The organism is Corynebacterium sp. NPDC104732, from assembly GCF_055583565.1.
Genome location: NZ_JBVJNS010000006.1, coordinates 1 through 115,099, shown reverse-complemented (window position 1 = coordinate 115,099; position 115,099 = coordinate 1). Strand labels below are relative to the sequence as shown.

At 58.9% G+C, this 115,099-nt stretch carries 101 protein-coding genes, 2 tRNA genes and 1 riboswitch (1 of these 104 cut by a window edge); of the genes, 48 read left to right on the top strand and 55 right to left on the bottom strand.

The genetic code is table 11. The features are described 5' to 3' along the window. Window positions 1-1,350, top strand: partial view of a pyruvate dehydrogenase (acetyl-transferring), homodimeric type gene (aceE, locus tag ACZ6ZO_RS06285; protein ID WP_208767790.1) — the 3' portion only. The gene continues 1,398 nt to the left of window position 1, outside the view; only the last 1,350 of its 2,748 coding nucleotides appear in the window; its start codon lies beyond the left edge, outside the window; the stop codon is at window positions 1,348-1,350. Between the two features lie 35 nt (window positions 1,351-1,385). Here the strand turns inward: aceE and ACZ6ZO_RS06280 are convergent, their stop codons facing one another. Beyond that, window positions 1,386-2,351 (bottom strand): alpha/beta fold hydrolase, encoded by a 966-nt coding sequence (locus ACZ6ZO_RS06280; protein ID WP_465291356.1) that lies wholly within the window; start codon window positions 2,349-2,351, stop codon window positions 1,386-1,388. A gap of 61 nt (window positions 2,352-2,412) precedes the next feature. Here ACZ6ZO_RS06280 and ACZ6ZO_RS06275 point away from each other — a divergent pair, with 61 nt between their 5' ends. Further along, window positions 2,413-2,661, top strand: a complete 249-nt coding sequence (locus ACZ6ZO_RS06275) for an acyl carrier protein (protein WP_182385744.1) — start codon at window positions 2,413-2,415, stop codon at window positions 2,659-2,661. On the opposite strand, the gene ACZ6ZO_RS06270 is transcribed toward ACZ6ZO_RS06275, so the two are convergent. From ACZ6ZO_RS06270 to ACZ6ZO_RS06255, 4 genes are all read right to left on the bottom strand, one after another. Beyond that, window positions 2,658-2,975, bottom strand: a complete 318-nt coding sequence (locus tag ACZ6ZO_RS06270) for a hypothetical protein (RefSeq protein ID WP_465291354.1) — start codon at window positions 2,973-2,975, stop codon at window positions 2,658-2,660. The two genes, ACZ6ZO_RS06275 and ACZ6ZO_RS06270, sit on opposite strands and share 4 nt — an antisense overlap. Before the next feature lie 160 nt (window positions 2,976-3,135). Beyond that, window positions 3,136-3,933 carry a serine hydrolase domain-containing protein gene (locus ACZ6ZO_RS06265; protein WP_465291352.1) on the bottom strand — a complete coding sequence of 266 codons (798 nt, stop codon included), beginning with the start codon at window positions 3,931-3,933 and terminating at the stop codon, window positions 3,136-3,138. Between the two features lie 17 nt (window positions 3,934-3,950). After that, entirely contained in the window at window positions 3,951-5,228 is a 1,278-nt protein-coding gene (locus ACZ6ZO_RS06260) for a dicarboxylate/amino acid:cation symporter (protein ID WP_182385741.1), read from the bottom strand. A 153-nt stretch (window positions 5,229-5,381) separates the two neighbouring features. Continuing rightward, window positions 5,382-5,455 (bottom strand) — tRNA-Ile (locus tag ACZ6ZO_RS06255). 148 nt (window positions 5,456-5,603) lie between these two features. On the opposite strand from ACZ6ZO_RS06255, the gene ACZ6ZO_RS06250 reads away from it, so the two are divergent. Beyond that, window positions 5,604-5,676 (top strand) — tRNA-Asn (locus ACZ6ZO_RS06250). 197 nt (window positions 5,677-5,873) lie between these two features. Here ACZ6ZO_RS06250 and ACZ6ZO_RS06245 read toward each other — a convergent pair. Beyond that, window positions 5,874-6,677 (bottom strand): cytochrome c biogenesis CcdA family protein, encoded by an 804-nt coding sequence (locus ACZ6ZO_RS06245; protein ID WP_182385740.1) that lies wholly within the window; start codon window positions 6,675-6,677, stop codon window positions 5,874-5,876. Between the two features lie 64 nt (window positions 6,678-6,741). Between ACZ6ZO_RS06245 and ACZ6ZO_RS06240 the strand changes: the two genes are divergently transcribed. Then, entirely contained in the window at window positions 6,742-6,984 is a 243-nt protein-coding gene (locus ACZ6ZO_RS06240) for a hypothetical protein (RefSeq protein WP_465291349.1), read from the top strand. Window positions 6,985-7,057: 73 nt separating this feature from the next. Here ACZ6ZO_RS06240 and dnaG read toward each other — a convergent pair whose 3' ends face one another. Then, entirely contained in the window at window positions 7,058-8,911 is a 1,854-nt protein-coding gene (dnaG, locus tag ACZ6ZO_RS06235) for a DNA primase (RefSeq protein ID WP_465291347.1), read from the bottom strand. A 37-nt stretch (window positions 8,912-8,948) separates the two neighbouring features. On the opposite strand from dnaG, the gene ACZ6ZO_RS06230 reads away from it, so the two are divergent. Then, window positions 8,949-9,380 (top strand): guanyl-specific ribonuclease, encoded by a 432-nt coding sequence (locus ACZ6ZO_RS06230; protein WP_465291345.1) that lies wholly within the window; start codon window positions 8,949-8,951, stop codon window positions 9,378-9,380. Next, window positions 9,370-9,606 carry a hypothetical protein gene (locus ACZ6ZO_RS06225; protein WP_182385737.1) on the top strand — a complete coding sequence of 79 codons (237 nt, stop codon included), beginning with the start codon at window positions 9,370-9,372 and terminating at the stop codon, window positions 9,604-9,606. Before ACZ6ZO_RS06230 ends, ACZ6ZO_RS06225 begins: the two co-directional genes overlap by 11 nt. Here ACZ6ZO_RS06225 and ACZ6ZO_RS06220 read toward each other — a convergent pair. Beyond that, entirely contained in the window at window positions 9,603-10,865 is a 1,263-nt protein-coding gene (locus ACZ6ZO_RS06220; protein WP_465291342.1) for a deoxyguanosinetriphosphate triphosphohydrolase, read from the bottom strand. The genes ACZ6ZO_RS06225 and ACZ6ZO_RS06220 overlap by 4 nt on opposite strands. A gap of 83 nt (window positions 10,866-10,948) precedes the next feature. Here ACZ6ZO_RS06220 and ACZ6ZO_RS06215 point away from each other — a divergent pair, with 83 nt between their 5' ends. Further along, complete coding sequence (locus tag ACZ6ZO_RS06215) at window positions 10,949-12,937, top strand: TPM domain-containing protein (RefSeq protein WP_465291340.1); 1,989 nt, start codon at window positions 10,949-10,951, stop codon at window positions 12,935-12,937. Here the strand turns inward: ACZ6ZO_RS06215 and ACZ6ZO_RS06210 are convergent, their stop codons facing one another. From ACZ6ZO_RS06210 to ACZ6ZO_RS06200, 3 genes are read right to left on the bottom strand one after another with little or no spacing between them, the layout of a single operon-like run. Next, window positions 12,938-13,387, bottom strand: coding sequence for a hypothetical protein (locus tag ACZ6ZO_RS06210; RefSeq protein WP_417925366.1), 450 nt, complete (start codon window positions 13,385-13,387; stop codon window positions 12,938-12,940). It abuts the gene before it with no gap. 10 nt (window positions 13,388-13,397) lie between these two features. Then, on the bottom strand, window positions 13,398-13,910 hold the full coding sequence (locus ACZ6ZO_RS06205) for a hypothetical protein (protein ID WP_343160214.1): 513 nt from the start codon (window positions 13,908-13,910) through the stop codon (window positions 13,398-13,400). 4 nt (window positions 13,911-13,914) lie between these two features. After that, window positions 13,915-15,294, bottom strand: a complete 1,380-nt coding sequence (locus tag ACZ6ZO_RS06200) for a glycine--tRNA ligase (protein ID WP_465291337.1) — start codon at window positions 15,292-15,294, stop codon at window positions 13,915-13,917. 278 nt (window positions 15,295-15,572) lie between these two features. On the opposite strand from ACZ6ZO_RS06200, the gene ACZ6ZO_RS06195 reads away from it, so the two are divergent. Continuing rightward, window positions 15,573-15,872 carry an ArsR/SmtB family transcription factor gene (locus ACZ6ZO_RS06195; RefSeq protein WP_232843260.1) on the top strand — a complete coding sequence of 100 codons (300 nt, stop codon included), beginning with the start codon at window positions 15,573-15,575 and terminating at the stop codon, window positions 15,870-15,872. A gap of 77 nt (window positions 15,873-15,949) precedes the next feature. Continuing rightward, entirely contained in the window at window positions 15,950-16,369 is a 420-nt protein-coding gene (locus ACZ6ZO_RS06190) for a Fur family transcriptional regulator (protein ID WP_182385731.1), read from the top strand. 5 nt (window positions 16,370-16,374) lie between these two features. Here the strand turns inward: ACZ6ZO_RS06190 and ACZ6ZO_RS06185 are convergent, their stop codons facing one another. Genes ACZ6ZO_RS06185 through ACZ6ZO_RS06125 form a run of 13 tightly spaced genes read right to left on the bottom strand, consistent with a single transcriptional unit; the run spans window position 16,375 to window position 29,322 of the window. Further along, window positions 16,375-17,436, bottom strand: coding sequence for a VIT1/CCC1 transporter family protein (locus ACZ6ZO_RS06185; protein ID WP_232843259.1), 1,062 nt, complete (start codon window positions 17,434-17,436; stop codon window positions 16,375-16,377). Window position 17,437: 1 nt separating this feature from the next. Continuing rightward, window positions 17,438-18,172, bottom strand: coding sequence for an isoprenyl transferase (locus ACZ6ZO_RS06180; protein ID WP_407926309.1), 735 nt, complete (start codon window positions 18,170-18,172; stop codon window positions 17,438-17,440). A 1-nt stretch (window position 18,173) separates the two neighbouring features. Continuing rightward, window positions 18,174-18,911, bottom strand: coding sequence for a DNA repair protein RecO (recO, locus tag ACZ6ZO_RS06175; RefSeq protein WP_182385730.1), 738 nt, complete (start codon window positions 18,909-18,911; stop codon window positions 18,174-18,176). Next, a complete protein-coding gene (gene era / locus ACZ6ZO_RS06170; protein ID WP_182385729.1) occupies window positions 18,911-19,831 on the bottom strand; it encodes a GTPase Era in 921 nt (306 codons plus the stop codon). The genes recO and era overlap by 1 nt, the downstream gene beginning before the upstream one ends. Next, window positions 19,828-21,123, bottom strand: a complete 1,296-nt coding sequence (locus ACZ6ZO_RS06165) for a hemolysin family protein (RefSeq protein WP_182385728.1) — start codon at window positions 21,121-21,123, stop codon at window positions 19,828-19,830. Before ACZ6ZO_RS06165 ends, era begins: the two co-directional genes overlap by 4 nt. Beyond that, window positions 21,123-21,668: an rRNA maturation RNase YbeY gene (gene ybeY, locus ACZ6ZO_RS06160; protein ID WP_182385727.1), complete on the bottom strand. Its 546-nt coding sequence runs from the start codon at window positions 21,666-21,668 to the stop codon at window positions 21,123-21,125. The genes ACZ6ZO_RS06165 and ybeY overlap by 1 nt, the downstream gene beginning before the upstream one ends. Window position 21,669: 1 nt before the next feature. Further along, window positions 21,670-22,656 carry a PhoH family protein gene (locus tag ACZ6ZO_RS06155; RefSeq protein ID WP_182385726.1) on the bottom strand — a complete coding sequence of 329 codons (987 nt, stop codon included), beginning with the start codon at window positions 22,654-22,656 and terminating at the stop codon, window positions 21,670-21,672. 57 nt (window positions 22,657-22,713) lie between these two features. Further along, window positions 22,714-23,472 carry a 16S rRNA (uracil(1498)-N(3))-methyltransferase gene (locus ACZ6ZO_RS06150; RefSeq protein ID WP_465291332.1) on the bottom strand — a complete coding sequence of 253 codons (759 nt, stop codon included), beginning with the start codon at window positions 23,470-23,472 and terminating at the stop codon, window positions 22,714-22,716. Continuing rightward, complete coding sequence (dnaJ, locus tag ACZ6ZO_RS06145; RefSeq protein WP_182385724.1) at window positions 23,469-24,590, bottom strand: molecular chaperone DnaJ; 1,122 nt, start codon at window positions 24,588-24,590, stop codon at window positions 23,469-23,471. Before dnaJ ends, ACZ6ZO_RS06150 begins: the two co-directional genes overlap by 4 nt. Window positions 24,591-24,606: 16 nt before the next feature. Then, complete coding sequence (gene hrcA, locus ACZ6ZO_RS06140; RefSeq protein WP_182385723.1) at window positions 24,607-25,611, bottom strand: heat-inducible transcriptional repressor HrcA; 1,005 nt, start codon at window positions 25,609-25,611, stop codon at window positions 24,607-24,609. Window positions 25,612-25,625: 14 nt separating this feature from the next. Next, window positions 25,626-26,732, bottom strand: coding sequence for a radical SAM family heme chaperone HemW (hemW, locus tag ACZ6ZO_RS06135; protein WP_465291330.1), 1,107 nt, complete (start codon window positions 26,730-26,732; stop codon window positions 25,626-25,628). Then, window positions 26,729-27,439 (bottom strand): hypothetical protein, encoded by a 711-nt coding sequence (locus ACZ6ZO_RS06130; protein ID WP_465291328.1) that lies wholly within the window; start codon window positions 27,437-27,439, stop codon window positions 26,729-26,731. Before ACZ6ZO_RS06130 ends, hemW begins: the two co-directional genes overlap by 4 nt. A 56-nt stretch (window positions 27,440-27,495) precedes the next feature. After that, on the bottom strand, window positions 27,496-29,322 hold the full coding sequence (locus ACZ6ZO_RS06125) for an AMP-dependent synthetase/ligase (RefSeq protein ID WP_182385721.1): 1,827 nt from the start codon (window positions 29,320-29,322) through the stop codon (window positions 27,496-27,498). A gap of 96 nt (window positions 29,323-29,418) precedes the next feature. On the opposite strand from ACZ6ZO_RS06125, the gene malQ reads away from it, so the two are divergent. Then, window positions 29,419-31,494, top strand: a complete 2,076-nt coding sequence (malQ, locus tag ACZ6ZO_RS06120) for a 4-alpha-glucanotransferase (RefSeq protein WP_465291325.1) — start codon at window positions 29,419-29,421, stop codon at window positions 31,492-31,494. Between the two features lie 266 nt (window positions 31,495-31,760). Here the strand turns inward: malQ and ACZ6ZO_RS06115 are convergent, their stop codons facing one another. Genes ACZ6ZO_RS06115 through ACZ6ZO_RS06105 form a run of 3 tightly spaced genes read right to left on the bottom strand, consistent with a single transcriptional unit; the run spans window position 31,761 to window position 35,477 of the window. Continuing rightward, the gene (locus tag ACZ6ZO_RS06115) at window positions 31,761-31,928 is read right to left on the bottom strand and encodes a hypothetical protein (protein ID WP_182385719.1); all 168 of its coding nucleotides are present in this window, start codon (window positions 31,926-31,928) and stop codon (window positions 31,761-31,763) included. A gap of 12 nt (window positions 31,929-31,940) precedes the next feature. Continuing rightward, window positions 31,941-33,917: a M3 family metallopeptidase gene (locus ACZ6ZO_RS06110; protein ID WP_465291323.1), complete on the bottom strand. Its 1,977-nt coding sequence runs from the start codon at window positions 33,915-33,917 to the stop codon at window positions 31,941-31,943. Further along, complete coding sequence (locus ACZ6ZO_RS06105; protein WP_182385717.1) at window positions 33,918-35,477, bottom strand: FMN-binding glutamate synthase family protein; 1,560 nt, start codon at window positions 35,475-35,477, stop codon at window positions 33,918-33,920. Window positions 35,478-35,564: 87 nt separating this feature from the next. Here ACZ6ZO_RS06105 and treS point away from each other — a divergent pair, with 87 nt between their 5' ends. Both treS and ACZ6ZO_RS06095 read left to right on the top strand, forming a co-directional pair. Continuing rightward, complete coding sequence (gene treS / locus ACZ6ZO_RS06100; protein WP_182385716.1) at window positions 35,565-37,316, top strand: maltose alpha-D-glucosyltransferase; 1,752 nt, start codon at window positions 35,565-35,567, stop codon at window positions 37,314-37,316. A 14-nt stretch (window positions 37,317-37,330) separates the two neighbouring features. Then, window positions 37,331-38,476, top strand: a complete 1,146-nt coding sequence (locus ACZ6ZO_RS06095; RefSeq protein ID WP_465291320.1) for a phosphotransferase — start codon at window positions 37,331-37,333, stop codon at window positions 38,474-38,476. 2 nt (window positions 38,477-38,478) lie between these two features. Here ACZ6ZO_RS06095 and idi read toward each other — a convergent pair whose 3' ends face one another. Beyond that, window positions 38,479-39,033 carry an isopentenyl-diphosphate Delta-isomerase gene (idi, locus tag ACZ6ZO_RS06090; protein WP_465291318.1) on the bottom strand — a complete coding sequence of 185 codons (555 nt, stop codon included), beginning with the start codon at window positions 39,031-39,033 and terminating at the stop codon, window positions 38,479-38,481. A gap of 92 nt (window positions 39,034-39,125) precedes the next feature. Between idi and ACZ6ZO_RS06085 the strand changes: the two genes are divergently transcribed. Next, entirely contained in the window at window positions 39,126-39,980 is an 855-nt protein-coding gene (locus tag ACZ6ZO_RS06085) for a phytoene/squalene synthase family protein (protein ID WP_232843257.1), read from the top strand. Then, window positions 39,980-41,452, top strand: coding sequence for a phytoene desaturase family protein (gene crtI / locus ACZ6ZO_RS06080; RefSeq protein ID WP_465291316.1), 1,473 nt, complete (start codon window positions 39,980-39,982; stop codon window positions 41,450-41,452). The genes ACZ6ZO_RS06085 and crtI overlap by 1 nt, the downstream gene beginning before the upstream one ends. Here crtI and ACZ6ZO_RS06075 read toward each other — a convergent pair. Next, entirely contained in the window at window positions 41,449-41,970 is a 522-nt protein-coding gene (locus ACZ6ZO_RS06075) for a hypothetical protein (RefSeq protein WP_182385712.1), read from the bottom strand. The two genes, crtI and ACZ6ZO_RS06075, sit on opposite strands and share 4 nt — an antisense overlap. A 90-nt stretch (window positions 41,971-42,060) precedes the next feature. Between ACZ6ZO_RS06075 and ACZ6ZO_RS06070 the strand changes: the two genes are divergently transcribed. Both ACZ6ZO_RS06070 and brnQ read left to right on the top strand, forming a co-directional pair. After that, window positions 42,061-43,905 carry an ABC transporter ATP-binding protein gene (locus ACZ6ZO_RS06070; RefSeq protein WP_182385711.1) on the top strand — a complete coding sequence of 615 codons (1,845 nt, stop codon included), beginning with the start codon at window positions 42,061-42,063 and terminating at the stop codon, window positions 43,903-43,905. A gap of 139 nt (window positions 43,906-44,044) precedes the next feature. Beyond that, the gene (gene brnQ, locus ACZ6ZO_RS06065; RefSeq protein ID WP_465291313.1) at window positions 44,045-45,430 is read left to right on the top strand and encodes a branched-chain amino acid transport system II carrier protein; all 1,386 of its coding nucleotides are present in this window, start codon (window positions 44,045-44,047) and stop codon (window positions 45,428-45,430) included. Between the two features lie 212 nt (window positions 45,431-45,642). On the opposite strand, the gene ACZ6ZO_RS06060 is transcribed toward brnQ, so the two are convergent. Both ACZ6ZO_RS06060 and ACZ6ZO_RS06055 read right to left on the bottom strand, forming a co-directional pair. Continuing rightward, window positions 45,643-47,499 (bottom strand): BCCT family transporter, encoded by a 1,857-nt coding sequence (locus tag ACZ6ZO_RS06060; protein ID WP_465291311.1) that lies wholly within the window; start codon window positions 47,497-47,499, stop codon window positions 45,643-45,645. 87 nt (window positions 47,500-47,586) lie between these two features. Then, a complete protein-coding gene (locus ACZ6ZO_RS06055) occupies window positions 47,587-48,117 on the bottom strand; it encodes a hypothetical protein (RefSeq protein ID WP_465291309.1) in 531 nt (176 codons plus the stop codon). Window positions 48,118-48,208: 91 nt separating this feature from the next. Here ACZ6ZO_RS06055 and ACZ6ZO_RS06050 point away from each other — a divergent pair, with 91 nt between their 5' ends. The 5 genes from ACZ6ZO_RS06050 (at window position 48,209) to ACZ6ZO_RS06030 (ending at window position 53,339) form a co-directional block, all read left to right on the top strand. Further along, entirely contained in the window at window positions 48,209-49,729 is a 1,521-nt protein-coding gene (locus ACZ6ZO_RS06050) for an ABC transporter substrate-binding protein (RefSeq protein ID WP_465291307.1), read from the top strand. Further along, window positions 49,726-50,658: an ABC transporter permease gene (locus ACZ6ZO_RS06045; protein ID WP_465291305.1), complete on the top strand. Its 933-nt coding sequence runs from the start codon at window positions 49,726-49,728 to the stop codon at window positions 50,656-50,658. Before ACZ6ZO_RS06050 ends, ACZ6ZO_RS06045 begins: the two co-directional genes overlap by 4 nt. Then, window positions 50,655-51,485 (top strand): ABC transporter permease, encoded by an 831-nt coding sequence (locus tag ACZ6ZO_RS06040; RefSeq protein ID WP_465291303.1) that lies wholly within the window; start codon window positions 50,655-50,657, stop codon window positions 51,483-51,485. The genes ACZ6ZO_RS06045 and ACZ6ZO_RS06040 overlap by 4 nt, the downstream gene beginning before the upstream one ends. Continuing rightward, complete coding sequence (locus ACZ6ZO_RS06035; RefSeq protein ID WP_465291301.1) at window positions 51,482-53,056, top strand: dipeptide ABC transporter ATP-binding protein; 1,575 nt, start codon at window positions 51,482-51,484, stop codon at window positions 53,054-53,056. Before ACZ6ZO_RS06040 ends, ACZ6ZO_RS06035 begins: the two co-directional genes overlap by 4 nt. A 103-nt stretch (window positions 53,057-53,159) precedes the next feature. Further along, window positions 53,160-53,339, top strand: coding sequence for a hypothetical protein (locus tag ACZ6ZO_RS06030; RefSeq protein ID WP_465291299.1), 180 nt, complete (start codon window positions 53,160-53,162; stop codon window positions 53,337-53,339). 75 nt (window positions 53,340-53,414) lie between these two features. Here ACZ6ZO_RS06030 and ACZ6ZO_RS06025 read toward each other — a convergent pair whose 3' ends face one another. Further along, a complete protein-coding gene (locus ACZ6ZO_RS06025) occupies window positions 53,415-54,668 on the bottom strand; it encodes an alpha/beta fold hydrolase (RefSeq protein WP_465291414.1) in 1,254 nt (417 codons plus the stop codon). Window positions 54,669-54,725: 57 nt separating this feature from the next. On the opposite strand from ACZ6ZO_RS06025, the gene ACZ6ZO_RS06020 reads away from it, so the two are divergent. From ACZ6ZO_RS06020 to ACZ6ZO_RS06010, 3 genes are read left to right on the top strand one after another with little or no spacing between them, the layout of a single operon-like run. Beyond that, complete coding sequence (locus tag ACZ6ZO_RS06020; protein ID WP_465291297.1) at window positions 54,726-55,697, top strand: YeiH family protein; 972 nt, start codon at window positions 54,726-54,728, stop codon at window positions 55,695-55,697. A 20-nt stretch (window positions 55,698-55,717) separates the two neighbouring features. Next, window positions 55,718-56,410 (top strand): 6-carboxyhexanoate--CoA ligase, encoded by a 693-nt coding sequence (locus ACZ6ZO_RS06015; RefSeq protein WP_208767828.1) that lies wholly within the window; start codon window positions 55,718-55,720, stop codon window positions 56,408-56,410. Then, on the top strand, window positions 56,401-57,537 hold the full coding sequence (locus ACZ6ZO_RS06010; RefSeq protein ID WP_465291295.1) for an aminotransferase class I/II-fold pyridoxal phosphate-dependent enzyme: 1,137 nt from the start codon (window positions 56,401-56,403) through the stop codon (window positions 57,535-57,537). Before ACZ6ZO_RS06015 ends, ACZ6ZO_RS06010 begins: the two co-directional genes overlap by 10 nt. Here ACZ6ZO_RS06010 and ACZ6ZO_RS06005 read toward each other — a convergent pair. Further along, window positions 57,521-58,852 carry a YeeE/YedE thiosulfate transporter family protein gene (locus ACZ6ZO_RS06005; RefSeq protein WP_465291293.1) on the bottom strand — a complete coding sequence of 444 codons (1,332 nt, stop codon included), beginning with the start codon at window positions 58,850-58,852 and terminating at the stop codon, window positions 57,521-57,523. The genes ACZ6ZO_RS06010 and ACZ6ZO_RS06005 overlap by 17 nt on opposite strands. A 180-nt stretch (window positions 58,853-59,032) precedes the next feature. Here ACZ6ZO_RS06005 and ACZ6ZO_RS06000 point away from each other — a divergent pair, with 180 nt between their 5' ends. Further along, entirely contained in the window at window positions 59,033-60,736 is a 1,704-nt protein-coding gene (locus tag ACZ6ZO_RS06000; protein ID WP_465291291.1) for an FUSC family protein, read from the top strand. Here ACZ6ZO_RS06000 and ACZ6ZO_RS05995 read toward each other — a convergent pair. The 4 genes from ACZ6ZO_RS05995 to ACZ6ZO_RS05980 form a co-directional block, all read right to left on the bottom strand. Then, entirely contained in the window at window positions 60,728-61,510 is a 783-nt protein-coding gene (locus ACZ6ZO_RS05995; protein ID WP_465291289.1) for an alpha/beta fold hydrolase, read from the bottom strand. The genes ACZ6ZO_RS06000 and ACZ6ZO_RS05995 overlap by 9 nt on opposite strands. Before the next feature lie 12 nt (window positions 61,511-61,522). Beyond that, a complete protein-coding gene (locus ACZ6ZO_RS05990; protein WP_465291287.1) occupies window positions 61,523-62,869 on the bottom strand; it encodes a M20 family metallopeptidase in 1,347 nt (448 codons plus the stop codon). Window positions 62,870-62,890: 21 nt separating this feature from the next. Continuing rightward, the gene (locus ACZ6ZO_RS05985) at window positions 62,891-64,504 is read right to left on the bottom strand and encodes an AbgT family transporter (RefSeq protein ID WP_465291285.1); all 1,614 of its coding nucleotides are present in this window, start codon (window positions 64,502-64,504) and stop codon (window positions 62,891-62,893) included. A 105-nt stretch (window positions 64,505-64,609) separates the two neighbouring features. Continuing rightward, window positions 64,610-64,972 carry a hypothetical protein gene (locus ACZ6ZO_RS05980; RefSeq protein ID WP_182385695.1) on the bottom strand — a complete coding sequence of 121 codons (363 nt, stop codon included), beginning with the start codon at window positions 64,970-64,972 and terminating at the stop codon, window positions 64,610-64,612. A 19-nt stretch (window positions 64,973-64,991) separates the two neighbouring features. Then, window positions 64,992-65,112, bottom strand: a riboswitch (SAM riboswitch). A gap of 90 nt (window positions 65,113-65,202) precedes the next feature. On the opposite strand from ACZ6ZO_RS05980, the gene ACZ6ZO_RS05975 reads away from it, so the two are divergent. The 3 genes from ACZ6ZO_RS05975 to ACZ6ZO_RS05965 all read left to right on the top strand — a co-directional run bounded on the left by ACZ6ZO_RS05975 (window position 65,203) and on the right by ACZ6ZO_RS05965 (window position 68,575). Further along, window positions 65,203-66,438, top strand: coding sequence for an Nramp family divalent metal transporter (locus tag ACZ6ZO_RS05975; protein ID WP_465291283.1), 1,236 nt, complete (start codon window positions 65,203-65,205; stop codon window positions 66,436-66,438). A gap of 127 nt (window positions 66,439-66,565) precedes the next feature. Continuing rightward, window positions 66,566-67,789, top strand: a complete 1,224-nt coding sequence (locus ACZ6ZO_RS05970) for an MFS transporter (protein WP_465291281.1) — start codon at window positions 66,566-66,568, stop codon at window positions 67,787-67,789. A gap of 36 nt (window positions 67,790-67,825) precedes the next feature. After that, window positions 67,826-68,575: an SDR family oxidoreductase gene (locus ACZ6ZO_RS05965; RefSeq protein WP_465291279.1), complete on the top strand. Its 750-nt coding sequence runs from the start codon at window positions 67,826-67,828 to the stop codon at window positions 68,573-68,575. On the opposite strand, the gene ACZ6ZO_RS05960 is transcribed toward ACZ6ZO_RS05965, so the two are convergent. Further along, on the bottom strand, window positions 68,526-69,572 hold the full coding sequence (locus tag ACZ6ZO_RS05960; protein WP_465291277.1) for a bile acid:sodium symporter family protein: 1,047 nt from the start codon (window positions 69,570-69,572) through the stop codon (window positions 68,526-68,528). The two genes, ACZ6ZO_RS05965 and ACZ6ZO_RS05960, sit on opposite strands and share 50 nt — an antisense overlap. A gap of 197 nt (window positions 69,573-69,769) precedes the next feature. Here ACZ6ZO_RS05960 and ACZ6ZO_RS05955 point away from each other — a divergent pair, with 197 nt between their 5' ends. The 3 genes from ACZ6ZO_RS05955 to ACZ6ZO_RS05945 are packed head-to-tail and all read left to right on the top strand — an operon-like array spanning window position 69,770 to window position 73,447. Continuing rightward, window positions 69,770-70,288, top strand: a complete 519-nt coding sequence (locus ACZ6ZO_RS05955) for a PadR family transcriptional regulator (protein ID WP_182385690.1) — start codon at window positions 69,770-69,772, stop codon at window positions 70,286-70,288. A 4-nt stretch (window positions 70,289-70,292) separates the two neighbouring features. Next, window positions 70,293-70,976 (top strand): ABC transporter ATP-binding protein, encoded by a 684-nt coding sequence (locus tag ACZ6ZO_RS05950; protein WP_465291275.1) that lies wholly within the window; start codon window positions 70,293-70,295, stop codon window positions 70,974-70,976. After that, window positions 70,973-73,447 carry an ABC transporter permease gene (locus ACZ6ZO_RS05945; protein ID WP_465291273.1) on the top strand — a complete coding sequence of 825 codons (2,475 nt, stop codon included), beginning with the start codon at window positions 70,973-70,975 and terminating at the stop codon, window positions 73,445-73,447. Before ACZ6ZO_RS05950 ends, ACZ6ZO_RS05945 begins: the two co-directional genes overlap by 4 nt. Before the next feature lie 290 nt (window positions 73,448-73,737). On the opposite strand, the gene ACZ6ZO_RS05940 is transcribed toward ACZ6ZO_RS05945, so the two are convergent. From ACZ6ZO_RS05940 to ACZ6ZO_RS05930, 3 genes are all read right to left on the bottom strand, one after another. Next, complete coding sequence (locus ACZ6ZO_RS05940; protein ID WP_465291271.1) at window positions 73,738-74,196, bottom strand: hypothetical protein; 459 nt, start codon at window positions 74,194-74,196, stop codon at window positions 73,738-73,740. Continuing rightward, a complete protein-coding gene (locus ACZ6ZO_RS05935) occupies window positions 74,193-75,743 on the bottom strand; it encodes a sodium/proline symporter (protein ID WP_465291269.1) in 1,551 nt (516 codons plus the stop codon). Before ACZ6ZO_RS05935 ends, ACZ6ZO_RS05940 begins: the two co-directional genes overlap by 4 nt. Window positions 75,744-75,984: 241 nt before the next feature. After that, entirely contained in the window at window positions 75,985-77,592 is a 1,608-nt protein-coding gene (locus ACZ6ZO_RS05930; protein WP_465291267.1) for a PucR family transcriptional regulator, read from the bottom strand. 137 nt (window positions 77,593-77,729) lie between these two features. On the opposite strand from ACZ6ZO_RS05930, the gene ACZ6ZO_RS05925 reads away from it, so the two are divergent. Further along, window positions 77,730-79,214 (top strand): CoA-acylating methylmalonate-semialdehyde dehydrogenase, encoded by a 1,485-nt coding sequence (locus ACZ6ZO_RS05925; protein ID WP_465291265.1) that lies wholly within the window; start codon window positions 77,730-77,732, stop codon window positions 79,212-79,214. Between the two features lie 9 nt (window positions 79,215-79,223). Beyond that, on the top strand, window positions 79,224-80,561 hold the full coding sequence (locus ACZ6ZO_RS05920) for an aminotransferase class III-fold pyridoxal phosphate-dependent enzyme (protein WP_465291263.1): 1,338 nt from the start codon (window positions 79,224-79,226) through the stop codon (window positions 80,559-80,561). On the opposite strand, the gene hutG is transcribed toward ACZ6ZO_RS05920, so the two are convergent. Then, on the bottom strand, window positions 80,558-81,472 hold the full coding sequence (gene hutG / locus ACZ6ZO_RS05915; RefSeq protein WP_465291261.1) for a formimidoylglutamase: 915 nt from the start codon (window positions 81,470-81,472) through the stop codon (window positions 80,558-80,560). The two genes, ACZ6ZO_RS05920 and hutG, sit on opposite strands and share 4 nt — an antisense overlap. A gap of 34 nt (window positions 81,473-81,506) precedes the next feature. Between hutG and ACZ6ZO_RS05910 the strand changes: the two genes are divergently transcribed. From ACZ6ZO_RS05910 to hutI, 4 genes are all read left to right on the top strand, one after another. Next, on the top strand, window positions 81,507-82,256 hold the full coding sequence (locus ACZ6ZO_RS05910) for an IclR family transcriptional regulator (protein ID WP_465291259.1): 750 nt from the start codon (window positions 81,507-81,509) through the stop codon (window positions 82,254-82,256). A gap of 168 nt (window positions 82,257-82,424) precedes the next feature. Continuing rightward, entirely contained in the window at window positions 82,425-83,807 is a 1,383-nt protein-coding gene (locus ACZ6ZO_RS05905; RefSeq protein ID WP_465291257.1) for a YjiH family protein, read from the top strand. A gap of 177 nt (window positions 83,808-83,984) precedes the next feature. Continuing rightward, on the top strand, window positions 83,985-85,664 hold the full coding sequence (hutU, locus tag ACZ6ZO_RS05900) for a urocanate hydratase (RefSeq protein ID WP_465291255.1): 1,680 nt from the start codon (window positions 83,985-83,987) through the stop codon (window positions 85,662-85,664). 2 nt (window positions 85,665-85,666) lie between these two features. Continuing rightward, complete coding sequence (gene hutI / locus ACZ6ZO_RS05895; RefSeq protein ID WP_465291253.1) at window positions 85,667-86,842, top strand: imidazolonepropionase; 1,176 nt, start codon at window positions 85,667-85,669, stop codon at window positions 86,840-86,842. Between the two features lie 75 nt (window positions 86,843-86,917). Here the strand turns inward: hutI and ACZ6ZO_RS05890 are convergent, their stop codons facing one another. Next, window positions 86,918-88,264: an amino acid permease gene (locus ACZ6ZO_RS05890; RefSeq protein WP_465291251.1), complete on the bottom strand. Its 1,347-nt coding sequence runs from the start codon at window positions 88,262-88,264 to the stop codon at window positions 86,918-86,920. Window positions 88,265-88,439: 175 nt separating this feature from the next. Between ACZ6ZO_RS05890 and hutH the strand changes: the two genes are divergently transcribed. The 5 genes from hutH to ACZ6ZO_RS05865 all read left to right on the top strand — a co-directional run bounded on the left by hutH (window position 88,440) and on the right by ACZ6ZO_RS05865 (window position 92,800). Then, window positions 88,440-89,975, top strand: coding sequence for a histidine ammonia-lyase (hutH, locus tag ACZ6ZO_RS05885; protein WP_465291249.1), 1,536 nt, complete (start codon window positions 88,440-88,442; stop codon window positions 89,973-89,975). Window positions 89,976-90,031: 56 nt separating this feature from the next. Continuing rightward, window positions 90,032-90,766, top strand: coding sequence for a sulfite exporter TauE/SafE family protein (locus tag ACZ6ZO_RS05880; RefSeq protein WP_343160271.1), 735 nt, complete (start codon window positions 90,032-90,034; stop codon window positions 90,764-90,766). 4 nt (window positions 90,767-90,770) lie between these two features. After that, complete coding sequence (locus tag ACZ6ZO_RS05875; protein WP_465291247.1) at window positions 90,771-91,160, top strand: hypothetical protein; 390 nt, start codon at window positions 90,771-90,773, stop codon at window positions 91,158-91,160. A gap of 4 nt (window positions 91,161-91,164) precedes the next feature. Next, window positions 91,165-91,833, top strand: coding sequence for a hypothetical protein (locus ACZ6ZO_RS05870; protein WP_465291245.1), 669 nt, complete (start codon window positions 91,165-91,167; stop codon window positions 91,831-91,833). A gap of 127 nt (window positions 91,834-91,960) precedes the next feature. Next, window positions 91,961-92,800 carry a hypothetical protein gene (locus ACZ6ZO_RS05865; RefSeq protein WP_465291243.1) on the top strand — a complete coding sequence of 280 codons (840 nt, stop codon included), beginning with the start codon at window positions 91,961-91,963 and terminating at the stop codon, window positions 92,798-92,800. 6 nt (window positions 92,801-92,806) lie between these two features. Here ACZ6ZO_RS05865 and ACZ6ZO_RS05860 read toward each other — a convergent pair whose 3' ends face one another. The 6 genes from ACZ6ZO_RS05860 to ACZ6ZO_RS05835 form a co-directional block, all read right to left on the bottom strand. Next, on the bottom strand, window positions 92,807-94,387 hold the full coding sequence (locus ACZ6ZO_RS05860) for a cation:proton antiporter domain-containing protein (RefSeq protein WP_182385676.1): 1,581 nt from the start codon (window positions 94,385-94,387) through the stop codon (window positions 92,807-92,809). Between the two features lie 166 nt (window positions 94,388-94,553). After that, entirely contained in the window at window positions 94,554-95,381 is an 828-nt protein-coding gene (locus tag ACZ6ZO_RS05855) for a hypothetical protein (protein WP_465291241.1), read from the bottom strand. Between the two features lie 464 nt (window positions 95,382-95,845). Beyond that, on the bottom strand, window positions 95,846-96,751 hold the full coding sequence (gene pflA, locus ACZ6ZO_RS05850; protein ID WP_465291239.1) for a pyruvate formate-lyase-activating protein: 906 nt from the start codon (window positions 96,749-96,751) through the stop codon (window positions 95,846-95,848). 77 nt (window positions 96,752-96,828) lie between these two features. Further along, window positions 96,829-97,077: an autonomous glycyl radical cofactor GrcA2 gene (gene grcA2 / locus ACZ6ZO_RS05845; protein ID WP_182385673.1), complete on the bottom strand. Its 249-nt coding sequence runs from the start codon at window positions 97,075-97,077 to the stop codon at window positions 96,829-96,831. A gap of 20 nt (window positions 97,078-97,097) precedes the next feature. Beyond that, on the bottom strand, window positions 97,098-99,188 hold the full coding sequence (locus ACZ6ZO_RS05840; RefSeq protein ID WP_182385672.1) for a pyruvate formate lyase family protein: 2,091 nt from the start codon (window positions 99,186-99,188) through the stop codon (window positions 97,098-97,100). Window positions 99,189-99,459: 271 nt separating this feature from the next. Continuing rightward, the gene (locus ACZ6ZO_RS05835) at window positions 99,460-100,689 is read right to left on the bottom strand and encodes an NAD(P)/FAD-dependent oxidoreductase (RefSeq protein ID WP_465291236.1); all 1,230 of its coding nucleotides are present in this window, start codon (window positions 100,687-100,689) and stop codon (window positions 99,460-99,462) included. A gap of 146 nt (window positions 100,690-100,835) precedes the next feature. Here ACZ6ZO_RS05835 and ACZ6ZO_RS05830 point away from each other — a divergent pair, with 146 nt between their 5' ends. After that, the gene (locus tag ACZ6ZO_RS05830) at window positions 100,836-101,279 is read left to right on the top strand and encodes an Lrp/AsnC family transcriptional regulator (protein ID WP_465291234.1); all 444 of its coding nucleotides are present in this window, start codon (window positions 100,836-100,838) and stop codon (window positions 101,277-101,279) included. Window positions 101,280-101,379: 100 nt separating this feature from the next. Beyond that, window positions 101,380-102,675: a hypothetical protein gene (locus ACZ6ZO_RS05825; RefSeq protein ID WP_465291232.1), complete on the top strand. Its 1,296-nt coding sequence runs from the start codon at window positions 101,380-101,382 to the stop codon at window positions 102,673-102,675. A gap of 10 nt (window positions 102,676-102,685) precedes the next feature. Here ACZ6ZO_RS05825 and ACZ6ZO_RS05820 read toward each other — a convergent pair whose 3' ends face one another. Further along, complete coding sequence (locus ACZ6ZO_RS05820; RefSeq protein ID WP_465291230.1) at window positions 102,686-104,134, bottom strand: helix-turn-helix domain-containing protein; 1,449 nt, start codon at window positions 104,132-104,134, stop codon at window positions 102,686-102,688. Window positions 104,135-104,248: 114 nt separating this feature from the next. Between ACZ6ZO_RS05820 and gabT the strand changes: the two genes are divergently transcribed. Genes gabT through ACZ6ZO_RS05805 form a run of 3 tightly spaced genes read left to right on the top strand, consistent with a single transcriptional unit; the run spans window position 104,249 to window position 108,250 of the window. Beyond that, on the top strand, window positions 104,249-105,562 hold the full coding sequence (gene gabT, locus ACZ6ZO_RS05815) for a 4-aminobutyrate--2-oxoglutarate transaminase (protein ID WP_182385667.1): 1,314 nt from the start codon (window positions 104,249-104,251) through the stop codon (window positions 105,560-105,562). Next, window positions 105,563-106,996, top strand: a complete 1,434-nt coding sequence (locus ACZ6ZO_RS05810) for an NAD-dependent succinate-semialdehyde dehydrogenase (RefSeq protein WP_182385666.1) — start codon at window positions 105,563-105,565, stop codon at window positions 106,994-106,996. It abuts the gene before it with no gap. Between the two features lie 33 nt (window positions 106,997-107,029). After that, the gene (locus tag ACZ6ZO_RS05805) at window positions 107,030-108,250 is read left to right on the top strand and encodes an aromatic amino acid transport family protein (RefSeq protein WP_182385665.1); all 1,221 of its coding nucleotides are present in this window, start codon (window positions 107,030-107,032) and stop codon (window positions 108,248-108,250) included. Window positions 108,251-108,394: 144 nt separating this feature from the next. On the opposite strand, the gene ACZ6ZO_RS05800 is transcribed toward ACZ6ZO_RS05805, so the two are convergent. The 4 genes from ACZ6ZO_RS05800 to ACZ6ZO_RS05785 are packed head-to-tail and all read right to left on the bottom strand — an operon-like array spanning window position 108,395 to window position 113,747. Next, window positions 108,395-109,768, bottom strand: coding sequence for an NAD-dependent succinate-semialdehyde dehydrogenase (locus ACZ6ZO_RS05800; protein ID WP_182385664.1), 1,374 nt, complete (start codon window positions 109,766-109,768; stop codon window positions 108,395-108,397). 7 nt (window positions 109,769-109,775) lie between these two features. Next, window positions 109,776-111,374, bottom strand: a complete 1,599-nt coding sequence (locus ACZ6ZO_RS05795; protein ID WP_465291226.1) for an APC family permease — start codon at window positions 111,372-111,374, stop codon at window positions 109,776-109,778. 31 nt (window positions 111,375-111,405) lie between these two features. Further along, window positions 111,406-112,257 (bottom strand): universal stress protein, encoded by an 852-nt coding sequence (locus ACZ6ZO_RS05790; RefSeq protein ID WP_465291224.1) that lies wholly within the window; start codon window positions 112,255-112,257, stop codon window positions 111,406-111,408. A 23-nt stretch (window positions 112,258-112,280) separates the two neighbouring features. After that, window positions 112,281-113,747 carry a flavin monoamine oxidase family protein gene (locus tag ACZ6ZO_RS05785; RefSeq protein WP_182385661.1) on the bottom strand — a complete coding sequence of 489 codons (1,467 nt, stop codon included), beginning with the start codon at window positions 113,745-113,747 and terminating at the stop codon, window positions 112,281-112,283. A gap of 106 nt (window positions 113,748-113,853) precedes the next feature. Between ACZ6ZO_RS05785 and ACZ6ZO_RS05780 the strand changes: the two genes are divergently transcribed. Next, window positions 113,854-114,519 (top strand): TetR/AcrR family transcriptional regulator, encoded by a 666-nt coding sequence (locus ACZ6ZO_RS05780; RefSeq protein ID WP_465291222.1) that lies wholly within the window; start codon window positions 113,854-113,856, stop codon window positions 114,517-114,519. Window positions 114,520-114,931: 412 nt separating this feature from the next. On the opposite strand, the gene ACZ6ZO_RS05775 is transcribed toward ACZ6ZO_RS05780, so the two are convergent. Next, window positions 114,932-115,099: transposase (locus ACZ6ZO_RS05775; RefSeq protein ID WP_465290431.1), on the bottom strand; the 168-nt coding region annotated here is incomplete at its 5' end.

Sequence of the window (115,099 nt, the reverse complement as noted above, 5' to 3'; positions counted from 1 at the left end):
CCATACTTCCACCCAGGTAAGGATGCTCCTGAGATTAAGTACATGCTGGAACGTCGTAAAGAGCTCGGCGGCTTCCTTCCAGAGCGTCGCGACAAGTACGAGCCGATTGCTGTCCCTGACATCGATGCGTTGAAGTCCATGCGTAAGGGCTCCGGCAAGCAGCAGGTAGCCACCACCATGGCGGTGGTACGTACCTTCAAGGAACTCATGCGTGACAAGAGCCTCGCCGAGCGCCTGGTGCCGATCATCCCAGATGAGGCACGTACCTTCGGTATGGACTCCTGGTTCCCAACCTTGAAGATCTACAACCCGCACGGCCAGAACTACACCCCGGTGGACCACGACCTGATGCTGTCCTACCGCGAGGCCACCGACGGCCACATCCTGCACGAGGGCATCAACGAGGCTGGTTCCACGGCGTCCTTCATCGCGGCAGGTACCTCCTACGCAACGCACGGTCACGCCATGATCCCGCTCTACATCTTCTACTCGATGTTCGGTTTCCAGCGCACCGGCGACTCCATCTGGGCTGCTGCTGATCAAATGGCCCGCGGCTTCCTGCTCGGCGCCACTGCTGGTCGCACCACCCTGACCGGTGAAGGCCTGCAGCACATGGACGGTCACTCCCCTGTGCTCGCTTCCACCAACCCCGCGGTGGTCAGCTACGACCCTGCCTTCGCATACGAAATTGCGCACATCGTGCGTGAAGGCATTGACCGCATGTACGGCCCAGGCCGCGGTGAGAACGTCATCTACTACCTGACGATCTACAACGAGCCTGTGTCTCAGCCGGCGGAGCCAGAGAACCTGGATGTGGAGGGTCTGCACAAGGGTATCTACCAGTACGCCGTGGGCGAAGGCACCGGCCATGAGGCCAACATCCTTGCGTCCGGTATCGGCATGCAGCAAGCTCTCCGCGCCGCTGAAATGCTGCGCGAGAGCTACGGTGTCCGGGCCAATATCTTCTCTGTCACTTCCTGGAACGAGCTGGCACGTGAGGGCGCGGCACGCGACCTGGAGCAGCTGCGCAACCCGGCAGCTGAGCTGGAGGAGCCGTTCGTCACCAAGCAGCTGTCGAAGGTGTCCGGCCCATTTGTCGCGGTCTCTGACTTTGCGACGGCCGTCCCAGAGCAGATCCGCAAGTGGGTTCCGGGCGACTACACCGTCCTCGGCGCCGATGGGTTCGGTTTCTCCGACACCCGCGCTGCGGCCCGCCGCTTCTTCAACATCGACGCGGAATCCATCGTCGTTGCGGTTCTGGCTGGCCTGGCCCGCGAGGGGAAGATCGATATGTCCGTGGCAGCGCAGGCTGCGGAGAAGTTCCAACTGACCGACCCAACAGCCGTCTAGGAGCTTGACGAGCTAGCCCCTGGGAGAATCCTCTCCTAGGGGTTTTCTTGTTGGCTGAGCAGGTCGTCCAATGCTTCGTTGACCATGGTGGGTGCTTCGAGGATCATCATGTGGCCGCAGCGGTCGCATTTCCGCAGCGTTGCTGAGGGCCACAGCTCCATGATGCGGTTGCTTTGAGATAGTGGCGTGACGTGGTCGTCATTGCCCACCAGCACGAAACCGGGCAGGGATGACAGTCGCTCGGCGGCCGCTACTTCAGAGTGATGTTCTAGGTCGTCGAAGAATCCGATGAAGGTGGCTAGCGGGGTTCGGTGAATCATTTCTGCGTGGAATTTCACCAGGTTGTATGGGGTGGAGATGCGTTTGAAGACGGTGGCTGCCAGGGCCGGTGCTAGCAGCTTTCCCATTTCGTCGCGGAATTGGTTCACCATTTCTGGTGCATTTTGCATCGCTTCCAATGCAGTGTCCCCAAGTTGCGTGGTCAGCAGCTGCGGGGTGCCTTGGGCTGACAGTGAGTCGATGGAGGTGGCGATCAGCATGACGCCCTTGATTCGACTGTAGATTTCGGGCGAGCACCTGCGGATGGCGTTGAGGACGACGTGCCCTCCGAGCGAATGGCCGACCAGATACAGCGGGTCTTCCGGCGCTAATGACTCAATGACCGCGAGGACGTCATCGGCGGTGGCGTCGATAGTGCACTCCTCTGGTGGGACTTCCCCGGTTTCTCCGTGCCCGCGTAGGTCCATGAGGAGGCTGCGCACTGTGGGGTGGTGAGCGATGAGGTGCTGTACTTGGAGGAAGTACGATTCTGCAGCGAGAGTGAACCCATGAATAAAGACGACAGTGGCGGATGGGTCGTCGGGCCCTGCGACGTAGGCTGCCACATTTAAGTCCCCGGAAGCGACGTTATGGCGTTCACTGATGTCGCTCAGCCGTGGCACGTCGGAATGCCCGGGGAGGATGCCGCGGACGAATCGAGCCAAGAACTGGGGCACTGCCATGGTGAGCTACTTTCTCAGGGTATTCTTGAGGAACCAACTAGTCGCCGGATGAGGGGTTTTCATGTCTGACTCTCAGAGTACGTTCACTACGCTTCGCAACATCATCGTTGAAAGCACTGGATATGACCCTGACGATGTCTCCCTCGAGTCCAACATCGTCTCCGACCTCGCGGTGGATTCCCTCTCCATTGTAGAGATCGCGGTCCGCGCCGAGGACGCCTTCGGAGTCTACATCGGCGATAAGGACGCAGCAGGCTTTACGACGGTCGGGGACTTCGTCACTTTTATCGACGAACATCGCGAAAGTTAGTCCACTAACCGCATTGAGACGTCGAACTCGTAGCGCTGGCGCAACTGCGTCAGCTCGCGCATAAACAGCTCTAGTTCTTCAGTGGTCCCAGTGATAACCTGGCGCGTTCCGATGGTTCCAGGCAGGATGGAACGCTCCCAGCGGGTGCACCATGTGGCCTCGAGTGGGTCGATCCCGGGGATTTCTAATTCGGGCGCGCTGGGAATGCAACGCACCATGAGTTCTTCGACGTCGGGCCGCAGTTTGCGGGGCATGGCGTCGATAAGCAGCACCGCGGTGCAGGCAACGGGTGCGTGGGTGACAAATGTGGTCAAAGCGAGTCCTTTTGTAGAGATACAGATTAAGACGAGAACGTCTTCCCCAACGGACTCGGCGCATCGCTCAAAAAACTCTAGATGACACCCGCATTTTTACGCACCAGAAATCACGCCAGCAACCCTCAAGTAGTGCTTGAATCCCCCATTTATTCAAGCTTTAGTTCAGGGTTAGCCACAGCTGTTCATTGAAATCAGACCATAGCGGTTTAGCCCAATCACCGAACACACGGTTCGTGAGCACCACGCAGCCGTGCCCCGATTCGGGATGCACCCACAAAAACGTGCCGGCCTGCCCGAAGTGCCCCACCACTTCCGCAGGCATCGAAGGCCCCGTCCAGTGAGGCGATTTCTCTCCCTTGATTTCAAAGCCCAAGCCCCACGGGCAGGGCACCTGACGCCCATAGCCTGGCACGATGCCGGCCAGCGTCGGGAAGTGTGGGGTGAACGCGTCATGGAGGGTGGTGGCGTCGATAAGCTGCGGCGACAGCAGCTCGGTGGCGAACCGCTGCAGGTCCCGCACCGTCGACTTTGCGCCGTGCCCCGCCCACGCGTGAAACTGCGTGGCTGTCATGCCCAGCGGTTCAAAGACGGCCTCGCGCAGGTAGTCGGGAAAGGCGATGCCAGCTAGCTTTTCGACGCCGTCAGCCAGAATCTCAAAGCCCGCAGAAGAGTAGATGCGCCGATCCTCCGGGGCCCGCTCGCTCTCACGGGTGGCAAAGCCAACGCCGGAGGCATGGGCGAGCAGGTGCTCGACTGTCGCAGGCCCCATCGGGGTATCTAGTTCAAACACCCCCTCTTCCAGCGCGACCAGGAAACCGTAGGCACTCAGGAGCTTTGTGACGCTGGCCAACTCATACACTCGGTCAATATCACCAAAGGTTTCATCATGAACACCAACAAGGCCGGCAGACACATTGTCTACCGGCCAGTTTTCCAGGCCAGCAAAGAAACTCATGGCCTTAAGTGTAGTAGCTAGCTCGCAACAGCCTTGGGGTCATCAAAAACGTTCTTCTCCCAAATTCCCTCACGCTTCGATACCACCAACGGAACCAGCGCCTGACCAGTCACATTCACCGCAGTGCGCCCCATGTCCACGATCGGATCAACAGCAAGCAGCAGACCAACACCCTCCAGAGGCAGACCCAAAGTAGACAGAGTAAGGGTGAGCATCACCGTCGCACCCGTGGTACCAGCGGTGGCAGCCGAACCAATGACGGACACGAACGCGATGAGCAAGTAATCCGTAGCACTCAGCGGAATGCCGTAGAACTGGGAGACGAAGATCGCGGCAATCGCCGGGTAGATCGAGGCGCAGCCGTCCATCTTGGTGGTGGCACCCAGGGGCACCGCGAAGGATGCATAGGAGCGTGGCACACCGAGGGCCTGCTCAGTGGCTCGTTCCGTCACAGGCATAACACCCATGGATGAACGCGTGACGAAGCCAAGAGAGGTCACAGGCCATACCTTGCGGAAGAACTGCATCACCCGAATGCCGTGCATCTTCAACACTGCGGGGTAAATAACCGCGATCACGATGGCAAGGCCTAGGTAAATAGCCAGCACGAACTTGCCGAGCGAGCCCAATGCTTCCCACCCATACACGGCAACGGCTTTACCGATCAGCGCCGCGGTACCGATCGGCGCCAGGCGGATGATCCACCACAGCACCTTTTGGATGATCTCCAGCAGGCTGGAAGTAAATTCCAGCACCGGTTCAGCCTTCTGCCCCACCTTGATCGCCGCGATGCCAAACACGATGGAGATCAGCAGCAACTGCAGCACATTGAAGTTCACCGCTGCCGCATCCTGCTTTAGGGTCACCCCAAGACCCATAATATTGCTCGGCACCAGGCCCTGGACAAACGCCCACCATGAGCCAACAGAGCTCGGGGCCTTGGCGTTCGCCACATCGACACTGGTGTTCTGCCCTGGGTTAATCAGCAGCCCCACCCCAATGCCGGCAACAACCGAAGCGAAAGCGGTAATGGCGAACCACAGGATGGTCTGCCATGCCAACCGGGCCGCATTGGTGACCTGGCGCAGATTTGCGATCGACGTGACCACCGCGGTGACGATCAGAGGTGGAATGAGCACCTTCAGCAAACTGACGTAGGCGCTGCCTATTTCTGTAAGCCCCTTGGTGAGCCAGTTTCCCTCCCCAAGCTGCCGTGCGATGAAGCCGAGAATGAGGCCGGCGATGAGACCGTAAATGATTTGAGCACCGAAGCTCGTGAACCTACTCTTCTGCATTTTTAGACCATTCTGTCTACTTATTTCCGTTTTAGTAAAATGGAGAGTACGCCTGTTATGCAGCAATTGCAATTCATATACTAGACCTATTGGTCTACATTGGTCGGCACAGAAAAAGGGCTAGGCCTTCTGACCTAACCCTTTTTAACCTTGTGGGGCCAGCGGGGCTCGAACCCGCGACCAATGGATTATGAGTCCACGGCTCTAACCGACTGAGCTATAGCCCCAACGCACATGAGTATATCCAGTGAAGATAGCCAAAATAAAAACCACCCCCCTATTGTCATAAAACCGGCAACTACCTGGCGATTTGATTTAAAACGACGCCAGCCTATATAGTTACTACTCGTTGCAAGGGAGACCTTGAAAACACCTTCCTCCATAGCTCAGTTGGCAGAGCATGCGACTGTTAATCGCAGGGTCACTGGTTCGAGCCCAGTTGGAGGAGCAAGTTGAAACCGCCTCTGTTTAGAGGCGGTTTTTTTAATTCTCTGAGCACCAGCGCTCTCCTGGCCTAAAACCAGTTAACCCCGACATTACTCCCCCGAGGTTGCTCCAAAAACGCTTCAACGAGCCCGAACTTCGGGAGGGTAATGTCGGGGCCAAGAGCCAAACAAAGGTTCAGCAACACACTCCCACTTCAAATCACTTCTCAGATTTCACAAAAGCCACTACTGCCCCAATCAGGCATAGCATTAGCACCCCGAGCACCATGATCAGCTGATTCTGCAGCACCCAGGTCTGCGCTGCGTGCTGCGCCTCAACACTTAAGAAACTGGGCAGTCCGGTGGTTCCGTTCGTGCGGATAAAGAGTACCCCGATAGCAATAAACAACAGCCCGGAAGCCATCGAAATACTGTTTAGCCGAAGCGATCCAACGGAGAATTCGTGGCCTCGGAGCCAGCGGGCGTCGTTAAGCTTGCGTGCGTCCCACGCCCACGCCAGCAGAAACAGGGGCACTACCATGCCCAGCGCATACATCGCCATGATGAGGGCACCATAAAGCGCGCTGGTGGAGACAAGGGCAGTGGTGAGCACCGCGCCGAGCAGCGGGCCCGCACAAAAGCCCGCGAAGCCGTACACCGCACCTAGCGCACATACCGCCAGCCAGCTTGTGCCACGCACTCGGCTGTTGAGGCGGGACAGGCCTGGAATGTTGAAGCCTTTGCCGAAGAAAGAGATGATGCCGAAGAGGATCATCATGAGGCCACCGATCAAGATCAGCGTCGAACGGTGCACCAACAGCGCCTGCCCGAACCACCCCACACCTGCACCGAGCGGGACAAGCACCGCCGCAAGCCCCAGGAAAAATACGGCGGTACGGGCCACAAGCTGACGCTTCGAGCTGAACGCGTACGCGAAAAACGCCGGTAGCAGCAACGCCGAACACGGGCTAAGCAGCGAAAACACCCCCGCTACCAACGCCCCAACGATACCTATTTCAATCATGACACTCACCATAGAGCACCCACCCAGGTGCCGACGCGTTGCGTCGTGAGGTACGCTGGCTGGCATGATTCAGTTTGTTGTTGGTGCCGCCGCCGGCTACGTCTTAGGCACAAAAGCAGGACGACGCCGATTCGAACAAATCAAAAAAGGCTACGAAATCGCCGTCAATTCCCCCGCCTCCAAGGCTGCGGTACGCGCCACCCGCCGCGCCATCGCCAACAAACTTGACCCAGAACCGCGCATGAAGGAAGTCAAGAACCTGCGCCGGGACGACGGCTCCCAGATCCTCGAGCCCGACCACGATTAACCGCTGGCGAATTTGTGGCTTCAATTGACCAAAAACCACCCCCGCTGTGGCCAAATAGAACCACAAATTCGACCTACCTAAAAGCTCGCGCCAACAGCTCTCGTCGGGCCTGCTCCAGTGCTAATAAGTCCGCGAAGAGGGAGTTGTAGGCTTCCTCGTCGTCGGAGGGGCGCATGCGCTGCAATTGCCCTTTGAGCTGCGCAATTTGGTTCCCGACGCGGACTTCCTGCAAGCGTGAGAGCACGCTGTCGGTGTATTTTTCTAGCTCTTCTTCGGAGCAGTTGATCTGTTCGACGGCAAGCTCAGACAGTAGTGATCGGCCGAGCAGGTCTAGCTGTTCTGCGATGGTTGGCAACCACTCCATGCCTTGCGCTGCTCCCGCGACAACTCCGCCACCAGCCATGATCGCGGCACGGAGTGCGGAATATTGGGGCTGCGTAAAACACTCTGCTGCTAGTCCGTCGAAGTATTCTCCGGCTAGCAGCGGGTACTGCAGGGCGATTTTTAAGGATTCTCGTTCGGGCCACAGCGCGGGATCACGGGGATCTGGCAGGCCTGTGGGGGCTGCGGGGGCAGAAACCACGGCGGCGCCCGGTCGGCGCGCTTCCTTTTCTACCTGGCGCACGATATCAGTGGGGTCTGCCCAGCCCACCCAGCCGGCGAGCTGTCGGGCATATTCTTTGCGCAAGGTGGTGTCGCGGATCCCGGCGACGACGGGGACGGCGCGGCGGATCGCTTGCAGTCGTCCTTCCGCTGAGTCGAGTGAAAATTCGGAAATGGTGGCCCGCAGTACGAATTCGAACATCGGGATGCGGGAGGCGATGAGGTCACGGACGGCGCCGTCGCCACGCGCGAGGCGCAGATCGCACGGGTCCATCCCTTCAGGGGCCACAGCCACGAACGATTGGCCGGTAAATTTCTGGTCGCCCTCGAAGGCGCGCATCGCGGCTTTTTGGCCGGCTTCGTCGCCGTCGAAGGTGTAGATCAGCTCGCCACGGAAGTAGTTGTCATCGAGCATGATGCGACGCAGCATTTGCAGGTGTTCGTCGCCGAACGCGGTACCGCAGGAGGCGACGGCGGTGGTCACGCCGGCGGCATGCATGGCCATGACGTCGGTGTACCCCTCCACCACTACAGCTTGGTGGCCAGCCGCGATGGACTTTTTGGCCATGTCGAGTCCGAAGAGGACGCGTGACTTGTTGTAAAGCAGGGTGTCACGCGTGTTCATGTATTTGCCGAGCTTATCGTCGTCGAAAAGCTTACGCGCACCAAAGCCGATGACGTCACCAGCCGTGTTTCTAATTGGCCACAGCAGGCGGCGGTGGAACTGGTCGATGGGACCGCGTTTGCCCATTTTGGACAGGCCCGCCGCCTCAAGTTCTTCGAAGGTGAAGCCCTTGCGCAGCATGTATTTGGTCATGGTGTCCCAGCCGGCGGGCGCGTAGCCGCAGCCGAATTGGTGGGCGTGGTCCGCGGAGAACCCGCGCTGGGTGAGGAAGTCGCGGGCAGGAGCGGCCTCCGGGGTTTCCAGCTGGGCGACGTAGTATTCGTGGGCGTAGCGGTTAGCCAAGATAAGGCGCTGCCGAGTGCCGGGCTCTTCACGACGCCCCGGTCCCCCACCCTCATAGTTAATGTGATACCCGATTTTGTCCGCACAAATTTCCACCGCTTCCGGGAAGGAAATATGTTCCATCTTCATCAGGAACGCAAAGACATCGCCGCCTTCCCCGGAGGAAAAACAGTGGAAGTAGCCACGGTTGGGGCGAACGTGGAAAGACGGGGTCTTTTCGTCCTTGAACGGAGACAACCCCTTCATGGAGTCTGCGCCGGCAGGCTTCAACTGCACATATTCGCCGACGATCTCTTCGATGGGAGTTCGTTCACGGATCGCTTCGATGTCGCTTTGTGGGATCCTGCCTTTGGCCATGGCTTCTACCATAGTTGGTTGTGTCAAAATGGGAGTCATGGCATCAACCTCTAAAGCATTAGCTGGGCTCGGCGGCGCGGCCGTTGTGCTGGCTGCCGCGTTTTTCGGCCTTGATCTGGGAGAGAACGCACCAGACCAGGAGCCGAAGCAGACATCGGTGGTGCGCAGTGACAACGAATGCCCCGTCGCCACGCTTCCTGCCGAGGTCAACCCCGTGATCGACGGCATCCTGGGCGGTAAAAAGCCGAAGTACCCGGAAAACGATGGGGTTCGCTTCGGCAACTACGAAGGGCACCTGCCCAAAAAAGACAAGAACTACTACCGCGAATACACCGTGGACACCCCGGGCCTGAATCACCGGGGCGAGCGCCGCATCATCACCGGGGGCGGTACCAAGGCCGACCCTGAGGTGTGGTACTACACCGATGACCATTACGAGAGTTTCTGTGAGATCCCCGATGCCGAATAAAACGCTGCTTATCGACGCCCGCCGCGCCACCACTCTCCCCCAGCTTTTTGCCCTGGTGGCCGGCGCGCACCAGCCCACCCCGCGAAACCTCGACGGCTTCGCTGACTTCGTGCGCGACGCCCACCTAGCCGCACTCGTATTAAAAGGCTGCCGCCTGCAGATCGCCGACTACACGGCCCTGGCTAATGTGTGCCGCGACCTGGGGGTACGGGTAGAAACCCGCTAGACAAAGAACCCGGAGACCTCCGCCGAGTTGCGGGCGATTCGCTCCAAGCGGGTTTCCGTCATGGAGGCGATCTGGTCAATGACCACCCGCTGCCGCGCCGCATCGGAATCAGCGAGCGCGAACCAGGACTGGAACATCGGGTCCAGGGTTCCTGGGGCGCCAAGCATGAGGTAGTCGTACACCCGACAGATGCGTTCGCGCTGCCGATCTTGGCGTGCCAAGTGCCCCGGATCATCCATCACGTACAGCACCGCGATCGTTTTGAGCAGTTTCACTTCATTGCTCGCAGCCTCCGGAACGATCAAGTCCCCATGTTGGCGCCCAATGTGGTCGTTTCCCGCCAACGTCGAGGCGATGGTGATCCCCACGTAGCGTCCCACGAGTTCCGAGGTCATCGCCTTAAGCGCCACCAGTGAACTCAGCGACGCGTCGTACTCTGAAGCAGCGCGCACCACGGCGAGCTGGCGGAGGCGGTCGGCGGCGTCGACGAGTGCCTCCGGCTCTCCCCCGAAAGCTCGCGCGCCTTTTTCCGCCAGTGCTGCTAGCTCCACCAAATCCCACAGCACCGCCAGGTCGATGCGCCCGGACACGATGCCGTCCTCCACGTCATGCACCGAATAGGCGATGTCATCCGACCAGTCCATCACCTGTGCTTCCATAGGTTTGCGGTGATCCTCGTGCCCGGCGCGCAGCCAAGCCAGCAGGTCAGCGTCATCATCATAGGCCCCGTATTTGCGGGGATTGTGCTCGCGGGTCCACGGGTATTTACAGGCGGCGTCGAGGGAGGCACGGGTGAGGTTGAGGCCGAGGCTTTCGGGGCCACGCATAACTTTGGGCTCCAGTCGGCTCAAGATGCGCAGCGTTTGAGCGTTGCCTTCAAAACCGCCGCACAGGTCCGCGAGTTCGTTCAGTGCCACTTCCCCGTTGTGCCCATAGGGCGGATGGCCGATGTCATGGGAAAGCGCTGCGAGTTCGCACAGATCCTGATCCAGCCCCAGTCCGCCACCGATACCGCGGGAGATTTGGGCAACTTCCAGGGAGTGCGTCAGCCTGGTTCGCGGGGTGTCGCCGTCGCGCGGGCCGACGACCTGGGTTTTGTCTGCTAGGCGTCGCAGTGCGGCGGAGTGCAGCACCCTGGCTCTGTCGCGGGAAAAAGCGCCACGGTGTTCTTCGTCGCCCCCGGCCATGGCGCTGCCCTTGGTGGGTTCAACGAAGCGTCGCTCGGTGTCGACCTCGGAGTACTGGTACTGCGTATTCACACCCAAGATTGTGCCCCTTTTCCTGGGAAATCGGGGCGCACCTCGCCGTCGTAAGGCGAAATGCTGCAGTATCCTTAACCAGTATGAGAAGCCTTCGTACTTTCAGCGCTCTTTCCTTGTGCACGATCAGCCTTGGGCTGGGGTGTGCGTGGCCTGCCGTCGCGGCAGAGTATCAAGTGGTGGCGCAGGCCCCTACTACCTACTCCTCTACCGTCACTGATAACGCGGATGTGTTGTCCCCAGCGCAAAAACAGGAGCTGGAAACAAGGATTAAACAGGTGCAAAAGGACACCCAGAAGAAGATTTACGTGGTGTATGCCACGGATTTCGCTGGGTTAGAAGGCACGACGTGGGCGAAGCAGGCACAGCGTGCGAATGCGGGAACCAATGTGCTGATCGTGGGCATTTCCCCGCAAACGCGTGACTATGGCATTGCGGCGGGCAAGGATTTTAGTGATTCCGACCTTAAACGCATCGATAAGGCTGTGTACAGCAAGCTGGTAGACGAGGATTACTTCGGTGCCGGTATGACCGCCGCGGATGAGGTCGCGGGTAACTCCAGCTCCGGCCTGGACGGGGAATCGCTTGGATGGTTGGGTGGCGGCGCCGCTGCCGTGGGCGCTCTCGGTATCGGTGCTTACGCGATGCGCCGGCGCTCTAAAACCAAAGCGAACGTGGCGATGGTTTCGGACGCCCGGAAGATCGATCCGAAGGATACTCGGGCTATTGGCCAGCTGCCGATCGAGGTGTTGGAGGAGCGCGCCCGGGAGGAGCTCGTGTCTACCGATGAGTCGATCCGCCGTGGCCGCGAAGAGCTGGACCTTGCGATTGCTGAATTCGGGGCGGAGCGCGCCCGGCCGTTCACCAAGGCGATGAACCACTCCACGACCACGCTGCAGCGCGCCTTTGGGCTGAAGCAGCGGCTTGACGACGCCATTCCCGAATCCGAAGCGGAGCGTCGCGCCATACTGGTAGATATTATTTCCAGCTGTGGCCAGGCGGACGACGCGTTGGACCGGGAAGCCGCCGAGTTCACGGAAATGCGCAACCTGCTGATTCACGCCGATACCAGGGTGGAAGAGCTCACCCGAACCACGATTGAACTTAGGACACGGATCCCGCAGGCTGAGGCGACGCTCACTGAGCTGCAAGGCCGCTACGAGTCCACGGTCATCGCGGGTATTTCCGACAATGCTGAACTGGCCGCCGCGGCGCTCGACGAGGCGGAAAAATCCCTCGAGTCCGCTCGAGCCGTGGTTCATCTGCCGGCCGGCGAGCAGGGCCGACTGATTGAGGATATCCGCCGGACAGAAACCGCCGTCCAGAAAGCCGACAAGCTGCTGGCTGGTGTCGAGCACGCGGAGGAAAACATCGCGCTCGCCCGCGATAAGTACCACAGCCTGGTCGCTGAAATCACCGCGGAGATCACCGAAGCCGGCCAGTTGGAGCAGCAAGGCAAGCAACAGGGAACGCAAGCCGATTGGGAGGCGCTGCGCAAGGCCGTCGCCGCTGCGCAGTCCGCGTTGTCCAGCGCCGAAGCCCAATTCAGCACCGACCCGCTCAGCGCCTATGACGACCTGATCACCGCCGACACGCACTTGGACGAACACCTCGACGCAGTCCGTGCATCCGCCACGGACCAAGCCCGCACTTTGCAGGTCTTCGACAACACCATGCGGTCCGCCAACAGCGCCATCCAGGCCGCGGAGGATCTGATTTCCACCCGTGGCCGAGTGGTGCGCTCTCAGGCACGCACACAGCTTGCCGACGCCAAGAGCCTGTTCGCCCAAGCCTTGAATATTCGGACGAGTAATACGCGCCAAGGCATTGACTTCGCCCGCCAGTCGCTGACCGCTGCGCAACGTGCTGCCCGATCAGCACAAAACGACATTGATGATTACCGTCGCCAGCAGTCTTCGGGTGGCTCTAACATGGGCGGCATCATCACCGGCATGCTGATTAACGAAATGCTCAGCGGCGGCAACCGTGGCGGCTTCGGAGGAGGCTTTGGCGGCGGATTTGGTGGCGGTAGCTTCGGTGGCGGCGGTGGCGTCACCGGTGGGAAGTTCTAACTACACCCGGGGTCTGCGAACCGGGGAATCCACAAGGACGCAGGCCCAGCTCAGGAACACCGCATGAACTGTCGGTAAGATGTCAGCCAGCTCGGTGCCGATCAGCTCGACCTTGCCACTAATCATGGGACGCACATGCGCCAGCACGCCCCGAGCGCCCCGAATCACCCGCTCTTTACGCCACACCGAAGTCCGCTCCAAGGCGTAGGAAGTGTCGCCGCAATTGGCCACCAGCGTGCTCACGGTGAAACCACGCTGGTAGACGGTGTACACGTCCCCGTTCGTGGAGGTCGCCCGGGCCCGAAAGCGCAGCGGGCCCGGCGACGACTCAATGAGCAGCCTGTCCCCCTCAATATCAATGACATCGGAACGAACCGTCGCCAGGAGCCGACCGGTCGAATCATGCAATTCATTACCGGTCCACGTCCAGCGCGGATACTGTTCCGACATGTAGCCGTCCTTAGAGGAAGAAGTACAACAGGATGAGGGGACTCAGGATCAGCAGGATTACCGTGAGGATCCAGCTGGAACCCACCAAACGCTGTTCCAGCGCGATGCGTGACAGCCACGCCAGGAACACCCGTTGCTCTTCATCTAACTTCGCGTCCGGCTCAAAATCCACCGCTACGTGGCGCACACCGTGGTTGGCACCGGTAAACTGGCCCAGCTTCACATCGTTTTCATCGATGATCCAATCGGACTTTTGTTCATTGATGAAGTCGATGGAACGCTCGCCCATGCGCGCCACGAAACGCTTCGACCGCTTGAAGCCCTTTTCTGCTTCGGCAACCCATTCCACGTCGCCACAGGTTGCGCGGGCAGTGGCGTCGTGAAGCTCGAAGCTCCACGTGCGCCCCGCGACCTCGGCGGTGGCGGTGGTGTCATTTTCCAGCTGGAACGTCGTGACCTCGCGCCCGTCCTCGGACAGGGTGATCGCGTGGTCCTGACGCTTGCCCCATTGCATTGCTGTCATGCGCTTAGCAACCAACCAGGCGCTGCGCGAGGTAGCCCTGCAACTCAGCGAGCGGGACACGCTCCTGGCTCATGGTGTCACGCTCACGCACCGTCACAGCCTGGTCCTCCAGGGTGTCGAAGTCAACGGTGACACAGAACGGCGTACCAATCTCATCCTGACGACGGTACCGGCGACCGATCGCACCGGAGGTGTCGTACTCGATGTTCCACAGGCCACGCAGCTGGTTCGCGATCTCCGTTGCAGGACCCGCCAGCTCTTCCTTCTTCGACAGTGGCAGCACCGCCACCTTCACAGGAGCCAGACGGCGGTCCAGCTTCAGTACCACGCGCTTATCCACACCGCCCTTGGCATTTGGTGCCTCGTCTTCGGTGTAGGCGTCGATGAGGAAAGCCATCATCGAACGGGTCAAACCGAAGGACGGCTCAATCACGTATGGGTGGTACTTCTCGCCAGAAACCTGGTCAAAGTACTTCATGTCATCGGTAGAGTGCTCCGTGTGCTGGGAGAGGTCGTAATCGGTACGGTTCGCCACACCCATCAGCTCGCCCCACTCATTGCCGCCAAAGCCGAAGCGGTACTCGAAGTCAATCGTGCGATCCGAGTAGTGCGCGCGCTCGTCAGCAGGAACGTCGAACTGACGCAGGTTCTCTGGGTTAATCCCCAGGTCAATGAACCAGTTCCAGCACGCCTCAACCCACTCATCGAACTTTGCGTCCACCTCAGATGGGTGAACGAAGTACTCGATCTCCATCTGCTCAAATTCGCGGGTACGGAAGATGAAGTTACCCGGGGTGATCTCATTGCGGAATGCCTTACCCATCTGGCCAATGCCAAACGGTGGCTTCATACGCGCAGTGGTAGCAACGTTCTTGAAGTTGATGAAGATACCCTGGGCGGTCTCTGGACGCAGGTAGGCCAAACCTTCCTTGTCATCTACCGCACCCAGGTAGGTCTTCATCAGACCGGAGAACAGCTTCGGCTCGGTCCAGTTACCAGGCTGCCCCGTCTCAGGGTCATTGATGTCGGCCAATCCGTTTGCCGGTGGGTGGCCGTGCTTCGCCTCGTAGGCCTCGATCAGGTGATCCGCGCGGTACCTCTTATGGGTGTGAAGTGACTCCACCAAAGGATCGGTGAACGTCTCCACGTGGCCGGACGCTTCCCACACCTGGCGTGGCAAAATGATGGAAGAATCCAAGCCCACAACGTCCTCACGGGCCTGCACAAACGTCCGCCACCATTGGCGCTTGATGTTTTCCTTGAGTTCAACGCCCAGCGGGCCGTAGTCCCACGCCGAACGAGTACCACCGTAAATCTCACCACATGGGTAGACCAATCCACGGCGTTTCGCCAGGTTAACTACGGAATCGATTACTGAAGCCACGACACTCCTTGAGGGGTTGTCCCACCGCTTTCACACACCGAGGTAACCATGTTCGCCCAATTCCGGAGTGAACCGGCGACGCATGCTTCCACGGCGGCTGCGATGAAGTTAAGGTTTGACTCGACTGGCTGCCGAGCTTGACTTGTGTTCTCAAGTGTAACCAAGTGTGCTCAAAGTCCCTCAACTAGCCCTTGACCTGCTATTCCAAGGTGGGATTAACTGGACATATAAGGCAATTCTTGCCTGTTCACTTCAGTTACGGTCAGGAGTGAGTGACAGTGAGCGACACTGTAAACCTTGCTACAGATTTTTCCGGCGCCCAACAGATCATTCGTGCGCTGGATTCAGAGCTACGTATGAAGATTGTGTACCTGCTCAATGAATCCCCCAAGTGCGTCCACGAGCTAGTTGAAACACTCGGATCAAGCCAACCTCTTATCAGCCAGCACCTCAAAGTACTGCGCACGGCTGGGTTGGTCGACAACGTCCGCCACGGCCGGGAGATGTATTATTCCCTGACCAATATCGACGCAATGTCCATTCTGGATGCAGCCCTGAAAATATCTGCACCATCGTGATGATACAAAGGTTGTAGACGTGGTAACTTAATTTTTCAACGACTGTTTAACCATAATGGAAAGGCATGACGTCGGCCATGACCCCTCGCAGCGAGTCTCCAATTCCTAAGTTAGGCCAGCGCAGCACCCGCCAGCGCGCCGCGGTGATTGAAGTGCTCCGCGACACTGACACCTTCTCTTCCGCGAAGCAGATCCACCATGAGCTCACCGCGCGTGACCTCAAGGTAGGGCTCACCACGGTGTACCGTACGCTGCAATCGCTCTCTGAGATCAACGCGGTGGATGTCCTCCACATGTCTACCGGGGAAACCCTCTACCGCCACTGTGAATCCGAGCACCATCACCACCACCTGGTGTGCACCAAGTGTGGTGCCACCGTGGAAATCGAAGGCAGCGAAGTTGAGCAGTGGGCCAATCGAGTGGCCAAGGAAAACGGCTACACCCTCGAAGGGCACACCGCGGAAATCTTCGGGCTGTGCCCGAAATGCGCAGCATAACCTGCCTACGCTACTGACACCCCAAAGATCCATCCCAGCCCGTAGGTGATCGCGGCTGCCCCCAGCCCGATCGCCACCTGGCGCAATGCCCGCGCCAGCGGTGGCGCGCCCGAGAGCACACCGACCACACCGCCGGTGAGCATCAACGCAATCGCCACCAGCACGCAGGCAATAATCGCCGCCAACGATGTGGAAAGCCCGAAGAAAAACGGGACAATGGGGATCAGAGCTCCCGAAGCGAAGAACAAAAACGACGCGACCGCAGCGGCCAAACCACTACCGACCACTTCGCCCTTATTCTGGTCGGTGTCCAACGCCTGTGAGGCCGACGGGTGATGGATCGACTGAATCACCAGCGAAGCCCGTTGCATCGCTTCTTCCGGATTCATCCCCCGGGCGCGATACACTAGCGCGAGTTCATTCGCGTTCACATCCAGCGCCGGGATCGCGTCAGCAGCCTGTGGATTCGGCTTTGAGGCGTCGAGAAGCTCGCGTGCCGACGACACCGAGATGTACTCGCCCGCCCCCATTGACAGCGCGCCGGCCAGCAACCCCGAAATGCCCGTTAGCAGCACAAAGTGGTTGGACACCCCGGACCCCACAATGCCCAAAACCAGCGCGAGGTTTGATACCAAACCGTCGTTCATGCCGAACACGGCTGCGCGGAAATTGCCGGACATCTGTTCCCGTCCCCGCTCCGCCAAACCACGCACCACCTCAGCGTGAATGCGTTCATCAGCAGACATTTGTTCCGTCGCATCGGCGTCATGTGAATAAGGGCTGCGGGTCTCCGCGGCCTGCATGAGCGCCAGCGCGAACACGGAACCAAAATGACCAGCCAAAAACCCTTTAATTCGGGTGGAAAGATCCGGGCGGATGTCGCGGGCTTCATCCCCGAGTAGGCGTCGCCAGTGAGCTTCGTGGCGGGATTCGGCGTCGGCAAGCGCGAGCAAAATGTTGCGTTCCTCGCCCTCCTTGCGCTCCGCCAGCTTCCGGTACACCGCAGCTTCGGCGCGCTCATTAGCCAAGTGGCGTTGCCAGCGCTTGAGTTGTGCCTTGTCCGGCACCTTACTTCACCCCTCCGAAACGGCGATCCCGCTGCGCATATTCCAACACCGCGGCATACAAGTCCTCCGGAGTGAAATCCGGGAACAACTTGTCTTGGTACACCATTTCCGCATATGCCGACTGCCATAACAGGAAATTAGAGGTGCGCTTCTCCCCCGAAGGGCGCAAGAACAGGTCCACGTCCGGCATGTCAGGTTCGTCGAGGAACTGGCCGAAGTTCTTCTCATGGATGTCATCCGGGCGCAGCTCGCCAGCAGCAGCGCGACGCGCAATCTCACGAGCCGCATCGACGATCTCGGCCCGACCGCCATAGTTGACGCACATCGCCAGGGTCATGCGGGTGTTGTCCTTGGTCAGCTCCTCAGCAGCCTCCAATTCCCTGATCACCGAGCGCCAGAGCCGTGGACGGCGACCTGCCCACCGAACACGAACCCCCTTCTCATTGAGCACATCACGCTGGCGACGCAACACGTCTCGGTTAAATCCCATCAAGAATCGCACTTCATCCGCTGAACGACGCCAATTCTCCGTAGAAAATGCATAGGCGGACAGGTACGGAACCTCCAGCTCCAGGCAGGCATCGATGACGTCCATGAGCACGGCCTCGCCACGCTTGTGCCCCTCTGTACGCTTCATGCCCCGTTCTTGGGCCCATCTCCCGTTGCCGTCCATCACGAGCGCGATGTGGCGGGGACGAAACTCGGCGGGAATATTTGGTGCAGTCACCCGACCTATCTTAGTTGCTCCACCCAGAGTCCACGAAGTTGAGGGATGTCACGGACCGCTCCAGGTGCCACTGCAAATGTGCCCTGGTCAGCTGGTGCGCCGTGGACAACAAATCGCTGAACCCAGGGTGCTGCGCTGCAGCTTCCACTGCATCCCACGCCTCGTGCGCCAGCCACCACATCAGCCGCAAGGCTTCCGTCGGTGGCGTCGCGCAGTCCGCTAGATGGCAGTTTTCACACAGCGCGCCCCCTGCCCCTGGATGAAACGCATGGTGTGGACCAGGGGCGCCACAATGAGCGCAGTCAAACAGACTCGGGGCCCACCCCGCGATCTCCATTGCCTGCAACAAAAAGGCATCCAGAACGGCCGTGGGCAACTCCGAATCCCGCATCCGACGCAGCGCCGCCACGGTGAGGTCAAACAACTCCCCCTCGTGGAAACTGAGCTGTTCGGCGGCCTCTAGCACAGCGCTCGCAGCGGTATATGAGTCATAGTCTTCGATGATGCCGGAACCGAAGTACTCGACGGTGTCTGCCGCCGTCAACGTGTCAAGGTTCCGGCCGGGATATAACTGCACGTCAAGCAGCACAAAAGGCTGCACCCGCGAACCAAACCGGGACTTCGCCCGACGCACGCCCTTGGCCACACTCCGCACCAGGCCTCGTGGAGTCAGCAACACCACGATGCGGTCAGCCTCCCCAAAATCATAGGTGCGCACCACCAAGGCGCGTTCGCGGTAAGAGTGCATTAGAAGCCGAGGCGCCCCAGTGCCTTCGGGTCAGATTGCCAGTCCTTGAGCACCTTGATGCGCAGGTCAAGGTAGATGTTCTGGCCCAGCAGGTTCATGATCTCCTGCCGGGAGTTATGAATAATCCGCCCCATGCGTCGGTTGTCTTTGCCCATCAAAATGGTCTTCTGTCCTGGGCGTTCCACGTAGATCACCGCGTGAACATCCAGCACGCCCTCACGGTCCTCGTTCGGGAGAACCTCGTCAATCTCCACGGCCACTGAGTGTGGCAGTTCGTGCTTCAAACCCGATAGTGCCGCCTCCCGGATCAGCTCGGACATGCGCTTTTCTGTATCGTCGTCCGTGACGTGATCGTCCGGGTAGAACTTCGGTCCTTCGGGCAGCTGAGAGGTGATCACATCGACCAGCACGTCCAGCTGCTCGGCCTTCTTCGCCGATACCGGTACCACTTCGCACTCGCCGCCCAGCAGTTCGTGCAGTGCCATGAGCTGCGCGCCGACCTCATCGCGGCTTACCTTGTCGATCTTGGTCACCACACCCATGAGCCGGGTCTTGGGCGCGGACTGACGCACAGCGTCCAGGATCCAGCGGTCCCCCGGCCCGATCTTCTCATCGGCGGGAATCACCAGGCAGATCAAGTCCACGTCCGAGTAGGTTTCTTTCACCATCTCGTTCAGCCGCTCGCCAAGTAGAGTGCGTGGGCGGTGCAGCCCCGGAGTATCCACCACCACGATTTGGGCGTCCGGCCGGTGAACCAAACCACGAATCGGGTGGCGCGTAGTTTCAGGCTGGTTGGCAGTGATGGCGATTTTCTCGCCCACCAGGGCGTTGGTCAGCGTCGATTTACCGGTATTGGGCCGGCCTACGAAACTGACGAAGCCGGAACGAAAGCCATCTTCGGTAAATCCAAGTTCTGTCATGGTTCGAGTGTATCAACCACTTCAACAACCGCTGAGGTCACGCGCATACGTCCGCGCCGATCTCTGCTGCCCTCCGTGGTCAGTTTCAGACCACACACCTCAACCTGCGCGCCTGGCAGCGGAACACGACCAAGCTCATAGGCGATGAGGCCACCGACGGTATCCACTTGTTCAGCGTATTCCGCAAAGTCGATGTCCAGGTCCAGTTCCTCATCCATCAACTGCGCGAGGTCATCCAGGGATAGGCGCGAGACCACCCGGAACTGCTGATCTCCCAGGCGCTCCACCGGTGCGACCTCGGTGTGGTCATACTCGTCAGCGATTTCGCCGACGATCTCCTCCAGGATGTCCTCGATGGAGACAAGCCCGGCAATACCGCCGTATTCGTCTACCAACATGGCAATGTGGTTGCGGTGCAGCTGCATTTCGTGCAGCAAGCTGTCCAGCGGTTTGGAGTCTGGCACAAAGGTAGCTGGCCGCATCACTTCGTCTACCCGCACGGATTTCCCGCCGTCGGTGGCGTGGTAGGTCTTTTGCACCAGGTCTTTCAGGTACACCACGCCCACGATGTCATCGACGGTCTCCCCGATCACCGGGATGCGGGAATGGCCACTTCGCACGCACAGTGCGGTCGCTTGACCTGCGTGTTTATCTCTCTCGATCCAGATCATTTCCGGGCGGGGCACCATCACCGAGCGAGCTGTGGTGGAGGCGAGGTCGAACACGTTTTGGATCATGCGGCGCTCTTCCAGCTCCACCACGCCGTGCTCCTGCGCAATATCCACCATTTCGCGCAGTTCGATTTCGGTGGAGTACGGGCCATCGCGGAAGCCAGTGCCGGGCGCGAGTAGGTTGCCCAACCAGATCAACACCTTCGGAATGGGCCCCAGAATGTAGGACATGGTGTTCAGGATCAACGCGGAGTTGAGCGACACCGTGTAGGGGTTTTGTCTGCCGGCGGTGCGGGCGAACACGCCAATCACGGCGAAGGTCACCAGCGTCAGTGCCACGACCGCCACCGTGATGGCCAGCGGCCGGGATTCGATCAGTTCGATGCACAGGGAGACCGTGAAGACGGCGGCAATGGCGTCAAGAAGCGTGCGGAGCAGCACCAGCAGGTTGATGTGCTCGGCGCGCTTCGTGACCACCTTGAGCAGCGCGTCTGCGCCGGGTCGTTCCTCCTTGAGGAGTTCCTCCACGCGGGCGCGAGAGATGGACGAGACGGCGGATTCGACGGTGGTGAGGGCACCTGAGATGACGAGGGCGAGCAGCAGTCCGAGGGCAGTGAGCATTAGCCCAACTGCTCGCGATCTGCCGCGCTAGGGAAGGCACCGGGTCCGGTCGGCTTCGGCTGGTACGTCACGCCGCGCTTATCGACGTCCTCATACCAGTCCGCCAGAAGTTCGTTTTGGAGCGCGAACATTTCTTGCTCCTCAGCTGGGGTGATGTGATCGTATCCCAGCAGGTGCAGGCACCCGTGGACGGTCAGCAGGCACAGCTCATGGCCGAGGTCGTGCCCCGCTTTGGCGGCTTGTTTTTCAGCGAACTCTGGGCACAGCACGATATCGCCGAGCATGGCGGGTCCCATCGGAGCGGCATCGGGGCGGCCGGAACCCGGGGTGAGCTCGTCCATGGGGAAGCTCATGACGTCGGTGGGACCCTCGAGGTCCAACCAGCGTACGTGCAGGTCAGCGATGGTGTCTAGGTCGACAATGTGGAGGCTCATCTCGGCTGCGGAGTGAATGTCCATGCGGGTGAGGGCGTAGGAGGCGACGTCGATGAGCATCTCCTCATTGACCCCCGGGTAACCGGATTCGTTGAAAACCTCGATGCTCAATTTAATAGTCCTCTCGCGCGAGCGCTTCGTACTCTTCGTATGCATCCACAATACGGCCCACGAGGTCGTGGCGGACAACGTCTTCGCTACCCATTTCCATGAAGAATACGTCGTTCACGCCCCGCAGGATGTCCCGCACCACGCGCAGACCAGACTTTTGGCCACCGGGCAGGTCCACCTGGGTGATGTCGCCGGTGACCACCATCTTGGAGCCAAAGCCAAGTCGGGTGAGGAACATTTTCATCTGGGCTGGTGTGGTGTTTTGTGCTTCGTCGAGGATGACGAAGGAATCGCTGAGCGTGCGACCGCGCATGTAGGCCAGGGGTGCTACCTCGATGATGCCCGATTCGATCAGCTTTGGGATCATCTCTGGGTCAATCATGTCTCGGAGCGCGTCGTACAGCGGGCGCAGGTACGGGTCGATCTTCTCATCCAGCGTGCCCGGCAGGAAGCCGAGCTTCTCCCCCGCTTCCACGGCAGGGCGAGTCAGAATGATGCGGCTGACCTGACGGGCGTGGAGCGCTTGCACGGCTTTCGCCATCGCCAGGTACGTTTTACCGGAACCGGCTGGCCCGAGACCGAACACGATTGTGTTCTCATCGATCGCGTCGACGTATTCTTTCTGTCCGAGGGTCTTCGGGCGCACCACCTTCCCTTTGCGGGAAATGATGTCCGAGGCCAAAACCTCCCGAACGGACTGCGGTGCTTCCTGGGTAACGATCTTCACCGCATTCTTTACCGATACCGGGCTGATCACGTGGCCGCGACGGGCGATCGCTTGCAGCTCATCCAGCACCTTGGTCACCCGGGCCACCTCATGTGCCGGTCCGGTGAGAGTCGCCTCCGTGCCACGGACGAAAATATCGACGGGGATCAGGTTTTCCAGTACCCGCAAATTGTCGTCGGAGATTCCGAGGACGGTCTGCGCGTACGTTTCATCAAGGACATAATTTTGGGTGATGATGTCCTTGCGCTGGTAAATGGCCAAGTGAACCTTTTCCTTGTGCTTCTTCGATCGATTGTTCTTTAAACATACCGTAAGCAGCTACCGCCACCGGGCGAGCGCTCCATGAGCAGCGAGTGCCACGAGTCCGGCGCTCGCAGTGCGCAGCACCTCCGGGCCGAGCAGCGCGGTCACGGCACCGGCCTCCTGTAGCTGGGCGAGCTCCGCCGGGGACAGCCCTCCCTCGGGCCCCACCACAAACATCACCTCGCGGTCACCGAACTCCAGGGAGGTAACCGGCACTGCCGCGGCTTCATGCAACAGCACGGCGAGACCACCACGGCTGGTAAGTTCTGCGACCAGGTCAGTTACGCCACGGGTATCGGCCAGAGCTGCGATCTGTGGAATGACCATGCGTCGCGATTGTTTCGCCGCAGACACCGCCATGGAACGCCACTTCGTAGCAGCTTTTTCAGCCTTAGCACCCCACTTCGCAATCGTGCGCTCGGACTGCCACGGGACAATCACATCCACGCCACCCTGCGTCATGAGGTCGACGGCAAGTTCCGAACGCTCCGATTTCGGTAGCGCCTGCACGATCGTCACGGGGGCGCGCTGCGGAAACTCCACTCGCCGGTCAACGGTGAACCGGAGCGATCCTTTGGCCACGTCAGTGACAGTGCACTCGATTCCGGAGCCGTGGCCGTCGATAAGCAACAGCTGCTCCCCCACGGCCAGACGCTTGACGGTGGCTGCGTGCTTACCTTCCGCACCGTCCAGCACGCCGGAGTTTTCCGGCAAAACCGGACGACCCCCGGCAAGGACCGTGTCCAGGTCGTAGACGAATGCGGGCAGACTCATCGGCGGAAGCGGTTCTTAAAGCGGTCAAACATGGACTCAGACTCGCCCTCGCTGTGGATCGCGGCGGTGTCATTACGGTGATCGCGAAGCTTCTCCAGCACCTCGCGCGTGTGGCTATCCAGGTGGGTGGGGATCTGAACGTCCACGTGTGCGATGAGATCGCCGTAGCTTTCTTCCGCACGTAGCACGGGCATGCCTGCACCAGCCATGTGCACCTGCTGCCCCGGTTGCGCACCGGCGGGAACAGTGATGGTGGTCGGATTTCCGTCCAGCCCTTCCAGTTCCACGTCGCAGCCCAGCGCTGCGTCAAGCATCGGAACCTTAGCCGTGACGTGCAGGTTGTTGCCCTCACGCACGAACACTGGGTGCGGTGCCACGTTGATCTCCACATATAGGTCACCCGCTGGACCGCCACCCGGGCCAACCTCACCGCGACCGGCCATGCGGATGCGCATGCCGTCGGCAATGCCGGCGGGGATATTGACGGTCAGATCCTTGCGTGCCTTGATACGCCCATCACCTGCGCATTTTTCGCACGGGTCAGGGATGATCTCGCCCGTGCCGTTACAAACGTGGCAGGGGCGGGTGGTCATGACGTTGCCAAGGAAGGAACGCTGCACTTCCTGGACGGATCCCATTCCGCCACAATGGCTACAGGTGATCGGCTTGGCCTTGGATTTGCTGCCGGTGCCCTCGCACACATCGCACAGGATGGCGGTGTCCACGGTGATGTCTTTCTTGGCGCCGGCGAAGGCTTCTTCCAGGGTGATGCGGGTGCGCAGGAGTGCGTCGGCACCGGGTTGAACGCGCGAGCGTGGGCCGCGCTGCCCACCGCCACCAAAGAACGCTTCGAAGATGTCACCGAATCCACCACCGGGCGCGCCACCGAATCCCTGCGGCTGCTCTAGCGGATCTCCGCCCATATCGACGATGCGACGCTTGTCTGGATCAGTCAGGACCTCATTGGCCAGGGAGATTTCGCGGAATTTTTCCGCGGCTTCTTCAGTGTCGTTGACGTCCGGGTGGTACTTCCGGGCGAGTCGACGGTAAGCCTTCTTGATTTCCGAGTCGGAAGCCCCCTTGTCGACTCCAAGAATGCCGTAATAGTCGCGCGCCATTCACTCAAACCTTTCGTTAATTCTTCAACACTTCGCTGACATATTGTGCAACAGCGGACACCTTCGAAATAGTTCCGGTGTAGTCCATGTACGTCGGCCCCACCACACCCAGAGCACCAAAGGTGGCGTCCTCGTCACCATATCCAGTAGAGACGATGGACGCTGATTGGAGTCCTTGCTCTTGGTGTTCCGCACCAATGCTGACGTTCACTTGGCCCTCTTGCACATGTGATAGCAGCTTTAAAACTACTACCTGCTCCTCCAACGCTTCCAATACGGATGCACTTAAGGGCGAAATTCGAGACAAATTCGAGGTGCCCGCCAAAATCAGCCGATCCGAGGGCGCCTCTACCAGCGTCTCAATGAGGACGGTAGCGCACCGCAACATTTCATCCCGCAACTCGCTCGGGGTGTGCTCCACCAAATCAGCCAACGCCAGCGATGCATCGGCCATAGTTTTTTCCGCTAGCGCGTTGTTGAGCAGCGACCGCAACGTACTCACGTCCTCGATGGGTCGCATGAGCTCCACGTTGCGTTGTTCCACACGCCCCAAGTCCGTGATCATCACCAACAGCAGGCGCGTCGGGGTGAGCGCCACCACCTCGCAGTGTTTGACGCGAGAAGTCCGCAGCGATGGCAGCTGAATCACCGCCGCTTGCCTAGTGAGCTGCGCAAGCAGCTGAACGGAGCGACGCAGCACGTCTTCCAGATCCACGCCACCTTCCAAAAACCCCAGGATTGCCTTACGCTCAGCGGGCGACATGGGCTTGACTTCGTGGATCGAATCCACGAACATCCGATACCCCTTCTCCGTAGGGATACGTCCTGAGCTGGCGTGTTCCTGGGCGATGAGCCCTTCCGCTTCCAGCACAGCCATGTCATTGCGGATCGTGGCAGAAGACACCTGCAGCTTGTGCCGTTCCACCAGAGCCTTCGATCCGACAGGTTCTTGCAATGCGATGTAGTCAGCAACGATGGCGTTGAGCACCTGTTGCCGGCGTGCTTTGGTTGAGGAAGCCATGTGCCTTAGTCTAGCTAGACTCCCACCAGGAGATCCGCAATGATGCCGTCGGCAAGCAAGCGCCCACGGTCGGTGACGGCAAGGCGTTCGCCGGCGGTCAGCAGGCCAGCACGCACATGCTTATCGACGGCCAGCGGCGCGTCTACCCACTGCGCGGGGATTCCCTCTTTGAGGCGCAGGCCCAGCATGACTCGTTCAGTGCGGATGTCTTCCTCGGTCAACACCTCGCATTCTTTGATCGGAAGCTCAGCGCGACTGAGGGTGTCGTTGTAGCGACGCGGGTGCTTGACGTTGTAGAACCGGGTACCGTCGATATGCGAGTGCGCGCCGGGCCCGGCGCCCCACCAGTCCCCGTTCCGCCAATACCCCAGGTTGTGCTGGCACTCACCACCAGGCTTCGCCCAGTTGGACACCTCGTACCAGTCGTAGCCATCCAGCATGTTATCGATAATTTCGTACCGGTCTGCCAGTACGTCCTCGTCCGGAGCTGGTAGCTCGCCCTTGCGCACTTTCCGCGCCATGGCGGTGCCGTCCTCGACGATGAGGGAGTAGGCCGAGACGTGATCCACGTCGGCTGACAAGATCGCTTCGACGGTTCTTCTGACGTCATCGTCGGTTTCCCCCGGGGTGCCGTAGATCATGTCCAGGTTCACGTGCTCGAACCCCGCGGCGCGTGCTTCCTTCGCAGCTGCAACGGCGCGTCCCGGGGTGTGTTTCCGCTCCAGGACGCGCAGCACGTGGGGCGCAGCGCTCTGCATCCCTAGGGAAATCCGGGTGAACCCCGCTTCCTTGAGGGCTACGAAAAATTCTGGGCTGGTGCTCTCCGGGTTGGATTCCGTGGTGATTTCGGCGCCGGTTTTTAGCCGGAAGTTCGCTGTGACCGCATCCAATACCCTGGTCAGCCCTGCTGCGCCGAGCATAGAAGGGGTACCGCCACCAACAAATACAGTGTCTACCAGTCGGTCCCCAGTGCGTTCGGCCGCCAGTTCCAGCTCGATGGCCAGGGCTTCGAGGTACGGCTCCGGCCCCATGCCCAGTTCGCCGGGGGTGTACGTGTTGAAATCACAGTAGCCACAGCGGGAAGCACAAAACGGGACGTGAAGGTAAATCCCGAAGGTCACGAAGCCCTGCCCTTTGCGCGCTTGGCAGCAACCTTGGCGACGATGGCGTCGATACGCGCCCGCTCCGCCAGGAATTTTGGCGGGTTGCTCCCCCGCATGTTGCGGGCATACTCCGGGTGCTGCTTGGCTACGGCGTTGAACCAGCACTCAATGGTGGTGTCCACGATGCGCTGGGTCCTGCTGAACACTACGGGCAGGCTGAGCGCGTCGAGGTCGTCGGCAACCACTGCGGTCTGGTCCAAAATCCAGTCATTGACCTCGCGCAAGCGGTCCAAAATGGCCTGGGAACGACCGTTCATTGCGGCCGTCATCTCCCTGATGGGGGCCGGGGCCCCCAGTGGAAATGCGTCGGCAAGATCGGCCATGGCGAGGGAATCTGGCGTAGCCACGCCTTTCTCCCGCTTCGCCCGCACGCTCACCGTACCGGACCGCAGCCCAGAGGTGAGGGCCTGTCGCAGCCCAGCTAGCTCAGCCACGACGCGTCGCGAATCATTGCGGGCTTCCTCAACGATCTCCGTGAACTCTGCGTGGCAATCCTCGACGAGTTCCGAATCCCAATCCGCGATGGCTTCCATGAGGTGTTCGATGTATTCGACAACCTCATCTCCGATGTCGTACACCTCTTGGGTGAGCTCGCGATGGCGTAACTTAGCGTCGAACAGCTGCACGTCGTCAAGCTCCTTTTCTTCCATCGCGGTGGGGTGCATTGCCCACCATATACAGAAGACGGGGCAAAAACTGTGTGCCCCGCCGGAGTTTTACCCTAACGCGTATAAATGTGTGCGATTTCCTTGGCAAAACGCCGAGTAACCACGTTGCGCTTGACCTTCATCGTCGGGGTCAGCTCGTCGGCTTCTTCGGTCAGGTCGCGGTCGAGAATGTAGAACTTCTTGATTGCCTCGGTGTGGGACACGGAAGCATTCGCTGAGTTCACGGCGTCCTGAATGTCTGCCCGCAGCTGTGGGTTCATCGCCAGATCGTTGACCGTCGCCTTTTCGGGGAGGTTATGGATCAGCTTCCAGCGTCGGAACGCGTCCTCGTCCAGGGTGATCAGCGCACCGATGAACGGCTTGCCGTCGCCCACCACCAACGCCTGACTGATCAGCGGGTGGGAACGCAGCAGATCCTCCAGTGGCCCCGGGGACACATTCTTGCCACCGGCAGTCACGATCAGATCCTTCTTGCGTCCGGAGATGATGAGGTAGCCATCCTCGGTGATTTCGCCAAGGTCACCGGTATTGAACCAGCCATCCTGGATCGCTTCCGCGGTGGCCTCCGGGTTGTTCCAGTACCCCTGGAACAACATGTTGCCCTTCAGTAGGATCTCGCCATCTTCGTTGATGCGTGCAGCCATGCCTCCCACCGGGCGCCCTACCGTGCCGATGCGCTGTGGTTTGAAGTCCACGGCAGCTGCAGCGGTGGTTTCGGTGAGGCCGTAGCCCTCGTAGATCGGCACCCCGAGACCGCGGTAGAAGTGCAGCAGATCATGGCTGATCGCCGAGCCACCGGAGATGCAGTACTTCACCTCATCGCCCATTGCGGAACGGATCTTGCTGTACACCAGCTTGTCAAACATCTTGTGCTTGAGTTTCAGCGCGCGGGACGGCCCGGTGGCGTCCAGGGATTTGGAGTATTCGATGGCCACCTTCTCCGCTTCCAGGAACATCTGGCCAGCGATAGGCGACTTGTCCGCGGCCTTGGCGGCAGCCGCATTACGAACTTTCTCAAACACGCGTGGCACACCCAGGATCATATTTGGGCGGGAGCGCTGGAACTCGACGTTCAAAGAACTAAAGTCCGACCAGTGGTTTTGGGTCGCACCGGACACGGCAATGGCCAGCGATACCGCGCGGGCCAGCACGTGCGCCATCGGCAGGAACGTCAGGACTCGGGTGCCAGGGGTGGCGATGCCACCAATCGGGTTGCTGAGCAGGCCACGGACTTCCGCGACCCAGTTGCTGTGCGTCAGGTGGCAGCCCTTGGGACGGCCGGTGGTTCCGGAAGTGTAGACCAGGGATGCCAGGTCAGCGCCCTGCGCGGCAGTCGCGCGGCCCATCACTTCGTCATCGCTCACGGAGCGTCCCTCGAACTTTAAGGTGTCAATAGCAGAGGCGTTGATCTCTAGGATGCGACGCAGCTGGGTGGGCGAGCCCTGCAACTGCGCAGTACCATCCTCAAGAAGGACGAGGTGCTGCATCAGCTCGGTGTGCTCGCGACTTTCGGTCACCGCGAAGACAGCACCGGAATCCTCAATGATCCACTGGATCTGCGACTGGGACGAGGAACCGTAGATCGGTACCGAGGCGGCGCCAGCAGCCCAAATAGCGAAGTCCAGCAGGGACCACTCGTAGCGGGTTTCCGAAAGCAGCACCACCCTATCCCCCGCCTGCACCCCGTTGGCGATGAGTCCTTTTGCGACTTCCAACACTTCATCAACGAACTCTTTCGCCGTGACATTCACCCACTCATAGTTCTGTGGGCGGGTGAACATCACTCCGTGTGGACGGGCCTTGGCCTGCGCAAACAGCAGTTTGAGTACTGTGTCATCCGGTTCGACAACATAAGGGGCCGGGGTTTCGTATTCCTGCATCCTAGGTCCTTTTCATGAGGTTTCTTTCATGTTCACGGTACACTTTTCACCCCGGCAACGGGCATTAGGCGCAGTGAGGTGGCAATATTAATCCTTGTGAGCTACTTCGAATCTTTAAAGGAACTAGCGGACCTACACGGTGTCGCTACCAACTACTGGTCTTCAAACGGTGAATTCATTGAAGTCTCGGAAGATACACTGCTCAAGACGCTCCACGCCTTAGACGTAGCTGTGGAGCCAAACCAGGAAAGCATCGGGGAGGCCATCATGGCGTTCCACGACGCCGCAGCGACCCAGATGCTGCCACCAACCGTGGTGATGACGGCGGGCACCGACTATGTGGTCAACGTGCATGTCCACGACGGCGCTCCAGCAGAGGTCACTGTTCACCTGGAGGACGGCAGCTCCTTCGCTGCCGAACAGCGAGAGAACTGGACCCCTCCGCGTGAGGTGGCCGGCGTGATGTGGGGGGAGGCATCATTCGCCATCCCGGGTGACACCCCACTCGGCTGGCATGAGATCACCCTGGTGTCCGGGGACACGACCGCTACCGCCACGCTGGTTGTCACGCCAGAACGCTTATCGACGAACACCGGAAAAGTTACCGGTGTTATGAGCCAGATCTACTCTGTGCGCAGCTCAAAGTCTTGGGGCATGGGTGACTTCAATGATCTGGGAGCGACGGCTGAGGTCGTCGCAAAGCATGCTCATGCAGATTTCATCCTGATCAACCCCCTGCATGCTGCCGAGCCGTTCCCACCTACGGAGGACTCCCCTTACCTGCCCACCACCCGTCGCTTCATCAACCCGATCTATATCCGGGTGGAGGACATTCCAGAAACCGCGGGGCTGGATGCGGATCTGCAGGAGGACATCAAGCAGATGGCCGCGGAGTTCCAGGCACTGAACACCTCGGACTCCATGATCGAGCGCAACCCGATCTTCCAGGCGAAACTGCAGGTCCTGCACGAGATCTACCACGTCGTCCGCACCCCGGAGCGTCAGAAAGCATTCGAGGACTACTGCAATCTCGAAGGCAAGGGCCTGGATGACTTTGCCCGCTGGTGCGCCGCCCGCGAGCAGCAGGAGAAGCCGGAGGACAACAGTCACGGCATCACCCCTTCCCTCGAAGAGACCGCGAATTTCTACCGCTGGATGCAGTGGATCTGCGACCAGCAGCTGGAAAACGCGCAAGCCCGCGCCAAAGCAGCCGGAATGAGCATCGGCATCATGGCTGACCTCGCCGTTGGTGTTCACCCTGGTGGCGCCGACGCGGAAAACCTTGCCTCCGTCCTTGCTCCAGCAGCCTCCGTCGGCGCCCCGGCAGACGGATACAACCAGCAAGGCCAGGACTGGTCCCAGCCACCATGGCACCCACGTAAACTTGCCGAAGCCGGCTACAAGCCATGGCGCGACATGCTCCGCACCGTGCTCCGCCACTCCGGCGGTATCCGCATCGACCATGTCCTCGGACTCTTCCGCCTCTGGTGGATCCCACGCATGCAATCACCGCTCACCGGAACCTACGTGTACTACGACCACAACGCGCTCGTCGGCATCCTCGCGCTGGAAGCTGAGCGCGCAGGCGCAGTCGTGATCGGTGAAGACCTCGGTACCTTCGAACCGTGGGTCCAGGAAGTGCTGGCCAGCCGTGGCATCATGGGCACCTCCATCCTGTGGTTCGAAAACAACGGCAGCACCCCGAAGCCAGCCAATGAGTACCGTGAGCTGGCCCTTTCCTCCGTTACCACCCACGATCTGCCACCAACGATGGGATACATCCAGGGCTCCCACATCACGCTCCGAGAGAACCTCGGCGTCCTCACCCGCCCGGCGGAGCTCGAGGAAGCTGAGGACGTGGCCTGGCAGAACCAAGTTTTTGCCATGGTGCGTGGCGAGGACTTCCGCGACAAGCGCTTCGGCGGTGACATGGAAGGGCTGCTGGTGGACCTGCACCGTTTCATCGCCTCCACCCCATCACTGCTGACCTGTGTCTGCCTCGTGGACATGGTGGGCGATATCCGCGCCCAAAACCAACCAGGCACCACCCGCGACATGTACCCGAACTGGTGCGTCCCGCTGTGTGACTCCACCGGCAAGCCAGTCCTGATTGAGGACCTGGCCCAGCATCCGCTGTTTAAGAAGGTTGCGGAGGCCTCAGCTCGGGTGTAGGGAGGTTGGATAGGGATTTGTACCTGGCGACAAGTCCCTATCACTAGCCCGCAACAGACCCCCAAATCCGAAAACCCGGGAAGTGTTTCCCGAGTCTCGGCGCCTTTCAAGGCTGCACACCTGCTATTTGGCTGGTTTTCTCCCGAAATCCGGGTTGCACTTCCCGGGTTTCTCAAGAAACTCACTAGAGGTAGCTAACCGCCCAGGCGATGATGACCAGTGCGAGCAGTGCGTACAGTGCCAGTTGGACCCGGGAACGTGGGTATTTATTTTTCATTTTTTCCTTCGAACCATCGCAGTGTTTTCGCCCCGACGATATCAATGAGTCGGAGGAAGCAGAAGGCCAGGACGGCGCACAGCACCACTGATACCGTCACCACGATGGGTGCTTGCAGCCACAGTGGCGCTGAGCTGAGCCAATCGAGAACCTGCATAGGTTACAGATCCTACACCTTTGTTCCCCCGAGCCCACGTCGGCGCAGCAGTGGGGCGATGTCGCGTTCGCGACCGCGCAGTTCTGTGAAGGCTGCGGTGTAGTCGCGGGACGCACCCCGGGACAAGACCAGGTCGCGGAACCGCTGCCCTGCAGCCCGCAGATCAGACTGTTCACTGAACCAGTCAAAACCATCTGCATCGAGGACTTCCGCCCACAGGTAAGAGTAGTAGCCGGCGGAGTAGCCACCGCCGAAGATGTGGTTGAAGTAGCGGGTCTGGTAGCGGGCTTTGATGTGGTCAACGTTCAGGCCGTAATCCTCCAAAGCCTGCTTCTCAAACGCATCGATGTCGTCGATCTTGGCCAGTTCCGCGGCGGAGAGACTGTGCCACGCGTAGTCGATGATCGAAGCGGCGAGGTATTCGGCGGTGCCGAATCCTTGGCCGAACTGCTTAGCGGCTTCGATGGCGTCGACGAGGCGCTGTGGCAGATCCGGCGCGTAGTTGGCCAGCACCGCGGGGTGGAATGCCCAGTTTTCGTTGATCTGGGAGGGGAATTCAACGTAGTCGCGGGGCACGCTCGTGCCGGAGAAGCTGGGGTAACGGACGTCGGAAAGCAGGCCGTGCAGGGCGTGGCCGAACTCGTGGAAGACGGTGGTGAGCTCGTCGAGGGTGAGGTAGGCTTCGCCGTCGACGGGGCGGGTGATGCCCATGACGTTGACGATCACCGGCTTGGTGCCCATGAGGTGACTTTGGTCGACGAAGGAGCTCATCCAGGCACCGCCTCTTTTCGACGGCCGTCCAAAATAATCTGTGAGCAGCAGGCCGATCCCGGTGCCGCCCTCCTCCTTGACCTCCCACACGTCCACGCCTTCGGCGTAGCCCTGGAGATCAGGACGCGGCGTCACAGTGATGCCGTAGAGCAGGTTCGCTGCGTAGAACACGCCGTCTTTAAGTACCCGGTTAAGCGGGAAGTACTGGCGCAGTTCGTCCTCGTCGAGCGCGAAATCACGCGCGCGTACTTTGGACTCCCAGTAGGGCCAGTCAGCGCCGGTGATCTCGGTGCCGGCGGCGTCGGCAAGGAGCTTGTACTCCCCTGCTGCGTTGGCGGAGGCGGCTGGGGCGAGGTCGCGTAGCAGGTTGCGCACTGCCTCCGCACTATCGGCGGTTTCTTCCTCCACCACGAACTCCGCATGGTTGGCGTATCCCAAGAGCTCCGCGCGTTCGGCGCGCAGGCGAGCCATTTCCAGGGCCACGTCGCCGTTCTTTCGGCCACGCTGCTGGGACTGTTCGTAGAGGCGGGCACGGGAATCAGGTCGGGTCAGCACCGCCTGTTCGGACTGCACGGTAGGCAGCTCCAGCGGAATCACGTATCCCTCGCGTCCGATCTCCTTGGCGTAGGCCGCGGCAGAGTCGATGCGGGACTGCGAGAAGCCGTCGAGTTCTTCGCGGGTGAAGGATACCGCCAGTTCTTTGGTGTCCTCCAGCAGGTTGTTACGGAATTCCTCGCCGAGGGTGGACAGGCGCTGGTCGATCTCCGTCAGTCGGGTTTTTCCTTCGGCAGAAAGATCAGCACCACGGCGTCGGAAAGCGCGCAGCGTGTGCTCATGCAGGCGCTGGCTCTCCTCGTCTTCCGGCGCAGTGACCGATTGGAGCCGCTGGTAGAGCGCTTCATTTTGGTAGATCGCGGAGCTGTGCGCGGACAGCTTCGGCAGGATCTCGGCGGAAATCTCGTTGAACTCGTCGGAAGCGTCGGTGCCGGAAAGGTTGAAAAAGACGTTAGACACCCGGGTCAGCGCAGTTCCAGAAGCCTCGAAAGCTTCCATCGTGTTTTCCCAGGTCGGAGGCTCCGGATTGGACACGATGGCGGAAATCTCCGCGTTGTGGTCATCGAGAGCGGCGAGAAAAGCCGGCAGATAATGCTCGTTTTTAATCTCCGCGAACGGCGGAAGTTGGTAGTCGAGCTGGGATGGTTCTACAAGTGGGTTCACTTAAGGCTCCTGTCGGGTACGCACCAAGCCAGCGCGGGTTGGTGGCACGGTGTAGGTGTCAGCGGAGGCGCGATCAAAGTCGCGCTGCCAGTCGTACGGGGCTTCGTTGTTCAGCAAAGATCCGGGTGCCAGCCAGTCAAAAATATCCTCGTAGGGGCGGGCCTGGGTCGGGTCGATGCGTCGCACGATGTGGGCGGGGCCCAGGTCGCGGAAGTCGGTCAGTCCCATGGCAGACAAAATACGCATCGCGGACTTGAGGGTGTTGGCCTGGTAGTTCTTCACACGCTCAGCCTTATTGTCCACGTCAAGGCCACGGTAGAAGCGCGGGTTCTGGGTCGCGACGCCTGCGGGGCATTCGTTGGAGTGGCATTCCTTGGCCTGAATGCAGCCGACCGCCATCATCATGCCGCGGGCAGAGTTGGTGAAGTCAGCGCCGATCGCCAAACGGCGGATAATGTCCGCACCGCCGACAATCTTGCCGGCAGCGCCGATTGCGATATTCTCACGCAAATTGCATCCCACCAGCGCATTGTGCACCACGATGAGCCCTTCGGACAGTGGCGTACCCACGCGATCTAGGAACTCCAGCGGCGCGGCACCCGTGCCGCCTTCCGCCCCATCAACGGTGATGAAGTCCGGGGTAATCCCGGTAGCCACCATCGCCTTGACCATACAAAGCACCTCATGGCGGGTGCCGACGCACAGTTTGAAGCCCACTGGTTTACCGCCAGAGAGATCGCGGAGCTTCTTTACAAAGTGCATAAGCTCGGTGGGCGTCGTGAAGGCGCTGTGGCTCGCTGGGGACAGGCAGTCCTCCCCCTCCGGGATGCCGCGGATTTCCGCCAACTCAGCGGTGACCTTCTCGCCCGGCAGCATACCGCCCATGCCTGGCTTCGCGCCCTGGCTGAGCTTGATCAGGATGGCCTTCACATTCGGGATCTTGGCTTTTTCCGCGAACTTCTCCGGGCTGAAAGTTCCGTCAGCATTGCGACAGCCGAAGTAGCCGGAGCCGATCTCCCACACCAGGTCAGCGCCGTATTTCAGGTGGTACTGGGTAAGGCCACCTTCACCGGTTTCGTGGACAAAGCCACCCATCGCGGCGCCCTTGTTCATGGCCAGCACGGCGTTCTTGGATAGCGAGCCGTAGGACATGGAGGAGATGTTGAACAGCGGAATGTCGAAGGGTTGGGTGCAATCCGGCCCGCCGAGACGCACCTTCGGAGCCTCGGTCATCATCGGCGCTGGATGTGCGGAGTGCATGATGTGATCACGACCAGGCTTAAGCAGGTCACGCTCAGTTCCGAATGCTTCCTCAGCGCCAAGGTTCTTTGCTTGCTGGTACACCATGGTGCGGGTCTCGCGGTCAAATGGTGCGCCGTCCGTGTCAGATTCCACGAAGTACTGCTGGACTGGAGCGCGGAGGGATTCCGCGATCCAGCGAGCTCGGCCGACAACGGGAAAATTCCGCCTGATGGAGTGCTTGGGTTGCACGAAATCATAGACGGCAAGTGCAGAGGTTCCCGCTGCTAGTGCGATAGCACCGAGCTTGAGGTTTCTCATAGAGGTCTCCTTTGGTGTTAGCTATGTCACTAACCATAACAGTGACGGGCACGACATGACAGCAGCACTTTGCCTACGCTGGTGGGTATGACTGAACCAATCTCCACTACCCCACTAGTTGACGATCAAGGATTCGTCGTCGAGCCATCCTCCGATTCTTTCCGTACGCCCGCCCCGGCGCCCGGCGAAGAACCCTGGGAGCGCTCACAACCCGAGTGGTACAAGGAAGCAGTCTTTTACGAAGTCCTCGTCCGCGCCTTCGCAGACGACAACAATGACGGCATCGGCGACCTCGCAGGCCTCACCAGCAAGTTGGACTACCTGCAATGGCTCGGGGTGGATTGCATCTGGATCCCACCGTTCTACGATTCCCCTCTGAAAGACGGCGGCTACGACATCCGTAACTTCCGCGAAATTCTCCCTGAGTTCGGCACCGTGGATGACTTCGTTGAGTTGGTAGACAAAGCCCACCAGCGGGGCATCCGCGTGATTACCGATCTGGTCATGAACCACACCTCGGACCAACACCCATGGTTCGTGGAGTCCCGACGTGACCCGGAAGGCCCCTACGGCGACTTCTACGTGTGGAGCGACACCGACGAGCTCTACCAAGATGCCCGAATTATTTTCATCGACACCGAGGAGTCCAACTGGACCTTTGACCCGGTGCGTGGCCAGTACTACTGGCACCGGTTCTTCAGCCACCAACCGGACCTCAACTACGACAACCCCGCTGTTCAGGACGCAATGCTGGATGCGATGCGCTTCTGGCTCGACCTCGGCCTGGACGGTTTCCGACTCGACGCCGTGCCGTACCTCTACGAACGCCCTGGAACCAACGGCGAAAATCTCCCAGAAACCCACGGCTTTTTGAAGCTGTGCCGACAGGTCATCGAGCAAGAATACCCAGGTCGGGTGCTCCTCGCGGAAGCGAATCAGTGGCCCCAAGACGTGGTGGAATACTTCGGAGAGCCCGTGGTGGGCGACGAGTGCCACATGGCATTCCACTTCCCACTGATGCCACGCCTGTTCATGGCAGTTCGCAAAGAATCCCGCACCCCGATTTCCAACATCATCCGGGACACCCCGGCTATCCCAAGTTCCGCACAATGGGGCATCTTCCTGCGTAATCACGACGAGCTGACCCTGGAGATGGTCACCGATGAAGAACGTGCCTTCATGTATTCGCAGTACGCGAAGGAACCTCGGATGCGCGCGAATGTGGGAATTAGGCGTCGTCTAGCGCCGCTTCTCGACGGCGACCGCAACCAGCTCGAGCTCTTTCACGCCATGCTCCTATCCCTGCCTGGCTCGCCGGTGCTGTACTACGGCGACGAGATCGGCATGGGCGACAACATCTGGTTGCACGACCGCGACGGCGTGCGCACCCCGATGCAGTGGAATGCGGACCGCAACGGCGGTTTTTCCAAAGCCGACCCAGAGCGCCTGTTCCTTCCTGCAATCCAAAATGCGCAGTACGGCTACGGCGCGGTCAATGTGGAAACCCAGATGAACCAGGAAAATTCCCTGCTCAAGTGGACTCGTTCCCTGATTCACGTCCGCAAGCAGTACAAGGCCTTTGGCCTGGGGTCATTCCGCGAGATCGAATCGACCAACAACGCGGTATTCGCCTACTTGCGGGAATATGGGCAGCAAACCATTTTGTGTGTGAACAACTTGTCCAAACGGCCACAGGCAGTGTCGTTGGACCTGTCTGAGTTCGTTCGAGTGGTGCCCCGTGAGCTCACCGGTGGCGCTGACTTCCCGAAAATCGACGATCGCGACTGGACAGTGACACTAGCTCCCCATGGGTTCTTCTGGTTCGATCTGACCCGGTAAAGGGGGCATACGACGTGTACGAAAACCTTGCCGCACAACGCTTTTTCCGGTCCAAACAAGCCGGAATCACCTCACTGACCCAGCTGCAATCCACCCCAGTGGGCGACGCTCGCTGGGTGCTGGCCGACATCGACGGTGACTTGTACCAGCTGGTGCTCTCCGGCGACGACGACGTGCTGCCAGATGAACTCGCGGCACTGCGGGACGCATTCCTGGCGGAGCAGGCCTTCGGCATGGGAGAACTCGAGGTGCTGTCCCGCCCTGTCGTTCCGGAGGATGGGTCGGTGAAGATCTCGGCCGCCGAGCAGTCGAATTCCTCCGTGATCTTCTCCGGTGAATCCCCGGCGATAGCTAAAATTTTCCGCAAACTGGAGCCAGGAATCAACCCCGATGTCGAGTTGCTCTCTGGGCTATCCCACGTTGGCTGCAAATACGTCCCGGCCCTGCGCGCGTATTCCACCATCGAGTGGTCGGGGGACACCTATGTCACGGCCATGGTGCAGGATTTCGCCGCCGGCTCCCGCGAAGGGTGGGATCTCGCCCTACACTACGCCACAGACATGCAGCCGTTTACCGAGGAAGCAGGCCTGATCGGGACGGCACTGAGCGCAGTCCACCGGGACCTGACCACAGCATTCGGAACGGAGCAGGTGGCCGCAGCGTCCCTAGTGGAGGGGCTGTCAGATCGATTGGAATCACTGATCGCTCAAGCCGAGGTGTTGCGTCCATTCGAGCCTGCCATCCGGGAGTTGTACGCCCGGGCAGCAACGGGGACAGCCACGGTGCAGCGCATTCATGGCGACGCTCACCTGGGCCAAATCCTACGCACCCAGGATAAATACTTGCTGATTGACTTCGAGGGAGAGCCCGCCCGGCCACTGGCCGAGCGCAGGCAGATGTTCTCCCCGCTGCAAGACCTAGCGGGCTTCATCAGGTCGTTCGGTTACGCCGCCCACTTTGGTTCCAATCTGGCGGATCCAGAGGGCTGGGCTGCGGATTGTGCTGCTGCCATGCTGGAGGCCTACGGGGCGCAGGCCAGCCCGCTTCTCGACGCCCTCGTCCTGGACAAAGCCCTGTACGAAGTGGTGTATGAGGCCAACAACCGACCGGATTGGCTACACATCCCGCTGGACGCAGTCAAGCGCCTGATCGGAGCGTAGCTCTACCGCAACAGCGCGTTGCGAAGTTCTGCGTGGGACAGCTGCTCCACCATCCACGGGCTAAAGGCGAACGGGGCGCTGGTCACGGCATTAATCAGGTCCGCAGGCCGCACCCAGACATGCGAGTCCACTTCCGCGGCGGATGGTGCCACGTCGACTCCTGCTGCGAGCACGGCGTGGTGCACGGGGCAGATTTCCCATTCGACGATCCCAGAGGAATCTGTCGCCCGGTACTCAAACGACGGCAAGATACACGTGATATCGGATAGTGAGCCAGCAGGGAGTCCGAGTTCTACGCTGGCACGTCGGTGGATGGCGCTGTCGAAGGACTCCCCCGGTCCTGGGTGCCCGCACATGGAGTTCGTCCAGATCCCGGGCCACGTGAGTTTGTGCAGCGAGCGACGAGTGATGAGCAGCGCCCCGTCTTCCCGGGTGACGTAGCAGGAAAAGGCCAGGTGAAGTGGGGTGTCGGTGGTGTGTACGGTCGCTTTGGGAGCGGTACCTCGTGGGTTTCCGGCTGCGTCGGTCAGCACGACCAGTTCTGGGCTCACAGTCATAGCTACACACCGTAGCTGGTTGTGGCTGGGTTTTGTAGCACGGGGCATGAGATTATGGAAGACATGATGTTGTGCGAGTTTAGGGTGTGCCAGTGACCCCTCTGGAAAAATTCAACCGGATGTCTGCCCAGGCGGCTGGAACTGTCATCGCTTCTTACTCCACTAGTTTTTCGCTCGCCACTTCTTTGTTGGCGCCGGATACCCGCGTGCATATCCGAAACTTGTATGCGGTCGTGCGCATTGCAGATGAGATTGTTGATGGTGTCGGCGCGGAGGCAGGGCTTGCTCCGGAACAAATTAAGCAGGCGTTGGATCGTTTCGAACAGGACACCTTCGATGCCATTGAGCTACAGTTTTCGCCGAATCCAGCGCTTCATGCTTTCGCTGGGACCTGTCGCACCTGTGGCATCGAACCGGAGCATTTGCGGGCGTTTTTCAGCTCGATGCGCAGTGATGTGACTCCGGGCTGGCATACGCCGGCGTCCCGTGATGAATATGTGTTCGGTTCAGCCGAGGTTATTGGCTTGATGTGTTTAAGTATTTTCACGCATCGGCGTCCGTTGAATGATCGGGCGCAAGCCAATTGTGTGGTGGCCGCGCGTCATTTGGGGAAGGCGTTTCAGCTGATTAATTTTCTGCGTGATTATCACACGGATGACACCGCGTTGGGGCGTCATTATGTTGAGCTCACCGAGGACGCGAAAGCGGATCTCATCGCGGAAATTCGGGAGGACCTGCGGGTTGCTTATCTGGGGATTCCAGTGCTGCCGCTCTCGGCGCGCACCGGAGTCCTGGCGGCGTACTACCTGTTCGAGGACCTCACTGACCGCCTCGATGCTGCGACGTTGTCTGACATTGCCGCGCAGCGGGTGCGGGTACCGGCGGTGCGGAAGACTTTTTTGGCGGGCAAGGCGGCGGCCTGCGCCCCACGGTTGAAGGAGCGCTAATGCGTGCAGTGGTTGTTGGAGGTGGCATAGCTGGCTTAGCGACGGCCACCCTGCTCGGTCACGAAGGTCTCGACGTGACACTGGTGGAGAAGAACCCGGAGCTAGGCGGGCGGGCGGGACGCCTAGAGCAGGACGGGTTCGTCTTTGATACGGGCCCGAGCTGGTACCTCATGCCGGAAGCCTTCGACAGGTTTTTTGCCTCCGTGGGCACATCCACCGCAGAACAGCTGGACTTGGTGGATCTCTCCCCTGCTTATCGCGTGTTTCCGGAAGGTCATGAGCCTTTCGATGTAACAACGGGCCACGCCCCGGAGCTGTTCGAATCCTTCGAGCCCGGCGCGGGCGAAAAGACCCGCGAATATTTAGATACTGCGTCCTTGACGTACCGAGTGGCAGTGGACTCCTTTTTGTACACCACGTTCAGCTCCCTATGGCCGTTTATGACGCGCCCCATACTGGGTAATCTCGCGCTGTTGGCGCAGCTACTGACGTTGAATTTGCACCAGTGGGTATCCCGGGATTTCACAGACCCTCGGATCCGCCAGGTGTTGGAGTATCCGGCGGTGTTCCTCTCCAGCGCCCCGAAGCGAACCCCGGCGATGTATCACCTGCTTTCCCACACGGATTTGGTGGAGGGCGTGCGCTACCCCATGGGCGGTTTTTCTCAGCTCATCGCTGTGATTGCCGAGCTGGCCCGCCAGAACAAGGTGCAGATCCGAACCGCCACCGAGGTGGAACAAATTACCACCTGTGCCAAGAAAGTTACTGGGGTGCGGGTGCGCACCGAGCACGGCCGGGAACATATTCCCGCTGACATTGTGGTTTCTGCTGCGGATATGCATCACACAGAGATGTTGCTTCGCCCGGAGCAACGCAGTATCAAGTGGAGTCGCAAAGATCCGGGGATTAGTTGTGTGGTGGCGCTGCTGGGAGTGCGAGGCGAGCTACCGGAGCTGGTGCACCACCAGTTGTTGCTTAACGCCGACTGGGACGAGGACTTCACGGCCTTGGATTCCGGTTCTGGGGTATCCCGCTCGATTTATGTATGCAAGGCGTCGGCTACTGACCCGGATTGTGCACCTGCCGGGCACTCTAATGTTTTCGTGCTGATCCCGGTGTCCGCGCGGGAGGATTTTGGCGCTGCCGGCGACCCGCACATCGAGCAGATCATCGATCGCACTATCGCGCTTATCGACGCCCGCACCGGCACCTCGATTGCGGGGAACGTCGTCACGCGTGCCAGCATCGCCCCGACGGACTTTGCTGAGCGCTATCACGCCTGGCAGGGCAACGCGATTGGGTTGGCACACACCCTGCGTCAATCGGCGTTCCTGCGAGGCAGCAACGCCACTGCGAAAGTAGCTGGGCTGTATTTTGCTGGCGCCACCACCACTCCTGGCGTTGGGCTCCCGATGTGCCTGATCAGCGCTGACAACGTGCTGACCAGGCTGCGAGAAGAAGGGCGGCTCTAGCGAGACAGGTAGCCCTTGAACACAGCGTTGCCGAGTTTGAGCTCGGCATTGCTGAGGTTCCACGGTGAGGTGTTAAAGGTGTAGCTGATCGTTGTTTCCGCCAGGGCGCCCAGCGGTGCATCCAGACCTTGATCAGGCACCTGCATCAGGGCGACGTTCCCGCCGGCGGAGCTCAGCGTTGGGTCGCCGATTGCTGATGGTGGGACCGCGAAATCTTTGTTGAGATTTTTCATCCTGATGAGGATCTGGGCACCGCCCGTCGGCCCCTGGCGCACGGAGCGGATCTGCCACTCCACTCCGAGGCCTTCGTCGGTGACGGTATCGAATGGGCTTTGGGCCGTCGTCGGCGGTACCTGCTTGGCGGAGAATTCCGGTTTAGGGGTCTCGGTCACCGCTACCTGTTCTTCCGCCCCTGCTTGCGCCGCTGTTTTGCCATTTAGTTTCTCACCCAGGGGTGCGCAACCAGTAAGCACCAGCGCGACTGCGAGGCTTGTAGAAATCAGGGGTATGTGTTTCATATGGCACCTTGTTATGTAACTTCTCACGGACCGTTGCCCGTCTCAAAGGGATATTGTAGCTAGGTCACCAACTATTTTGATGGGAAAGCTGTGCGTTCTTTAGCTCGAATCTTGCGGAGCACTTCCGCTCTCTGGCCCTTTTATCTCGGCGTCATTTGCGCCTCGGTATCGGTGGCGGCGCTGTCGCTGGTCACGCCGTTTATTCTGCGGTCGGCCACCAACACGATCGTGTCCGCTGTCAGTGGTGAGGTCACCCCAGACAGCGTCACTCGAACCATTGTCATGCTCGCGGTGGCGTTGCTAGTCGCGGAGCTGGCCAACACCACCATCCACAATCTGGGCGGATACGTGGGCGATGTGATGGCGGCCCGGATGCGTCAGATTCTCTCCACACGGTATTTCGCCCGGTTGCTCAGCCTGCCGCAGAAATACTTTGATAACCAGGTGACCGGCACGATCATCGCACGCCTGGACAGGTCGATCACGTCGATCACTCAATTCCTCCAGTCCTTTTCCAACAACTTCTTCCCCATGCTCATCACCACCGTCGCGGTGCTGGCGATCACAGGGTGGTACTACTGGCCGCTGGCGGCACTCCTGGCCATCATTTTCCCGCTGTACATGTGGCTGACAACCCTGACCTCCAAGAAGTGGCAGCGCATTGAAGGCGAGAAAAACAGCGAAATCGACCAAGCCGGTGGTCGCTTCGCGGAGGTCGTGGGCCAGGTGAAGGTGGTCAAATCCTTCGTCTCCGAGCTGCGCGAGTTAGGCGGGTTCGGTGCCCGGTATGCTCGCACGGTGTCGCTGACCCGGCAGCAGTCCCGCTACTGGCACACCATGGATTTCGCACGTGGCAGCGCCCTAAACCTGGTGTTCTTCGGCATCTATGCCGTGCTGTTCTACCGCACCCTCCACGGCTACTTCACGTTGGGCGACCTGGTGTTGCTGCTGCAGCTCATCAACATGGCAAAACAACCGGTGTTCATGATGAGCTACCTCGTGGACACGGCGCAGCGCGCTGTGGCGGGTTCCAAGGACTACTTTGAGGTGATGGCGCAGGTCCCGGAGCCGACGGCGAATAAGCAACTGTTGGCTGCGACGTCGGCAAGCTCAGCACCGGAGCTGGCGCCCGAGCAAGCTCAGCCCCTCACCCCGCGCCCCGACGAACCGGTGATCGGTTTTAACAGTGTGAGCTTCGGCTACACCGACGAGCAGGTCATCCACGACGTGACCTTCTCTGCGACGGCCGGGGAGCGGATCGCATTGGTCGGTGAGTCGGGTGGTGGCAAATCCACCCTGGTGAATCTGCTGTTGGGGCTGTATCGGCCGAGTTCCGGCAGCATGACCGTGTGCGGGCGCGATGTCGCGGAACTGGACAACGCCACGCTACGCGCATCCGTGGGTGTGGTGTTCCAGGAGGCGGCGCTGTTTTCCGGCACGATCCGGGAGAACATCGCCTATGGTCGCCCGGGGGCGAGCGAGGCAGAGATCCTGGACGCCGCGAGGAAAGCGAATGCACACGAGTTCATCACAAAGTTTGCCGACGACTACGACACCGTCATCGGTGAGCGCGGACTTCGTCTGTCCGGTGGCCAGAAGCAGCGCGTGGCGGTGGCCCGCGCGATCCTCAAGGACGCGCCGGTGCTGGTGCTGGACGAGGCCACGTCGGCGCTCGATACCAAGGCGGAGCGCGCGGTGCAGAAAGGCCTGGACGAGTTGATGGTGGGTCGTACCACCATGATCATTGCGCACCGGCTGTCGACTATCGCGAGTGTGGACAAGATCATCACCCTGGTTGATGGCCGTGTTGACGAAGTTGGTAGCCCAGCCGAACTCGCCCAAACGGGTGGTATTTATGCTGAGCTTTTGGCCCTCACCGCCGAAGACTCCCTGGAAAATCGCAGAAAGCTCCAAAAATTTGGATTTAAGTCCTAGAAATTTTCTCAAGATATGGGACGGCCGGTACTATCTTTTCCGATCCCCTTAACTTCTTGCTCGATCAGACCCCGCGCCACTACCACCCATTGTGGCCGGGTCATCAGCACCATGAAATAAGACTTTTGAAAGGTTCCCCATGACCAACGCGGACTCCACTACCGCCACACTGAGCAGTAGGTCGCGTACCACCATCATCCTCACGACGAGCTTCATGCTCTTCTCTATGTTCTTCGGCGCCGGAAACCTCATCTTCCCGCCGATGCTCGGCGTGAACTCCGGCACCAGCTTCTGGCCAGCCATCATTGGTTTCTGCCTCGCCGGTGTCGCTCTCCCCGTCGTCGGTGTGATCGCGATTGCGCTGACCGGTAACAACGTCCAAGACCTGGCAAAACGGGGCGGCTCCATCTTCGGTCTTATTTTCCCGGTGCTGGTGTACCTGTCCATCGGCTGCTTCTACGCCCTGCCACGCACCGGCGTTGTTAGCTTTGAGACCGCTATCGTCCCCATCGCTGGGGTCAGCGGCACCGGCGCCAACGCGGTATTCTCCATCATCTTCTTCGGCATCGCACTGGCGCTGGCACTGAACCCTGCCGGCATCGTGGACGCCCTGGGCAGGGCCCTGACTCCACTGCTACTGATCCTGCTGGTGGTGCTGGTCGTGTTGTCCATGGTCAAGCTGGATGGCACCCCGGGCACGGTTGGTGAAGATTACGCCGCGCACCCACTTGCCAGCGGCCTAGTCGAGGGCTACCTGACCATGGACTCCCTCGCAGCGCTCGCCTTCGGCATCGTGGTCGTGAACGCCCTGCGATACAAGGGCTTCCCAGAAGGCAACACCCTCGTCCGCGGGGTCTCCACCGCTGCTGTGATCGCTGGTGGTCTGCTCGCCGTGATCTACGTGGGCCTCGGCGTGATCGGCCAGGTGATTCCGGACCCAAGCAAGTACGAAAATGGTGCATCGCTGCTTGCCGACGCCGCCAAGCTCACCATGGGGCAGCCCGGCATGATCGTGTTCGGCGCGATCGTTCTCCTCGCCTGCCTCACCACCGCAGTCGGCCTGATCGGCGCCACCTCTGAGTTCTTCAACCACCTCATGCCTGGCGTGTCCTACCGCATTTGGGCCGTCCTGTTCACCCTCATCGCCATCGCCTTGTCCATCATGGGCCTTGATGCGGTACTCGCTGTGGCCGGCCCCATCATCGGCTTCCTCTACCCACCAGCCATCGCACTGATCTTCCTAGTCCTGCTGGAGCCAGTGTTCGGACGTCGCATCAACACCGTGTTCAAGCTGGCCCTGCCGGTTGCCACCATCTGGGCAGCCCTGATGAGCTTCAACTCCCTGGGCTGGGGCTCAAACATCATCGAGCCAATGATCGGCTGGTCCCCAATGCACAGCATGGATCTCGGCTGGGTTGTCCCCGTGGTGATCGCCGCTGCGATCGGCCTCGCAGTTGATTTCAAACGCCCAAAGGAAGAAGTCATCTTCCGCGAAGACGCAAAAGCAGAGCTACCAACCGTATAGCCTGCCAAGCATGGAATGCCACCCCATAGGGGTGGCATTTTGGGGTTCAGGGGGACTATGGTCCCCCCTCCCTTTTTCTTGCAAAACCCGGGAAGCATAACCCGGATCTCGGAACAAAACCACCCAAATAGCAAACCTGCAGCCCCAAAAACCACCGAAACCCGGGAAACGCTTCCCGGGTTTCACACCTCAACCAACCAGCTCGCAGCTAGTTACTCGTCACGTCCTTTGGGGGACATCGATTCGATGATGCGGTGGCTGTCGCCAATGGCGGGCTTGGATTCTGACAGTGGGTCTTCGTCCACGTCACCGACCACCCCGAGGTCGCCGGCGATCACCACGTCACCTGCGATGACGATGCGACCTTCGTCGTCATGTTCGTAGCGCAGCACTGGCAGTTCGTTGCCTTCTTCGTCGTAGCCAGGGGCAGGGAGAGCTTCGTGTGCTTCCAGTTTTTCAGCGGTATCAGTCTTCTCCCATTGTCGGGTCACAACGCGACGTCGGGCGGCAGAGTCATCTGTCATGCCTTTGATCAGCGAGTACATCATGACGAACTGCATGAGGAAGAACGGCAGGGCCACGATGATGACAACCTCTTGCAGTGTGGCAATGCCGGTTTCTGGGGAAATCAGCAGCAACGCACCTGCGACGGCACCGATGAGCAGCGCCCACAACACTCGGTAGGACGTTGGGGATTTGTTCTCTTCACCGGTGGACATCATGTCTGTCACCATTGCGGCGGAGTCAATAGACGTGATGAAGAAAATGACGACGATTGCCAACGCGACTGGAGCGACGATCGCAGTGAGCGGGTACGCTTCCAGGAATTTGAACAAGGCGGCCGGAACGTCACCGTCTACTACGACAGGCTTGGTCAAAAATCCTGGGTCAGCAAATTCCAGCTCCAGGCCGGCGCGACCGAAGATCGCGAACCACACCACAGCAAAGATGGTAGGCAGTGCCAGCACGCCGGCGATGAATTCGCGGACGGTGCGGCCACGAGAAATGCGGGCGACGAAGAGTCCCACGAACGGAGACCAGCAGATCGTCCATGCCCAGTAAAACACGGTCCATTTGCCCTGCCAGCCAGGGTTTTGGTGGAAGGAGTCCGTCCAGAACATCAGTTCTGGCAGCTCTTCTGCATAGATACCGAACGCCTCGACCGTGCCGCGCAGCAGGGTGAGAGTTGGCCCCGCTATCAGAACATATACCAGGAACACCACAACCATAGCGATGTTGATGTTCGAGAGGATCTTAATGCCCTTATCCAGGCCAGAGGCCACAGAAATGCAGGCAATAACGGTGACCACCAGCAGGATTCCGAGCTGGACCCAGCTGATTTCCGGCACTCCGTACAGTTTGTTCAAACCAGCGTTAATCTGCAGCACGCCCAGGCCCACAGAGACCGCGATGCCGAAGACCGTGCCGATGATGGCTAGGGCGTCGATAAGCTTGCCCGGCGTGGAGTAGATCCGGGTACCAAGCAGCGGTGCGAACACCGACGACAGACGCGGCGGGAGTTTGCGCTTATAGATGAAGTACCCGAGCGCAAGACCGGGCAGCACCATGATCACCCACATGTGGATGCCAAAGTGATAGAAGGTGAACGCCATTGCTTCACGGGCCGCCGCCTGCGTCTGCGCATCGACGTCAGCGCGAGGCACGTTGTAGAAGTGGTTGATCGGCTCGGCAACACCCCAGAACATCAGCACCGCGCCAGTTCCACCAGCAAAAAGCATGGCAAACCACACGGGGAGGGAGTGCTCTGGTTCGTCGTCATCATCGCCGAGTCGGACTCGGCCGAAGCGGGAGACGAAAACCGCGATGAGGAACAGGAATGCCAGTGAGACACCACCGATGTACATCCAGCCCAGGTTGGTCAGCAATCCCCCAGCAATGTTGGAGAAGGCAACCTGCGCTTTCTGACCGGCGATAATCGTGCCGATCACGAAGACGATAATGAAGCCGGTGGCTACAAGAAAGACCACCGGATCGGTTTTCAGTCCGAGGAATCTCTTGTCATTCGGGTTCTCTGGAGTGGCCTGGTTGACCACTTTGATGGAATCCATGAGTTTCTTCCTGTGTTTGATGAAACGGAACCCTTGTAAGTTAGTTCATCTCACGGCAACTTGCCCATTTTTCACCAAGCGCATTTGTTATACAGCGCCAATTTTTTCCACACGAACGTCGCCGTGAGCTGCGACAATAAGGTCAGCCAGCTCGAAGCTGTGAATTGTGGGGTGTGCGGGAAATTCCACAATGTAACCATGCACGTGGTGCTGCCCACTACGGGCGCTTTGGGCCGTCAAGCGCTCTGTCACGTGGACTGGCAACAGGGCCATGTAGGAGTATCCGTTTTTGCTAAACAGCTGCAGGGTGCCTAGCTCCGCTAGCGGGAAGCTGACCCCGGTGCCGGGGATCGTGACCTGCTCCCCTACTTCAAGCACGATCCGTCGGCGTCGGATCACAAAAGCGATGAAACTCAATACTGCCACCACGATGCCGCAGGCGGGCGCCGCCACGCCTACGGCGTAGAGGGCCCGAATGGTGCTGTTGGTAGCTTCCTCGAATTCCCGGTAGAGGAACCAGGTCAGCGGCGCAAGCAACACAGTCAGGATTACGAGCGTGCGCGCAGCTGGCGAGCGCAGCAAGGCGCTGAATCGAGACGTTACTTTGATAAGGGCCACGGGTGCGAGTGTAAACCACCCTGGGTTAAGGATCGGGTACCGCATCCCTATAATGTTGCGTGTCTAGTCCTCACAATGAGAGTGGAATTACATGCGCCATTTCCGCATCGCCCTCACCACCCTAGCGCTTGCCACAACTGTGCTGGTCAGCGCGTGTTCTGCGGGCAGCACCGCCACTAGAATTGGCCGTACTGCCGATGAGGATGCGGTTATCGTGGCAACCTTTGGCCCACCAGCTTCCCTCGATTTCACCCGAACTGCCGGTGCCGCGATCCCAGGTGCGCTGATGAAGAACGTCTATGAGGGCTTGGTGCAGATCGACGATAACGGCGACATTGCTCCCCTGTTGGCCACGCACTGGGAACGTTCCGACGACGGCCGAGAGTACCTGTTCCACCTGCGCGAAGGTGTAACGTTCTCCAACGGCGATGCGTTCACCGCCCACACCGCCAAGTTTTCCATCGACCGAGTCACAACCGACGCCTGGACCAATGGACTCAAATCCCACATGAAAGTCGTCCACAGCACCGAAGTAGTGGATGAGTTCACCCTTAAGGTCACCCTGGAACGCCCCAGTAATCAATGGTTGTGGGCAATGGGAACCTTCGTGGGCGCCATGATGACGCCTCATGGCGTCGATAAGCTAGCGTCAGAGCCGATAGGCACCGGCCCCTACCGGGTTGAGCACTGGGCGATTGGGCAGTCGCTGACATTCACCGCCCGCCCGGACTATTGGGGTGAGCAGCCGGCAAACCGCACCGCCGCCATCCGCTACTTTGCCGACGCAGTGGGTGCCACCAACGCCCTGCAGTCTGGCGACGTGGACGTGGTGTGGGCAATGCAGTCGCCCGAGCTTATCGACGTCCTCCGCGCCCGCGGCAATTACCATGTGGCGGTGGGCACCACCAACGGTGAAGTGCTGCTCTCTATGAATAACCAGCGCGCCCCCTTCAACGACGTACGTGTGCGCCAAGCCGTCATGCACGCCATTGACCGGCAGGCCGTGATCGACACCGCCTGGGACGGCTACGGCCAAGACACCGGTGGTGTTCCCGTACCACCAACCGACCCGTGGTTCCGGCCTTCCAACCAGTACCCTTTTGACCCAGAAAAGGCCCGCAAGCTGCTGAAAGAAGCTGGGATCACGGAAGACAACAACGACGTCACTTTCACCGTCCCATCGCTGCCCTACGCCACCGCTATCTCTGAGTTGGTGGTGTCCCAGCTGCGGGATGTCGGCCTGGACGTCACCATCCAGTCCGTGGAATTCCCCGCAGTGTGGTTGTCGCAGGTGCACAAAGGCAAAGACTATGACATGTCGCTGATCGCGCATGTGGAACCGCGTGACCTCACCACGCTGTTCGCGCCGGGCTACTACCTGGGATATGACAACCCCGCCACCACGGAGTTGTTCACCAAGGCGGACGCGGGAACCCCTGAGGAGTTTCAGCAGTACATGGGCGAGGCAGTGGATCAGATCATGGATGCTGCCGCCGCAGACACGTTGTTTAACTTCCCCAATATCGTGGTCTCTCGTGACAACATCACCGGGGTGAGCCCGGATGTGCGTACCGATGGGATTGCCCTCGGTAAGTTAGGAAAACTGCAATGATCCGCCAGGCCGCTCGTTATCTTTCCACGTTCTTTTTCGCCAGTGTCGCAGTCTTTCTCCTGCTCAGGGTGGTTCCTGGGGATCCGGCGGAGGTCGCGCTGGGGGTCAGCGCAACACCCGAGGCGGTAGCCGCGAAACGCACCGAACTGGGATTGGATCAGCCACTCCTTCATCAGTATGTGTCCTGGATCGGCGGGATTCTGCGTGGCGATTTCGGGATTTCGCTCACCTCGGGAGCTGAGCTGACTCCGTTGTTGTGGGATCGGATCCAGGTCTCCCTGATCTTGGTGGCCACAGCAATGGTGTTATCGCTGGTGGTGGCGCTGCCGCTGGGAACGTGGGCGGCGCTGCGCACCCGGTCGCTGGACGGGGTGCTGATCACTGCGGCTTCCCAGGTGGGTATCGCGATTCCATCATTTTTGGCTGCGGTCCTGGCGGTGTCTTTGTTTTCGGTCCAGCTCGGGTGGTTCCCTGCTAATGGTTGGGTCCCACCGGGGTATTCCGTTGCTGGCTTCCTGTCACGGTTGGTTCTTCCCGCCGGCGCGTTGGCAGCGGTACAAGGGGCCATTATGACTCGGTATGTGCGCAGCGCCGTGCTGGACATCATGCGGGATGACTTCATGCGGACTGCGCGGGCAAAGGGCCTGACCACCATCGGCGCGCTGCGGAAGCATGGCCTACGTAATGCGGCGCTTCCGGTGGTGACCGTGGCTGGTTTGCAGCTGACGTCGCTGGTAGTGGGCGCCGTGGTGATTGAGCGGGTGTTCACCATCCCGGGGCTCGGCTCCATGCTTCTCGACGCCGTCGTCGGCCGCGATATCACAACCGTGCAAACAATCGTCATGGTGCTGGTGATGTTCACCCTCTTGGTTAACGCGGCAGTAGATATCGCCTACTCCATCATCGATCCACGAACGAGGGCGCAATGAAACTGAGTCTTTCCGGCCGCATCGGCCTGGCTATTGTGGCGTCGGTAGTGGTGGCTGCCCTCGTGTCCCTCGTATGGACTCCTTATGATCCGATCCATGCGATCCCCGCGGAGCGGTTGCAGGGATCCTCGTGGCGGCATCTGATGGGCACGGACCGCTACGGGCGTGACGTGTTTTCTCAGATGATGGCGGGGTCCCAGATTGCGTTGCTTGTGGGCGTGGTCGCGGTGGGGATCGGCGCGGCAATCGGTACGCCTTTGGGTGTCCTCGCTGGTATGCGACGGGGCTGGATGGAAAGCCTGGTGATGCGGGTATCCGATGTACTGCTCGCGTTCCCTGCCCTGTTGTTGGCGATCGTGACGGGTGCGGTGTGGGGATCCTCTACTGTTACGGCGATGGCGGCGATCGGAGTGGCTTCGATCCCTGCTTTTACCCGTATTGCCCGGTCAGGCACCATCCAGGTGATGAGCAAAGATTTCATCCTGGCTGCCCGCGATTCACAGATTCCGGGGTGGTTGATCGCGCTGCGCCACGTGGTTCCGAACATCACAAGCATGCTGATTGTGCAGGCGTCGGTGTCCTTTGCCTTGGCGATTCTTGCGGAGGCGGCGCTTTCTTTCTTGGGGCTGGGCACCCCACCGCCGGATCCTTCGTGGGGTCGGTTGCTACAAAACGCGCAGAGTTCCCTAGCTTCAGCCCCGATGCTTGCGGTGTGGCCAGGCGCAACGATCGCCATAACAGTGCTCGGTTTTAACCTGTTAGGCGATAGCCTACGTGATTTTGTGGACCCTAAATACCGGCGCTCGATGAAGGTGAACTCCTTATGATCTCCATTTCTGATCTGCGCGTCGGCACCCGTGAGGGCGACGAGCTGGTGCACGGCGTGAGCTTAACGATCGCCCCTGGCGAGCGGGTCGGATTGATCGGCGAATCGGGCTCCGGTAAATCCCTCACCGCGCTATCCATCATGGGATTGTTGGACCCCGATCTGTCGGCCGCCGGTTCCATCAGCTTCGAAGGGCAAGAGCTGCTGCAGCTGCGCGAACCAGAGCTTGCTGGCCTGCGTGGCGAGGAAATCTCCATGATTTTCCAGGAGCCCATGACCGCGCTCAATCCCCTGATGCCTGTGGGCGCGCAAATCGCTGAGGTCATGGTGGTGCACGGTACGGCGTCGAAAAGCCAGGCAAAAGAGCGCACCCGCGCGCTTCTCGACGACGTTGGCCTGGAGTCTGGCATGGCAAGCCGATATCCGCACCAAATGTCCGGTGGCCAACGGCAGCGTGTCCTCATCGCCATGGCACTTGCGAACAAACCCAAGCTGTTGCTCTGCGACGAACCCACCACCGCGCTGGATGTGACGGTGCAGCGGCACATCCTGGAGCTGATCGCGACGCTTGCGGAAAAGCATGACACCGCGCTGCTTTTCATCACTCATGATCTGGGGCTGGTGTCGTCCCTGTGCGAGCGGGTGGTCGTGATGAAGAGCGGGTCCATTGTGGAGGATGGACCGGTGGCGGAGGTTCTCAACACGCCGTCTCACGAGTACACCCGCGGGCTGTTGGCTGCCTCTGACCTTGAGGCACGCGACGCGGAGGGACACCTGTACACCGTGCACACTGCCAGCGCCGGTTCCTATCGCAAGGGACAAGCGCTCGCCATGCCTATCCGCCCAGAAATTGGTGACGTGGTAGTTTCCGCGAACAAACTCGGAAAGGTGTATCAGCGCCGCTGGTTCCTCAAGCGCACGGAAACCACCGCAGTTCGTGACGTTTCCTTTGAACTGCGCAAGGGCCAGCGCCTCGGGATCGTAGGCGGATCGGGCTCTGGAAAATCGACGCTGCTGCGGATGATCTCTGGCCTCGACATCCCAACTACCGGCACCGTTGCGGTCACGGGCAGCACGCAGATGGTGTTTCAGGATCCGTTCGCATCCCTGGACCCGCGGATGACCATCGCCGACTGCGTAGCGGAACCCCTGCGTGGGATGTCTGGTCCGGAGCGCCAGGCCCGAGTGCGGGAGGTGCTGGAAGAAGTCGGTATTCCGTTGTCAGCGTTGGGCCGCTATCCGCACGAGTTTTCTGGTGGTCAGCGCCAGCGCATTTCGATCGCCCGCGCACTGACAGTAAAACCCGACATCATCCTGGCCGATGAGCCGGTGTCCGCACTGGATGTTTCGGTTCGTGCGATGGTTCTGAACGTGCTTGAGGATCTGGTCAGTGCGCATAACATGTCGATGATCTTTGTCTCTCACGACCTGTCGGTCGTGCGTCAAATCTGCACCGATGTGTTGGTGATGCACCACGGGGAGGTGGTGGAACGGGGCGCGGTGGCCGACGTCTACGCCACCCCTCGCTCCGATTACACCCGCGAGCTGCTTGCAGCGGTGCCACGGGTGTAGCTGGGGTTAACAACCTGATCGACCTCGATCAATATTGCTGACGAGTTTCCACGTCGGGTCTTCCGACCCCTTGCGGATTCGCTGTTGCGTCAATCCCGCGGGAATGCCAATAAGCAAAAATGGCTACGAAGACGACACCTATCTACCCCGAATAAGCGGCGGGGCAAACAGTAGCGACGTCGAGCACATGTTCCTGGTGCACTTCGAAGCTCGCGACGAGGCGATCGAATTCTTGCTGTTCATAGGCCGTGATGGCGGAAAACTCCATGAAACCCTCTCCTAGTGGATGTGAGGCAACGAGGAACTTCCCCTTAGCCTAGGCCACTTCTTTCGTTCCTGCTTCATGAGACACGCGAGGCTAGTGATCAAGCAGCATCCGATCGAGCTCCTGCACAATTCCGGCCCCATCCACGCGTAGTCCGTCGTGTTGGAAACGGTTGGTCACGAGCGGTCGCAAGTCGCGGTACATGGCTGCGGTGTTCATGGAGTAGGCAAACGGCACGAAGATGTCGTCCACATACACAGCCGCTGCCGCGGTAGCCGGGGAGTTTGAGAGGTTGTGGACGTCGTAAAGCGCAGGCCAATCAGTGCGGGTGGCCAGCTCGTTCGCCGCGGCGGCGAAGGGACGCAGCGCTGGGTCTTCTTCGAAGAGCCACGGGTAGATGTGTTCGCCGGTGAGGTAATGGTCGGCGCCTTCCTCGAAGCCAGCGAATTCCTCGCGAATGCGGTGCGCCGACCAGTTGGTCGCGCAGCCGGGGCCGGCATAGAGAGTTTCGTGCAGCACTGCGTAGAGCGGGCCGCCTGCGAAGGACACCCGGGAGCCGACGTCAAGGAGGAAGTCCGAGCGCAGGCGCTTCTCCCCGCGCACCTGGTGGAATGGCTCTTCCAGCAGGTAGGCGAGGGTGTCAAACCCGGAGCCTCGGCCCAGTTCAATGCCGATGGTTCGGAAGCGGCGGGCGCTGAGTCGCTCTCCTGTCGGGAGCAGCTCCTCCGTGTTGTTTAAGTGGTGGCAGATCTCCGCCACCCGATCTGCTGCCCACGGAACTTGGTGGTAGAAGGCGTCGTGGCGACGGCGCAGCGCCGTGTAGGTGGCCCGATAAATGTCATCGACTTCCACCCCCACCGCCGGTAAACCGCCCGTGAGGTAGGCACGCTCCACGGAGTTAGGGAACAACGACAGGTACGTGGTGATGCAAAAACCACCGAAACTCTGCCCAATGAGGGACCATGTGTCCACGCCGAGGGCGGTGCGGAATTGCTCAGCATCACGGCAGATGGAATCCGCACGCAAGCAGGCGAGTTCGTTTGCGGTCCATCCCGAGTCGGCATCCACTCGCGTGGAGCGCCCCGTTCCGCGCTGATCCAGCAGCAGAATGCGGTACTTGTCGAGCATCGGAGCAATCCAGCCGTCGATCCCCGTGGGGCGCGGAGCTGGAAAACCGGGACCGCCCTGCAGATATACCAGGAAGGGAAGGTCTTCTCCCCCATCGCGCTGAATTTCGCGGGCGAAAACAGAGAGCTTCTTCCCGGCCGGATCCTCGTAAGACAGTGGCAGCTCAAGGGTGTGCTCAATGAAGGTGTGCCCCATCCGGCGGGAGCGACGTTCAAACAAACTCATAATCGCCACTGTACTTGGCCTCATGCCCGCGACGGTGCACAATAACTAAACATGACTACCGTTAAGTCGCTTGCTCCTGGTGTCGGATTGTGCGTGATCGGCGCGGTCGCCGCCTATGCGCTGGATCTGGCATTCCGTGCTGCTGCTGGGTTTTCTGCGCTGATCCTCATCGCGATTGTGCTGGGGATCGTGGTGGGTAACGTCCGTCCGGTCTCTGGTGCGCTCAACCCTGGCGTGGCATTCACCGCGAAGAAAGTGCTGCGCTTCGGCGTGGCTATCCTGGGCTTTTCTATCTCCTTGGCCACTCTTGCCCATCTTGGCCCTGCAATGCTGGGCGTGGTGCTCGCCATCGTTGCTGGCGGCATTGGCACCACATATGCGCTCACGAAGTGGTCGTCGTTGTCGCGGGAGCATGTGCTGATGATCGGCGCGGGATGCTCCATTTGTGGCGCTGCGGCGATCAGTGCCGTGGAGTCGGTGCTGCCGAAGCGTAAGACTGAGGAGATTGCGTCGGCGATTGCGGTGATCGTGGTGCTGGGGACCATGATGATTTTCGCCGGCCCGCTGGTTGCCTGGGGGCTGGGTTTTTCGCCGGAGCAAGGCGCACTGTTTATTGGTGGGGCGACTCATGAGGTGGGCCAGGTGGTCGCTGGTGGCTTGATGGCCGGTGTGGTCGAGCTGGCGGTGGCGATCAAGCTGGGCCGGGTGTTGTTGCTTGCTCCAGTTGTGGCTCTGATCGGGATGGGCGGTGAGCAGAAAACCCGCTGGACCACGCTGGTTCCGGTGTTTGTGCAAATGTTCATCTTGGCGGTCCTGGCCCGGACTTTCCTGCCGATTCCCGAGGTGGTGTTGGACGGCGTCGATACGCTGCGTACCTGGTTGTTTGCGGCAGCAATGTTTGCGCTGGGCACATCGGTGACGGCGCGGGCGCTGCTGAAGTCGGGGGCGCGTCCGTTCCTGGTGGGAGCGGTGGTCAGCGGCGTGATTATCGTTATCGCTTTGCTAGGAACACAGCTGATTTGAACGCCGTTTAAGATGGCGTTATGAGCCTTTACTCAATCAAGATGCGCGCCTCCCGCGCCGGCGCCCACATTTCCGGCGCGGAACGCATCGTGCCCCAGGCCGACATCGCAACTGTGATCAGCATCCTCACCGAACGCGCACTCACCCACCCGGGCGGCGTCCCCGACAGCGTCAACATCAAAACGACTCTCCTGACCGAAGAGATCACCCGGGTCCCAGCGCTGCAGGTGGTGGAAGTGCCACAGTCCCAGACGTTTATCCCCGACTTCCTACGTGAGCACGGGCTGAGCGAAGCTGCCCACGAACTGCTCTACACCGTCACCGGCCTGCGGGGCGCCATGCTTATCGACGCCCACACCGGCGAACGCCTCGATCCCAACGAAGATCGTGGCGTGCGGGTGACCAATATGGACCACGTGGTTTCTAGCGTCCGCGAGGGCAAACAGCATTTCGCTGAAGCTATGGCGCTGGCCAGCAAAGTGAATTTTCACCCAAACATCGTGGCTGAGCTCTGCATTTCCGACGACCCGAACTACACCACCGGCTATGTCGCGCACGAAGGCACCTACTATCGGCTGGCGAACTGCAAAGAACCAGGCGCCACCATCGGCACCCGCGTATTCCTCTATAACGGGCCGCAGGAAGAAATCGCCGACACCATCGATTACCTGGAACACACACCCGTACTAGTAGAGGGATGGCCATGCACCTAACGGATCTTGCCCGCACCGCAATGGCAGAATGGCAAGCTCAAGGCCTGCTGCGCACTCCCGGGATCTTCAGTTCCGCCCAGCACCCGGTGGCCACCATCGACGGCCGCGACTACGTGTTGTTTTCCTCCTCCAACTACCTCTCACTGGCTGCCCACCCAGCTGTCATTGCCGCAGCAACGGCAGCAACCGAGGAATTCGGGGCTGGCTCCGGAGGGTCACGTCTCACCACCGGGTCCACCACCTGGCACCGCAGGGCCGAAGCAGAATTCGCCCAGTTTGTTGGGAGCGAGGACGCCGTCCTGTTCGCCACTGGCTACCAGGCGAATCTTTCCACCATCGCCACGATCGGTACACTCACGGAGGATCTGGTGATCTTTTCAGACTCCCTGAACCACGCCAGCATCATCGATGGCTGCCGGATCTCCCGCACCCCACTTAAGGTGTTTCCTCACCGTGACATGGCTGTATTGGCAGACCTCCTAGCTGCCAGAACAACCACCCACGCGCTGGTCATCACCGATGGACTCTTTTCCATGGACGGGGATATCGCGCCCCTGCCGGAACTGCTTCGTCTTTGCCAGGACCACGGGGCGTGGCTCATGGTTGACGATGCTCACGCCGTCGGTACGCTCGGCGACCATGGGCGCGGAACAGTCGAATACTTCGGGTGCGCACTTCCGGACATCCTCATCGGAACCGCCAGCAAAGCCCTCGGCGCCGAGGGCGGGTTCGTCTGCTGCAATTCGGAGGTAGCTGGGCTGCTGCGCAATCGCGCCCGCAGCTATGTGTTTTCCACCGCGGTGCCTGCCAGCTCGGCAGCCGCGATCAGTTCGGCGCTCACGCTCGTAGATGAAGCTCTCCCCGCGCTCCGCCGCAATGTTACGCACCTTTGCCAGCTTCTGAATCTGCCGGTATCCCCCTCCCCAATCATCCCCATCCCGGTCGGTGATGAAGCCGAGGCGACGAAGCGCTCGGCTGCCCTCAAAGAGCAAGGGCTGTGGGTTCCAGCGATACGGTACCCCACGGTGCCGCGGGGAGCCGCCATCTTGCGAGTTACCGTAATGGCGGAGCACACCCCGGAGCACATCGAGCAGCTAGCTCGGGCGCTCGCTACTTCTGGACAGTGATCTGCCAGCCAGCGCTGCCTTTCTTACTGAAGTCAGTGACCTGGTATCCCTGGTCGGTCGCCCACTGCGGGATGGTTTCGGTGGCTTGGGTGCAGTCGAAGTCAATGACGAGGGAGTCACCTTCGGAGAGATTAGCCATCGCAGAACGCGCATCAACCAGCGGGAATGGGCACACTGCGCCGAGGGTGTCCAGCGCATAGGTGTTCGGTGCGATCTGGCGCAGGCCCTGCTGAGTTTCCGTGCGAACCTTCAGCGCTACCGGAGCAGTGGCAAAGGAGACAGAGGACTCTGATGCAGACACTGGAAGTGCGGTGTTCTGCGTCGGCTTGAGCAGCACCTTCGATGCGGCGCCCACGCCAACCGCGGTGAACAGCAGCGCTACCCAACCCTGGTAGCTGAACAGGCTGGTCTCGACCATGCCGTTACCCACGGTGCAGCCACCGGCCCATGCCGCGCCAACACCCATGAGGATGCCACCAAACACCGAGCGCTGCGCCTGGATTGCGTCTGGCAGGCGGACGCGGAACTCCCCAGTAGCCTTCGCAGCGAAGTAAGACCCGAGCAAGATACCTACGACGAGCAGGGTTCCCCAATTCAGGTGCTTCGCCTGCGCGGTAACCACAAAGCTAAAGATGTCAGCAGATGGCGTGGTGATACCCAGGCCACCGTTGCGACCAGAGGCCGCGGAGAGTGGCCAGGCAATCACGCCGAGGATACCCACCAGCGCACCGGCGGTGTACAGGTGCAGCGGGCGCTGCCACAGTGGCAGGTCAAGCGCAGTTTTACGGCCACGCAGCGCGTCACGCTGCAGGTAGAAGTTCACCGCATAGATAGTGAATGCCGTGAGCCCCAGCGCAAACCACCACGGAGAAACCCCCAGCGTTTCCGGGATGGTGCGGATCGGGATGGTCTTGGAGCGGAGGAACTCGTTAACTGGTTGGAGCGCGCCACGCTTCATTGCTGCAGCTGACAGCCCGTAGAAGATCAGAGCGATCCAGGAACCCACCAGGCCTTCGCCCGAGCGGTACCAGGTACCGGAGGCGCAGCCGCCAGCGAGGACGATTCCGAAGCCGAACAGCAGGCTGCCGAGAATCACAGCGAAGGGGGCGAAATCGTCTACTTCGGGGGAGATGATCCCGGCCGTCGTGAGGCCAGCTAGGCCAACGGCATGTACCGAAATGACCACCAGGAGGGCGACGATGCTGCGCCATGATTTCAGGGTGAAAATGTCTCGCAGCATGCCCGTGACACAGAACCTGCCTCGTTGCATAACGGCGCCGAGCAGGAGGCCGACGAGTAATCCAGTCACGATCATGGTGATCTTCCCTTTCACTTGAAGACTAAGTTGTGCATCTAACTTAAACTCAAAAACCAATTTTGTCTACTCAAAACAGACCGCTTAGTCTTTTTTGTTCTGAAAAACCATCACAACTGGCAACCCCACGCAAAGAAGAGTTATATAGTCATGGCGAAGAAAACAGACAAAGGAGTACATGTGGCGGGCAAAGACCAACGACTCGTTGAGCAACTCCCGCCAGCACCCAATCCATGGCAACTCCTCACTGCCTTCCACACCCCCGGCCCGCGCTGGCCTGGCGCGCTGCGCGCGGCCCTCGCCATGCTGATTCCGGGTTCCCTTGCGCTGCTCTTCGGGCTGGATCATGAGGTCGTGTTGATCACCGCCGGGTCGTGCACTGTCATTTACGGCGAAGGGCACCCCTTCCGTACTCGCATTAAAGTGTTGGTGATCGCGGCGGCTCTCATCATCATGGGCACCGGCTCAGGTGCACTGGTAGGGCAAACGGTGTGGGGGCACATTAATGCTGGTGATACGCACTGGTGGCTGCTTCTCACGGCGGTGTTTTCCTGCGCGATCGCCGGGGCACTCCTCTTCGTATCGAACGCGCTTCGGCTGCCACCACCTGGACCGTTTTTCATCGTGATGGTGGCGTCTGCCTCGACGATGACGCCTCGGCTAGGGGTGGAGCCCTGGCAGGTATCGCTGTTTGCCAGCATCGGTGCGCTGAGCGCAATCGTGATCGGAATGGCACCGGCCCTGGTCCACCCGCAGCAGCCGGAGGAATCAGCGGTTGAGGTCTTAGAAGGCGCAATCGCCGCGCTGCAGGAATGCGGAGGCGTCAATGTAGCGCGGCGCCACCAGGCGGAAACAGCCCTGGCTGATGCATGGTTTGCGCTCTCCGATGCAAAGGTGGTGCGGGGAGGCAAGGTTATCGACCAATCCCGTACCCAGTTGGTAGAGCGCGCGCTAGCGGCTCAGCAAGAGCTAGCTCGGCTGTCCGCGGGTCTCACCGACACTGGCGCCACCGCCAGCGATTCACCGTCCTACGTCAACACCTCGCGCGTCACCATTCCGCATACTCGTCCCTCGGTGACATTTCGGCTCTACCGGTCCGCGAGCTGGTACAGCCACGCGACGGTCACTACCGTACGTATTCTTTCCGCGGCGCTGGCTGCCTCGGTGGTCGGCATCGCGTTGGGCTTTGACCGCCCGGACTGGGCGATTGTCTCGGCAGTGATGATGCTGCAAATGGGACCGGATCTGATTCCGGGAACCATCCGCGGCGCGCACCGCTTGGTGGGGTCCATCGTCGGCATCGGTGCTTTTGCCCTCATCCACCTGCTAGATCCGGGCCCGTGGGGGTTGCTGTTCTTCTTGGCATTCACGCAGTTCATGGCGGAAATTTTCGTGGTTCGCAACTACGCTATCACGGTGATTTTCACTACCCCACTGGCGCTGCTCATGGGTGGCGCCACGCACACTGAGCTCGCGCCGGTGCTTGTCTCGCGTATCGCGGAGACCACGATCGCCACGGCGTTCGCTATCGCTGCGCTCTGGTTGGTTTTCCGGGGTGCGGATCAGGTGCGCCACGCCGAGCTGGTCGAGCGCTGTTACGGCGCGATGGGCAACCTCATCGGTGCGCTCACCACCAAGACTCCCGACGCAGCGCTGGCTTCTCGACGCGCCCTCCAACACGAACTCCTCGGCGAACGCGGCGCTATCCAGTCATTAGCTGCCAACTGTCGCGCTGTAGCCGAGCAGCGCTGGTCAGCACATTTAAGGTTGCAGGACGCCGGATACGCGGTCCTGGACTATTGCACCGCCCACGCAGATCGGGAATTGGAACTGGAGGAGATTGAGCAGCTCGCGCAGCGAGTTCGACGGAGTTCCTCAGGCTAAGAACTCGAGAATTTCCCGCACGACAGCATCCGGGTCTTCAAAGACGATGCCGTGGCCGCCGTGGAGATAGCGCAGGTGGGCGTCGGCAAGCGCGGCGGTGAGCTGTTGTTGATGGTGCGGGGGTACCATCGCGTCCTGAGTGCACGACAGCACCAACGTCTCCGCGGTGATGCTGGGCAGCAGCGCGCTAATATCGACGCTCCGGTTGAGTCGCATTTGAGCTTCGCCGAAAGCGCTAAAAACCAGTGACTTTCTGCTCGCTTCGAGTTGCCGTGGGCTCATCGAGGCGATGAACTCCGGCCCGAACACCGAAAGCACGGTGAAGGTGCGGAGTGCGTCTTCGTCGGTCTCGCGCAGCCGGAACCAGAGATCGTTGCGGGCATGTTGCTGCTGATCGCTGCGCGCCCAGCCCGCCAGCACCACCAGCTGGCTCAGCAGCTCCGGGTGGGTACCCGCAAAGGCCGCCGCTACCACTGCGCCCAAGGAATAGCCGACGATCACTGGACGCTGTAGCCCGAGACCGTCAATCAGCTGTCGCGTTTGCTCCACCAATTGCGACACGGTGAGCTCCTGCTGGACTGGCTGGAAATCCAGTCCAATGACCCGGTGGTGGCGCGCCAACTCGGGAAACACGAGCCCGAAGTGAGAGGCAGTGCTCCCAAACGTGCCGTGGAGCAGCACAATCGCGCCCGTCTCAGGCCCTTCTGGGTCGGAATCGTAGTAGCGCGGCGCGAAGGGAGCGGAGCGGAAATCGAGGGCGCGAAGTTTAGGCATAACAGCTAAAGCTTAGGTGCTAAACAGCTCACTACACCGCACCGGCTCCCCAGCAGCTGCGAAATCCGCTCGCGCCGCGTCCAGCAGCGCCGGGTCCACGATCGCATCCACGATCACTTGCCCCAGCCCAATTGTCGAATCCAGGATCCCCTCCGCTGCGGCGTCGGAAGCGGCCGCTTGTTCAAAATCACTGGTATGCAGCGCCACCCCCACCGGTGCGATTTTCACCATCGGGTGAATCCCCGGGATGAGGTGGGAGACGTTTCCAAAGTCCGTGGAGGCCGCTAGGGTTTCCGGAACGATCCCGGCAGGTAAGGGATTCCGGCCTCGCCTAGCCTGCGTTGTCCGCCAGCGTTCCGCCAATGCGTGATTGTTACGTACCGGCAGTGTCGCTGGGTGCACGTCCCAGTTCGTGGTCACGGTCACCCCAGCCATGAGCGCCGCACCGGTAATGATGTCGTCCACGCGTTGGGACAGGTCTACCAGGGTGTCCGTGTACAGCGAACGCACGTAGATGTTCATCCGGGCGGTCTCCGGGATGATGGAGGCTCGTTCTCCGCCTTCATTGATGATGGCGTGCAGGCGATCGCTCGGGGGCATTTGCTGACGCATCAGTCCGAATGCCTGGTAAGCCAGCGATGCCGCGTCGAGAGCGTTTCGTCCCATGAAGGGTTCGGAGGAGGCGTGGGCGGGCTTGCCGTGGAAGGTCACTTCCAGGTTGCGACGTCCCACCCACACGTGGCTGCCGATGTCGTAGGTGAAGGGGTGGATCATGACGGCGGCGTCGATCCCGTCGAAGGCGCCGGCCTGGATGAGATACTCCTTCCCGGAGTGCCCCTCTTCGGCGGGAGTTCCTAGAAACACCACTTTTCCTTGCGCGTCACTGTCTTTCAGCACCTGCGTGGCAGCGAGGAATCCGCCGAGCCCACAGGCTGCGATGACGTTGTGTCCGCAGGCGTGGCCGATCCCGGGCAGCGCGTCGTACTCGCTGATCACGGCAATGGTGGGGTGCTCGCCGGATGTGAAGTCTGGGCTGGCCCATTCTGCCCGCACGGCAGTGTCCACGCCATGCACCCCCTTGCGTGCGTCGAAACCGTGGCGGCGCAGCAGGTTGGTGATTTGTTCTGCGGAACGGAATTCCTCAAAGGCGGTTTCTGGATGGGCATGCAGGTCCAGGGCGAGTTCGACGAGCTCTTCGTGGAACTGCTGCGCTGCCTTATCGACGCCGTCCCACAGTTCCTCCTGCCCGGAATAATGTCCTAGTTCGGTAGGAACGGGTGACGCGGTAGCAATCTTTTCTTCGACGCGGGCGTTGATCTGATCGAGGTAAGCGGTTGACGGGGTGTACTTGTCAGTCATGAGCGTCCTTATCCGTGATTGTTACTGGTTGGGGATCAAGATTCCGGCACCTGGGCCAAGTGGCAGATCGAGCACGTACCAGCCGAACAGCATCAGTACCCACGCCATCCAGAACGGCACAACGAAGGGCACGAGGCGAGACATGAGTGTTCCGAGACCAGCTTGCGGTTCATAGCGACGAAGCAGGCCCAGGATCACGATCATGTATGGGTTCAGTGGTGTCATCACCTGAGTAGCAGAGTCGCCGACGCGGAAGGCTGCCTGGACGAAGGCTGGCTCGTAGCCGAGCAGCGCAAACATTGGCACGAAGACGGCTGCCATGAGGGTCCACATGGCGGAGCCGGAAATGATCAGCAGGTTCAGGCAGGAGGCGAGGATGATGAAGGCCAAGATGGCAACGAAGCCGGTCAGGTGCATGGATTCCAGGAAGGCTGCTCCCTTCACTGCGGTAAAGGTGCCGATGCCCGTCCAGGAGAACAGGGCGACGAACTGTCCCAGGATGAAGGCAAGGACCAGGAACTCGATCATGTCCTTCATGGCCAGGCCCATCATTTTCACCACATCGGGCATGCCCTTGATGGTGCGGATTACCGCGCCGTAGGCAATGCCCATCACCATGAAGTAGGCGAAGACGATGAAGACAATCGAGTCAAGCAATGGTGATTTCGGCAGGAACTGGCCGTTTTCGTTACGCCACGGCGAGATGGGAACCAACACCGACGCCATGATCACGACGGTCAGCACAAATGAGGCGAACAAGGACATCCAGAGCGCCTTGTTTTCGATGGTGCTCAGCTGCGGGGAGAGCTCGTTGCCCTCTTCATCGCGGTCACCGCGGGTTTTGGCGTCCTCAGTGCTAATAGTTTCTTCGGTAGGGACGCCGATTTTCTCCATGCGAGGCTCCAGGATCCGGTCGGTGATAAAGCCGGATAGCAGACCGAGGATCAGCGCCGAGAAGAAGTTGAAGTAGAAGTTGGACACCGGATTCACTTCGGTGGCTGCTGTCCCGGGCAGGGTCTGCATGACCGCGTTCGTAATACCAGCAAACAATGCGTCCAAGCTGGTTGGGAAGAAGGACGTCGAGTAGCCTGCGCCGACGGCGGCGAATCCGCCGAGCAGTCCGGCCACTGGGTGGCGGCCAGCGGCTTTGAACACCATGGCGGCCAGTGGTGGAATCACCACGAAGGCGGAGTCAGCCATGATGGAGGCCGACACGCCCACGATGCCCACCGCGTACGGCAGCGTCCACTTTTTTGCCGTAGCAAACAGCTTGCGCACGAGGGCACTGAGCATGCCGGATCGTTCCGCCACGCCCACTGCAAGAAGGATGGGCATCACGGTGAGCAGCGGCGGGAATCCGATGTAGTTCTTGCCCAGGTTGGTGGTCAGCCAGGTCATTCCTTCCCCGGTGAACAGGCCATTGATGGTCAGTTCATCTTTTCCGGGAACGGGGACACTGACCCCCATGTAGTGCATAACTGTGGAGGCCACACCAGTAATAAGGAAGAGGATGAGGAACAGCGTGAACGGTTCGGGAAGCTTGTTTCCTATCACTTCGATGGTGTTAAAGGCTTTATCCCAGCGCGTTTGCTGCGGCGGGTTGGTTCGGTTGGAGGTCGCGGTAGTATGCGTCATTTCCGTGGGTCCCATCTCATCGCTTACATGTGACCCACAACACTATTCATAAATGTGCTACCTCGACACCAGAACGGATGCATCGTAATAGAACCGAAACATTTCCTAACCGAGCTGCCCCACACTGCGCCGCATGACGTCGCTCAGCAGCTCCCCTACCCTAGCTTCTTGGCCCGGCGCGGCAACAAGCGGATGCACGATAGCGAAGAAGCCTCCCGCCCACACTTTGAGCAACCCGTATTGATGGTCATAGCGGGCTATCCCCCAGTCGGCGAACCACTCAAAGAGATTGCCCACCAACTCCGGGTCGTGCACCCAGGCCCAGACCGGGTCGCGACCGTCGATAGCGAGCAAGAAGGCACTGCCTTCACGACGCACAAGGCTGGCATCTAAGAAGTCTCCCGAGTTTCGGGACAGTTTGATACGGAGCGGATCTACCTCAAATCCGGGGGCATATGATGCGGTCATAACAATGGCCTCGTTTCCAAAATCGCACTTCCCACGATGAAGGTGACATCGCGGGCCGATCTTCCCTTGTGGGCACCGTCATGCGATATGCGGTTGCCAGTCGGCCAATTCAAGGGGATTGTGGGCCGAGCTTCAGGATCGTGCCCTGGAGCCTACCAGACAACAGACTAAGCTGTCTATTGATTTCAAAAAGCCCACGTCAGCCTCTGCAGTAACTTATAGTGTGTGCTATGACACAACCTGAAGTTAGAAAATGGTCAATCATTGGCCCTGGCCTTGTGGCCGCTGCCACCGGCGTCGGTTCCGGCGATCTAGTAGCCACCTTGATCGCTGGACAAAAGTACGGCTATGCCCTGTTGTGGGCGTGCATCGCCGGCTCAGTTATGAAGATCGTGCTCGTGGAGGGCGTGGGACGCTATACCCTTGCTACTGGCAATACCATGTTCCACGGTTGGCGTGAGCTCGGAAAGTGGACCTCCTGGTATTTCGTCCCTTACATCGTGATCTGGGGCTTTGTCTATGGCGCCGCCGCCATGAGCGCTTCCGCTATGCCACTGAAAGCGCTGTTCCCTGGTACACCATTGGAGATGTGGGCGGTGCTCACCGCACTGCTTGGTTTCGCTTTTACCTGGTTGGGGAAATATCGCACTTTTGAGAAGGTGATCGCCGTTCTAGTCGGCATCATGTTCCTCACGGTTTGCGGTATCGCCACACTGTCCCTGCGAAATATTGGAGAGATCGCCTCTGGCCTCGTTCCCACGATTCCGGACGGGTCCTTCGTGTACGTTTTCTCACTCGCAGGTGGCGTGGGTGGCACCATCACGCTGGCAGCCTACGGTTACTGGTTTACGGAAAAGAACTGGCACGGCCCATCGTGGATGAGGGTCATGCGCTTGGACAATACTGTCGCTTACGTGGTCACTGGTATCTTCGTGGCCGCCATGCTTCTGATCGGTGCGGACTTGCTGTATTCAGCGAACCTAGCCGTCGCAAAGGGCGACCGCGGTTTGCTTGACCTCGCCGTCATCCTGGACGAGCGCTACGGTCCCATCATGGCCAAGGTCTTCCTCGTCGGGTTCTGGGCCGCAGCCTTTTCTTCCGTGCTCGGCGTATGGAACGGTGTTTCCTTGATGTTCGCAGACTTCGTGGGCCATGTGAAGCAGCTCCCTAAGGACGATCCCGCGATTCACGTCGGTGGACGTTACTACCGCTGGTACTTGCTGTGGCTCACGTTTCCGCCGATGCTGCTACTGTTCCTGGGCAAGCCAACGGCATTGGTCATCGCCTATGGTGTGCTGGGGGCGTTCTTCATGCCGTTCTTGGGTTTGACACTGCTCATTTTGCTGAACACCAAGCACACTCCAAAGGAATGGCGCAACGGTTGGCTGGTCAACACCTTCATGGGAGTGATCTCCGCGGCGTTCGTCTACATCTGCGTGACCGAGCTGATCAAGGTGTTTAACTAGTGGCATTCCACCCCACAGCTACTAAAACGATAGTGCATCTTTCCCCATTCTCGGACCTCGATCCTTTTGCGCACTTAAGCAGCACTAATTAAAATCCCTCTCACTTATGTGAGTAGCGGGAGGCATAGTGAGCCACGTTTTTGATCTGCGTACGTATCGCATCCGCGCACTATCTACGCTCATCATCGCGCAGATTGCAGGCGCCGTCGGTATGGGGGCGGCTACCTCGGTAGGCGCTCTGGTCGCCGCCGATATTGGTGGCGATGGCTGGACGGGTATGTCGGCAACACTCAACACGGTGGGTGCTGCGCTGTTTTCCGTCCCGCTCGCGAGTTTGGTCTTGCGGTTTGGCCGAGCGGCATCCATGTCCATCGGGTTGCTCGTAGCTACGGTGGGAGCAGCGCTCGCGATCCTTGCTATCCAGCTACATAGCTTCCCCATCATGCTGTTGGGGTTCGTGCTGTTGGGCGCCGCCACCGCAACGAACCTGCAAGCGCGTTTCGCGGCGGCGGATGTCGCGCACCCAGATACCAAGAGCCGGGATTTGTCGATTGTCATTTGGGCAACGACTCTCGGAGCAGTGCTCGGCCCCAATCTCATCGCCCCAGGTGGCAGAGTCGCCGCTGCTGTGGGGTTGAACGAGTTCGCTGGCCCGTTCCTGTTTTCCATCGCCGCACAACTAGTCGGTGTCGTGGTGCTGTTCTTCGGGCTTCGCCCGGATCCCGCGGTAGTCATTCCAGAGCGGCACGAGACTACCCCGGAGACCGGTAGTCCGAAGCGCACGAACGGAATTCCTACCGGCGCACTCATTGGCATGCTAGCTATCGCAGTGTCACATTTGACGATGGTGGGGATCATGGCGGTAACACCCCTGCATCTCAGCCACCACGGGGCAAGCTTGGTCATCATCGGTTTGACGATCAGCCTGCATATCGCGGGCATGTTTAGTCTGTCGCCGGTGTTCGGTATTGCTGCGGATAAGGTGGGCAAGCTCGTGGTGATCTGGCTTGGGTTCCTCATCCTGGTGGCGTCGGCGGGAGCGCTTGTCCTATTGCCAGAAAGTCACACCGTGGTGACGGTCGCGCTGGTGGGCGTTGGTTTGGGCTGGTCCGCCTCCTTGGTGGCAGGTTCCGGTCTGGTGGCGGAAAGCGCAGAGACCCGGACGGAGGCGACCCGAGTACAGGGTGCCTCGGATCTAACTATGAATATCGCTGGTGCTGTGGGTGGTGCGGCGGCCGGTCCGATGTTGCTCTTCACCGGCATGCCGGGGGTTGCTGCTATCGCTATCGTTTTTCTTGCTGTGACTTCAGGCGCAATCCTCTGGCTGGGGAAGCAAGCGCCAATACACTAGACGGTGACAGGTTTCCCGATCTTTCAGGAGCTTTCCATGTCCCATCCTTTTGAGCTATCGTCTCGCGTTGCACTGGTCACGGGTGGCTCTACCGGCATTGGTTTGGGGATCGCGCGCGCTCTTACGGAGTCTGGCGCCCGCGTCGCCGTCGCAGCGCTTCCCGACGCCCACCTCGATTCCCTGCCCGAGAACCTCCCGGATGCCTTGGCTATCCCATGCGATGTGACTGACGTCGAATCCTGTTCCAGCGCCGTGAACGCCACTGTAGAGCACTTCGGTCAGCTGGATATCCTGGCAGCTAACGCTGGGGTTTTCCCACAAGCTGATCTCGCCACTATTGATGCCGACGTCCTGGAGGAGATCACCCGAATCAACGTCGGTGGCCTGGCTAATTGTGTGAAGGCTGCGCTTCCTGAGCTGAAGAGGTCCACTGCAGGACGCATCATTGCTACCAGCTCCATTACCGGAAACATGACTGGCTACCCGGGCTGGGCACACTATGGTGCCACGAAGGCCGCCCAGATGGGCTACGTGCGCACCGCGGCGGTTGAGCTGGCGCCACACGGCATCACGGTCAATGCTGTGTTACCTGGGAATATTTTGACCGGCGGCCTTGAGGACTTGTCCGAGGATTACCTAAAGGCCATGTCCGTGGCGGTACCGAGCGGTGAGCTCGGCCGCCCGTCGGACATTGGCTACGCGGTGGCGTTTTTAGCTTCCGATGCCGCCCGCTTTATTAATGGCCACGGGCTTGTGGTGGATGGTGGACAGATCCTGCCGGAGTAGCAATCAATTCGTTGCTGAGTTTGCGCTCGCTGCGTTGGCGCTGGCGCGCCAGATCATTTTCGGTAGGGAATCGTCGGGCTACTGCCGAGAAGATCGCGCCGGTGACGTTGTGCAGAACCGCCGCGACAGCGCCCGGCAGTGCAGCTTCGGGACTAAAGAATTTCGCTGCCATGCCAGAAGATAGGCCAGCGGATTGGGTGCCGATTTCCACAGCCATGGTGCGATTGTAGGATTCCGGCATCCGCAGCGCTTTACCCGCCAGGTATCCGAGCAGGTACCCGAGCGCATTGTGCAGCAAAACAGCCAGGAACACCAGCAGCCCCACCTTGGCCAGGTTGGCGCCGTTCTTCGCCACGGTCGGGAACACCACGCCGCCGATACCCAGGATGGAAATCCATGGCAGCACTGGGGAAATGAGCCCGATCCACCGGTCGAGCAGGTAGCGCAGCACCAGACCACCGATCACCGGCAACAGCACCGTCTGCACCAGGGAGATCGCCATCGCCCGGGCATTAACGTCGGTTTCCGCGCCTGCGAGCACCAGCATCAGCATCGGCGTCACGATCGGCGAAACCAGCGTGGAGACCGAAGTCATGGCCACGGACAGCGCCACGTCCCCCTTGGCCAGGAAGGTGATGACGTTGGAGGAAGTGCCGCCTGGGACGGAACCGAGCATGAGCAGGCCCACGGCAAGTGCAGCATTTAGGCCCAGCAGCTTAGCGACGACAATGGCCGCGAGCGGCATAATCACAAACTGAGCGATCACTCCGATCAGGATGGGCAGTGGTCGGCGCGCGATTTCTTGGAAGTCTGGGATGGTGAGAGTGAGGCCCATTCCGAACATGATGATCATGAGGAACTGGGTAATGAACGCGGCTGCAGGCAAGAACGGCGCAGGGTAGAGGAAGGCGATCACAGTGCCCACGAGGATGAACGCTGGGAAAGCGGTAACAGCTATAGCTGCGGAACGGTCAGCTGCGGAAAAGTTGTGAGACATGCGAAGTGCTCCATGAGGACAGGGTGGATACTGTGCAGTGCGTGCGGGGTGGAGCACGGTGAACTTTGCAAAGCCAGGTGTGGCTGTAACTTCACCATAACACCTTGTGATTACAGTCACAAACAACTTACCCTTTAAGGGTTACCCGGTAACCTACAGCCATAACAGTTACCCGGTAACCTTTCGGAAGGTGACTCATGCCAATACCCCACTCCCTACTGGAGCTCCTCACGGATGGACCAGCCTCTGCTAGTGATCTTCGCCGAAGATTCCAGGAGCTCACCCATCAACAATGGCCTCTTAACAAGGGGCAGGTTTCTCAGACCTTGGGCCGTCTGAATCGAGATGGCCTCATTCGCAGCATGGGTTCCGAGTACGGCCCTAGCGGCCACGCCACCGAGCTTTTTGCCATTACAGAAACTGGCAACGAAGAGTTGCTTCGTTGGTGGCGCAGCCCCGTGGTGCACTCCGAAAACCAACGCGATGAACTGGTGATCAAAATTTCCCTCGCAGCCGCGACCAAATCGCAGCAGCTTCCAGACCTCATTCAGCGGCAACGCGAGGCTGTCATGAGTGAATTGAGATCCACAACCATGCAGCTGCGCGAACTGCCCAAGATCCGCAGCGCTGACCGGTTACTGCTTGAAAGACGCATTTTCAATCTCGAAGCTGAAAACCGCTGGCTCGACCGCATCGACACCCTCAAGGACGCCTAGAACCATGACCGCCCCCACCCTATTCCTCGACAACGTCACCAAGATCCACCAAGACGGCCCGAACCGCATTCACGCCCTGGACTCCGTCACCTTGGAAGTCATGCCTGGCGAGCTCGTTGCCATCATGGGCGCCTCCGGTTCCGGAAAGTCCACGCTGCTCAACGTCGCAGGTACTCTCACCACTCCCACCTCCGGGCGTGTGCTGCTCGGCGGTGCAGATACCAGCGAGATGAGCCCTAACAAGATCGCAGCTTTACGACGCCAATTCATCGGATTCGTCTTCCAAGACTTCAATCTCCTGCCCACACTTACCGCGACGGAAAACATCGCGCTCCCCCTGGAGTTAGATGGGATGAACACTCGAAACGCTCGTGCAGCAGCGCTGCACACGCTGGAAGAACTGGGGCTCACGGAATTAAGCGACCGCTTCCCGTCTGAAATGTCCGGTGGACAGCGGCAGCGCATCGCGATTGCGCGGGCGGTCGTCGGCAAGCGGCAGCTTTTGCTGGCTGACGAGCCGACCGGCGCTCTCGACAGCACCACCGCCGACGACGTCCTCGAGCTCTTGGTTTCCCGAGTTCGCGCCGGCGCCGCAGGTCTTTTGGTCACCCACGAGCCACGCCTCGCTGCCTACGCCGACCGCACCATCTACCTACGCGACGGCCACATTCATGGAGGTGCCAAGTGACAGCCCGCCTCGCCTGGCGCGACCTGCGTCAAAACTGGAAACGATCCATCCTGGCTGTACTGCTTTTCGCCGCCCCAGTGTTCCTCATCGGTACCTTCCTAGGCCTGGTTGAAGGCCCTTGGCAACCTCCCACCTACCAAGGAAAGGAGTTCGTCGCATCCGTATCCACCTGGCAATGCAAAAACACCTCAGACGATGGTTTCTGCACCAAGGATCCCGAAGCGCTTAATCGCCCTGACCTGCAGCGCATTGCCACGAGCGTTCCCGGGGAGTTCGTCCCCGAACTGAACCTCACTGCAACCATTCATGGCAGTGACGCAGAGTTCTATCAGGCGGTTACAGCCTCCGAGGTGGATACTAGTTCGATCGCCGTTCCCCCGCCCGGCCAGATCTACTTATCACCACGAGAGGCTGCGCTCCTAGGCGTGCAGGAAGGTGATCGGGTAGCTCTCACTTTCTCTGGTACAAATAGCACCCAAGACTTTGTCGTTGGAGCTCCAGAAACGGGAGGCTTCTACGGTGGCCGGTCCAGTGTGAACATCGCTGACCTGTCTTTCTTCGACCCGGCCACGGCTGTATCCGCACAGCTCCCCGCAGACTGGCATGTGCAGTGGTACTCCGACAACACTCGCGAAGTTTTCGACACCGACCAGGGCGTGAGTGTGTATTCCTCGATTCCCACTCCACCGCCAGCTAATACGGATAAAAAGGACCTGCTCGTGGTGTCCTTTTTGAAAAACCTCAACGCAGATGACCTAGCAGGCACCATCGCACTCACCGTATTGATAGCAGTTCTTCTTGCTTCCATCGTGGGACCAATTTTCGCCGTCGCGGCGGGGCGGAACCTGCGGATCAATGGCATACTCGCCGCCAATGGCGCCACCTCAGCTCATCTGCGGGGCATCATGCTCTGGCATGGTATTTTCATCGGGCTTGCCGGGGCGATCGTGGGCACTGCACTAACCGCACTCGCCGGGATTGGAATCCGGGTGTTCAGCACCGACATCGGCTTCGCATTCCATCTGGACTTATGGGTTGCACTGATCGTGCTCGCGATGCTGTGGGGTCTCGTCGCCGCACTCGTCCCTGCGATTCGGGCCTCCCGAATGGACCCGGTACAGGCGTTGGCGGGAGGAGCGTCGGTACGCATGCGTCGGCTGCGCCCTTGGCACCTTATCCCGCTCGCGTTCGGTGCGCTGTTTTTCCTCCTCATCATTTTCGACGACGGCGACGCGCTACCGATCCACATCGCAGGGTTGATCACGGTGGTGGTGCTCAGCGCTCCACTGCTGTTGTTGGGAGCATCGCGGCTCGTTCGTTTTGTTTCTCTACCGGCGCGGCTCGCCATCCGTGACGGCGTGCGCAACTATGGCCGCACGATGCCAGCTATCGGCGCTATTGCCGGCTGCCTGCTCATCGGTCTGTTCAGCGCTGGTTTTGCGACGCCGCTCATCCCGGGAGAGCACCCGGTAGTCATCGCGAAACCAACTATGGTGTCTGCCAGCGATCCAGTAGTGTTCCAAGAGCCCCTGCACAACGCCCAACACGTCATTCATGCGCCCCTACGGGTAGATCGGTACGAGCAGTTCGGTTCTGAGGACTACAACGCAACCGCCAAGGACGGCGTCACCCCCTACAACATGAGCCCGCTGGCCGAGGCACTGTACATCCCGAGCTCCTTCGAATACGGCAGTGGCGTTTTTATCGCTACCCCAAACATCATCGACTTCCTCGCGCTGCGTGCCCCGGAAACCGTGCCCCCAGAAAAAGCCGCGGAATACCGACAGGCGCTAGAGAACGGAACCGCCATCGCAGGCAGCCACAACCTGCTTACCGACGGCACAATCACCCTCACTAAAGACCAGGACAGCGTCCAATTCCCAGCAATCTCGCTGCCCTTCGACTCCGAAGCCCCATCGGTCATCATCACCCCAGATATGGCCCGCGACATCGGAATCCAAGCCTCTTATAACGGCTCCCTTTTCGCGGAAGGGAAACCACTCAACATCTTCCAGCAAATCCGCCTCAACTTCGGGAACAACACCCTTCAGATCACTAATGAAGGAGACGACGGCCTGGGCAGCTTCTTCCTCATCCCGCTGGGATTGGCGATCGTGCTCACCTTCATCGTTACCCTTCTGCTAGTTCTGCTCACGGGAATGGAAACCCGCAAAGATCAAAAGATCATGGCATCCCTCGGCGGTTCCCCCGCTCTGCTTCGTCGCTACTGCGGCGCCCAAGGCATGTTGGTAAGTGCTCTTGGGCTCCTCGGCGCTGTGATCGGGGCAGCCCTGCTATTCCTCGCGTTCCTATGGCGAAACACCGAAGTAGCCATTGCCGACGTCTACCAAACGATGCTCTACAGCATCAGTGCCCCACTGCTGATTGTTTGTGGCGCGATCCTGCTCGTCGGATGGCTGACAGGCCTGATCTTCGGGTCACGTTTTAGCGGTGATCTGGCCACACGCTAGGGGTTGGCTGCTTTTGAGAAACCCGGGAAGCATTTCCCGGGTTTCGGAAGAAAAACACTGAAATAGCACTTGTGCAGCTCAGATTCCTCCCGAGACCCGGGTTATGCTTCCCGGGGATACGGATTTTTGGAGCCAATTGTTACTGGTAGCCCCCTCAACAGTGAACCCCTGATAGGGATTCGAAACGCGAAACCAATCCCTACGCCTTTAACCTCCCGCGACCAGGGCTTTTATCACCAAAAGGCGTAGGGATTTCTCGCGCTCTCCTGATCGCTATCCAGATACCCGCATCAAACAGTTTCTCTTACTGCCAATTGGCCAGTCAGCCCATCCACTAGTCCTTGAAAGCGCTGGTTTGTGACAAGCCAGTTCGGTTTGAGCACCCTGGGCTCATAGTGATCTACCTCCAGGCCAAAGTTGGCCATAAGCTTGAGCTTTCGCATCACGATCGGGGCAACGATCTGTCGCGCTCGGGTGACAATGTGTTCATCTGCTACAACGTTAGGAGTAGCTTCCCGTTCATCCCACTGATCGCACGTCACTACGTGATAGGTGACGGGGTCAACCAGTACTTGGATCCGCCCCACGCAGGTTTCACTGGTACGCAATAGGGTGCGCTTTTTCACCACGCGAAAGATGATTCCGATGTATTCATGGTGGACCAACTGCCAGTATTCATCGGCCTGCGTGTTGTTCCATACTTGTTTAGCTTCGGGGAGAGTGACGACGGGAGTTATGGTGACGGTCACTGCTTCTCCCCCTTTAGATGTGGAAATTCCCTGGCAAGCTGAGTCGCCTGTGGATCATCGTTGCGCGACTTGGCTGGGGTAAGGCTGGCAGTTTCGTCGATCGCGTTGAGGATACGCGGGCTGACGGGATGGGACTGTTGCGTCAGCAGCGAACCGACGACCATTGCCAGAGTAGAAGCTACAATACCCGCCACCATTGGATCGGTTGACAGTTTGTCAGCCATGCCGGAGACATCCCAGCACACGGCAACAACCGAACCGACGATCATGGATGCCAGTGCGCCGACTGCGTTGGCTTTCTTCCACCACACAGCACAAACGTACGCCGGGACGAAGGCACTGCCCAGAATTGTGGTGGCGAAAAGTGCCAGACCAAGAACCGTCGGTGGCTGCCAAATTGCGAGGACGAAGCCACCGAAAGCCAGGAGCAATACCATCCCGCGCGAGATCCACACCATGTGGCGTTCGGTCATGTTCTTGATCATGAATCGTCCGAAGAGGTCTTGGGCTGCAATTGTCGACGCCTGAAGCAGCAGCGCATCCGCCGTCGACATAATCGCTGCCATCACCGCCGCCATCACGATGCCCACCGCGAAGTTCGGCAGCACCAACTTCGCTACTTCAAAGACTGCCTGCTCCGAGTCCGTCAACCCCGGAAGCAGCAGGATGGACATCACGCCGATGATGTATGGAGCAGGAATGAACACAATGTTGAACAGCACCGAGTAGACACCCGCGGTACGTGCTACAGATGGCTTTTTCATTGCCATGTGGGATACCACTACGTGTGGCCATCCGAGGTAACCAATGGAGAAAACCAGCACTGCACCAAGGATCAGGCCCCACTCCCCCTTGTATTGCAGCTCAGAGCCCCACATAGTGAGCAGGTTTTGGTTATGCTCACCGACCTGAGTATTACCCTTAGTAAGGCCACCGACTGCTTGCAGGGTCGCGATGAGGATCCACACCATGCCCACCAGCATCACAATCGCTTGCACAAAATCCGTGTACGCCACCGCCAGGTAGCCACCAAGAAAGGTATACAGCACGATGACGCCGATAGCGATGGCCAGCGCATACTTAAAATCCAAGCCGGTAACCGAAGCAAGGCCAGATCCGCCAGCAATGAATTGCGACATCACGTAAAGAAACAGTCCACCCAACGCAATCGGGGCAGCCACCAGCCTGATCCACTTCGATTCATACCGGTGTTCCAGGTACTCAATGGAGCTCACCGACCCCAAGATCTGAGACAGCTTGCGCATGCGACGGCCCAACACCGACAGATTTAAAATGCCGCCACCGAGGTCTCCGAGCGCGTACCACATGCCGAAATACCCCTGCGTGTGGCCGAGCGAACCGGCGCCAAGGAACATGTAGCCGGACATCGAGGACGACTGCAGACGTAACGCAGTCACCGCCGGCCCCAGCGAGCGTCCTCCCAGGAGATATTCTTCCGTACCTCCGGACGACTTCTTCACCGTCCATACACCGATCAGCGCCATCGCGATGAAATACACAACCAAAAACACAATGGCGATGATCATGACCGCACCTCTTCATCGGCCTGCGCCCAATCCCTACTCACATAGAGAAAACCGAGCGTGTAGACCAACCAGACAGCTGGGATGGCAGCGAGAAAGAACACTGTTTCACCTGGTAGACCAAACATTCATCCTCCTATGAATCACTATGTGATTTAGTTAACTAAAACACCGCGATACTTTGTAGAGCAAACTCATACTGTCCATAGCTTCGGGAGGAACTGGACAATGTGTCCATTCGTTATCACACCCCAAGGATGCGAGTGGCAATCGTCAATGCGAAAATCGCATCGGGATCAGTGAGTCTGAGCCCCAGCTTTTTCTCCATAACAGCAATCCGGTTATACAAGGCAGACCGAGAGATATGGAGCCTGTCTGCTGCGTTTTTCCGCGAATTGGGTTCAGCCAACACCGCAGCGAGTGTGGCGACGTAGTCAGTTCCGTTGTCATTATCAAAGGCGATAAGGGCACCGAGTTGCTGCTGGCAAAAACGCTGCACCTCAACATTGGACCGTAACGAATCAACAAAGTCGTTGATTTTGTTGTCTTTCCAGTAGCTAATCTCGATCCTCGGCACTGCCTGCGTTTTCACGCAGCTTTGACTCCGCAGCGATTCGAAGTCCCGGAACACTCTCACCAATTTGGCTAGTTCGTCTAGTTTCACTAGCCGTGGAGAAAGCACCATTTTCCCGTGTACGAGCGAACGTCGTTTTAAGCGATCGACTACGTTATCAGCGATAGTGGCCGAGGTGAGCTCACCGCTGCATACAAAAACAATTATCCATTCGTTTCGCAAGCCAGGTATCCGGGCGATCATGGGTATGCACTGCACCGACACTTTCGCAAGCTCCTCACGAATGATGTGCGTAGGCACTCGGTCCGCTACGTCTGTCAGCGATAGTCTGCACACCACAAAGTTCCGATCCGCAGCTTGGAAACCATGGTTTTCCAGGTCTCGTACAATTCCCGGGTCCTGCGTTAGCAACCCCCTGAGAGCGTTGCGTTCAATGACATCGGACCAGGTTTGAGCGCGTTGCACGTTTGATCGTTCTATGGCTAGAGCAGCAGCAGCTTGTCTCAGGATAAAGCAACCTGTCGCTGGGTTTTTAGTTTTTCCTCGGTATAGCAGTGTTCCCCAGTGAAGTCCTCCAGCGGTGACAGCTATCTGAAACCATGTGGTGTTGCCTACTTGGCGCCGTTTCCCAGGTTCGGCTGCCCGCGCGTATTTCTGCCAATCTTCCAGAATTGTCCCTGATTCCAGCCCCAGACTGTAGGTAACGATCCGGTGCAGCGGGTCTTCCAACACCACAGGACATTTGAGGAATTCCGCAGCTTGACGCACGAGTTCGTTGACGTCCGCTTTTTCTTGGTTCAGTTCGGAGAAGCGTCGAGAAATCTCGTTCATCCGTATGGATTTCTCCGTTGCACGTTCCAGCAGTTCGCTATGAACTGCTTCGGTGAGCTCTACAAAGTGTATTTCATTCGAGGTCGCAATCAGCGGCAGCCCAAGTTCAATGCATTTTGTGAGGATGATGGGTGGAATCTCGTTCCAGTGTCCGCCCAGTTCAATGAGGAGGCAGGTTGCGCCGGCTTCCCAAATTGTGGTGACTACGTTGCTGAGCGATTCTTCCGTGTCGCCCCAGCCGACTCCGGTTGCGAGGACGAGTTCTTCGCCTCTGAGTAGTTGTGCGGAGCGGTGAGATTCGACAATGTGTACCCATTTGATGTGTCGACCACTGTGTTGCGGGCTGCCAATGTAGCGGGCGTTGGCGGCTTGCAACATGGGGAGGTTGAGGATCCAATCGATGCTGAGCCCAAGGGTTTTGTCCTGGTTAGCAGTGCGCTCTGGCATTGGGGCCGCCTTTCTGTTTCGCGGTGGACATTATGTCCAGCACCCTGTGACTTAGGCGACATTTTGCCATAGCTTGCAGGCTTCGGAGGTGTGAATATCTAAGGAAATTATTTGTTGTCTGTTGCAAAAGGAGCGTCATGAGTTCGTTGGTTCCAAATCTTGTGTCTGGTGTTGCGGTGGAGCCGCAGGGTTCCCGGGTTCCGGTGCTTGATCCGGCGACTGGCGAGGAATTCGGAGTGCTGTGTCGTGCGGATGAGCAGACTGTGTCTGATGCTATTTCGGCTGCTGAGAAGGCATTCGTGTCGTGGCGGCAGACTCCCCTAGCTAAGCGCACGGAGATCATGTTCAATCTGCGCCAAATTATCCGCAGCAGGGCGGACGAGCTGGCTAAAGTGATCTCGCGCGAGCATGGCAAAACGCTTGACGACGCCATGGGTGAAATCACTCGTGGCCTGGAAAATGTCGAGTTCTGTGCTGGGCTGCTCAGCCATATGAAGGGCGAATTCCTGGAGCAGGCTGCGACGGGCATTGACGTGAAGCAGATTAAGCAGCCTGTGGGTGTGGTGTCGTGCGTTACGCCATTCAATTTCCCCGCGATGGTGCCGTTGTGGATGATCACTACGGCTATCGCTGCTGGTAATGCGGTGATTTTGAAGCCGAGTGAGCACACGCCTTTTGCCGCGAATTGGGTGGTAGAGGCGTTCCATGAGGCTGGTTTGCCGCCGGGAGTCTTGAATGTGGTGCATGGTGGCAAAGAGGTGGTGGACCAGCTGATTGAGGATCGTCGCGTGAAGGCGATTTCTTTCGTAGGGTCTACTCCGGTGGCGCGGTCGATTTATGCCAATGCGGCGTTGAATGGGAAGCGGGTTCAGGCTTTGGGTGGTGCCAAGAACCATATGGTGGTCATGCCGGATGCGGATTTGGAGGCTGCTGCTGACTGCGCGATTTCAGCAGGCTTCGGTTCTGCTGGAGAGCGCTGCATGGCGATCAGTGTGGTGGTTGCGGTGGGCACCATTGCCGATGAGTTGGTTGAGAAGATTTCAAACCGGATTAAAACCCTCACAACCGGTCCCGGCACAAACAGCGATTCCGATATGGGACCTGTGATTACCGCAGAGGCGAAGGACCGTATTACTGGCCTGATCCAGTCCGCCGCCGATGATGGTGCCACCATCGTGTGCGATGGCAGGGACGCAAATCTTCCTGAGCAAGGATTCTTTGTTGGTCCAACCTTGATCGACGCCGTCTCACCGGAGATGGCCGTGTACCAGCAGGAAATCTTCGGCCCGGTGTTGAGTGTTGTGCGGGTGAACTCTTTTGACGAGGCCGTGGAGCTGATCAACAGTAATCAGTTCGCGAACGGCACCGCTGTGTTCACCCGTGATGGACAGACGGCACGCGAGTTTGAGTTCCGAATTGAAGTAGGGATGGTCGGTGTGAACGTACCTATCCCAGTGCCGATCGGTGCGTTTTCCTTCGGTGGCTGGAAAGACTCACTATTCGGCGATACCCACATGTATGGTCCGGAGTCTTTCAATTTTTATACCCGTCGCAAGGTTGTCACCACGAAGTGGCCGAATCCGAATGAAACCCAAATCAGCCTCGGCTTCCCGACGAACTAGGAGTTGTCCATGTCTACTTTCGAACAATCAGTACAAGCAGACCGCGCGCACGTGTTCCATTCCTGGTCTGCACAGGCACATGTCTCTCCGCTTCCTATCGCGGGTGGTTCCGGGGCCTATTTTTGGGATCCATCCGGTAAAAAGTACTTGGATTTTTCTTCCCAGCTGGTGAATTTGAATCTCGGCCATCAGCATCCGCGTTTGATCGAATCGATCAAACGCCAGGCTGAGCAGTTAGCCACGGTAGCACCTGCGTTTGCTAATGACACCCGTTCGGAACTGGCGAGGCTCATTTGTGAGGCGGCACCCGACGGGTTTGAGCATGTGTTTTTCACTAATGGTGGCGCCGACGCCAACGAGAATGCGGTGCGTATGGCGAGGTTGCACACGGGGCGTCGTAAAGTGCTTTCTGCCTACCGCTCCTACCACGGTGCGACGTCCACCGCGATCAGCCTGACCGGCGACCCGCGGCGGTGGGCCAACGAGCCGAGTGGCAGTTCGGTCGTTCATTTCATCGGCCCGTACCCCTACCGTTCGGCGTTCTACGCAGAGTCACCGGAGCAGGAGACGCAGCGCGCGCTTGCTCATTTACGTGCCACGATTGAGTTAGAAGGCCCGATTACGATTGCTGCGATCATTCTGGAAACTGTGGTGGGTACTAACGGGATCCTCGTTCCCCCACCGGGTTTCCTGACTGGGGTGCGTCAGCTGTGCGACGAATACGGCATCCTGTATATCGCTGATGAGGTCATGGCTGGTTTCGGCAGGACCGGGAAGATCTTCGCGTTTGAGCACTTCGATGTGGTGCCGGACCTCATTACCTTTGCCAAGGGCGTCAACAGCGGGTATGTACCACTAGGTGGCGTGGTGATCAGCAACCCGATCTTCGAGACGTTCACCGATCGTGTTTTCCCTGGTGGTCTCACCTACTCGGGACATCCGCTCGCCTGCGCTCCCGGAGTGGAAACGTTCAAGGTGTTCCAAGAGGAAGGCACCTTGGAGCATGTGACGCACTTGTCCGATACCATCATTAAGCCACGACTGGAGGAGTTTGCGACCCGTAATCCGCTGGTCGGCGAGGTGCGTGGCCTAGGGTTCTTCTGGGCAATCGAGTTGGTTTCGTCCAAGGAGACGAAAGTGCCACTCGTTCCGTTTAACGCCTCCGGCCCTGCGGCGCAGCCGATGGCTGATTTTGCAGCGTCCTGCAAGGAAAAGGGATTGTGGCCGTTTACGCACTTCAACCGCGTCCACCTCACCCCGCCGCTGGTGACGAGTAAAGAGGATCTAGAGCGGGGGCTAGACATCACCTTCGAAGTGCTGGACGAGATGGCCACACGCCTCCCTTAAACCTCGAGCGCAGACACGATGTCGTCGATGAGCCGTGCCGCTGCTTTGGCGGTGCGGCCGTCGATGTCGTATGTGGGGTTGAGTTCCACCACATCCACCAAGCGAAGTTTCCCGCTGCGAGCCGCTGCGACGGCCATCGCGTGGATACGGTCAAAAGAGACGCCGTAGGCAGCAGGAGCAGAAACTCCTGGCGCAACTGAAGCTGGTAGGACATCAAGGTCAATGGAAAGGTGCAGGGTGTCAACGGATTCAGCTGCTTGAGCGACCAGCTCTGCGCACTCCGCCGGGCTCGTGGCTGCCAGTTCGGTGTCGAGCGTGTAGTGAACCTGTAGTTCGTCAGCCGCTGTAAACAGCGCGCGGGTGTTGTTTGGTCGGGAGATGCCGAATACTGAGTAGCGAAAGTCCTCGGTTTCATTGGCGAGCTGCCGAAACGGAGTGCCCGAGGTCGGTTCGGGCGCGCTACGCAGGTCAAAGTGGGCGTCCAGGTTCACGATCCCGACGCTGCCGGAAACATTGTCCCGCAGCCCGCGGTGTGAGCCGTAGGCAGTTTCGTGGCCACCACCGAGGACAATCACCGTGTGACCTGCGCTGATTAGTTTTCCTACCGTACCGGTGAGCTCGTCATGAGCACCGGTTAAATCGTGGGCGTCGAGGGTGCAGGTTCCGGCGTCGTAAAGCGGCGTGCTGTGGTGCACTGCCAGGCTGCCGAGTGCGCCGCGAATGATGTCGGGGGCGGTGGCTGCACCGACGCGCCCCTGGTTGCGACGGACGCCTTCATCGCTGGCGAATCCAAGGAGAACGACGCCGGGTGTCGCGTCGGCGGTCGCAGGCTGTATCGTCGAATGCCAGCGCGCGTGTTCGGCGCCGGGGCCATCGATGCGGCCTGTCCAAACGTCCATGTGGTTGCTCATGCCTAGCACACTACCAAGCCCTAAGGAGGCCCGAGTGAGTTCGAAAGTGCCGGCCGCTGCGAATACCTTGAAGATCCTCACGCTGCTGACCAGCATCGATACCCCAATTTCGGCGTCTCGCATTCATACTGAGCTTGGTCTTCCCCGTTCCACGGTGTATCACCTGCTGAATGTGATGGAGGAAGCGGGGTTTGTGGTGCACATCCCAGAGCAACGCACCTACGGTCTAGGACTCGCCGCCTACGCGATGACCAGGGCGTACGTGACGCAGCAGCCGCTCGTGCGGGTGGGGGCGAAGCACGCGCAGCAGCTGGCGGCGAAGGTGGGTGGCAGCGCGCATATTTCTCGCTTAGCGACGACCCAAGTCCACTATCTCCTGGAAGAACGCGCCCCGGGCGCGGTAAGCCTCGTCACCGCTGAAGGGGTGCATCTACCTGCATTGATGACCGCGAGCGGGAAATGTCAGCTCGCTTATTTACCGGAGCAGGATCTGAAAGCGACGGTAACGCTTGCCGGTGCGGGCGGGTCGCAGTGGGCAGCGTTACGAAAAGAGTTTCAGCAAGTCCGGGAGCGTGGCTGGGCCGAGGAAATTGGCGAGGTCTCCCCTGGCCAGCAAACCGTCGCAGCCCCCATCATGGACCATTTGGGCAGGCCAGCGGCCGCTTTGGCATTGACCTTTAGTATGGGGAAATTCGGGGAGCTGGCCCACGAAGAGCTGGCCGAGGAGGTCGCCGCAAAAGCTACCCTGATCTCGCAGTCAGTCTTCGGCAAACGCAGTCTGTAATTGCAGACTGTTAATGTGCTGCGGTGGGCGCCCCCGCTCGCAGCCTCGACAAATACACCGGGTGTCACCTAGAATTCGTACCAATGCGCAGGCTGTCGCGCAGTTGTCCGTAACTGAATGCGTCTTTTCCCATTGTGAAGCGACGATTATTTCCGAAGGTGACGACCCATGCCTGCACACAAAAATCACCCCAAGGTTCAAGAACACCATCCTGGTGCCCCCGCTTTCGAAGCTGCCATTCTTCGATCCGAAGATCGTACGAATCATCGATCGACGTGGCCGTTCTTCGTCTACTCTGCGCTTGGCATCGCCATCTTTTTCCTCCCGCTTTCTTGGCGAGGCAACACGACCATCATCGTGGATCATGTTGTCACTGCTTTTCGCGATGTGGCGGGCCCCGTAGTTCCTTGGATTCTCCTCGCATTTATGTTGTACGGAACAGTGCGCCAGTTCATCACTGGCCGCTGGAAAAATGATGCCCTGACCGGCGTTTTCTCTTTCGCCAACATTGTCGGCGTCATTGTCGCCGGGCTCTATGTGTCCGGATTCTTGTCCGGTCCCCTGGCGGCGAAGGACCTGGTTCCGTTTCTGTTTGAGAAGATCGCCACGCCGGTTGGCCTCATTGTTCCCATTGGATCGATGTTCCTCGCGTTGATTATTTGCTACGGGTTCCTGGAGTTCGTAGGGGTCCTTATGCAGCCGGTGATGCGCCCCATCTGGCGCACCCCAGGACGTTCCGCGATTGACGCGGTTGCTAGCTTTGTGGGCTCGTACTCGCTTGGCATTTTGATCACTGATCGGGTGTACCGCGAAGGCAAATACACTGCCCGGGAGGCAGCGATCATCGCCACGGGCTTTTCGACGGTCTCGGCAGCTTTCATGGTTATCGTCGCCAAAACTCTCGATTTGATGGCCTATTGGGGCCCGTTCTTCGCGGTCTCTCTTGTTGTCACGTTCATTGTCACCGCAATTTCAGTCAGGATCCCTCCCCTATCCTTGCTCCCCAACGACTACTACGAGGGGGCGACCGCTCAGCCAGAAGAGATTGTGCGCAAGGATCGCATGAAGGTGGCCTGGTCCGAAGCGAAAAATACGTTGGATGAGGCGCCACCGCTTCCGCAAGCAGCGTGGCGAAACTTTGTTGATGGCACCAACATGGCGGCTGCGATTACCCCGTCCATCATGTCGATTGGCCTGGGCGGTCTTTTGTTAGCTAAGTTCACCCCAGTTTTCGATTGGCTTGGGTTTCTTTTTTACCCGTTTGCGTGGGTTGCCCGGGTTCCGGAGCCGATGTTGGCTTCTAAGGCTGCGGCCACAGGTATTGCTGAAATGCTTCTTCCGGCCACGCTGGTGTCCGATCAAGAGTCTCTGGTGCTCCGCTTCGTCATTGGCGTGGTGGCAGTGAGCGCCATCATCTTCTTCTCCGCGCTGGTGCCATGCATCTTGGCGACGCAGATTCCGGTGAAGATGTGGCACATGGTGGTCATTTGGTTCGAGCGGGTGGCGCTGACGTTCCTTATTGCCACTCCGATTGCCTACCTTCTCCTCTAACCTCAAGTCTGGCATTTCAGACACCATGGCTAGCTTCGCTCTCCATTTTTGTAATTGTCCCGCCTACACTGGCGACCGTAAGTGATCCACAACACTATCGACTTTTCGAGTGATGACAGCCCCGGCCCCACCGGATCACTCGACAGGGTGATAGCTACAGCTTTCTCAGGAGTCCTCATGTCCGAACCCCGCATTATCCGCGCCCCGCGTGGTACCGAGATTTCCGCAAAATCGTGGCAGACCGAGGCGCCGCTTCGCATGCTGATGAACAACCTGGACCCGGAGGTCGCTGAGCGTCCGGAAGACCTCGTTGTTTATGGTGGCACCGGCAAGGCTGCCCGCAACTGGGAGGCCTTCGACGCGATCGTTGCCTCCCTCAAAGACCTTGAGGATGACGAGACCCTCCTCGTCCAGTCCGGCAAGCCGGTGGGCATTTGGAAGACGAACCCATGGGCACCACGCGTGTTGATCGCCAACTCCAACCTGGTGGGCGACTGGGCCACCTGGCCAGAATTCCGCAAGCTTGAGGCCGAGGGCCTGATGATGTACGGCCAAATGACCGCGGGTTCCTGGATTTACATCGCCACCCAGGGCATTTTGCAGGGCACCTTCGAGACCTTCGCCGCCATCGCCCGCAAGCGCTTCGACGGCACACTCAAGGGCACCATCACCCTGACCGGCGGTTGTGGCGGTATGGGTGGTGCGCAGCCACTGGCAGTCACGCTCAATGGTGGCGTGTGCATCATCGCGGACGTGGATCGGGCGCGCCTGGAGCGTCGTCAAGCAAAGCGCTACCTCGACGAGGTCGCCGACAGCCTTGACGACGCCATTGCCCGCGCCACCACTGCAAAGACCGAGGGTCGCGCCCTGTCGGTCGGCGTCGAAGGCAACGCTGCGGATATCTTCCCAGAGCTGCTGCGTCGCCACCGCGCCGGTGACATTCAGGTCGACATCGTCACCGACCAGACCTCTGCCCACGACCCGCTGTCCTACCTGCCGTCCGAAATCCCATTCGCCGACTGGCAGGCCGAGGCTCGCCAGGATCCGGAGACCTTCACCAAGAAGGCGCGCGAGTCCATGGCCGCGCAGGTGCAAGCGATGGTGGAGTTCCAAGATGAGGGCGCTGAGGTGTTCGACTACGGCAACTCCATCCGCGACGAAGCCCGCCACGCCGGTTACGGTCGTGCCTTCGAGTTCCCTGGCTTCGTCCCCGCTTACATCCGTCCGCTGTTCTGCGAGGGCCTCGGCCCATTCCGCTGGGCTGCACTCTCCGGCGATCCAGAGGACATTCGCGTCACTGACCAGGCCCTGAAGGAGCTCTTCCCTGAGAATGAGCATCTGCACAGGTGGCTGGATGCTGCCGAGGAATACGTGGAGTTCGAAGGCCTGCCAGCGCGTATCTGCTGGCTTGGCTACGGCGAGCGCCACAAGGCCGGCCTGCTGTTCAATGATCTTGTCTGCGAGGGCAAGGTCAAGGCACCGATCGTCATCGGCCGTGACCACCTGGATTCCGGCTCCGTCGCCTCCCCATACCGCGAAACCGAGTCCATGCTGGATGGCTCCGACGCGATCGCGGACTGGCCACTGCTGAACGCACTGACGGCAACATCGTCTGGCGCAACCTGGGTGTCCATCCACCACGGTGGTGGCGTCGGCATCGGCCGTTCTATCCACGCTGGCCAGGTGTCCGTCGCTGATGGCACCGACCTGGCAGCCGAGAAGCTCTCCCGCGTTCTGACCAACGACCCTGGCATGGGCGTGATCCGCCACGTGGATGCTGGCTACAATCGCGCGCAGGAGGTCGCTGAGGAACGTGGCGTCCGTATCCCTATGCCGTTCAACTCCCGAGAGAAGTAGCCTTGAGCACACTTTTTACTGGAATTTCCGAACTTCGCACGGTGTCCGAGCTGGGCACCGTGCCGGACGCGGCCCTCGTGGCCACGGACGGGGTGGTCGAATGGATCGGTTCTGCCAGCCAGGCACCGGCCGCCGATGATCGTGTTGATCTCGGCGGCCGCACCGTGCTTCCTGGCTGGGTCGATTCCCACACCCACATGATTTTCGACGGCGACCGTTCCGCCGAATTCGAAGCGCGCATCGCCGGGAAGTCCTACGAGGCCGGCGGTATCGCTGTGACGATGGACGCGACCCGAAATGCCGGGGCAGATCGCCTCACTGAGCTGCTGGATATGCGCATTGCCGCTGCTCACGCCGGTGGCACCACCACCTTGGAGACCAAAACCGGCTATGGCTTGGACGTCGCCTCTGAGGAGGAAGCAGCGCGCATCGCCGCCTCCCGCATTGAGGACGTAACTTTCCTCGGCGCGCACCTAGTGCCACCAGGAGCGGACGCCGAGGAATACGTCGACCTCGTCTGCGGCCCCATGCTCGACGCCGTCGCCCCTTACTGCACCTGGATCGATGTGTTCTGCGAGCGGGGCGCCTTCAATGAAGAGCAATCCCGCCGCGTGCTCCACGCTGGCCTGGCCAAGGGCCTGACCCCACGTGTGCACGGCAATCAGCTGGGGCTGGGACCAGGTGTGGCGCTCGCCGTGGAGGTTGGCGCTGCCAGCGTGGACCACGTCAACTTTGTTACCGACGAAGACATTGAACTGCTCGCCGGTTCCGACACGGTCGCAACCGCGCTGCCGGCATGTGATCTGTCCACCCGCGCGCCACTGACTCCCCTCCGCAAGCTCATCGACGCCGGTGTCACGGTTGCCATTGCCTCAAACCTGAACCCCGGCACCTCGTACACCTCCGCGATGAACTTCTGCGTTGGCACTGCGGTCCTCCAGCAGGAACTCACCCTCGACGAGGCCATCAAGGCCGCAACCTGGGGAGGCGCCCGCGCGTTACGACGCGAATCCCTAGGATCCGGCCTGGACGCCCAAGGGCGCCCAGCAAAGGGATCCCTCGTGGTGGGAGCCGCGGCGGACCTGCATGTTTTGGATACCCCGCACGCCATTGACCTGGCGTATCGCCCAGGAATGCCATTGACGTACCAGACCTACGTTGCTGGTTCACTGGTGTAGCCAAATCATAGATTTAAGCCCCCATACCTGCTGGTATGGGGGCTTTGATTCGCGAGAGGTATCTTAAAGCCATCCTTATTCCACTCGGTGGCGCACCACCAGGAAGTACAGCGCGCTCATCACCGCGAGGAATCCCACGCCTACCACAAGAGCTACGTGATAGTCCGGGATCCAGGCCATGATCCCGAAGGTTCCCAAAATGAACGCGATGGCAAAGTACTGGCCAAACGGCCAAAACGGAACCCGATACTTCAGCGCAGCGACGTCGGATGGGGTGAGGTTGCGTCGTGAAGCGACGTGCGCCAGGAGGATCATCAGCCAGACATACACGGTGGCGGACGTTGCCAGGGAAGCGACGATTTCGAACACGCGATCTGGCAGCGCGGCGTTGAGGGCGACGCCTACGATCAGCACGAACACCAGGATGACGGTGGTCATGACGGGGATACCGCGAACAATCTTACCCATCACAGGTGGGGCGAGCTGTTGCTTCGCGAGGCCTGTCAGGACGCGACCAGCACCGAACAGATCAGCGTTGATCGCGGACAGTGCAGCCGAGATCACCACGATGTTGAGCAGGGCGGCAGCCCAGGTGACACCGAGGGAGGAGAAGATCTGCACGAATGGCGACTCATCGCCGGTGATCGTGCGCCATGGATTCAGGATCAGGATGATCGTGATGGCAAGAACGTAAAACAGCAGGATACGCATCGGGACGGTGTTGATGGCCTTGGGCACCGAGCGCTCGGGGTGTTCTGCTTCCGTGCCCGCGACTCCGATGATCTCCGTACCGCCGAAGGCAAACAGCACCAGGATGAAGGAGGCCACGAGTCCGCCGATGCCATTGGGCATAAACCCGCCGTCGTTCCACAGGTTGTCTACCCCGTGGTTGTGAGCACCGTTGCCAAGGTTGAAGATCAAAATGGCTGCGCCACCCAGGATCATTGCTATGACTGCGCCCACTTTGATCAGGGTAAAGACGAACTCTAGTTCTCCGAACGCTTTAACGGTGACCAAGTTCGCAGCACCGACAATCAAAAGGGTTACTGCCACCCACACCCACTGCGAGGTATCGGGGAACCACATTTTCATATAGATGCCAATAGCCGAGAGGTCAGCCAGGCACACGATGATCATTTCGAAGGCGAACATCCAACCAGTGATGTATCCAGCCCAATTGCCCAAGTGCTGTCGCGCGTACTCCGCAAACGAACCGGTGATGGGGTTGCGCACCGCCATTTCTCCCAGTGCCCGCAACATGAAGTAGACGACTGCGCCGCCCAGGAGATAAACGATGAGGACCGACGGGCCCGCAGCTTGGATTGCCCCGGCGGAGCCGTAGAACAAACCAGTGCCAATAGCTGACCCGAGGGCGATGAAGTGTAGATGGCGGTGGGACAGGCCACCTGTTCGTTGTTCCATATAACCTTCCCTTCCAGATTTTGTAACCCGGATCATATTCACCACATACCGCGTGCTGGAACACACTACAGACTGCAAAAGTCTGGCATTTCAGACTTCTTCATAATCTTCCCCTACAGATCCAACTGTGTTCCCCGTTACACTCGACTGAAATTAATCAACCAAGGAGGACACCATGACCGTGGCCGTTGGCAAGTACGGGCTGAGCATTACTGACGTCGTCAAGGTGGCGCGCTTCGGCGCCCGCGTCGAACTCACTGAGGAAGCGCTTACTGAGATCACCGCCACCCGCACCCACATTGAAGCCCTAGCCGAGCAAGAGACCCCAGTGTATGGCGTTTCCACTGGCTTCGGTGCGCTCGCACGCCGCCACATCCCACACGAGCTCCGCGCCCAGCTGCAACTGAGCCTCGTCCGCTCGCACGCCGCAGGCTCCGGACCGGAGGTGGAAAAAGAAGTGGTGCGTGCGTTGATGCTGCTGCGCTTGTCGACGCTCGCGACCGGCCGCACTGGTGTCCGAGCCGAAGTCGCGCAGACCTACGCCGACATTCTCAATGCCGACATCACTCCCGTGGTCCACGAGTACGGCTCCCTTGGCTGCTCCGGCGATCTGGCACCGCTCGCCCACTGCGCTCTCGCGGCGATGGGCGAAGGTTTCGTCCGTGATGCCAGCGGAACCAAACTCCCTGCTGGTGACGCCCTCGCTGCAGCGGGTATCACCCCGATCGTCCTGCGTGAGAAGGAGGGGCTGGCGCTGATCAATGGCACGGATGGCATGCTCGGAATGCTGTGTCTGGCTATCACTGATTTGCAGCAACTGGCCAAGCACGCCGATCTTGCTACCGCAATGACTGTCCAGGGACTGCGTGGCACCACCGGGGTTTACGAGCCACACCTACACGAACTGCGCCCACACGCCGGCCAGGCAGTATCGGCAGCCAATATCCTCAAGCTCGCTTCTCGCTCTCCGCTGCTGGACGCCGCTTTCGAAGAGTTCAAAACCACCCAAGTGCAGGATGCTTACTCCATCCGCTGTGCGCCACAGGTGGCAGGTGGTTTCCGCGACACCGTCGCGCACGCCATGAATGTAGCCAACATCGAACTGAACTCGGCGGTAGATAATCCGGTAGTCACCAAGGACGGGGAGGTCCGTTCCAACGGCAATTTCCACGGAGCTCCGGTTGCTTATGTGCTCGACTTCCTCGCTATCGTCGTCGCAGATTTGGCCTCCATCTCTGAGCGTCGTACGGACCGCTTCCTGGATACTGCCCGCAACCGTGGCCTGAACGCTTTCCTAGCCGATGACCCTGGCATTGACTCGGGCCACATGATTGCCCAGTACACCCAGGCAGCCATTGTGTCTGAGCTGAAGCGGCTAGCCAACCCCGCTTCCGCGGATTCCATCCCTTCTTCCGCGATGCAAGAAGACCATGTGTCTATGGGATGGTCTGCTGCCCGCAAGCTGCGGAAAGCCATCGATGGCCTCACCCGCGTTCTCGCCATCGAAATTCTCACTGCAGCGCGCGCCATCGATATGCGGGCCGAGGCACCTTCGGCTCCGGTTCACGCGGTGATCAGTGCACTGCGTGAGCAGGTTCCAGCACCAGATACGGACCGCTTCCTCTCCCCTGAAATTGAAGCGACCATCTCCCTGGTTGCTGACGGAACGTTGCTGACGGCAGCTGAGGGCGAATCCGGCCCACTTGGCTAACGAGCGCTAGGCTAGGTGCGTCCTATTTTTCCTAGTTTTTGCGAGGGGTTCTTAGCGTGGATATCTCCGCGGTGTACATATTCATTGGGGTGCTGGTTTTGGCCGGCACCATTATCCAAGGCACCATCGGATTCGGGCTGGGAACCATCGCAACACCTATCATTGCGCTCATCAAACCGGATCTGCTCCCTGCGGTACTGCTCATTTTGGCTTTCTTCATCGCGGCCTACACTTTGATGAAGAACCGTGCCGAGACCGAATGGCGCCTCGTGGGTATTTCTTCCCTCGCTCGGCTTCCGGGTTCCCTGCTTGGGGCATGGTCACTGACGGTACTTTCCTTGCGTGGCCTGCAGTTATTCATTGGCTGCGCCGTGATCCTGGCGATGTCCCTGTCCTGGCTCGGGTGGACACCCCGCCACAATAATCGAAACACCGTGATCGCAGGTGTTGCTTCCGGTTTCCTTGGCACCACCACGTCCATTGGTGGCCCACCCATGGCGCTGGTGCTCAAGCGGTTCAACCCAGCGAAGGTACGCGGCACCCTCTCAGCTACCTTCGTCATCGGCTGTCTCATATCGCTCACCATTTTGACGCTCAGCCAACACGTAACCATGCATCACGTCGTGGTGGCGGGCGCATATCTCCCGCTGGCGGCGTTGGGGCTGTTTATCGCAGGGAAAATAAATCGGCGAATTGACACGGTTTTACTCAATAAGCTGGTTGTCATCGTCGCGGTGAGCGCTTCGTTGCTACTTATCGGGCAGTCTCTCAGTACTTCCATTAACTTTTAGGAGTATGAAACCGCTCGACACATCCTTCTTCATCTTCGCCCACCTGATCCTCGGGGCTATTCTTCTTGTTGTTCTACTAACCAATGACAACCCTCAGATGGGCATTTACTTTCTCTTACTGATCCCACTGTCTTTTGCGGCCTTCGTCCTCGTCCCGTTTGCAGTGCTACGCTCCATTGCTTTATTCAACACCGGGCAGACGTTCATGCAGATCGGCTATATCCTGCTAGTCGCCATTTCCATGGTTGGAGGCGGCATTCTTGTATCCAATCCTGACGATGCTCTCGCGCCCACCGTTTTTACGGTTCCAGCGTCATTAGTGCTAATAGCAGTTTGCGGATGGATAACAATCCTCGAATCTTTGAGCCAAAAGAAACCGATTGTCGTACCGTGAAGGCATGAAACGTCTGCTCACTACTCTGGCCGTCCTGCCCCTCGTCGCCTGTTCCCAGGGACAAACACCTGATGCCGACATGGTCACCGTCACCACTGTCGTGGAAGCAGCGACCGAATCCGGGACACTAGCACAGCAACCAGCTGAACCGGCACAACCCGAAAACAAGGTCATTCCGGTTGAAGCTTTGGAAACGCTCGAAGTGCCACCTTTGTGCGGGCATGAAGGCGGGCGGTTGGTAAATGGTAAACTGCCCGTCGAAAAGCACAGCCAATATCCTAATGCATTAGCCCAGCTGATCCGCAACAAAGATGGGACACCACAGGGCGCTTATACCGACATCAACGGTGACGGTCGCGATGAAGCCGTGGTCGCTTACAACTGCGATAAGGGTGGCGCATCCTGGCCCACCAACCTGCTCATCTATGACAACGACCTGAACTTCATCACTGCCGTCTCTGACTGGACCGAAGGGGACATGACAGCGCTACGCGCGCACATTCGCGCTCTGAGGTGGGATGACTCGAAGGTGTACGTCGATACCTATGGGTGGATGCCGGGAGATGCCTCGGTCGCACCGTCTCGCCTGCTCACCTACGAGCTCACCCTCAATGGGACCGAGCCTGTGCTGACGCTGGTGTCCAACGAGCCAAACCCTAATAAGGGGATTTGATAGCGATTAGTCAGGAGAAGTAAATCCCTACGCCTACCCTGCGCAAATCCCCTGCTCGTGGTTGAGCCAAGGCGAAGGGGTTAGTTTCCCACCCCAAATCCCTATCACCGCACTACTGTTAACTCTTATGAGATCCCTTTCCATTTTGGGTATTGGTTCGACGCTGTTGTTGGTGTGGCGATTCTTTTCGCTTCCTCCGGTGCCTGACATGTTGGTCTGGAATGCGGCGGTGGGAGCGCTGGCTGTTGGTGTGGGCGCCACCATAACAAACACTGCCCAAACCAGGGATAACCGGTTTGCGGTGCTGCTTTGGGCCTTGCTGTTTGGTGTTATCCATCAGGTGGTCAACCCGATGGTCGTGATTGAAGAGATCACGGCCGGTATTGCGCTAATTCTGCTGGTAGGAGCGTTTCTCCTCGGGCAGCGTTGGTGGGTGCTAGCGCTGGCTGCTGCCATAGCGATTGTTTTTGAGGTGTCGCAGTTTGGTTCTTTTGATCCGTGGCGGTGGCTGCTGGTAGGCGTGTTGGGAATGTTGCTGGTGCGAGTTCCGTGGTGGGTGTTGGGGGCGCTCGGCGCGGTGTGCATTGGCGTGGGGCTGTGGATGGCGTTTGCCGATGTGTTCTTAAATGGCCCTGGAACGCTGTTGATGGCAGGGTTCGGTTTGCTGACGTTGGCGTTGCCGGCATGGGGTCTGCTGGAGAACGTGGGGCGGCATGCGGTGTCGCTGTACGCGTTGGGATTGGCGTTGGCCGCGGGCTTTGGCGAGGGGTCGGTGACGTTTGGGTGGACGATGTACGTCCCGGAGCCCGCCCCTTATAGTGGTGGCCCTACTACGTGGCCGCTGGGCTTTACGCTTCCACAGCTCTGGGTGGGGATCGGCATGCTGGCGGTGTGCGCGGTGTGTGCGTGGCACCGTGGGAAAGGCCCGTTGGAGCGCCTCGCCCACGCAGCTTACCGACACCTATAGCCCGCGTTACTTGGACAGATAGGCGCGCATTGCTTGGTCGGCAAGCTCTTCGCCAGCACCATCGTAGAGATAGACGGCGACGTCCGCCCCCTGTTCGCGTAGGGGTTGGCAGTGCTGGCGTTTTTGGGTGGTGCTGGCTACAACCACTTCGGTGTTGGACCGTCTGATGGCTTCCAGGATGTGGAGCGCATCGTAGTGGGATGGGATTGCCATCACGATGACCCGTGGACGCTTGCTGAGTTTAATGCGTGACCACAGCTCAGAGTCGGTGATATCCCCAGCGATGATGTTGTGCCCGGTCTCCCGGAGCAGTTCGATGCGGTCTTCGTCGAAGTCCAAGCCGTAGACCTTCATGCCATATTCGTTTTCCAAGCGGTGGTAGGCGCCGAGCCCAACGCGCCCCATGCCGAAAATCAGGGCGTCAGCATCATCGATGTGTACGGGCCGTTCGTTCGGGGCAAGGCGTTCTGGTGGCAACTCCGGCAGGTGCCGGAGCGCAGCGTGCAGAATTGGGTCCTCAAATTTAGCCATCGCCGACCCTGCGATGAAGCTGCCAGCTACGGCGATAGCCATGATGGAGGTCCAGGACGGCTCGAGGATCCCGTTCGTCACCGCCACCGACATCACGATCAGACCGAACTCGGAGTAGTTGGCCAACGTCACGCCAGAGAGCACGCTGGTGCGCGAGGACATCCCCATGCGGTGAATGGTCACCATGAAAATCAGGGCCTTCGCCACCAAGGCAACAACCAAGAGCCCTGCGATCAGATAGCCGCCAACCCCCGGCAATCCGCCCAAGCCGATCTTGATGAAGAAGGCGACCAACAGCAGCTCGCGGACGCTGACCAGGGCGTCGAAAAGCCGCTCCGACACCGGGTGCCCAGACAGCACCATGCCTGCTACCAACGACCCCAATGAGCCGGACACGCCAGCCAGCTCAAACAACGAGTACGCGCCGACGGCGATTCCGATGCCCGTCAAGACCAGCATCTCACGGCGGAACATCCGGTCCGGCATATGCGACACCAATGGCCGGAGCAGCAACAATAGCGGCAGCGCAATGGCCCACGGCTCCGGAATCCGGCCGGAGGAAAACACCAGCACGCCCACCGCCATGATGTCCTGCAGCACCAACACGCCGATCGCGATACGCCCAACCGACGACCCGTTACGGTTCTGCTCCCGCAGCTGAGACATCACAAACACCGTCGAGGAAAATGACGTGGCAATGCCAATGTAGATAAGGGCCGTGACATCAAGCCCCATCACTTCCTTTAGCGGCAGGAAACGCGCGGCACCGAAAATTACTGCGAAGATCAGGGTGTTTATGATCGCGTGTACCGTCGCTGACCCAATAACGCGCGGACCAGCCACCTCGCGGGGCTTTAGCTTCAGACCGATTGTGAACAGCAACGTGGTCACGCCCAGCTCGGCCATCACATCAATGAACGGGATCTCGTTCAGCCCAATCGCGCTAATCGCGAAACCGGCACCCAGGAATCCGATCAGTGGAGGCAGGCGAAGAACCGACGCCGTGAGGCCACCAATGATCGAAAAGAGCAACGCTGTCAGGTACAGGGAATCCACAGGTCCACCTTAGTTAAAAAGCGCTGTAAGTTCTCGAATGCACGATAATTTACGCGAGAGTTAGCTATGTCATTCCGGGGTTCCTTCCCACCCCCGCAGAATAATTTTAGGAGGAAGTACTCCGCGATTTACACAGCCCATTTCACATACCCCTACCTCGCGGATGTCATCCCCTAAACACGCTCACCTCGCCGTGCCTCCACTGGGCCCGCCAGTTCGCTTCCGCAGATTCTTGCCCATCGCGGAAGCGAACATATACCTTTCCGTCGTCTCTCAGTTTGGCCCAATACACGGTGTTTCCTAGCGAGCCGCGTAGCAGCTGGTCAACATCCTTCACCTGCTCTGCGGGAGCGAATCCAGGGAACTCAGCGCCCGGAGCGTTATCGCTACACTGCATGAACTCCGCCTCCACGGGAACTCCTTGACGTTGCAGTTCCGCAATTTCAGGCAACTGCGCAACAAACTCTGACCTCGCAGCCTCGCAGGGGCCTGCTTCCCCACCGTTCGCATCAGCGGTTTCGGCCAGACGATAACCAGCACGAACAAACAGCCGGGGTTGATCTAGGCTTACCTTCACTTGTTTTGCTGGTCCAGCAAGTTCACCTGCGAGTCCCGCCATGGCGTCAAGCCGGGCGGTGTCAACGCCGGTGATCTCCGCTTTTGCATCCCCCGTATCGATAGTTGTGGAAGGGCGCACCTGGACGGAACCTGGATTCGACTGGGAGATGGCGTCGATAAGCATGCGGTGCGTGACGACGCCATCCTCCACCGTCCCCGTCCCCCTCGCCGAGAAACTCACCCCACTGTTCACCATGAGTTTTGCCTCAGCGCTAAACGCGGCCGGAAGCGGGCCGACGGCGTCATTGAGGACAGGCAGCAGCTCTTTTTCTTGCGTGCGCGATCCTGGTATTGCCCCAGGGTGCGTCCCTAGGAAGAGCTTCGCACCGAACATCGCCGGGACAAGGCACGCGCCCAGCACCACAATGGCCAACACACAACCTAGTGGACCACTCTTACGCACCATCACGCCCCAAAGTTGCGGAATTTTCCACCATAGTAGTGGAGCGGCTGGGCTTCAGCCCGGGGCATTTCTTGCTGCCTCCCCGCAATCCGCCCCACGTTAGACACTCTGCTACAACAAAACCCCAGGTCACGCCAAGAGGAACGTTCCTAACATGGGGCAAATCTTGGCACCTCACACAATCCACCCCACGTTAGACACTCTGCTACAACAAAACCCCAGGCCACGCCAAGAGGAACGTTCCTAACATGGGGCAAATCTTGGCACCTCACACAATCCACCCCACGTTAGACACTCTGCTACAACAAAACCCCAGGTCACACCAAGAGGAACGTTCCTAACATGGGGCAAATCTTGCTATTGGCGCACTAAACGCTTAGTCAGCCCCCGGTCGAAACACATCTGGCTGAAACATCCACCAGCAACGGGCCCCAGCCCTAAAGCGTTTTCAACCCATGAGAGCGGAAGATCTCGCGAACTCGTTCGGTGTCCTCTTTGCTCGGTGGTTGCACGTCTTTGAGCTGGTATTCCATCCCCAGAGACTCCCATTTATCGCGCGCCATTTGGTGGAAGGGCAGTACTTCAACTCGTGATAGTGAGCTCCAGCCTTTCATGATTTCTGCGGCGGCTTCGATGTTGCGGGGGTCGTCGGTAAGGCCTGGCACGAGGACGAAGCGACCCCAAATCTCCACCCCGGCTTTGGATAGGCGTTTGCCAAAGTCGATGGTCGGCTGCAGTTTCCGGCCGGTGGTTCGTTCGTAGTAATCGGGTAGGCCGGACTTGACATCGAGGAGAACGAGGTCGGTGTTTGATAGCATCTCGTCGCTGAGGTTTCGGCCGAGGAATCCGGAGGTGTCGATGGCCGTGTGGATCCCCATTTCCTTGGCACCGCGGAGCAGCTTGGCCAGGAAAGCTGGCTGCATCAGTGGCTCTCCTCCGGAGAACGTCACACCGCCCTTGGAGACGTGGAAGATGGCCTGGTAGCGCTTGATGCGTTCGAGAACGGCATCCGCTGTGGCTGGGGTGCCGTCGTGTGCGTGCATCGTGTCCGGGTTGTGACAGTACAGGCAGCGCAATGGGCAGCCTGCGAAGAACACCGTCATCCGGGTTCCTGGCCCGTCCATGGCTGTGACCAATTCCCATGAGTGCAGGGACCCGAGGTCACCACTGCGCACTGCCATGATGTGTTCGTGGTGGGTCATCTCAGGTGCGCGCGCGATTCCGTCTAAGCCTTTTCCGGCGGCGCGGGGGACCTCATTTTCCAGGGGTTGCGGCGCATACTCGCCGGTAGAGCCCTCCCCTACCCTGAAGTATGTGCGAGCATCAAGCTGCTGATTTGCCATCGTTCTTCCTTAAAACGAGCCGGGCGCGGGAGTGTCTCCCTTGCGCCCGGCTCGTTTACCGCTGTGCGGTAGTCGTGTTACATCTGGTCGTGGAACGTGCGGGACAGCACGTCGAGCTGCTGCTCACGGGTGAGGCGCACGAAGTTCACGGCGTAACCCGACACACGGACGGTGAGCTGTGGGTACTTCTCCGGGTTCTCCATTGCGTCTTCGAGGGTTTCACGGTTGAGAACGTTAACGTTGGCGTGGTACAGGCCCTGAACGCCACCGTTGCTCTCGCGCTGAGCCTTCATCGAGGCGAGTCGCTCTTCATAGGTTGCAGCCATTTTTGGTCTCCTTTTCCTGGTTAGCCCTTGACCACCATGCCGGCATCGAGGATGCCGACGAGGTTGGTGATCTGCTCGTCTTCATTGCGGCCGAGGGAGCTTGGGATGATGGTGTTGGTCAGTGAAATTCCGTCGAGGGCATCGTTGTAGTCGAGCTTACCGACGGACAGCATCGAAGCCAGCATGCCATGGGTATCGGCTCCGTTTTCTGGGTTTGCGCCTGGGGCGAATGGGGTGCCTGCGCGGTGGCCCGATGGGAAGTTACCCGTGTTCTTGCCGTACACGACGTTCGAGGTGATCGTCAGTACCGACTGCGTTGGGATCGCATTGCGGTACATCGGGTTTTCCTTGATCTTGCTCATCACGGTGTGGACGACGGTGGCAGCGATCTCGTCGGCGCGGTCGTCATCGTTACCGTAGCGAGGGAAGTCGCCTTCAGTGCGGTAGTCAACAATCAGGCCGGTTTCATCGCGAACCGGGTACACCTTGGCGTACTTGATGGCGGACAGGGAGTCAGCCACGATGGACAGGCCGGCGATACCGCAGCCCATGGTGCGGACGATGTCGGTGTCATGGAGCGCCATTTCCAGGGCCTCGTAGGCGTACTTGTCGTGGCTCCAGTGGATGATGTTGAGGGCCTCAACGTAGGTGGCGACCACCCAGCTGAGCATGTCCTCGTACTTCTCCCAAACCTGGTCAAAGTCCAGTGGGCCGTCGCCCTCGATGGCATCATATCCGGTGACGATCTGCTTACCCGTCATCTCGTCACGGCCACCGTTCATCGCGTACAACAGCGACTTCGCGGCGTTGACGCGTGCGCCGAAGAACTGCATTTGCTTACCGACGAGCATCGGAGACACACAACACGCGATCGCGGCGTCGTCGCCCCAGTGGTCGGAAATCTGGCGGTCAGCTTCGTACTGAATCGAGGAGGTCTTGATGGAGATCTCAGCACAGAAGCGCTTGTAGCCTTCGGGGAGGTTCTCCGACCAGAAAATGGTGATGTTTGGTTCCGGTGCTGGGCCCAGGTTCACGAGGGTCTGCAGCAGACGGAAGGAAGTCTTTGTCACGAGAGTGCGACCGTCAGCGCCGAAGCCAGCATCGGACCAGGTTGCCCAGTATGGGTCACCGGAGAAGATCTGGTCGTAGGCCTCGGTACGAAGGAAACGGACGATGCGCAGCTTGATCACCAGGGCATCGATGATTTCCTGGGCTGCTTGTTCGTCCAGGATGCCGCGCTTGAAGTCACGCTCGAAGTAGATGTCGAAGAAGGCAGACACACGTCCGAAGGACATTGCTGCGCCGTCCTGCGACTTGATCGCGCCGAGGTAGCCGAAGTAGGTCCACTGCACGGCTTCCTTTGCCGTGTCAGCGGGACGGGAAATGTCGAAGCCGTAGGCAGCAGCCATGGCCTTGAGCTTTTCCAAGGCATGGATCTGCTCTGCGATCTCTTCCTGGTCGCGTGCCCAGTCTTGCGAGAATGGCATGTCTGCGCGAGCGTTCTTATCGGCCTTCTTTTCTTCGATGAGGCGATCCACACCGTAGAGGGCCACGCGACGGTAGTCACCAATGATGCGGCCACGACCGTAGGCATCTGGCAGGCCGGTGATAATGTGTGACGAGCGGGCTGCGCGGATGCGTGGGGTATAGACGTCGAAGACGCCTTGGTTGTGAGTCTTACGGTAGCGGGAGAAGATCTCCTTGACCTCAGGCTTGGCTTCCATGCCTGCCTCTTGGATTGCGGTTTCCACCATGCGCCAACCGCCAAACGGCATCATTGCGCGCTTGAGCGGAGTGTCGGTCTGCAGACCGACGATCACATCATCGTTCTCGGAAATGTATCCGGGTGCGAATGCGTCAATATCCGCTGGGGTTTCCAGGTCAATGTCGTAGACTCGCTTCTCTCGTTCCACCGAGAGGAAGTTCTTTTCGAGGTCTTCCCACAGACCGAGGGTTTTGTCTGTAGGGCCAGAGAGGAACTCCTTATCGCCTTCGTAGGGCTGGTAGTTCTTTTGGATGAAGTCGCGAACGTCGATTGACCGCTGCCACTCCCCCTCTGTGAATCCTTGCCACTGTTCAGTGTGCTTGATCGATTCTGATTCGATGGCCACGCCTTATACTCCTTAGGTCTTGCCAAATTCGTCTCCATTCTAGAGACATTCACCCCAGCTTTTGAAGGGCAGGGAGATAGATCACATAAGGTTTGTTGAACAAAATCCCAGGTCGGCTACCACTAAGTGAGAAGGCTCACTTAAATTCTTCCGAATCCCCTTTTATCGATTAACCAAATTGAGCCCCAAAACATTGAAAACGAGACTTTTTTTTTGTTATCGCTGCCCGCCCTCTCGAACCGATCTAGATGGCGGACAGCGTGTCAGAAACCTACCGCAACGGATCAAACGGCTTGATCGCAGGGTCGACCTCCCCGGTGGCAATCTGCTGTGCCAGCAGCTTTCCTGATACTGGCCCAAGAACGATGCCCCACATGCCATGACCACCGCAAACATAGACGTTTGGGGCCTTGGTAGCGCCGATAAGCGGCAGACCATCCGGGGTCACAGGACGCGACCCCACCCATTCATCCTGACGATCCTCCCAGTTCACCCCAGTAAACATTGGTGCGGTGACGCGTTCAATCGCGTCCACACGTGAAGGCTCGAACGCCTCATCAGGACCACGGAACTCCATGGTGCCGGCAACGCGGAGACGACCTTGGTATGGAGTGCAGGCAACGCGAAGGTGCGGCAGGTAGATCGCGTGTTTCGGTTCGTTTTCTGTTGGGACAGAGAATGAGTAGCCACGCCCGGCTTGCACCATTGTTTTCACGCCCAGCGGGCGGGCAAGCTTCGGAAGCCACGCCCCGTTTGCGAGGACAACGGCGTCCGCGGTGCGCCACTGGCCGTCGGCAAGCTGCACCGCAGGTTTGCGCGTCGACGTCACCCCGGTCACTTCAACACCCGTTTCGATCTGTCCTCCGCGGCCGAGGAAGGACTTCGCGAGTGCCTCGCAGTACGGGCCAGGTTCAATGAACCGTTGGCCGCCCAGCCGGTACACGACCTGCGCTTCCTCCGACAGCAGCGGTTCGAAGGAAGACACCTGTTCAGCGCTTACTCGCTCAAACGGGATCTCCTGGCCATGGCGCACCGCACCCTCGACTTCCTCCAGGAACCCCTTGGCCTCGGATTCTTTGCGGAAGGCGACAACAAAGTCCTCATCGCTTAGCTTCGCCTCGACGCCGTTTTCAGCAAGTTCATCGAAGGCCTCGAGGGCAAGCAGGTCCACCTCGGTCAACGCAGCCATCGTGGTGTCCCATTTGCGCTGCGTAGCATGCGACATGAAACGTCCGACGAAGGACCACAGCTTCGGATCAACACGCTTAGGTACCGACAGCGCAGCATCCGGATCCAGCAACGCGGTGAGCCCGTAAGACCACAGACCCGTATTCGCGAGCGGAATTGTCTTGCCCGGCGCGAGCCACCCGGCATTACCCCAGGAAGCGCCACCAGCAACTCCAATGCGGTCCAGAACCGTCACCTCATAGCCGTGATTTTGCAGGTGCCAGGCAGTAGCCAACCCCGTCATACCCGCGCCAACAACCAGTGCTGTGCTCATACATCCTCCTTTGTGTGCTCTATCACATTGTTGATTGTTGTCTCATTGTAGATTCGGGATAAGCTACGAACCACCAGATGCAGAAAAACTCTCGATCTGAGCTGCAAAGATGAGAGGATCCACTCAGAAGGGAGACCAAAACGGACATGGGTGGCACCATCGATGACACAGACCAGGCCATCATCGCCGCGCTAACCAACAATGCCCGGCTACCCATCGCCGACATTGCCGCTGCGGCACATATCAGCACCGCCACCGCCCACCGGCGCTTGAAAAAACTCCTCGATAGTGGTGTTATCCGTGGCTTCACCACCCTCGTGGATCCCGCCGCGACGGGGACATCCACCCAGGCCCTGGTACACATCAGCCTGCACACCAACTACCGGCGCACGCTGCGGAAGTTTTATGAGTTCCTTAGTGCCCTCCCCGAAGTCGAGCGCGTGTATTTTCTCTCTGGCGCCCACGATTTCGCAGCTCATGTCACCTGCCGGGATTCGGAGGCACTCTCCACCTTCGTCTCCGACACCATCAGTCGGCGGGAAGAAGTAGCGTCGACCAACACCAGCCTCATCTTTACGTACACCGATTGATGTGCAGTTAGGGGCACCCTCCTCCCCCAATAGCACCCCAAAGCTGGCATATACCCCCTAAGATCTAAGGGAGTATTTAACAGTGAATTTGGAGTTTGTCATGCGTCGAATCGCAGTCTTTGCATGTGGCCTGTTATTGGTGGGGTGTTCTTCGGGCAATGGCGTCGATAAGCCAGTGCAGCAAACCGTCACCGAGGAGGTCGCCGAAGCTGCCGCGCCGGAGAACAACTACGCGGAGCTTATCGACGCCTACACCACCGTCCTCAACAACCCGGGGGCTTACGAGTTCAACAAAACCGACCGCTTCGAACCCACCGGCACCTATTCTTACGCTATCGCCGAGGTCACCGGGGATGATCAACCCGATATGCTCCTGAAAGCCGACGCCCGCGACTACTGGGCTCCCGTCACGGTTTTCAGCAAGCCCAAAGATGGTGAGCTTTTCAATACTCGTGAGGTGTTGATTTGGGGCGCGGGTTCCGCCGGTGGCGGACGCGCGAACATCGCCACTTCCCCGCTTGGGAACGGCCTGTTTCAAATCACAGGACAATCAATTCAGCGAGAATGGGAAGCTGAGCTGTTCGTGATCAAGGATCACCAGTTGGTTCCTGGCAATGGCAAAGCCACCGTCCCGGCTACGAATCTGTATAGCGGCGGATATCGGGAAGTGGAATGGACCCCGAGTACCGACCTTGGCCCATTGAACCAATTGGGCGCCAGTAAACCTGCGGCGCCGAAAGGCGAAGCCACCGCGACAATTGCGCACAAATGCGGGGTGTACGCAGACACCGCAGTATTCACCGGAACGAGCGCTACCTCTTGCGAGTTCGCCCAAGCGGTCGCACGGGCTGCTGCTGGAAAAACCGGTTCATTCTCGGTAACAGCAACCAGCCCAGTCACGAACCAGAATTACACCATGAACTGCAGCGGAAGCGACGCCGAAACCGTCTGCACCGGCGGCAACAACGCCTCCGTGGTGCTGCGGCCAGCAGGGGCAGTTGAGCTGAACACTGTATACGACCAATCATTCGAAGGAACCGTAGTTCTAAAACGGGCACTGGAAGTTACAAACCACCTCGGCGTCCCCAATGGCGAAGGCCCTGACAACGAGTACTTCATGCTTGTCCTGGACACGCCTCAGCCAGCGACCGCGATGAAAGCAGGCCCAGACCGCCCAGTGACCAACACAGTCGATTCCATTGGGCTGGCAAGAAAAGATTTCACACCTTACGGCGTTCTGGATTACACCGCGCCCTGGCGCCTCTACGAAGGCAAACGGATTCGCTTGCACATCAACACCAGTTCAATGCGTTACCAAACCGACGCGAGCCTGCCCTGGGGCAAACCACGAGTAGACAACTTCACGGCCGACTACCAGGTAGAAGTACTGGACTAGCAAGCACCGCTTACCGACGAGCAGTAGCGCCGGGATCGTCTACCGCACTAGAAAAGTAGGCCTCCGCAAACGTGCCGGGCTCGGAAAGATCGATCTGGCAGATCTGCTGAATCTTTGCGATCCGATTCCTAACAGTATGCCGATGGATACCTAAGGCCTGCGCTGTGTCCTCAAGCTTGCCTCCCTGCTTGAGATACACAGTCAAAGTGCGGGCATAGGACGTACCGGAGTGCTTATCTTCGAGTTCCAGGCGTCCGAAAAGCTCCTGTTTACGAGCGATAAGAGCCTGAACCACTGTGGGCTCATGAAGCCAGGGAAGCTGAATAGAGTCAGGAAGTGCGTGTTCTCCTAAAGCGAGGAGCTCTGCCCGGGAACGCAAAGCTGCGACATAAGTTTCATCTGGGTGCGCCACTGGTCGACCGATTGCTACGCGAACACGCCTGGCTGCCGACCCTAGCTCTGTAAGGATCTCCTCCACTGGTTGATTTGGGAGAGCAAGGACCAATGCTGCGTGGTCCGGCAACAGTACCGAAAACAAGAACCTTCCTACTTCCTCTGCGCTGTGGTCCAGCGAGGAAAGAGCGAGGCGAAGACCCGAAGAATTATCCGCCACCAAAATAATCGGCCTGGTCAGTCCTTTATCATCCGTAGGCGAGTCAAATGCACTGGGTAGAAGTTCACCTTCCTTGGTCAGCCCTAACCGCACTGCGAGTGCAAAGGAATTCAATTCGTTGCGGGCTACTCGGAGTTCATGCGGGCGTGCTAGCAGAACGTCTGCAAGGCCAGCACAATGACGGACGAGAGTACGCTGCGCGCTGGTTAACCGAGAGGCCGAACGAATCTCCAATACATGATGTCTTCCCGAGCGAGCCGGCATCTTGTAGGAAGAATAATGCAGTTTTTCACTGGCAGGCGATGACAAAGCACTAGCACTTCCAGCCAGCGAACCGGCACTACCAACAATGCTCACGCGCGCCTGAAGGAGCTCCGCAGCTTCCTTGAGAAGGGAGTCAAGAGAGCCTGTTGTGGCAGAGGCCGTGAGTCGTTGTTGTGCATCCATGAGCTTCTGCTGCTCAAGATGCGCGAGCCGCTGCCTCTCCTGATGAGCCGCTGTGACGATCGAAATAAAAGGAATATGCTGAGGGACCTCATATAGACCGATACCTCGTCGACGTGCTGTGTCCATAACAATTTCGGGCACCGTAGCAAAGGGCACACCAGTGCCAAAGCCAATCGCCACCGCACCTGCATCAACGAGGTGGTCGATGTAATGGCCAAGCTCCTCCGGCCGCTCACGGAAAGCGATTCCTAGGGTGAGCACCAAAGAATCCGCTTGAATGAATTCCTCCGCGTTCTCCAACTCCGAAGGTTGCACTACCGAGAATCCCTGTGCAGCTGGGGCTATGTGTTCAATTAGCGCAAGACTTCGGTTGTTCGCGAGCCAGGAAAATGTCAGCATTTATCCTCTATGTACAACTAGGAAACACACATTCGCCATAGTGTACATGGCCTAGGACACATCTGTGTAGTTATGCTGACGCGCAGCACTTTTCCCTACACATAAGGAGTTCCCATGAAGGACCTGACCTACCATCTCCCGCAGCAACGTCAACTCGTCACCGACGGGATGGGGACCAAGAGTTCAGCTCTGGACGAGCGCCGTCGCGCTTCCGTCGCCCGCGCCTTGTCCCCAGGATTGCCAGGGTACGTCGTTGCCGCAGACGGCGGTGTGCTCGTCGATGCTGACGGCAACTCCTTTATCGATTTCGCCTCCGGGATCGCGGTAACGTCCGTGGGCGCGTCCAACCCGCGCGTCGTTAAGGCTGTTGCTGAGGCTGCCGCAGCCTTCACTCACACGTCGTTCATGGTCTCCCCCTACGAGTCCTACGTGGCAGTGTGCGAAAAGCTCAACGAACTGACCCCTGGTGACCACGAGAAGAAGTCAGCCCTGTTCAACTCGGGCGCCGAGGCCGTCGAAAACGCGGTAAAGGTCGCCCGTTCCTACACTGGAAAAAATGGTGTTGCAGTGTTCGACCGTGGCTACCACGGCCGTACCAACTTGACGCTAGCGATGACGGCCAAGAACAAGCCCTACAAAACCAAGTTCGGCCCATTCGCTTCCGATGTGTACCGGGTGCCGGGATCCTACCCGCTTCGCGACGGGCTCTCCGGCGAGGAAGCTGCGCACCGTTCGATCACGATGATCGAGCAGCAGATCGGAGCAGAGAACCTAGCATGCGTCGTGATCGAACCGATCCAGGGCGAGGGTGGTTTCATCGTTCCTGCTGACGGCTTCCTGCCTGCTATCGCCCAGTGGTGTCGCGACAATAATGTCGTCTTCGTTGCCGATGAGATTCAGGCTGGTTTCTGTCGCACGGGCGAATGGTTCTCCGTGGACCACGAAGGCGTCGTTCCAGACATCGTTACCACGGCTAAGGGCATCGCAGGCGGCATGCCGCTTTCTGGTGTGACCGGTCGCGCGGAAATGATGGACGCCCCCATCGCTGGCGCGCTCGGTGGCACTTACGGTGGCAACCCCGTGGCATGTGCCGCCGCCCTGGCTGCCATCGAAGAGATGAAAACTTTGAAGCTTAAGGAGCGCGCACTAGAAATCGAAGCCATCGTCCGCGAGCACCTTGAGCCTCTCACTGCACTGGCTGGCGTACGTGAAGTGCGTGGCCGTGGCGCAATGATGGCGATCGAGCTAGAAAGTGCTTCTGCGACCGCGGCGGTCGCCGCATCGTGCAAAGCCCAAGGCATTCTCATCCTTACCTGCGGTATGGACGGCAACGTAATCCGTCTTCTGCCCGCCCTCACCATTCCTGAGTCCCTGCTCACCGAGGGGCTGACCATCCTTTCCGATGCAATCAAGAAGGAGGCCAACTAAATGCTGCTCGATCAAAGACTCCCGCAAGATATCCCGACTGGGACCGGTGACAAGTCCTTCGAAGTGGTCGATCCCGCTACGGAGGACGCGATCGCGACAGTCAACGACACAGATGCAACCGTTTGGTTGGAGGCCCTGGGCAAAGCCGTAGCAGCGCAAGCCTCCTGGGCGCAGTTCGCTCCTCGTACCCGTTCGGAGATCATGCAGGCGGTTTTTGAGGAAATCACCCGACGCGCTGACGATTTTGCCCGGACAATGACCATTGAAATGGGCAAGCCACTGGTTGAATCTTTTGGTGAGGTCACTTACGGTGCGGAGTACTTCCGTTGGTTCGCGGAGGAAGCCGTTCGGGTGCCGGGTCGGCTGGCCCACGCGCCAGCCGGCAACGGCGATATCTTAGTAACCCGCACCCCGGTAGGGCCGGTGTTGGCGATCACACCGTGGAATTTTCCCCTTGCGATGGCGACCCGAAAGATTGCTCCTGCTATGGCAGCAGGATGCCCAGTGCTGGTCAAGCCTGCTCAGGAAACTCCGTTGACCATGCTATTGGTGGGCAAGATCATCGCTGACATCCTGGAATCGTTCGGGGCTCCGCGTGATCTAGTGCAGATCCTTCCCACGACCGATGCCGCGGGGATGTCGACAACCCTCATGCAGGACGGTCGCCTACGGAAGATCACTTTCACCGGCTCTACCGGTGTAGGCAAGGTGTTGGTTAAGCAGTCTGCCGACAACCTACTGCGTACCTCCATGGAACTGGGCGGAAATGCCCCCTTCGTGGTTAACCACGACGCTGATCTCGACCTCGTACTGACCTGCGCCATGCAGGCAAAAATGCGAAACGGTGGCGAGGCGTGCATCGCCGCTAACAGGTTCCTGGTTCACGAGGATATTGTCGAGGAATTCACTTCCCGCCTGGTCGGCGCGATGTCTGCTGTGACCATGGGCCCGGGGCTTAACGACGGCGTTACCCTCGGAGCCCTGATCACCGCGAAGCAACGCGATGGCATTGCCGCGCTTGTCGACGAAGCACGAGCCGCAGGCGCCACTGTCCACTGCGGCGGTGAAGTTCCCGCCGGCAAGGGATTCTTCTATCCCGCCACTGTACTATCCAACGTTCCCTCCGATGCACGCATCATTAAGGAAGAAATCTTCGGCCCTGTCGCAACAGTCACCTCATTTTCGTCTCTCGATGAAGCGATCGCGCTGGCCAATGACACCGATTTTGGCTTGGCAGCCTACGGCTTTAGCGAAAACATTCACACGTGCCGCAGGTTCGCAACAGAATTGAACGCTGGGATGGTCGGCATCAACCGTGGCGCGATTTCTGATCCGGCAGCCCCATTCGGCGGAATCAAGCAGTCCGGTTTTGGCCGTGAAGGAGGCACTGAAGGCATCGAGGAGTACCTCGATGTCAGATATGTCGCCCTCTAGGTCGCTCGATTTACTCATTGAAAGAACTGAAAAATGTCCACTACCACTACGGTCTCCCCTCGTGAAGACTACAAGGAAAGCCACATCAGCCCGTTGCAAGGCGTTGCGCTGATCTTCGGCACTAACATCGGGGCCGGAATTTTGAGTCTCCCCTATGCGGGACGAAACGGCGGATTCCTGGCACTGTTCCTCGCTCTATTTATTGCTGGAACTTTGACGACGATCTCCATGCTGTACGTCGCCGAGGTCTCTCTGCGAACCAAACGCCCTATGCAGCTGTCAGGCCTGGCTGAACAGTACTTAGGCAATTGGGGTCGGTGGGCTGTGTTCGTCGCCATCATGGTGAACGGCACCGGCGCCCTGATCGCTTACGCCGCCGGTTCCGGTGAGCTCTTGAACAACCTGATCGGCATTCCCCCGATAGCAGGAACGTTGGTGTTCTTCCTCATCGGTTCAATCATCATGTACAAAGGGCTTGAGGCGACAGGAGTTTCAGAACTCCTGATCACTACAGCCATGGCCTTGATCATCTTTATCCTGTGTGGCTGGACTTTTATCGGCCCGGGTATCAGCCTCAGCAACGTATGGGTGTTCAACCCATACTTCATCATCCCGATCATGAACCTCGCTGTATTTACCTTCATGGCACAGTACGTGGTGCCTGAACTCGCACGAGGAATGGAAAAGCAGCATTCGGCACAGATTTCCAAAGCAATTATTGCTGGGATGGTTGTCACCGGGTTCATGCTCTCGCTAGTCCCGTTTGCAGCTCTTGGTCTACTCGGCCACTCAGTTTCCGAAGTTGTCACCCTCTCGTGGGGAGAAGAACTCGGCCGGTCTGCGTACTACATGGCTAACGTCTTCGCCCTGCTAGCTATGTTTACCTCCTTCATGGCTATCGGGTACACCACCATGCGCAACGTCATCGATATAGCGCATTGGCCCCAGCACGGTAAGCAACGCGCGATCGCAGTACTCATTACTGTTTTGATCCCCCTGTTTATCTCTTTAGCAGGATTCGGTGGTTTTGTTTCTGCACTGAGTTACGCAGGTGGACTCGCGGGAGTAATCATGTCAATCGTTCCAGTCCTGCTACTCAATGCTTCTCGCGTTCGCGGAAACAGGGATCCCGCTTGGACGGTCGGTTGGAGCTCCCATCCCTTGATCCAATGGACGATCATCCTCGTCTACGGACTCGCTGGCCTCTACTCAGTGGGGACCATCCTCGGGATCGTACCTGCTGGATGGCAATAAGGAGCCGTAAGTTCGTTGTCCGTATTCGTAGCTAGCTGCGGATATTAGAAACACCTTGTACTAAAGAAACAGCCTGGAGCAAATAGCTCCAGGCTGTTTTACTTCGCCGCCCCCCACTAAGGGCTTAGTAATTTCACCTACTGTTTATTTTGCGACATAGTACAACTGTTTGTTCACAAACTCATCCATTCCCAGAGGTCCAAGCTCACGACCGTAGCCGGAATTCTTTACACCACCGAATGGCAACTCTGTGCCTTCTCCGGCAGGGGTGTTCACGTTAGCCATTCCTACCTCGAGCTTTGAAGCAACTGCCTTAGCGCGAGCTTCGTCCTGAGAAAAGACTGCCCCACCAAGCCCGTAGCGGGAATCATTAGCGATCTCCAGGGCCTCCTCTTCGGAGGTAGCTTTGAACACCGCGGCTACCGGACCGAAGAACTCTGTGTAGAACGGCTCAGAACCACGTGGAATATCTGTGATCACAGCTGGTGAAACATAAGCACCAGCTTCAGAAAGTTCACCACCCACGCGAAGTGTCGCTCCGGCGGAGACTGCCTCTTCGAGTTGATTACGAAGAGTCTCTGCTGCTTGTCGCGAGGACAGCGGGCAGTATGTTCCTTCTTCGAAAGCATCCCAGGTAGTTGGCGTCATATTTTCTGCCAGCGCGACGAGTTCCGAAACAAACTCATCGTAGATATCATTCATAACGATGATCCGCTTGTTGGAGTTGCAGGCCTGGCCCGTGTTCACCATGCGTGTGTCCCAGGCAAGCTTCGCTGCTTCTTTAACGTCTTTGGTGTCAAGGACGATGTACGGATCGGTTCCACCCAATTCCAAAACTACTTTTTTCAAATACTTGCCTGCTTGGGCAGCCACCGCAGAGCCGGCTCGTTCGGAGCCGGTCAAGGACACTCCCCTGATGCGCGAGTCAGCGATGATGTCAGAAATCTGCTCGTGAGAGGCGAAAAGGTTCGTGTAAACCCCCTCAGGGATCCCCGCTTCTTTTACCAGTTTTTCAATGCGCAGCGCACTTTGCGGGCAAATCTCAGCGTGCTTAAGGATCACGGTGTTGCCAAGCATGAGGTTCGGACCAATGAAGCGAGCCACCTGGTAGTAGGGGAAATTCCACGGCATGATACCCAGGAGTGGTCCGATGGGAAGCTTCCGGATGTAAGCGGCTGAATTCGGTGATTCGATCGGCTGATCTGCAGCAAAATCCTCACCGTTATCCGCATAGTAATTGATGATGTCAGCGGAGAATTCAATCTCCTCGATCATCTCTTCCAACGGCTTTCCCATTTCGATGCACGAGATCTTAGCCAATTCTTCTTTGTTGTCGCGCAGCAACTGGGCCAAGCGATTAAGGGCAGATCCTCGCTCACCAAAGGACTTATCAGCCCAGCTTCCGTATGCCTCAGTGGCATTGGCCACAGCTTGTTTGACCTGAGCATCGGTAGCTTGTTCAAAGCTTTCGACGATCTCGTTAGTGGACGGATCTTGAACACGATAGGTGGTAGACATTTTTCTCCTATTCAGTAGATAGTGGAAGATCATGTGAGGAGCCAACTCGATCTTTAGTTGGCTCTAGTTCCGTTAATGGGGTCTGTGAATCGTGCGCGGAGGTATTCCTCACGAGAGTCTCTCCCCGGAAAAATGCCGGGTGTGTGATTCGTGTGAACAACATTAGGGCTACCCCGAGCCCGAGAATTCCCATGCCAAGCACGAACACAGCACCGACGCCCAGGATTGATGAACCGGAGCCATAACTTGGATCGAGTGAATCCACGGCTGTAACACCGAACATCAGTAGTAGGAAGCCTCCGCCAAGGGCTGGAAACGCTAGCCTGAATACAATGTTTCGGGTGTTTGAAATCAAATCGTCCCGGAAGTACCAGATACAAGCCACTGCAGTGATCCCGTAGTAGAAACAAATCATCAGACCGAGAGCCGTGATTGTGTCCCACAACGCATTTTCCGAGACCAGCCGAGTGATTATGTAAAAGACTCCTGCAGCTATTGCCGACGCTACCGTCGCCACGCTAGGCGTTAGGTATCGGGGAGAGATTTTTGCAAACATTGGTGGTAACGCCCGGTAGTGCCCCATGGCCAGCAGCGTACGGGCTGGCCCAACCATTGTCGACTGCAGGGATGCGAACGAACTGGCTAGCACTGCAAAGTAGATTAAGAATGCGAATGGGCCAAGTACCGGATATGACAGAGCAGCGAAGATAGACTCTTGGTTTTCTGGGTTCCCTGCTCCAAGCCCGGTGGTTCCGGTTCCCGCCCAGCTCACTATCGCAACAGCAGTGAGCACGTACAGGGAAATGATGATTAACACTGTCAGCGTAGCTGCGCGCCCCGGGGTACGCTCTGGGTCTTTTGTTTCTTCATTCATTGTCAGCGTGACGTCCCACCCCCAGAACATGAAGATAGAAAGTGAAATACCAGCTGCCATCATAGAAAAACTATCGATGCTCAACGGGTTGAACCAGCTCCCTTGGAAAGGAGTGAAGTCGAATCCACCTCCTGTATACGCCTTGCGGAGGGCAATGACATCGAACACTACAACGGCAAGCATTTGAAGTGTGACAAGCACATATTGCAGGTTCTTTGTGGAATCCATGCCACGGTAGGAGATCCAGCAAGCGATAGCCAAAAATACTACAGTAGTGGGAATATTAATGGCTAGATTATTGGTCCACTCTGCTATTTCCGGGTTTCGCAGCACTTGCGCCAGTAGCAGGTAGAAGAAATCAACCGCTACCGCTGCCAGGTTGGAGATAACGAGGATAGTAGCGGTGATAAGACCCCAACCTCCCATCCAGCCAACGTACGGTCCGAAGGCTTTGGTAGCCCAAGTAAAGCTGGTACCAGAGTCTGGCACGGCCTGATTGAGTTCGCGGTAGGCAAACGCAACCAAAAGCATGGGTATGAAACCAAGGATGAGAATTGCTGGGACATGCTCACCGACGGCGGAGATCGTGGGACCAAGGCCAGAGGTAAGGGTGTATGTAGGCGCAATGCAGCTAATGCCGATTACAACAGCGCCAATCAAACCAACGCTGCCGGCTTGTAGGCCTTTTGAAAATGTCGTGCTTTCTTGGTGCGGCGACATGCTATCACTCATGGTGAGCTCACCTCCTAGGGGTGTTGTTGTTTTAACGACCAGCCATATATCCGTTTGGAATCACGATGGTGGGTGCTGGAATGTATCGCAGGATTTGGGCCGCCGTGCTGCCCAAGAAAAGGCGCCCCTCTGCAGCTATTCGCGACGATCCCATATAAGCCACGTCGCCGGGATGCCACTCCAAGTTGGCGGCCGCGCTTTCTATGGTGTCTCCAGAAATTACCTCCGCAGAGGCTGCGGCTGAATTGACGAGCGCTCGAGCCTGATTTGCCAAGTCGTGTCCTGCCACGCGCTCGATGGCTTCTAAGGGATCGCTTGCTGCCGGTTGTTCCTCGTGAATATTTAAGGAAACAAAACGTAGCGGGACGTTTCGCTGTGCAGCCCGGATGAGACCGAGCGCGATCAGGTCTGTCGCACCAGGTCGAGTGCCAAACATAACGGTCACCCGGCCAATTGGTCCTGGGTAACTGTACCCACGGGGAGCAATAGCTAACGGGATTGGGCAGCTGTGCAACAGCGTGTTTACTACAGACCCCATGGTTAGTCGTTTGAAAAACCCTCCGCCTTGCGAACCGACTACCAGCATTTCACTGCCCAGCTCAACAGCAGTATCGATGAGAATGTTTGGGATGGAATCACCGACAGCTACCCGGGTGGTGACGTCAATGCCACTTGGCACCTCAGCCCGGGCGTCGTTAAGCCATGACGCAAGTTGGCTGTCCAGAATCGTTTTGAAGCCTCGGTCGTGTGGATACTCACCAGGGGTTACTTCGCGGTTCGTGTGAGCGATAACAATATCTATTCCTAGATTCTGGCCGGTAGCCAGAGCAATGGCTAAACGTAACGCGTCGATTCCACCGCCTGTTGCGATATAAGCGACCATGATCCTTCTGGTAGGAACCATTGTTATCCTTTGCCGATTTGTTCAGCGATTTGCAGTGCGACTGTTTCACCGATGCGGATAGCACCGTCAACATGCTGGTAACCAGCTCCTGCAATATCGGAACATGCGTAGTAGATCGGGCCAGTGGGTTGGTTCTGTAGGTGTCCCCAGCGCGACAGTCCACCCAGGTCATAGCTCGTCGCATACGCTCCGCGAGTCCATTCCTCAGCAGCCATGTCAGACAAATAGAACGCAATGGGTTCTTTGGTTTTCGGCCCCAGGAATGCTGCCATGGCTTCGAGGATGGCCTCTTTACGCTCTTCAGGAGGCAATGCCCACATCTGCTCTGCGTAAATGTCGGAAACGAATCCGACCAAGGTGCCGTAGGAGTCTTCGCCGTCGCTGAAGTAGTTGGTGTTGTCGTACACCTCTTGGACCAGGCGGCCTCCGGCAAAACCAGTGCCGGATAGTCCCTCTTCACGCCAAAACGGCGTGTCATAGACCGCATGAACCTTGATTACTAGCCCCATTGAAATATGCTGATGCGCAATGTGTTGGTCGCGAGGCAGCGGTGGGAAATAGTTGATGCGACTGTACAAGTTCGGTGGGACTGCGAGGATCACAAATTTAGCGTGAACCTCCAGGTCATCACTATTGACGATTACGTCGCCCGCTTCGCCGTTGTGAGGAACGCCGTTACGAACGTCCGCCGTTACGTTGTTAAGGTCATCTGCGGTGTCAGGGTCAATGTCGGACCAGGTTATGGAACGAACTGGGTTGCCGAGGAAAATGTCTTCACCTAGTTCCTTCGCCATGGTTAAAGAAACCGATTGCATTCCGCCAACCACGCGACGATCTAGGATGAAGTCTTCATCCACCAGGTTCGAAAATGACCCAGCAGATGATGCCATGAGCAAGGCTTGAAGAGTGGAGAATGTGTAGGACGGTTTTGTCAGCATTCCGGAAGCGACGTAAATGGAGACGTTGTCGATTGCTTCCGCATCATCTGATAGTTGTTCCAACCAATCGCGGAAAGATACCCGGTCGAGCTCCTTAGCCAAGGGATGCTCCCAAGGCTTGTGGGGGTCAATCTCGGCGGCGAGTTCATCGAGGCGTTCGATCAATTTTTCCATCTCGGAGATTGTCTTTTCCGAAGCAGGAAAAGTGACGCCTTCGTACTCATGACGGGTACCGTCCGGCGAGACATAGATCGATTTTCCATCCCGATACCGTGGGAAGGTTGTCAGACCGAGTTCCTGAACGAGCTCCGTCAGACGGGTCTGATCCGGAGAGATCCACTGGCCACCGATCTCGATGAAGTGTTCAACACCCTTGTCATCTGCAACTTTGCCATTCCAAGTGCGACCCCCGACGCGATTGCGTGCTTCCAGCACCGCGACAGATAGCCCCTTTTTCTTTGCAGTTCGGGCAGCCATGAGGCCAGCTGGACCAGCGCCTACAATTACTACATCACGTTTCAGTTTCTCCATATGATTGCCTCCAGTCAAAGCAGGAATTAAATGAACCTGATTCATTATGTGATGCTGGCCATAATACAGGCCAACTTGTGATTTGGGAATAGTTGAGAGGTGTTTTATGTCCGAAAGATCCCGCGGAAGGCCCCAAAAATCTATCGTCACCAGGGAAAAGATCGCGTCCGTCTCATTAAAAATTGCCGAGCAAGAAGGCTACGACGCCATCACAATGGCAGCCGTTGCCAGATCACTAGGCGTTGCAACGAGCGCGCTATACAACCACGTGCGAGGCAAGAAGGAACTTCTCATGTTGGTCCAAGACGCAGTAATGGCCCAGGTCGATACGAGCGCGCTTGAGTTGAATCTGGATGGCACTATCTCTACCGAGGAAGCGGTTATTCGCTGGGCACATTCCTACCGTGATGTTTTTTCGCGACACTCACCTCTCATTGCCCATATCGCCACCATGCCTGTTTTTGGCACCCAAGAAACAATCCATATGTACGAACTTTTGGTGCAGGTTCTACTGCAAGGTGGAGTGACAGAAGATCGGGTCATAGATGTGATCGTGGCTTTTGAATCCTTCATTTTTGGTTCTGCCTATGACGTAGCCGCCCCCGCCAACATCTTCGACCTCCCTGAGCATGTTACGGATGCCCCTGGGTTACGACGAGCTCTGGGCCAACGCCTCGCACCGACAGTTGTCGGCACACAAAACCCTTACGCGAACCCGCCCTTTGAACTGGGTTTGTCCGCACTCATCCGAGGCATTGTTCCCAACAACTAACCTTTCCCCTCCAAGGTGTTGCACCCACGCAACACATGGTGCATCTATGCAACATCTTGCAATTTTTGAGCTATGGACGTCAACGAGCTCATCCGCATCGCAAGCGAGCACCCTTCAAGGACTGCTCGCGAGGCAGGGATTGCTCGTTCCACTTTGAATCGAATAGCGACAGGTAAACTCAGCCTTCTTTGGAGACGTTGCAGGAAATTGCCCTTACCTTAGAAGTTGAATGTCACTACTGCTGCTGATCCGGGCGCTGCGCAGGCCGCCAGATTTCTTCTGGATAACCATGTCACCGACGCCAGTGAAGAATGGCTCAACCGCTTCCAACGCTGGGGGCTTAGTGGACGAGACCTTTTCAGTCCTGCTGGCGAGCTGAGCAATCCTGCAGGTCAAAGTGGCTCTTCCGGTTTTAGAGTGCGTTGATCTTGTCCTGTAGTTGTCCGGAGTGGATCAGGCACCGCAAGATGTAGTGGTTGAGGTTCCGGAATCCCAGGGCGATCCCCCGTAGGTGCTCGAGCCTGCCGTTGATGGCCTCGACCGGCCCGTTGGACGCCCCGATATCGAAGTAGGCGAGCAC

Excerpts from the sequence above, each read along its gene's own strand:
- ACZ6ZO_RS06280 (WP_465291356.1), bottom strand. The coding sequence starts at position 2,351 with ATGGCAGTGCCCCAGTTCTTGGCTCGATTCGTCCGCGGCATCCTCCCC.
- ACZ6ZO_RS06275 (WP_182385744.1), top strand. The coding sequence starts at position 2,413 with ATGTCTGACTCTCAGAGTACGTTCACTACGCTTCGCAACATCATCGTT.
- ACZ6ZO_RS06265 (WP_465291352.1), bottom strand. The coding sequence starts at position 3,933 with ATGAGTTTCTTTGCTGGCCTGGAAAACTGGCCGGTAGACAATGTGTCT.
- ACZ6ZO_RS06260 (WP_182385741.1), bottom strand. The coding sequence starts at position 5,228 with ATGCAGAAGAGTAGGTTCACGAGCTTCGGTGCTCAAATCATTTACGGT.
- ACZ6ZO_RS06245 (WP_182385740.1), bottom strand. The coding sequence starts at position 6,677 with ATGATTGAAATAGGTATCGTTGGGGCGTTGGTAGCGGGGGTGTTTTCG.
- ACZ6ZO_RS06240 (WP_465291349.1), top strand. The coding sequence starts at position 6,742 with ATGATTCAGTTTGTTGTTGGTGCCGCCGCCGGCTACGTCTTAGGCACA.
- dnaG (WP_465291347.1), bottom strand. The coding sequence starts at position 8,911 with ATGGCCAAAGGCAGGATCCCACAAAGCGACATCGAAGCGATCCGTGAA.
- ACZ6ZO_RS06230 (WP_465291345.1), top strand. The coding sequence starts at position 8,949 with ATGGCATCAACCTCTAAAGCATTAGCTGGGCTCGGCGGCGCGGCCGTT.
- ACZ6ZO_RS06225 (WP_182385737.1), top strand. The coding sequence starts at position 9,370 with ATGCCGAATAAAACGCTGCTTATCGACGCCCGCCGCGCCACCACTCTC.
- ACZ6ZO_RS06215 (WP_465291340.1), top strand. The coding sequence starts at position 10,949 with ATGAGAAGCCTTCGTACTTTCAGCGCTCTTTCCTTGTGCACGATCAGC.
- ACZ6ZO_RS06210 (WP_417925366.1), bottom strand. The coding sequence starts at position 13,387 with ATGTCGGAACAGTATCCGCGCTGGACGTGGACCGGTAATGAATTGCAT.
- ACZ6ZO_RS06205 (WP_343160214.1), bottom strand. The coding sequence starts at position 13,910 with ATGACAGCAATGCAATGGGGCAAGCGTCAGGACCACGCGATCACCCTG.
- ACZ6ZO_RS06190 (WP_182385731.1), top strand. The coding sequence starts at position 15,950 with ATGACCCCTCGCAGCGAGTCTCCAATTCCTAAGTTAGGCCAGCGCAGC.
- recO (WP_182385730.1), bottom strand. The coding sequence starts at position 18,911 with ATGCACTCTTACCGCGAACGCGCCTTGGTGGTGCGCACCTATGATTTT.
- era (WP_182385729.1), bottom strand. The coding sequence starts at position 19,831 with ATGACAGAACTTGGATTTACCGAAGATGGCTTTCGTTCCGGCTTCGTC.
- ACZ6ZO_RS06165 (WP_182385728.1), bottom strand. The coding sequence starts at position 21,123 with ATGCTCACTGCCCTCGGACTGCTGCTCGCCCTCGTCATCTCAGGTGCC.
- ACZ6ZO_RS06150 (WP_465291332.1), bottom strand. The coding sequence starts at position 23,472 with ATGAGTCTGCCCGCATTCGTCTACGACCTGGACACGGTCCTTGCCGGG.
- dnaJ (WP_182385724.1), bottom strand. The coding sequence starts at position 24,590 with ATGGCGCGCGACTATTACGGCATTCTTGGAGTCGACAAGGGGGCTTCC.
- hrcA (WP_182385723.1), bottom strand. The coding sequence starts at position 25,611 with ATGGCTTCCTCAACCAAAGCACGCCGGCAACAGGTGCTCAACGCCATC.
- ACZ6ZO_RS06130 (WP_465291328.1), bottom strand. The coding sequence starts at position 27,439 with ATGCACCCCACCGCGATGGAAGAAAAGGAGCTTGACGACGTGCAGCTG.
- ACZ6ZO_RS06125 (WP_182385721.1), bottom strand. The coding sequence starts at position 29,322 with ATGCAGGAATACGAAACCCCGGCCCCTTATGTTGTCGAACCGGATGAC.
- ACZ6ZO_RS06115 (WP_182385719.1), bottom strand. The coding sequence starts at position 31,928 with ATGCAGGTTCTCGATTGGCTCAGCTCAGCGCCACTGTGGCTGCAAGCA.
- ACZ6ZO_RS06105 (WP_182385717.1), bottom strand. The coding sequence starts at position 35,477 with ATGAGAAACCTCAAGCTCGGTGCTATCGCACTAGCAGCGGGAACCTCT.
- treS (WP_182385716.1), top strand. The coding sequence starts at position 35,565 with ATGACTGAACCAATCTCCACTACCCCACTAGTTGACGATCAAGGATTC.
- idi (WP_465291318.1), bottom strand. The coding sequence starts at position 39,033 with ATGACTGTGAGCCCAGAACTGGTCGTGCTGACCGACGCAGCCGGAAAC.
- crtI (WP_465291316.1), top strand. The coding sequence starts at position 39,980 with ATGCGTGCAGTGGTTGTTGGAGGTGGCATAGCTGGCTTAGCGACGGCC.
- ACZ6ZO_RS06075 (WP_182385712.1), bottom strand. The coding sequence starts at position 41,970 with ATGAAACACATACCCCTGATTTCTACAAGCCTCGCAGTCGCGCTGGTG.
- brnQ (WP_465291313.1), top strand. The coding sequence starts at position 44,045 with ATGACCAACGCGGACTCCACTACCGCCACACTGAGCAGTAGGTCGCGT.
- ACZ6ZO_RS06060 (WP_465291311.1), bottom strand. The coding sequence starts at position 47,499 with ATGGATTCCATCAAAGTGGTCAACCAGGCCACTCCAGAGAACCCGAAT.
- ACZ6ZO_RS06050 (WP_465291307.1), top strand. The coding sequence starts at position 48,209 with ATGCGCCATTTCCGCATCGCCCTCACCACCCTAGCGCTTGCCACAACT.
- ACZ6ZO_RS06045 (WP_465291305.1), top strand. The coding sequence starts at position 49,726 with ATGATCCGCCAGGCCGCTCGTTATCTTTCCACGTTCTTTTTCGCCAGT.
- ACZ6ZO_RS06040 (WP_465291303.1), top strand. The coding sequence starts at position 50,655 with ATGAAACTGAGTCTTTCCGGCCGCATCGGCCTGGCTATTGTGGCGTCG.
- ACZ6ZO_RS06035 (WP_465291301.1), top strand. The coding sequence starts at position 51,482 with ATGATCTCCATTTCTGATCTGCGCGTCGGCACCCGTGAGGGCGACGAG.
- ACZ6ZO_RS06030 (WP_465291299.1), top strand. The coding sequence starts at position 53,160 with ATGCCAATAAGCAAAAATGGCTACGAAGACGACACCTATCTACCCCGA.
- ACZ6ZO_RS06020 (WP_465291297.1), top strand. The coding sequence starts at position 54,726 with ATGACTACCGTTAAGTCGCTTGCTCCTGGTGTCGGATTGTGCGTGATC.
- ACZ6ZO_RS06015 (WP_208767828.1), top strand. The coding sequence starts at position 55,718 with ATGAGCCTTTACTCAATCAAGATGCGCGCCTCCCGCGCCGGCGCCCAC.
- ACZ6ZO_RS06010 (WP_465291295.1), top strand. The coding sequence starts at position 56,401 with ATGCACCTAACGGATCTTGCCCGCACCGCAATGGCAGAATGGCAAGCT.
- ACZ6ZO_RS06005 (WP_465291293.1), bottom strand. The coding sequence starts at position 58,852 with ATGATCGTGACTGGATTACTCGTCGGCCTCCTGCTCGGCGCCGTTATG.
- ACZ6ZO_RS05995 (WP_465291289.1), bottom strand. The coding sequence starts at position 61,510 with ATGCCTAAACTTCGCGCCCTCGATTTCCGCTCCGCTCCCTTCGCGCCG.
- ACZ6ZO_RS05990 (WP_465291287.1), bottom strand. The coding sequence starts at position 62,869 with ATGACTGACAAGTACACCCCGTCAACCGCTTACCTCGATCAGATCAAC.
- ACZ6ZO_RS05985 (WP_465291285.1), bottom strand. The coding sequence starts at position 64,504 with ATGACGCATACTACCGCGACCTCCAACCGAACCAACCCGCCGCAGCAA.
- ACZ6ZO_RS05980 (WP_182385695.1), bottom strand. The coding sequence starts at position 64,972 with ATGACCGCATCATATGCCCCCGGATTTGAGGTAGATCCGCTCCGTATC.
- ACZ6ZO_RS05975 (WP_465291283.1), top strand. The coding sequence starts at position 65,203 with ATGACACAACCTGAAGTTAGAAAATGGTCAATCATTGGCCCTGGCCTT.
- ACZ6ZO_RS05965 (WP_465291279.1), top strand. The coding sequence starts at position 67,826 with ATGTCCCATCCTTTTGAGCTATCGTCTCGCGTTGCACTGGTCACGGGT.
- ACZ6ZO_RS05960 (WP_465291277.1), bottom strand. The coding sequence starts at position 69,572 with ATGTCTCACAACTTTTCCGCAGCTGACCGTTCCGCAGCTATAGCTGTT.
- ACZ6ZO_RS05955 (WP_182385690.1), top strand. The coding sequence starts at position 69,770 with ATGCCAATACCCCACTCCCTACTGGAGCTCCTCACGGATGGACCAGCC.
- ACZ6ZO_RS05950 (WP_465291275.1), top strand. The coding sequence starts at position 70,293 with ATGACCGCCCCCACCCTATTCCTCGACAACGTCACCAAGATCCACCAA.
- ACZ6ZO_RS05935 (WP_465291269.1), bottom strand. The coding sequence starts at position 75,743 with ATGATCATCGCCATTGTGTTTTTGGTTGTGTATTTCATCGCGATGGCG.
- ACZ6ZO_RS05930 (WP_465291267.1), bottom strand. The coding sequence starts at position 77,592 with ATGCCAGAGCGCACTGCTAACCAGGACAAAACCCTTGGGCTCAGCATC.
- ACZ6ZO_RS05925 (WP_465291265.1), top strand. The coding sequence starts at position 77,730 with ATGAGTTCGTTGGTTCCAAATCTTGTGTCTGGTGTTGCGGTGGAGCCG.
- ACZ6ZO_RS05920 (WP_465291263.1), top strand. The coding sequence starts at position 79,224 with ATGTCTACTTTCGAACAATCAGTACAAGCAGACCGCGCGCACGTGTTC.
- hutG (WP_465291261.1), bottom strand. The coding sequence starts at position 81,472 with ATGAGCAACCACATGGACGTTTGGACAGGCCGCATCGATGGCCCCGGC.
- ACZ6ZO_RS05905 (WP_465291257.1), top strand. The coding sequence starts at position 82,425 with ATGCCTGCACACAAAAATCACCCCAAGGTTCAAGAACACCATCCTGGT.
- hutU (WP_465291255.1), top strand. The coding sequence starts at position 83,985 with ATGTCCGAACCCCGCATTATCCGCGCCCCGCGTGGTACCGAGATTTCC.
- ACZ6ZO_RS05890 (WP_465291251.1), bottom strand. The coding sequence starts at position 88,264 with ATGGAACAACGAACAGGTGGCCTGTCCCACCGCCATCTACACTTCATC.
- hutH (WP_465291249.1), top strand. The coding sequence starts at position 88,440 with ATGACCGTGGCCGTTGGCAAGTACGGGCTGAGCATTACTGACGTCGTC.
- ACZ6ZO_RS05875 (WP_465291247.1), top strand. The coding sequence starts at position 90,771 with ATGAAACCGCTCGACACATCCTTCTTCATCTTCGCCCACCTGATCCTC.
- ACZ6ZO_RS05870 (WP_465291245.1), top strand. The coding sequence starts at position 91,165 with ATGAAACGTCTGCTCACTACTCTGGCCGTCCTGCCCCTCGTCGCCTGT.
- ACZ6ZO_RS05865 (WP_465291243.1), top strand. The coding sequence starts at position 91,961 with ATGAGATCCCTTTCCATTTTGGGTATTGGTTCGACGCTGTTGTTGGTG.
- pflA (WP_465291239.1), bottom strand. The coding sequence starts at position 96,751 with ATGGCAAATCAGCAGCTTGATGCTCGCACATACTTCAGGGTAGGGGAG.
- grcA2 (WP_182385673.1), bottom strand. The coding sequence starts at position 97,077 with ATGGCTGCAACCTATGAAGAGCGACTCGCCTCGATGAAGGCTCAGCGC.
- ACZ6ZO_RS05835 (WP_465291236.1), bottom strand. The coding sequence starts at position 100,689 with ATGAGCACAGCACTGGTTGTTGGCGCGGGTATGACGGGGTTGGCTACT.
- ACZ6ZO_RS05830 (WP_465291234.1), top strand. The coding sequence starts at position 100,836 with ATGGGTGGCACCATCGATGACACAGACCAGGCCATCATCGCCGCGCTA.
- ACZ6ZO_RS05825 (WP_465291232.1), top strand. The coding sequence starts at position 101,380 with ATGCGTCGAATCGCAGTCTTTGCATGTGGCCTGTTATTGGTGGGGTGT.
- ACZ6ZO_RS05820 (WP_465291230.1), bottom strand. The coding sequence starts at position 104,134 with ATGCTGACATTTTCCTGGCTCGCGAACAACCGAAGTCTTGCGCTAATT.
- gabT (WP_182385667.1), top strand. The coding sequence starts at position 104,249 with ATGAAGGACCTGACCTACCATCTCCCGCAGCAACGTCAACTCGTCACC.
- ACZ6ZO_RS05810 (WP_182385666.1), top strand. The coding sequence starts at position 105,563 with ATGCTGCTCGATCAAAGACTCCCGCAAGATATCCCGACTGGGACCGGT.
- ACZ6ZO_RS05805 (WP_182385665.1), top strand. The coding sequence starts at position 107,030 with ATGTCCACTACCACTACGGTCTCCCCTCGTGAAGACTACAAGGAAAGC.
- ACZ6ZO_RS05800 (WP_182385664.1), bottom strand. The coding sequence starts at position 109,768 with ATGTCTACCACCTATCGTGTTCAAGATCCGTCCACTAACGAGATCGTC.
- ACZ6ZO_RS05795 (WP_465291226.1), bottom strand. The coding sequence starts at position 111,374 with ATGAGTGATAGCATGTCGCCGCACCAAGAAAGCACGACATTTTCAAAA.
- ACZ6ZO_RS05790 (WP_465291224.1), bottom strand. The coding sequence starts at position 112,257 with ATGGTCGCTTATATCGCAACAGGCGGTGGAATCGACGCGTTACGTTTA.
- ACZ6ZO_RS05785 (WP_182385661.1), bottom strand. The coding sequence starts at position 113,747 with ATGGAGAAACTGAAACGTGATGTAGTAATTGTAGGCGCTGGTCCAGCT.
- ACZ6ZO_RS05780 (WP_465291222.1), top strand. The coding sequence starts at position 113,854 with ATGTCCGAAAGATCCCGCGGAAGGCCCCAAAAATCTATCGTCACCAGG.